General features: G+C 72.0%; 101 protein-coding genes (2 of these 101 cut by a window edge). 46 read left to right on the top strand and 55 right to left on the bottom strand.

Features of this window, described 5'->3' with window-relative positions:
* Positions 1-792, bottom strand: the 5' portion of a protein-coding gene (locus tag ACY34M_RS11835; protein ID WP_462718380.1) for a DUF4349 domain-containing protein. It extends 168 nt beyond the left edge of the window; only the first 792 of its 960 coding nucleotides appear in the window; it begins with the start codon at positions 790-792; its stop codon lies beyond the left edge, outside the window.
* 151 nt (positions 793-943) lie between these two features.
* On the opposite strand from ACY34M_RS11835, the gene hemG reads away from it, so the two are divergent.
* Together hemG and hemQ are read left to right on the top strand one after the other, a co-directional pair.
* Entirely contained in the window at positions 944-2,455 is a 1,512-nt protein-coding gene (gene hemG / locus ACY34M_RS11830) for a protoporphyrinogen oxidase (RefSeq protein WP_462718379.1), read from the top strand.
* A 4-nt stretch (positions 2,456-2,459) separates the two neighbouring features.
* On the top strand, positions 2,460-3,191 hold the full coding sequence (hemQ, locus tag ACY34M_RS11825) for a hydrogen peroxide-dependent heme synthase (RefSeq protein ID WP_462718378.1): 732 nt from the start codon (positions 2,460-2,462) through the stop codon (positions 3,189-3,191).
* 78 nt (positions 3,192-3,269) lie between these two features.
* Here the strand turns inward: hemQ and ACY34M_RS11820 are convergent, their stop codons facing one another.
* From ACY34M_RS11820 to ACY34M_RS11805, 4 genes are all read right to left on the bottom strand, one after another.
* A complete protein-coding gene (locus ACY34M_RS11820) occupies positions 3,270-4,871 on the bottom strand; it encodes an alpha/beta hydrolase (RefSeq protein ID WP_462718377.1) in 1,602 nt (533 codons plus the stop codon).
* A gap of 171 nt (positions 4,872-5,042) precedes the next feature.
* Positions 5,043-5,813 (bottom strand): TIGR04222 domain-containing membrane protein, encoded by a 771-nt coding sequence (locus tag ACY34M_RS11815; RefSeq protein ID WP_462718376.1) that lies wholly within the window; start codon positions 5,811-5,813, stop codon positions 5,043-5,045.
* A gap of 65 nt (positions 5,814-5,878) precedes the next feature.
* Entirely contained in the window at positions 5,879-6,661 is a 783-nt protein-coding gene (locus ACY34M_RS11810; protein WP_462718375.1) for a DUF4142 domain-containing protein, read from the bottom strand.
* Between the two features lie 166 nt (positions 6,662-6,827).
* The gene (locus tag ACY34M_RS11805) at positions 6,828-8,132 is read right to left on the bottom strand and encodes an MbnB/TglH/ChrH family RiPP precursor modification enzyme (RefSeq protein WP_462718374.1); all 1,305 of its coding nucleotides are present in this window, start codon (positions 8,130-8,132) and stop codon (positions 6,828-6,830) included.
* Between the two features lie 129 nt (positions 8,133-8,261).
* Between ACY34M_RS11805 and ACY34M_RS11800 the strand changes: the two genes are divergently transcribed.
* Positions 8,262-8,801 (top strand): hypothetical protein, encoded by a 540-nt coding sequence (locus tag ACY34M_RS11800; RefSeq protein ID WP_462718373.1) that lies wholly within the window; start codon positions 8,262-8,264, stop codon positions 8,799-8,801.
* A 12-nt stretch (positions 8,802-8,813) separates the two neighbouring features.
* Here ACY34M_RS11800 and ACY34M_RS11795 read toward each other — a convergent pair whose 3' ends face one another.
* Together ACY34M_RS11795 and ACY34M_RS11790 are read right to left on the bottom strand one after the other, a co-directional pair.
* Positions 8,814-9,434 (bottom strand): LysE family translocator, encoded by a 621-nt coding sequence (locus ACY34M_RS11795; protein ID WP_462718372.1) that lies wholly within the window; start codon positions 9,432-9,434, stop codon positions 8,814-8,816.
* Positions 9,431-10,189, bottom strand: coding sequence for an aminoacyl-tRNA hydrolase (locus ACY34M_RS11790; protein WP_462718371.1), 759 nt, complete (start codon positions 10,187-10,189; stop codon positions 9,431-9,433). The genes ACY34M_RS11795 and ACY34M_RS11790 overlap by 4 nt, the downstream gene beginning before the upstream one ends.
* Before the next feature lie 23 nt (positions 10,190-10,212).
* Between ACY34M_RS11790 and ACY34M_RS11785 the strand changes: the two genes are divergently transcribed.
* Entirely contained in the window at positions 10,213-10,392 is a 180-nt protein-coding gene (locus ACY34M_RS11785) for a hypothetical protein (protein ID WP_462718370.1), read from the top strand.
* Between the two features lie 189 nt (positions 10,393-10,581).
* Here ACY34M_RS11785 and ACY34M_RS11780 read toward each other — a convergent pair whose 3' ends face one another.
* Together ACY34M_RS11780 and ACY34M_RS11775 are read right to left on the bottom strand one after the other, a co-directional pair.
* Positions 10,582-10,764, bottom strand: a complete 183-nt coding sequence (locus ACY34M_RS11780; RefSeq protein ID WP_462718369.1) for a hypothetical protein — start codon at positions 10,762-10,764, stop codon at positions 10,582-10,584.
* 29 nt (positions 10,765-10,793) lie between these two features.
* Positions 10,794-11,696: a polysaccharide deacetylase family protein gene (locus ACY34M_RS11775; RefSeq protein WP_462718368.1), complete on the bottom strand. Its 903-nt coding sequence runs from the start codon at positions 11,694-11,696 to the stop codon at positions 10,794-10,796.
* A gap of 113 nt (positions 11,697-11,809) precedes the next feature.
* Here ACY34M_RS11775 and ACY34M_RS11770 point away from each other — a divergent pair, with 113 nt between their 5' ends.
* A complete protein-coding gene (locus tag ACY34M_RS11770) occupies positions 11,810-12,175 on the top strand; it encodes a DUF6479 family protein (RefSeq protein ID WP_462718367.1) in 366 nt (121 codons plus the stop codon).
* 115 nt (positions 12,176-12,290) lie between these two features.
* On the opposite strand, the gene ACY34M_RS11765 is transcribed toward ACY34M_RS11770, so the two are convergent.
* Positions 12,291-12,581 (bottom strand): WhiB family transcriptional regulator, encoded by a 291-nt coding sequence (locus tag ACY34M_RS11765; RefSeq protein ID WP_462718366.1) that lies wholly within the window; start codon positions 12,579-12,581, stop codon positions 12,291-12,293.
* Between the two features lie 194 nt (positions 12,582-12,775).
* On the opposite strand from ACY34M_RS11765, the gene ACY34M_RS11760 reads away from it, so the two are divergent.
* Entirely contained in the window at positions 12,776-13,099 is a 324-nt protein-coding gene (locus ACY34M_RS11760; RefSeq protein WP_462718365.1) for a plasmid stabilization protein, read from the top strand.
* Positions 13,100-13,104: 5 nt separating this feature from the next.
* Positions 13,105-13,338, top strand: a complete 234-nt coding sequence (locus ACY34M_RS11755; RefSeq protein WP_462718364.1) for a hypothetical protein — start codon at positions 13,105-13,107, stop codon at positions 13,336-13,338.
* Positions 13,339-13,370: 32 nt separating this feature from the next.
* On the opposite strand, the gene ACY34M_RS11750 is transcribed toward ACY34M_RS11755, so the two are convergent.
* The 3 genes from ACY34M_RS11750 to zapE all read right to left on the bottom strand — a co-directional run bounded on the left by ACY34M_RS11750 (position 13,371) and on the right by zapE (position 16,941).
* Positions 13,371-14,249, bottom strand: coding sequence for a TroA family protein (locus ACY34M_RS11750; RefSeq protein WP_462718363.1), 879 nt, complete (start codon positions 14,247-14,249; stop codon positions 13,371-13,373).
* A 102-nt stretch (positions 14,250-14,351) separates the two neighbouring features.
* Positions 14,352-15,734: a PhoX family protein gene (locus ACY34M_RS11745; protein WP_462718362.1), complete on the bottom strand. Its 1,383-nt coding sequence runs from the start codon at positions 15,732-15,734 to the stop codon at positions 14,352-14,354.
* A gap of 127 nt (positions 15,735-15,861) precedes the next feature.
* On the bottom strand, positions 15,862-16,941 hold the full coding sequence (gene zapE / locus ACY34M_RS11740) for a cell division protein ZapE (RefSeq protein WP_462718570.1): 1,080 nt from the start codon (positions 16,939-16,941) through the stop codon (positions 15,862-15,864).
* A gap of 82 nt (positions 16,942-17,023) precedes the next feature.
* Between zapE and ACY34M_RS11735 the strand changes: the two genes are divergently transcribed.
* The 4 genes from ACY34M_RS11735 (at position 17,024) to msrB (ending at position 20,434) form a co-directional block, all read left to right on the top strand.
* Positions 17,024-17,827: a pyrimidine reductase family protein gene (locus ACY34M_RS11735; protein WP_462718361.1), complete on the top strand. Its 804-nt coding sequence runs from the start codon at positions 17,024-17,026 to the stop codon at positions 17,825-17,827.
* Between the two features lie 183 nt (positions 17,828-18,010).
* Positions 18,011-18,484: an indole-3-glycerol phosphate synthase gene (locus ACY34M_RS11730; RefSeq protein ID WP_462718360.1), complete on the top strand. Its 474-nt coding sequence runs from the start codon at positions 18,011-18,013 to the stop codon at positions 18,482-18,484.
* A gap of 127 nt (positions 18,485-18,611) precedes the next feature.
* Positions 18,612-20,021: a UDP-N-acetylmuramate--L-alanine ligase gene (gene murC, locus ACY34M_RS11725; protein ID WP_462718359.1), complete on the top strand. Its 1,410-nt coding sequence runs from the start codon at positions 18,612-18,614 to the stop codon at positions 20,019-20,021.
* 5 nt (positions 20,022-20,026) lie between these two features.
* Entirely contained in the window at positions 20,027-20,434 is a 408-nt protein-coding gene (gene msrB, locus ACY34M_RS11720; protein ID WP_462718358.1) for a peptide-methionine (R)-S-oxide reductase MsrB, read from the top strand.
* A gap of 21 nt (positions 20,435-20,455) precedes the next feature.
* Here msrB and ACY34M_RS11715 read toward each other — a convergent pair whose 3' ends face one another.
* The 3 genes from ACY34M_RS11715 to ACY34M_RS11705 are packed head-to-tail and all read right to left on the bottom strand — an operon-like array spanning position 20,456 to position 23,228.
* Positions 20,456-21,127 (bottom strand): ADP-ribosyltransferase, encoded by a 672-nt coding sequence (locus ACY34M_RS11715; RefSeq protein ID WP_462718569.1) that lies wholly within the window; start codon positions 21,125-21,127, stop codon positions 20,456-20,458.
* Between the two features lie 44 nt (positions 21,128-21,171).
* Positions 21,172-22,443, bottom strand: coding sequence for a cytochrome P450 (locus ACY34M_RS11710; protein WP_462718357.1), 1,272 nt, complete (start codon positions 22,441-22,443; stop codon positions 21,172-21,174).
* Entirely contained in the window at positions 22,440-23,228 is a 789-nt protein-coding gene (locus tag ACY34M_RS11705) for an alpha/beta fold hydrolase (RefSeq protein ID WP_462718356.1), read from the bottom strand. Before ACY34M_RS11705 ends, ACY34M_RS11710 begins: the two co-directional genes overlap by 4 nt.
* A 133-nt stretch (positions 23,229-23,361) precedes the next feature.
* Between ACY34M_RS11705 and ACY34M_RS11700 the strand changes: the two genes are divergently transcribed.
* Entirely contained in the window at positions 23,362-24,204 is an 843-nt protein-coding gene (locus tag ACY34M_RS11700; protein ID WP_462718355.1) for a pentapeptide repeat-containing protein, read from the top strand.
* 24 nt (positions 24,205-24,228) lie between these two features.
* Here the strand turns inward: ACY34M_RS11700 and ACY34M_RS11695 are convergent, their stop codons facing one another.
* Positions 24,229-24,858 carry a chorismate mutase gene (locus ACY34M_RS11695; protein ID WP_462718354.1) on the bottom strand — a complete coding sequence of 210 codons (630 nt, stop codon included), beginning with the start codon at positions 24,856-24,858 and terminating at the stop codon, positions 24,229-24,231.
* A 136-nt stretch (positions 24,859-24,994) separates the two neighbouring features.
* Here ACY34M_RS11695 and cyc2 point away from each other — a divergent pair, with 136 nt between their 5' ends.
* The 5 genes from cyc2 (at position 24,995) to ACY34M_RS11670 (ending at position 32,207) form a co-directional block, all read left to right on the top strand.
* A complete protein-coding gene (cyc2, locus tag ACY34M_RS11690; protein WP_462718353.1) occupies positions 24,995-27,235 on the top strand; it encodes a germacradienol/geosmin synthase Cyc2 in 2,241 nt (746 codons plus the stop codon).
* A 91-nt stretch (positions 27,236-27,326) separates the two neighbouring features.
* A complete protein-coding gene (gene phsA, locus ACY34M_RS11685) occupies positions 27,327-29,258 on the top strand; it encodes an O-aminophenol oxidase PhsA (RefSeq protein WP_462718352.1) in 1,932 nt (643 codons plus the stop codon).
* A gap of 150 nt (positions 29,259-29,408) precedes the next feature.
* Positions 29,409-30,023, top strand: a complete 615-nt coding sequence (locus ACY34M_RS11680) for a PDZ domain-containing protein (protein WP_462718351.1) — start codon at positions 29,409-29,411, stop codon at positions 30,021-30,023.
* A 141-nt stretch (positions 30,024-30,164) separates the two neighbouring features.
* Positions 30,165-31,292: an aminopeptidase P family protein gene (locus ACY34M_RS11675; RefSeq protein WP_462718350.1), complete on the top strand. Its 1,128-nt coding sequence runs from the start codon at positions 30,165-30,167 to the stop codon at positions 31,290-31,292.
* Positions 31,293-31,298: 6 nt separating this feature from the next.
* Complete coding sequence (locus tag ACY34M_RS11670; protein WP_462718349.1) at positions 31,299-32,207, top strand: phosphotransferase family protein; 909 nt, start codon at positions 31,299-31,301, stop codon at positions 32,205-32,207.
* 87 nt (positions 32,208-32,294) lie between these two features.
* Here ACY34M_RS11670 and treZ read toward each other — a convergent pair whose 3' ends face one another.
* The gene (gene treZ, locus ACY34M_RS11665) at positions 32,295-34,061 is read right to left on the bottom strand and encodes a malto-oligosyltrehalose trehalohydrolase (protein ID WP_462718348.1); all 1,767 of its coding nucleotides are present in this window, start codon (positions 34,059-34,061) and stop codon (positions 32,295-32,297) included.
* 262 nt (positions 34,062-34,323) lie between these two features.
* Between treZ and ACY34M_RS11660 the strand changes: the two genes are divergently transcribed.
* Positions 34,324-34,875: an FHA domain-containing protein gene (locus ACY34M_RS11660; protein ID WP_462718347.1), complete on the top strand. Its 552-nt coding sequence runs from the start codon at positions 34,324-34,326 to the stop codon at positions 34,873-34,875.
* 20 nt (positions 34,876-34,895) lie between these two features.
* Here the strand turns inward: ACY34M_RS11660 and ACY34M_RS11655 are convergent, their stop codons facing one another.
* Positions 34,896-36,137, bottom strand: a complete 1,242-nt coding sequence (locus ACY34M_RS11655) for a M14 family zinc carboxypeptidase (protein ID WP_462718346.1) — start codon at positions 36,135-36,137, stop codon at positions 34,896-34,898.
* 268 nt (positions 36,138-36,405) lie between these two features.
* Here ACY34M_RS11655 and ACY34M_RS11650 point away from each other — a divergent pair, with 268 nt between their 5' ends.
* On the top strand, positions 36,406-37,575 hold the full coding sequence (locus ACY34M_RS11650) for a cytochrome P450 (protein ID WP_462718345.1): 1,170 nt from the start codon (positions 36,406-36,408) through the stop codon (positions 37,573-37,575).
* On the opposite strand, the gene treY is transcribed toward ACY34M_RS11650, so the two are convergent.
* Positions 37,535-40,000 (bottom strand): malto-oligosyltrehalose synthase, encoded by a 2,466-nt coding sequence (treY, locus tag ACY34M_RS11645; protein ID WP_462718344.1) that lies wholly within the window; start codon positions 39,998-40,000, stop codon positions 37,535-37,537. The genes ACY34M_RS11650 and treY overlap by 41 nt on opposite strands.
* Positions 40,001-40,081: 81 nt before the next feature.
* Here treY and ACY34M_RS11640 point away from each other — a divergent pair, with 81 nt between their 5' ends.
* Positions 40,082-41,344: an MFS transporter gene (locus ACY34M_RS11640; protein ID WP_462718343.1), complete on the top strand. Its 1,263-nt coding sequence runs from the start codon at positions 40,082-40,084 to the stop codon at positions 41,342-41,344.
* On the opposite strand, the gene glgX is transcribed toward ACY34M_RS11640, so the two are convergent.
* A complete protein-coding gene (gene glgX / locus ACY34M_RS11635; RefSeq protein ID WP_462718342.1) occupies positions 41,319-43,436 on the bottom strand; it encodes a glycogen debranching protein GlgX in 2,118 nt (705 codons plus the stop codon). The genes ACY34M_RS11640 and glgX overlap by 26 nt on opposite strands.
* A 160-nt stretch (positions 43,437-43,596) precedes the next feature.
* Between glgX and ACY34M_RS11630 the strand changes: the two genes are divergently transcribed.
* From ACY34M_RS11630 to ACY34M_RS11615, 4 genes are all read left to right on the top strand, one after another.
* Positions 43,597-44,382: a Tat pathway signal sequence domain protein gene (locus ACY34M_RS11630; RefSeq protein WP_462718341.1), complete on the top strand. Its 786-nt coding sequence runs from the start codon at positions 43,597-43,599 to the stop codon at positions 44,380-44,382.
* Between the two features lie 46 nt (positions 44,383-44,428).
* On the top strand, positions 44,429-45,748 hold the full coding sequence (locus ACY34M_RS11625) for a copper amine oxidase (protein ID WP_462718340.1): 1,320 nt from the start codon (positions 44,429-44,431) through the stop codon (positions 45,746-45,748).
* Positions 45,749-45,877: 129 nt separating this feature from the next.
* A complete protein-coding gene (locus tag ACY34M_RS11620) occupies positions 45,878-47,146 on the top strand; it encodes an SAV2148 family HEPN domain-containing protein (RefSeq protein ID WP_462718339.1) in 1,269 nt (422 codons plus the stop codon).
* A gap of 99 nt (positions 47,147-47,245) precedes the next feature.
* Positions 47,246-47,971 (top strand): exonuclease domain-containing protein, encoded by a 726-nt coding sequence (locus tag ACY34M_RS11615; RefSeq protein WP_462718338.1) that lies wholly within the window; start codon positions 47,246-47,248, stop codon positions 47,969-47,971.
* 28 nt (positions 47,972-47,999) lie between these two features.
* On the opposite strand, the gene ACY34M_RS11610 is transcribed toward ACY34M_RS11615, so the two are convergent.
* Positions 48,000-48,872: a phosphotransferase enzyme family protein gene (locus ACY34M_RS11610; RefSeq protein ID WP_462718337.1), complete on the bottom strand. Its 873-nt coding sequence runs from the start codon at positions 48,870-48,872 to the stop codon at positions 48,000-48,002.
* Positions 48,873-49,697: 825 nt separating this feature from the next.
* Here ACY34M_RS11610 and ACY34M_RS11605 point away from each other — a divergent pair.
* The 4 genes from ACY34M_RS11605 to ACY34M_RS11590 all read left to right on the top strand — a co-directional run bounded on the left by ACY34M_RS11605 (position 49,698) and on the right by ACY34M_RS11590 (position 53,380).
* The gene (locus ACY34M_RS11605; protein ID WP_462724113.1) at positions 49,698-49,835 is read left to right on the top strand and encodes a hypothetical protein; all 138 of its coding nucleotides are present in this window, start codon (positions 49,698-49,700) and stop codon (positions 49,833-49,835) included.
* 102 nt (positions 49,836-49,937) lie between these two features.
* Positions 49,938-50,735: an ErmE/ErmH/ErmO/ErmR family 23S rRNA (adenine(2058)-N(6))-methyltransferase gene (gene erm / locus ACY34M_RS11600; RefSeq protein WP_462718336.1), complete on the top strand. Its 798-nt coding sequence runs from the start codon at positions 49,938-49,940 to the stop codon at positions 50,733-50,735.
* 69 nt (positions 50,736-50,804) lie between these two features.
* Positions 50,805-52,037 (top strand): macrolide-inactivating glycosyltransferase, encoded by a 1,233-nt coding sequence (gene mgt / locus ACY34M_RS11595; RefSeq protein WP_462718335.1) that lies wholly within the window; start codon positions 50,805-50,807, stop codon positions 52,035-52,037.
* 203 nt (positions 52,038-52,240) lie between these two features.
* Entirely contained in the window at positions 52,241-53,380 is a 1,140-nt protein-coding gene (locus tag ACY34M_RS11590; protein ID WP_462718334.1) for a CDP-alcohol phosphatidyltransferase family protein, read from the top strand.
* 50 nt (positions 53,381-53,430) lie between these two features.
* Here ACY34M_RS11590 and ACY34M_RS11585 read toward each other — a convergent pair whose 3' ends face one another.
* Positions 53,431-55,716: an MMPL family transporter gene (locus ACY34M_RS11585; RefSeq protein WP_462718333.1), complete on the bottom strand. Its 2,286-nt coding sequence runs from the start codon at positions 55,714-55,716 to the stop codon at positions 53,431-53,433.
* Positions 55,717-56,076: 360 nt separating this feature from the next.
* Between ACY34M_RS11585 and ACY34M_RS11580 the strand changes: the two genes are divergently transcribed.
* The 4 genes from ACY34M_RS11580 (at position 56,077) to ACY34M_RS11565 (ending at position 59,628) form a co-directional block, all read left to right on the top strand.
* A complete protein-coding gene (locus ACY34M_RS11580; RefSeq protein WP_462718332.1) occupies positions 56,077-57,282 on the top strand; it encodes a S8 family peptidase in 1,206 nt (401 codons plus the stop codon).
* 114 nt (positions 57,283-57,396) lie between these two features.
* Positions 57,397-57,951 carry a DUF1697 domain-containing protein gene (locus ACY34M_RS11575; protein ID WP_462718568.1) on the top strand — a complete coding sequence of 185 codons (555 nt, stop codon included), beginning with the start codon at positions 57,397-57,399 and terminating at the stop codon, positions 57,949-57,951.
* 24 nt (positions 57,952-57,975) lie between these two features.
* Positions 57,976-58,989 (top strand): ketopantoate reductase family protein, encoded by a 1,014-nt coding sequence (locus ACY34M_RS11570; RefSeq protein WP_462718331.1) that lies wholly within the window; start codon positions 57,976-57,978, stop codon positions 58,987-58,989.
* 54 nt (positions 58,990-59,043) lie between these two features.
* Positions 59,044-59,628, top strand: coding sequence for a TIGR03086 family metal-binding protein (locus ACY34M_RS11565; RefSeq protein WP_462718330.1), 585 nt, complete (start codon positions 59,044-59,046; stop codon positions 59,626-59,628).
* Between the two features lie 11 nt (positions 59,629-59,639).
* Here ACY34M_RS11565 and ACY34M_RS11560 read toward each other — a convergent pair whose 3' ends face one another.
* The gene (locus tag ACY34M_RS11560) at positions 59,640-60,917 is read right to left on the bottom strand and encodes an MFS transporter (RefSeq protein ID WP_462718329.1); all 1,278 of its coding nucleotides are present in this window, start codon (positions 60,915-60,917) and stop codon (positions 59,640-59,642) included.
* A 79-nt stretch (positions 60,918-60,996) separates the two neighbouring features.
* On the opposite strand from ACY34M_RS11560, the gene ACY34M_RS11555 reads away from it, so the two are divergent.
* Positions 60,997-61,983, top strand: a complete 987-nt coding sequence (locus ACY34M_RS11555; protein ID WP_462718328.1) for an ArsR/SmtB family transcription factor — start codon at positions 60,997-60,999, stop codon at positions 61,981-61,983.
* Between the two features lie 7 nt (positions 61,984-61,990).
* Here the strand turns inward: ACY34M_RS11555 and ACY34M_RS11550 are convergent, their stop codons facing one another.
* The 9 genes from ACY34M_RS11550 to ACY34M_RS11510 form a co-directional block, all read right to left on the bottom strand.
* The gene (locus ACY34M_RS11550) at positions 61,991-62,740 is read right to left on the bottom strand and encodes a sirohydrochlorin chelatase (RefSeq protein WP_462718327.1); all 750 of its coding nucleotides are present in this window, start codon (positions 62,738-62,740) and stop codon (positions 61,991-61,993) included.
* Positions 62,741-62,748: 8 nt separating this feature from the next.
* On the bottom strand, positions 62,749-63,471 hold the full coding sequence (locus tag ACY34M_RS11545; RefSeq protein ID WP_462718326.1) for an ABC transporter permease: 723 nt from the start codon (positions 63,469-63,471) through the stop codon (positions 62,749-62,751).
* A 12-nt stretch (positions 63,472-63,483) separates the two neighbouring features.
* Complete coding sequence (locus tag ACY34M_RS11540) at positions 63,484-64,836, bottom strand: sulfate adenylyltransferase subunit 1 (RefSeq protein ID WP_462718325.1); 1,353 nt, start codon at positions 64,834-64,836, stop codon at positions 63,484-63,486.
* A gap of 2 nt (positions 64,837-64,838) precedes the next feature.
* The gene (gene cysD, locus ACY34M_RS11535) at positions 64,839-65,786 is read right to left on the bottom strand and encodes a sulfate adenylyltransferase subunit CysD (RefSeq protein WP_462718324.1); all 948 of its coding nucleotides are present in this window, start codon (positions 65,784-65,786) and stop codon (positions 64,839-64,841) included.
* A complete protein-coding gene (cysC, locus tag ACY34M_RS11530; RefSeq protein WP_462718323.1) occupies positions 65,783-66,349 on the bottom strand; it encodes an adenylyl-sulfate kinase in 567 nt (188 codons plus the stop codon). The genes cysD and cysC overlap by 4 nt, the downstream gene beginning before the upstream one ends.
* A 14-nt stretch (positions 66,350-66,363) precedes the next feature.
* The gene (locus ACY34M_RS11525; protein WP_462718322.1) at positions 66,364-67,074 is read right to left on the bottom strand and encodes a phosphoadenylyl-sulfate reductase; all 711 of its coding nucleotides are present in this window, start codon (positions 67,072-67,074) and stop codon (positions 66,364-66,366) included.
* Positions 67,071-67,250, bottom strand: a complete 180-nt coding sequence (locus tag ACY34M_RS11520; protein ID WP_462718321.1) for a hypothetical protein — start codon at positions 67,248-67,250, stop codon at positions 67,071-67,073. The genes ACY34M_RS11525 and ACY34M_RS11520 overlap by 4 nt, the downstream gene beginning before the upstream one ends.
* On the bottom strand, positions 67,247-68,944 hold the full coding sequence (locus ACY34M_RS11515; protein WP_462718320.1) for a nitrite/sulfite reductase: 1,698 nt from the start codon (positions 68,942-68,944) through the stop codon (positions 67,247-67,249). The genes ACY34M_RS11520 and ACY34M_RS11515 overlap by 4 nt, the downstream gene beginning before the upstream one ends.
* 332 nt (positions 68,945-69,276) lie before the next feature.
* Positions 69,277-69,864 carry a GNAT family N-acetyltransferase gene (locus ACY34M_RS11510; RefSeq protein ID WP_462718319.1) on the bottom strand — a complete coding sequence of 196 codons (588 nt, stop codon included), beginning with the start codon at positions 69,862-69,864 and terminating at the stop codon, positions 69,277-69,279.
* Between the two features lie 124 nt (positions 69,865-69,988).
* On the opposite strand from ACY34M_RS11510, the gene ACY34M_RS11505 reads away from it, so the two are divergent.
* Complete coding sequence (locus tag ACY34M_RS11505; RefSeq protein ID WP_462718318.1) at positions 69,989-71,020, top strand: M4 family metallopeptidase; 1,032 nt, start codon at positions 69,989-69,991, stop codon at positions 71,018-71,020.
* A 37-nt stretch (positions 71,021-71,057) separates the two neighbouring features.
* On the opposite strand, the gene ACY34M_RS11500 is transcribed toward ACY34M_RS11505, so the two are convergent.
* The 3 genes from ACY34M_RS11500 to ACY34M_RS11490 all read right to left on the bottom strand — a co-directional run bounded on the left by ACY34M_RS11500 (position 71,058) and on the right by ACY34M_RS11490 (position 74,529).
* Positions 71,058-73,151, bottom strand: coding sequence for an MMPL family transporter (locus ACY34M_RS11500; RefSeq protein WP_462718317.1), 2,094 nt, complete (start codon positions 73,149-73,151; stop codon positions 71,058-71,060).
* Positions 73,152-73,299: 148 nt separating this feature from the next.
* Positions 73,300-73,788: a MarR family winged helix-turn-helix transcriptional regulator gene (locus tag ACY34M_RS11495; RefSeq protein ID WP_462724114.1), complete on the bottom strand. Its 489-nt coding sequence runs from the start codon at positions 73,786-73,788 to the stop codon at positions 73,300-73,302.
* Between the two features lie 78 nt (positions 73,789-73,866).
* Positions 73,867-74,529: a DUF1266 domain-containing protein gene (locus ACY34M_RS11490; RefSeq protein ID WP_462718315.1), complete on the bottom strand. Its 663-nt coding sequence runs from the start codon at positions 74,527-74,529 to the stop codon at positions 73,867-73,869.
* 128 nt (positions 74,530-74,657) lie between these two features.
* On the opposite strand from ACY34M_RS11490, the gene ACY34M_RS11485 reads away from it, so the two are divergent.
* Entirely contained in the window at positions 74,658-75,434 is a 777-nt protein-coding gene (locus ACY34M_RS11485; protein ID WP_462718314.1) for a triose-phosphate isomerase, read from the top strand.
* Here ACY34M_RS11485 and ACY34M_RS11480 read toward each other — a convergent pair.
* From ACY34M_RS11480 to ACY34M_RS11450, 7 genes are all read right to left on the bottom strand, one after another.
* Positions 75,378-76,664, bottom strand: coding sequence for a GAF domain-containing protein (locus ACY34M_RS11480; protein WP_462718313.1), 1,287 nt, complete (start codon positions 76,662-76,664; stop codon positions 75,378-75,380). The genes ACY34M_RS11485 and ACY34M_RS11480 overlap by 57 nt on opposite strands.
* Before the next feature lie 226 nt (positions 76,665-76,890).
* Positions 76,891-78,525 carry an acyl-CoA dehydrogenase family protein gene (locus ACY34M_RS11475; protein ID WP_462718312.1) on the bottom strand — a complete coding sequence of 545 codons (1,635 nt, stop codon included), beginning with the start codon at positions 78,523-78,525 and terminating at the stop codon, positions 76,891-76,893.
* 36 nt (positions 78,526-78,561) lie between these two features.
* Positions 78,562-79,542 (bottom strand): 2,3-diaminopropionate biosynthesis protein SbnA, encoded by a 981-nt coding sequence (gene sbnA / locus ACY34M_RS11470; protein ID WP_462718311.1) that lies wholly within the window; start codon positions 79,540-79,542, stop codon positions 78,562-78,564.
* A gap of 56 nt (positions 79,543-79,598) precedes the next feature.
* Positions 79,599-80,627 (bottom strand): 2,3-diaminopropionate biosynthesis protein SbnB, encoded by a 1,029-nt coding sequence (sbnB, locus tag ACY34M_RS11465; protein WP_462718310.1) that lies wholly within the window; start codon positions 80,625-80,627, stop codon positions 79,599-79,601.
* Positions 80,624-81,622: a TauD/TfdA family dioxygenase gene (locus tag ACY34M_RS11460; RefSeq protein ID WP_462718309.1), complete on the bottom strand. Its 999-nt coding sequence runs from the start codon at positions 81,620-81,622 to the stop codon at positions 80,624-80,626. The genes sbnB and ACY34M_RS11460 overlap by 4 nt, the downstream gene beginning before the upstream one ends.
* Before the next feature lie 25 nt (positions 81,623-81,647).
* Positions 81,648-83,714, bottom strand: a complete 2,067-nt coding sequence (locus ACY34M_RS11455; protein WP_462718308.1) for a non-ribosomal peptide synthetase — start codon at positions 83,712-83,714, stop codon at positions 81,648-81,650.
* On the bottom strand, positions 83,711-86,140 hold the full coding sequence (locus ACY34M_RS11450; protein WP_462718307.1) for a Pls/PosA family non-ribosomal peptide synthetase: 2,430 nt from the start codon (positions 86,138-86,140) through the stop codon (positions 83,711-83,713). Before ACY34M_RS11450 ends, ACY34M_RS11455 begins: the two co-directional genes overlap by 4 nt.
* A 319-nt stretch (positions 86,141-86,459) precedes the next feature.
* On the opposite strand from ACY34M_RS11450, the gene ACY34M_RS11445 reads away from it, so the two are divergent.
* Both ACY34M_RS11445 and ACY34M_RS11440 read left to right on the top strand, forming a co-directional pair.
* On the top strand, positions 86,460-87,614 hold the full coding sequence (locus ACY34M_RS11445) for a YihY/virulence factor BrkB family protein (protein WP_462718306.1): 1,155 nt from the start codon (positions 86,460-86,462) through the stop codon (positions 87,612-87,614).
* A 37-nt stretch (positions 87,615-87,651) separates the two neighbouring features.
* A complete protein-coding gene (locus tag ACY34M_RS11440; protein WP_462718305.1) occupies positions 87,652-88,428 on the top strand; it encodes a helix-turn-helix domain-containing protein in 777 nt (258 codons plus the stop codon).
* Here the strand turns inward: ACY34M_RS11440 and ACY34M_RS11435 are convergent.
* Positions 88,398-88,775, bottom strand: a complete 378-nt coding sequence (locus tag ACY34M_RS11435; RefSeq protein ID WP_462718304.1) for a VOC family protein — start codon at positions 88,773-88,775, stop codon at positions 88,398-88,400. The genes ACY34M_RS11440 and ACY34M_RS11435 overlap by 31 nt on opposite strands.
* 98 nt (positions 88,776-88,873) lie before the next feature.
* On the opposite strand from ACY34M_RS11435, the gene ACY34M_RS11430 reads away from it, so the two are divergent.
* Positions 88,874-89,527, top strand: a complete 654-nt coding sequence (locus ACY34M_RS11430; protein ID WP_462718303.1) for a DUF4389 domain-containing protein — start codon at positions 88,874-88,876, stop codon at positions 89,525-89,527.
* A 9-nt stretch (positions 89,528-89,536) separates the two neighbouring features.
* Here ACY34M_RS11430 and mmuM read toward each other — a convergent pair whose 3' ends face one another.
* The 3 genes from mmuM to ACY34M_RS11415 all read right to left on the bottom strand — a co-directional run bounded on the left by mmuM (position 89,537) and on the right by ACY34M_RS11415 (position 93,580).
* The gene (mmuM, locus tag ACY34M_RS11425) at positions 89,537-90,451 is read right to left on the bottom strand and encodes a homocysteine S-methyltransferase (RefSeq protein ID WP_462718302.1); all 915 of its coding nucleotides are present in this window, start codon (positions 90,449-90,451) and stop codon (positions 89,537-89,539) included.
* Between the two features lie 39 nt (positions 90,452-90,490).
* On the bottom strand, positions 90,491-91,444 hold the full coding sequence (locus tag ACY34M_RS11420; protein WP_462718301.1) for an NADP-dependent oxidoreductase: 954 nt from the start codon (positions 91,442-91,444) through the stop codon (positions 90,491-90,493).
* Between the two features lie 90 nt (positions 91,445-91,534).
* Complete coding sequence (locus tag ACY34M_RS11415; RefSeq protein ID WP_462718300.1) at positions 91,535-93,580, bottom strand: NAD(+) synthase; 2,046 nt, start codon at positions 93,578-93,580, stop codon at positions 91,535-91,537.
* Between the two features lie 253 nt (positions 93,581-93,833).
* Between ACY34M_RS11415 and ACY34M_RS11410 the strand changes: the two genes are divergently transcribed.
* The gene (locus ACY34M_RS11410; protein ID WP_462718299.1) at positions 93,834-94,253 is read left to right on the top strand and encodes an effector-associated constant component EACC1; all 420 of its coding nucleotides are present in this window, start codon (positions 93,834-93,836) and stop codon (positions 94,251-94,253) included.
* Positions 94,250-96,253 (top strand): caspase, EACC1-associated type, encoded by a 2,004-nt coding sequence (locus ACY34M_RS11405; RefSeq protein ID WP_462718298.1) that lies wholly within the window; start codon positions 94,250-94,252, stop codon positions 96,251-96,253. The genes ACY34M_RS11410 and ACY34M_RS11405 overlap by 4 nt, the downstream gene beginning before the upstream one ends.
* A gap of 175 nt (positions 96,254-96,428) precedes the next feature.
* On the opposite strand, the gene ACY34M_RS11400 is transcribed toward ACY34M_RS11405, so the two are convergent.
* From ACY34M_RS11400 to ACY34M_RS11390, 3 genes are all read right to left on the bottom strand, one after another.
* The gene (locus tag ACY34M_RS11400; protein ID WP_462718297.1) at positions 96,429-99,257 is read right to left on the bottom strand and encodes a glycoside hydrolase family 2 TIM barrel-domain containing protein; all 2,829 of its coding nucleotides are present in this window, start codon (positions 99,255-99,257) and stop codon (positions 96,429-96,431) included.
* A 38-nt stretch (positions 99,258-99,295) separates the two neighbouring features.
* A complete protein-coding gene (locus tag ACY34M_RS11395; protein WP_462718296.1) occupies positions 99,296-100,525 on the bottom strand; it encodes an ROK family transcriptional regulator in 1,230 nt (409 codons plus the stop codon).
* Between the two features lie 66 nt (positions 100,526-100,591).
* Positions 100,592-101,842, bottom strand: a complete 1,251-nt coding sequence (locus ACY34M_RS11390) for an FAD-binding protein (RefSeq protein WP_462718295.1) — start codon at positions 101,840-101,842, stop codon at positions 100,592-100,594.
* A 140-nt stretch (positions 101,843-101,982) separates the two neighbouring features.
* On the opposite strand from ACY34M_RS11390, the gene ACY34M_RS11385 reads away from it, so the two are divergent.
* Positions 101,983-102,663, top strand: a complete 681-nt coding sequence (locus ACY34M_RS11385) for a pyridoxamine 5'-phosphate oxidase family protein (RefSeq protein ID WP_462718294.1) — start codon at positions 101,983-101,985, stop codon at positions 102,661-102,663.
* 65 nt (positions 102,664-102,728) lie between these two features.
* Positions 102,729-104,051 carry a radical SAM protein gene (locus ACY34M_RS11380; RefSeq protein WP_462718293.1) on the top strand — a complete coding sequence of 441 codons (1,323 nt, stop codon included), beginning with the start codon at positions 102,729-102,731 and terminating at the stop codon, positions 104,049-104,051.
* 4 nt (positions 104,052-104,055) lie between these two features.
* Here the strand turns inward: ACY34M_RS11380 and ACY34M_RS11375 are convergent, their stop codons facing one another.
* On the bottom strand, positions 104,056-105,093 hold the full coding sequence (locus ACY34M_RS11375) for an asparaginase (RefSeq protein WP_462718292.1): 1,038 nt from the start codon (positions 105,091-105,093) through the stop codon (positions 104,056-104,058).
* 142 nt (positions 105,094-105,235) lie between these two features.
* On the opposite strand from ACY34M_RS11375, the gene ACY34M_RS11370 reads away from it, so the two are divergent.
* Positions 105,236-105,685, top strand: coding sequence for an Lrp/AsnC family transcriptional regulator (locus tag ACY34M_RS11370; protein ID WP_462718291.1), 450 nt, complete (start codon positions 105,236-105,238; stop codon positions 105,683-105,685).
* A gap of 27 nt (positions 105,686-105,712) precedes the next feature.
* Here the strand turns inward: ACY34M_RS11370 and ACY34M_RS11365 are convergent, their stop codons facing one another.
* Both ACY34M_RS11365 and ACY34M_RS11360 read right to left on the bottom strand, forming a co-directional pair.
* Positions 105,713-106,879 (bottom strand): alanine--tRNA ligase-related protein, encoded by a 1,167-nt coding sequence (locus tag ACY34M_RS11365; protein ID WP_462718290.1) that lies wholly within the window; start codon positions 106,877-106,879, stop codon positions 105,713-105,715.
* A 255-nt stretch (positions 106,880-107,134) separates the two neighbouring features.
* Entirely contained in the window at positions 107,135-107,707 is a 573-nt protein-coding gene (locus ACY34M_RS11360; RefSeq protein WP_462718289.1) for a DUF6069 family protein, read from the bottom strand.
* Positions 107,708-107,992: 285 nt separating this feature from the next.
* Between ACY34M_RS11360 and ACY34M_RS11355 the strand changes: the two genes are divergently transcribed.
* Positions 107,993-109,246: a hypothetical protein gene (locus ACY34M_RS11355; RefSeq protein ID WP_462718567.1), complete on the top strand. Its 1,254-nt coding sequence runs from the start codon at positions 107,993-107,995 to the stop codon at positions 109,244-109,246.
* A 23-nt stretch (positions 109,247-109,269) separates the two neighbouring features.
* On the opposite strand, the gene ACY34M_RS11350 is transcribed toward ACY34M_RS11355, so the two are convergent.
* Together ACY34M_RS11350 and ACY34M_RS11345 are read right to left on the bottom strand one after the other, a co-directional pair.
* A complete protein-coding gene (locus tag ACY34M_RS11350) occupies positions 109,270-110,907 on the bottom strand; it encodes an acyl-CoA dehydrogenase family protein (protein WP_462718288.1) in 1,638 nt (545 codons plus the stop codon).
* Between the two features lie 26 nt (positions 110,908-110,933).
* A complete protein-coding gene (locus tag ACY34M_RS11345) occupies positions 110,934-111,542 on the bottom strand; it encodes a TetR/AcrR family transcriptional regulator (protein ID WP_462718287.1) in 609 nt (202 codons plus the stop codon).
* A 117-nt stretch (positions 111,543-111,659) separates the two neighbouring features.
* Here ACY34M_RS11345 and ACY34M_RS11340 point away from each other — a divergent pair, with 117 nt between their 5' ends.
* Positions 111,660-112,262 (top strand): TetR/AcrR family transcriptional regulator, encoded by a 603-nt coding sequence (locus ACY34M_RS11340; RefSeq protein WP_462718286.1) that lies wholly within the window; start codon positions 111,660-111,662, stop codon positions 112,260-112,262.
* Positions 112,263-112,413: 151 nt separating this feature from the next.
* Positions 112,414-112,747 carry the beginning of a TauD/TfdA dioxygenase family protein gene (locus tag ACY34M_RS11335; protein WP_462718285.1) on the top strand. Its footprint extends 602 nt past the window's final position, so 334 of the gene's 936 nt are visible here — the first part of the coding sequence; the start codon lies at positions 112,414-112,416; the stop codon falls past the right edge of the window.

The following is a 112,747-nucleotide window of genomic DNA, read 5'->3' as shown; positions in this document are numbered from 1 at the left end:
GGTCGTGACGAAGGCGGACCAGCCGCCCGCCAGCGCGTCGAGGACGCCGGGGTCGTCGTCGGTCGCGGGGGCCGACGGGGCCTCGGTCAGCCGTAGCGTGATCGTCGCGAGAGTCGTGCGGTCCTTCAGCGAGTCCCGCTGCGCGAGCAGCGCCTCCAACTCCGACTGGCGCGTGCCCAGCTCGCCCTCCAGGGCCACCACGTCGCTCAACTTCTCCGCCCGGTCCATGAGTTCCCGCACCCGCGCCACGCTCGCCCGCTGCGACGTGATCCGGCTGTCGACGTCCACGACCTGGTCCGTGACGTCCTTCGCCGTCACGTGCCGCTCCAAGAGACGCCCGCTTCCCGCCAGTTGCTCGAGCACGTCCTCGTACGACTCCTGCGGCACGCGCAGCGTCACGCGGGAGCGCTCGTGGCCCTCGCCGTCGCGGTCGGTCGTCTCGTCGCCGACGATGCCGCCCGCGTCCTCGGCGGCGGCGCGCGCCTTGTCGAGCGCGTCCGGGACGTCCTTGACGCGTACGGACAGGTGCGCGGTGCGGATGATGTGGACGCCGGTGGGCTTCGGCGGCTTCTTGACCTGCCGCCCGGTGGAGCCGGAGCCGGACTTGCCGCCCGCCGGGCCGTCGGCGGGGGCCTCCGCGCGACCGGCGGCCTTGTCGTCCGCCACGCTCTTCTCCGCGTCGCCGCCCGCCGCCCCCGAACAGCCGGTCAGCGCGAGCGACACCGCGAACAGCGCCGCGGCGAGCAGCGCCAGCGGCCGCGGCCTGGTGCGATTCGTACCGGAAACATGCATCGACGTACCCCCGAAGGCGTGACGGTCATCGGACGTCTCCTTCGACGCGCGAACGGCGCGAACGGTGGTTGCCGGCCGATCCCGAACGGGTCACGGTCGGGACACGTCCGTGCGCGTCAATCCGGCGCTGACGTTCTGACAAAGTGGGGGCATGCGTGAAGCGGACACTGTGACGAAAACGGGCAGGGACCGGCGGGGCAGCAGGAAAGTCCTCGTCATCGGCGGCGGCATCGCGGGCCTCGCGGCCGCACACCGGCTGCTCGAAGGGGACGAGCGGGGCCACCGCGTCGACGTGACCGTCCTGGAGGCCGACGAACGGCTCGGCGGAAAGCTGCGCGTGGGCGACATCGCCGGGGCGCGCGTCGACCTGGGCGCCGAGTCGATGCTGGCCCGCCGCCCCGAGGCCGTCGGCCTCGCCCGCGAGGTGGGCCTCGGCGACCGGCTGCAGCCACCGTCCACGGCCACCGCCTCCATCTGGACCCGCGGCGCCCTGCGCCCGATGCCCAAGGGCCACGTCATGGGCGTGCCCGGCACCGCCGAAGCACTTGAAGGCGTGCTGTCCGACGAGGGACTGCGCCGCATCCGCCGCGACGACCACCTGCCGCCCACCCACCTCGGCGACGACGTCGCCGTCGGCAAGTACGTCACCGCGCGCCTGGGCCGCGAGGTCGTCGACCGGCTCGTCGAACCGCTGCTCGGCGGCGTCTACGCGGGCGACGCCAACCTGATCTCCATGCGCAGCGCCGTCCCGCAGCTGTTCGAGGAGGCGGCGAAGCACGTCTCGCTCACGGAGGCGGTCCGCGCCATCCAGGAGCGCGCGGCGGCCAATCAGCAGACCGGCCCCGTGTTCATGGGCATCGAGGGCGGCATCGGCACGCTGCCCGGCGCCGTGGCCGACGCGGTGCGTGCCAAGGGCGGCGAGATCCTGCTCGGCGAGCGCGCCACGTCCCTCACCTCGCGCGGCCACACCGAAGGCGCCGCGCAGTGGCGCCTCGGCACCCAGTCGGGACGCGTCTTCGAGGCGGACCAGGTGATCGTCGCGCTCCCGGCGCGCGCCGCCGCGAGCGTCCTGCGCACCGCGTCCCCGATGGCCTCCCAGGAACTGCGCCGCATCGAGTACGCCTCCATGGCCCTCATCACCATGGCGTTCAAGAAGTCCGAGGCGGACGTCCCGGAGGGCAGCGGGTTCCTCGTCCCGCCGGTCGACGGCCACACGATCAAGGCCGCCACCTTCGCCTCCCGCAAGTGGGGCTGGATCGCCGAGCAGAACCCGGACCTCCTCGTCGTGCGCACCTCGGTCGGCCGCTACGGCGACGAGAAGGACCTCGCCCGCGACGACAACGACCTCGTGGACCTGTCCCGCCAGGACCTGCGCGAGGCGACCGGCCTGACCGCCGCCCCCGTCGCCGCACACGTCACGCGCTGGAAGGACGGGCTGCCCCAGTACCCCGTCGGGCACGCCGCCCGCGTCGACCGGATCCGCGAGCACATCGGCGCCGTGCCCGGCCTCGCCGTGTGCGGAGCCGCGTACGACGGCGTCGGCATCCCGGCGTGCATCGCCAGTGCCTACGCCGCCGTGGACATGCTCAGCGGCGACAGCGCGGCGCTCGACGAGCTGAAGGCCGACCCGGTGCAGAGCATGCACGGCGGAGCAGGAGAATGAGGACATGAGCGACGACACCCCCAACACCGACGCCGAGCGCGTACCGAACAAGGGCAAGCTGGCGAAGGATCTCAACGAGACCATTCGCTACACCCTGTGGTCCGTCTTCAAGCTGAAGGACGTGCTGCCGGCGGACCGCTCCGGTTACGCCGACGAGGTCCAGGAGCTGTTCGACCAGCTCTCCGCGAAGGACGTGACGATCCGCGGCACGTACGACGTGTCGGGCCTGCGCGCCGACGCCGACCTCATGATCTGGTGGCACGCCGAGACGGCGGACCAGTTGCAGGAGGCGTACAACCTCTTCCGCCGCACGAAGCTCGGCCGCGCCCTGGAGCCGGTCTGGTCGAACATGGCGCTGCACCGCCCCGCCGAGTTCAACCGCTCGCACATCCCGGCGTTCCTCGCCGACGAGACGCCGCGCGACTACATCTCGGTGTACCCGTTCGTGCGCTCCTACGACTGGTACCTGCTGCCCGACGACGAGCGCCGCAAGATGCTCGCCGACCACGGCAAGATGGCGCGCGGCTACCCGGACGTGCGGGCCAACACGGTGGCGTCGTTCTCCCTCGGCGACTACGAGTGGATCCTCGCGTTCGAGGCGGACGAGCTGTACCGGATCGTGGACCTGATGCGGCACCTTCGGGCGTCCGAGGCGCGGCGTCACGTCCGTGAAGAGGTTCCGTTCTACACGGGGCGCCGCAAGTCGGTCGCGGATCTGGTGGCTGGGCTCGCGTAACCGTCGCGCCCACCCGGCGGCGGGGTCGCGGGGCTCTGCCCCGGACCCCGCGCCTCAATCGCCGGCGGGGCTGGATTTTCAGCCGCTCGACCCCAGGGGCTTCGGCTCCTTGTGCGGCGCACAGGACGCCGCGCCGTTGTCCGGCAGCTCGCCGTGCAGGAGGTACGCGTCCAGGCGGCCGTTGACGCAGGCGTTCGGGCCCGCGGCGATGCCGTGGGTGCCCGCCTCGCGTTCGGTCACCAGGGACGAGCCCGCGAGGCGGCTGTGCAGCTCCCGGGCGCCCTGGTAGGGCGTCGCCGCGTCCCGCTCGGCCGCCAGGATCAGAGTCGGCGGGAGTTCGCCCGGCGCGGTGCGCACGTCGACCGGCTGCTGGCGCGGAGCGGACCAGTAGGCGCACGGCAGGTTCATCCACGCGTTGTCCCACGTCTCGAACGGGGCGCGCTTCGCCAGGGCCGTGTTGTCCCGGTCCCAGGTGCGGAAGTCCGTCGGCCAGGACGCGTCGTTGCACTGGACGGCCGTGTAGACGGCGTTGCTGTTCTCGTCCTCCTTGGCGGCCCTCGGGATCGGCGCGGCCTGGTCGACGAGCGGCTTCGGGTTGCCCTTCACGTAGGCGGAGAGCGCGTAGGCCCGCAGTGGCCAGTAGTCGTCGTAGTACCCGGTCTGCAGGAACGCCGCCTGCAACTGTCCGGGCCCGACCTTGCCGCCGGCCGGCCTGCGGGACAGCTCGGCGCGCACCTTCTCGTACGCGGCCAGCACCTTCTGCGGCGTCTTCCCCAGGTGGTACGTCGCGTCGTTGCGGGCGACCCACGCCCTGAAGTCGGCCCAGCGGCCCTCGAACGCGGCCGACTGAGCGAGGTTGTTGGCGTACCAGATCCCCTCCGGTGACGGGTCGACCGCCGAGTCGAAGACGATCCGCCGCACGTGCGAGGGGAACAGTTCCGCGTACACGGCCCCCAGGTACGTCCCGTACGAGGCGCCCATGAACGTCAGCTTCCGCTCGCCGAGCGCCGCCCGCAGCACGTCCAGGTCACGGGCGTTGTTGAGCGTCGTGTAGTGCTCGATCCCCGGATTCTTCGCCACGCACGCGCGCGCGTACTCCTTCGCCCGCTCGATCCGCTTCTTCTTGTACGCGGCCGAGGGGTGCACCGGAGACTCCGAGGGCGCCCGCTGGAACTTCTTCGGGTCCCCGCAGGACAGCGGCGCCGACCTCCCCACCCCGCGCGGGGCGTAGCCGACCAGGTCGTACGCGGCGGCGATGGGCCGCCACGCCGCCTGGGCGCGGGCCAGGGGGAAGTACATGCCGTTGCCGCCGGGCCCGCCCGGGTTGAAGACGAGCGGGCCCTGCCGCTCCACCTTCTTCCCCTTGTCCTTGCCGGTCGCCTTCACGCGGCTGACGGTCAGCTTGATCTGCTTGCCCAGCGGATCCGCGTAGTCGAGCGGTACGGAGACGGTGCCGCACCGGATCGGCTTCGGCAGCTCCTCCGACTCGGGGCAGTCCGCCCAGTGGATCCCCGCGGACTCGGCGCGCGCCGCGGCGATGCCGGTGCCGGCCGTCCCGGCAGGGGTGGGCGGCGTGGGCGGCGTGGGCGCGGCGGCGCTCGCGCCGTTCGCGGGGGCGGTGACCAGGGCCGCGAGGATCAAGGATCCGGCGGTGGCGCCGAGGACGGGGGCTGCTCTCATCGCTTGGACGTGTCCCTTTCGTCAGGGCTCGTGCACTCGTACGGTCGACGAGCCACGCGCGAACAAAAGGGATCCTTGGGGCGGGAGTTGACGATGTAAAGCACCAGGTCGTGGGTGTCGGAACGATGACCCTGATGCGTGGTTCGAGCCGCTCCCCGCGTGCGGTCCCGCTCACTCGGTGGTAGGCCGCCCCGTGCCGGTCAGCGCCGCGCGCAGCTGCGGGTCGTCGATCGCCCGCACCCCGCGCACCGCGACGGCGAGCAGGCTGCCGCTGCCGGGCGTCCGGCCCGCGAGCAGCCGCCGACCCGCGGGTGAGGCCCAGCGGGTGTACGAGTGGACCTCGATGCGGGCGAGCGTCAGACAGCTCAGGGTGAGCAGCAGCGGAAGCCCGAACCACAGCGCCACCGGACCCCCTTGCCGCGCGCTCTCGCCCGGCCACAGGACCGCGAGCGCGCCGAGCGCCAGTACGGCGACCGCCGCCCGCCGCACCTGGCGGACCGCGCCCGTGAGCGTCGTCCGCTCGTGGTCCGGCGTCGCGAGCCCGGCCGCGACGAGCCGCTCGGCGAGCAGCCGCACCGCGTCCCCGGCCGCCGTCGCCGCCCGCAGCGGAGCCGTCCGCGCCTGCCCCTCGGGCCCGATCGCGCCGAGCACCGAACGCTCCATGGCGTCCTCGGGCACCGGGTCGACGACGGTCGCCCAGCCGGTGTGCGCCAGCAGCAGTCGGCGGCTGCGGGCCATCGACACGAGCGTCACCTCGGCGACCCGCTCGGGACCGCCCGACAGGAAGGCGGTCTCGTACAGCGACAGCTCGTGCTCCCGGGGCGGCAGCCCGTCTTCCCGTGCGCGCTCGCTCTCCGCGGCGCGCACGGCCGCGAGGCACAGCCGCCCGCAGGAGACACCCGAGGCGGCGCAGGCGACGAGGAGGAACAGGACCCACAACATGCGCAGTTTCTACGACAGTTGTGCCGACGCCGCTACGGGCCGCTCACAATGTGGACGGCCTGTTATCACCTCGTGACGTCCGGCGCCGACTTCGGCCGGGACGCGGCGGGCGGCAGGGAGAACGAGGGAGTGGGCGAAGGCGAGACCGGGGTCGGGGTGTCCGGCGCCGGGGTCGGGCCCGGTGGGGCGGGGGAGCGGGTGACCGGTGGCGGGCTCGCGGTGGCCGCGTCACGGGCGAGCGCGTCGAAGTCGACGAGGCCCGTCGCCTCCAGCACCTTGATGTGGTCGAGGACGGTGGTGTTGGCGTCGTCCGCGAGCTGCCGCACGAGCGCGTTGCGGGTCGAGGCGCGGACTTGGGCGACCAGCGCGAAGACCTGGCCGTGGGCGCGGCGCAGAATATTGGCGAACTTCCGCTCGTAGTCCTCGCCCCGCGCGGCGGTCAACTCCCGCAGCCAGCGCTGCTGCTGCGTGTTCGGCTGGCTGGGCAGCTCCAGGTTCATCCGGGCCGCCACCTCGCGCACCTGCGCGTCCAGGAACGTGTGCCCCTCGACGAGGTGCTCGCCCGCCGTCTCGACGGCCTTGCTCGGCGCCCGCTCCTGCGCCTGCTGTCCGGCGGGCAGCTCCCACAGTCCGGCGAGCCGCACCTTGGTGATGAAGAGGCGGTCGGTGGCGGACAGCGGGCCGAATCTGGTGGACACCGTCTGGGCGTCGAGTTCGGCGAGTCCGGTGCCCGAGCGGTCCGCGTACGACCAGATGGGGAAGACGAGTGCGGCCAGTGTCGCGACGAGACCTGTGACGAGGAGCGTGGTGCCGTTGATGCGGGTGCCGCCGGGTGGGAACAGTTGCATGGTGCCTCCTGGTGCGGCACCGCACGCTAGTGCGCGGCTTCCCTGTGGCGGTGGGGTTCGACCCGGAGTACGTCAGGTGCGGTACGTATGCGGGTCCGTGGGCTGCGTCGGGGTTGCGGTCCCGGGGCGCTGCCCCGGACCCCGCTGCTCAATCGCCGCAGGGGCCCTAACGGGCCCGTCGTAGTGCGAACGCTGCCGTTCGAAGGGCCCGGGCCATCGGGCGGCGGGTCAGTGGCTTCGGTCCCGACCGGTCCAGCCACCAGTGGGTCAGGGCGCGGCGGGCTCCCGCGTCGCGTACTCGTTGCGCCAGCAGCAGGTCTTCGGCGAAGTCGAGGGCGTCGCGGCGGTAGCCGCTCGTCATGGGGTGGCGGCGTGCGTAGCCGAGGAAGTGGGAGCGGTACTCCGACGCGCCCAGGATCACCGGCAGTTCGGGCGCCACCTTCGCTACGACGTCGGCCCGCTTGCCCGCGAGTGCCCGGCTCTGCACGGCGAGCCGCGCGCGGTCGAAGCCCTCCGGGGCGGGCGTGCCGGCGACGAGCGCGGAGAGCAGGGCGGCCTGGTCGAGCGCGAGGCGCCGGCGCGCGGCGTCGTCGGCGGACGGTTCCGCGACAGCCGGCCGGCGGTCCGGGAACTGTGCGCGGGGCCCGGATCCGGCCGCGACCGTCTTGCGGATGGCCTCCACCTCGCGCTCCAACTCCCCTCGGTCCTCGGGGAAGTTCTCGTCGCGCTCCAGGAGCACGCCCGGTGGGGTCACGCGCGAGGCCAGTTCGGCGAGAACGTCGAGGACGACCTGCGGCACGGGGTGGGCGTGGCTGTCGTGCCAGACGCCGTCCCGTTCGAAGCCGCCCGCCACATGCACGTACGCGATGGCCTCGACGGGCAGCTCGGCCAGGGCCTTCGCCGGGTCCTCGCCGCGGTTCACGTGGTTGGTGTGCAGGTTGGCGACGTCGATGAGGAGGCGGACGCCGGTGCGGTCCACCAGCTCGTACAGGAACTGGCCCTCCGTCATTTCCTCGCCGGGCCAGCCGAACAGGGCCGCGATGTTCTCCACGGCGAGCGGCACCGGCAGCGCGTCCTGGGCGATCCGGACGTTCTCGCACAGCACGTCGAGCGCGTCGCGGGTGCGCGGCACGGGCAGCAGGTGGCCCGCCTCAAGGAGCGGCGACGCGGTGCGCTCGCCTCCGGCCCGTACGAACGCGATGTGCTCGGTGACCAGCGGTGAACCCAACGCCTGCGCGCGGGCGGCGAGTTCGGCGAGCCGGCCCTCGTCGGGGCGGTCGGCCCCGCCGAGGCCGAGCGAGACGCCGTGCGGCACGACGGTGACGCCGCGCTCGCGCAGCCGCAGCAGGGAGTCGGGCAGCTGCCCCGGACAGAGGTTCTCGGCGACGGCCTCCACCCAGTCGATGCCCGGCATGGCCTCGACCGTCTCCGCGATCTCGGGCCGCCAGCCGATCCCGGTACCCAGCTCCATGGAACTCCCCCTCCGCCGCCCCGCTTCCTGGATTCCTGACCGCGACGGCACCGCCCGAACCCCCGAGAGAGGACGTTCAGAGCAACATTTGAGCTTTCACCCACGGGCCCCGGCTGACACGCTGATGCGATGGATCAGGCGGAAGCACTGCTCATCGGGGGACGCGCCGGGGTCGGGAAGACGTCGGTGGCGTGGGAGGTCTCGGCGCTCCTGCGGGCTGCGGAGGTCCCGCACTGCGTCCTGGAGGGCGACTACTTGGGGCAGGTGCACCCGGCGCCGCCGGACGACCCGCGCCGCAGCGCGGTCACCGCACGCAATCTCGCCGCGTTGTGGTCCACCTTCGCGGACCTGGGCCACCGTCGGCTGGTCTACACGAACACCGTCAGCGTGCTGACCGGCAGCGAGGGCATGTTCCGGCGGGCGATGGGCGAGGACGTACGCCTCGTACGGGTGCTGCTCACGGCGTCGGACGCCACTGCGGGGGAGCGGCTCGCGGGCCGTGAACTCGGTTCGGAGCTGGAGAGCGAGCTGCGCGGCAGCCTCCGCAAGGCCCGTCTCCTGGACGAACAGGCGCCGCAGGACACCGTGCGGGTGGCGACCGACGGGCGCGATGTGCGGGTCATCGCGCGTGAGGTGGTGGCGGCCACTGGGTGGGCTCCGGACGCGTAGCCCACCGGCGTCTCAGGGGCGCCGCGCGAGGATCAAGTAGCCGCCGAATCCGAGGAATCCGATGCCCGTCGCCTGGTCCAGGCGGCGGCGCGGCAGCTTCAGCCGCCCGTCACTCCTCCGCAAGCCACGGCCCGCCGCGATGTAGACCAGAGCGGCCACCCCCTCGACGCCGATGTACGCGGCGGCGAGCGGGACGAGCGTCGCGGGCGGGGCGGCGGCGGAGAGGAACTGCGGCAGGAACGACGCGAAGAGCAGCAGCGCCTTCGGGTTGGTCAGGGCGGTGAGGAACTCCCGCCGCGCGACGACCAGCGGCCGCACGGCGCCGGCCCGCCCGAACGGGTCCCCGGCTTCACGGCCGGCGCCGCGCAGTGTCGTCACGCCCAGCCAGATCAGATACCCGACACCCAGCCACCGCAGGACCTCGAACGCGACGGCCGACCTGGCCAGGACCGTGCCGAGCCCGAGCACGACGAGCGCCACGAGCAGCGCGAAGGCACAGAACCGGCCGACCACTCCCACCAGGGCGTGCCGCACCCCGACGAGCGCGGCGTTGCGCAGTCCGAGCAGCTGATTGGCCCCCGGAATCAGCGCCATGACCACGGCCGCCGGAAGGAAGACCTGCCAATCGATCACGTATCCAACTGTGACGCATCGGCGACGACCGTGCAGGATCCGGGCGCGATCTCCGTGAAACCGGCGTCCTGGACGACCGGAAGTCCGCTCGTCGTCAGTGCAGGCCAGCGGGCCGGGTCGGCGGTCCGTACCGACAGGGGGAAGCCCGCCTCGCGCCACTCCTTGCGCTGCGCGTCGGACAGCTCCCACCAGGCGAGTTGAGCGCCGTGGCCGGCCTGCGCCATGGTCTTGCCCGCCGTCATGTCGAGGTCGGGGTTGAGCCACAGGACGGGCGCCGAGAGGTCGGGGGCGGGCGGCTCCTCCGGGTCGTCGAGGTCCGTGCCGGAGACCTGGAGCCGGGCGAGGTCCTTGGGCCAGCCGTCGAGGGGGACCGGCGGGAAGACCCGGACCTCGGCGGTGCCGGTGGTGACCGTGATCCCGTCGAGGCCCTCCGCGCGCCGCCACTCCGCGCCCCTGGCCCGCCGCACCACCTTGCGGATCCGCGCGTCCTGCCAGTCGCGCATCGCCTGCGCCCACGCGCCGTCACCGGTCGACCGCTCGTCCGAGAGGATCACCAGCACGGCGCGCGCGGCCGCTTCGAGGGCGTCCGTACGGGCCGGGGGCGCCGCCCGCTCGATGCGCACGACGAGCGGCAGCACGAACTGCGGCGCCTCGTCGCGGTCGGTCGGCTCGGCGCGGAAGGGGCTGTCGCTGTCGGCCTGCTGGGCGCCTTCGGCCCGGTCGGCACCTTCGGTTCGGGAGTCGTCGCTGGTCACGCCCTCCAGTCTGCCAGCACCCCATGACAGCTCCCGTCCCGACCGTGGGGGACCGGCAGACGCACGTCGCCAAGTGGCCGGCCACCGCCGCGGGGCTGCTCGCCGTGCTGCTGTGCGCGCTCGTTGGCGCCGCCGTCGGAGCCGTCACCGCGTGGCCCGTGGTGCGCGGCACCGGGCTCGGCACGGCGACCCTGGTGCTGTGAGCGCTCGTCGCGCTGGTCGCCCCCGGCTCACCGGCGAAGTCGGCGGTGAGCGGACTGGTGACCGGTTCGCAGGACGGCACGGTCCCGGTTCTGTTGCTGCCGCTCGCGGGGGCCGTGGTCGTGGCCGGGGTGTGCGCGGCGGCCGCGTGCGCGCTGTCCTCCCGCCGCTGGCCGTCGCCGAGCCCCCGGCTAACCGGAGCAGGCGCTGCGCTGCGCCTCCTGCCACTCGCACACCGGGCACAGCGTCGCGCCCTTCGTGGACTCCGGGTACTCCGTGGGTTTCCGGCACAGCACGCACTCGGCGACCGGCTCGTCCGCGTCCGCGACGGGTGCCGGGCGCTCCGCGGGGCCGCCGGCGCAGTAATCAGCCATGCCTCCAGCGTACGTACGCGGGCGCACGCTCACGCCCCGCGCGCCGCCCCCACCAGGTCCGACACCCGCACGAACCGGTAGCCCTGCGCCCGCAGCCTCGGCACCACCGCCCGCACCACCCGCTCCGTCGTCGGCGCCGCGCTGCGCGTGCAGTGCAGGACGACGACCGAACCGGGCCGCACCCCGTCCAGCACCTGCCGGGCCACCGCGTCCGCGTCCGTGGCGAACGCGTCGCCGCTCACCACGTCCCACTGCACCGCGGTCACCCCGGTCGGCGTCAGCGCCCGCAGCGCCGCCCGGTCGTAGCAGCCGCCGGGGAACCGGAAGTACGGCGCGACATGCCTGACCCCCGCCTTCCGGAACGCGCCGAACGCGCGGTCGACATCGGCCCGCATGCCCCGCGCCGGCACCCGCGGCAGTCCGTAGCAGTCCCCGGTGAAGGCGTAGTGGCTGTACGAGTGGTTGGCGACCTCGAACAGCCGGTCCCGGCCGATGGCCCTGGCCTGGTCGGGGTACTCCTCGGCCCACCGGCCCGTCATGAAGACGGTGGCCGGAACCTTCAGCTTCCGCAGCGTGCCGATCAGTCGCGGGTTGTCGAAGCGTTCTCCTGCCTGCGCCCGCGCCCCCTGGTCGGCGGTCATGTCGGCGTCGAAGGTGAGCGCGACCGTCCGCTCCTTCGTCTCCGCGCCCCGCCGGAAGACGGGGGTGGTGCCGCCGGGGCCGGGCGCCAGGGTGGGCCGGGGGGTCGCCTTCGGCTCGGGCGAGGTCCGCGGCGGGCTTTTGGAGGAGCTCTCGGGGGAGCCGGTGGGGGAGCCGCTGGGGCGCGTCGCGCCCGGGACTCCCGATGTGGCGGATTCGCCGCATCCGGCGAGGCCAAGGGCGAGGGCGCCCAAGGCGCAGGCCGTCGTGACGTGGCGCAGGTAGCTGATCACGCGGTGACGATAACGTGACAATCATACGAAATCGTGCAAATGGGGCCAGTGGGGCGTGACTCCGTGCTGCGGGGTACTCGGCATCCATGACGACACCAATGACGGAGACCCCCATGACGGCACCCGTGGCGTTCCCCGACCCCTCGACCTCGCTCGCACCGTTCGTCCTGGGCCTGGTGATCGCACTGGCCCTCGTCTGGGCGGTCTGGCTCGGGATCCGGATCCGGCGCCGGGAGCCGGGCCCGCCCGACCCCGCCGACCAGCCAAAGCTCCCTGACGACGGACCGGTGTACGAGGTCCGGGAGATGCGGGAGCCCGACGAGGTCCCGAAGACGGGGGACGGCGGTGACCGCCTCACCCCGCACCAGCTGAGCGGCTTCGGCAACGCGAGCACCAAGCGCAGCGAGGACCAGCGGCCGCGGCGGTGGAGCCGGGGCGGCAGTGGGACGTCCGGCAGTGGTGATTCCGGGCACACGTGATCCCGAGGGGCGGGCCGCGCTCGGCGCGCGTGCGGATGGTGGGGCGCGCGACGCGGCGGGCGCGCGAGGTGGCGCGCCCTTCCTCGCCCTTTACCTCAGTGCCTCGCCCTTTACCTCAGTGCGCGGCCCCGGCCTCGGCCCGGGAGCGGCGTCGTTCGGCCCGCAGCAGTCTGGCCCGCTCGGTTTCCGAGGTGCCGCCCCACACCCCGGTCGTCTGCCCGGTGGAGACGGCCCAGCGCAGGCACTCCACGATTACGGGACAGTGGCGGCAGACCTGCTTGGCCGCCTCCACGTCCTCCATGGCCGGCCCGGTCGTGCCGACGGGAAAGAAGAGATCCGGATCCTCATCGACACACGCCGCCCTGTCCAGCCACTCCATCTCCATCTTCCTCACTGGCAACGGCATGCGGCGGCGGGTGCCCACAACAACCGTGCGGAAACGCCGAGTTTGAGGGGTACGGGCGAGGGGACCCGGCCCGCGGCCGAGTGGCCAGGGGAGCGAAGGGAGCCGGGGCCGGGGGCGTGAGTCTCCGGCCCCGGTCGCCGTTCTGCGACATGGAGCGGGAGGGGCTACAACGGAAGGGAAGGGAGTGAGCCGCCATGCCGAGCGGATCCAGCGCCAAGCGTGAACGCCAGTACGAGAAGATCAAGAAGAGCGCCCTTGACCGGGGTGAGAACACCGAGCGGGCCGAGGAGATCGCGGCGCGCACGGTGAACAAGGAGCGCGCCCGGACGGGCGAGGCGAAACAGGCCAGTCGCACGTCCACGCACGACATCTCCTCCGGCAGGCGCGGCGGCCTGCGCTCCCACCGGGGCGCCGGCGGTCCGACCAAGGAGCAGCTGTACGAGGAGGCCAAGGACCGTGGCATCGAGGGCCGCTCACACATGAACAAGGCCGAACTGGCCAAGGCCCTGGGGCGCTGACCCGCATGCCCAAGGAACCGGACCCCGTCCCGAGGGACCTGCCGGACCAGCAGGCCGACCCGGACACGGAGACAGAACCCGAGCGCGACGCCGAGCCGCAGCCCGAGAACGGGAACACCGGGACCGAGCCCGACGAGACCGTCCCCGACTCGGACGTCGCGGGCACCGGCCGCACCGGCGCGCCCCACGCACCGGGCATCCACCCCGACCAGCCCGTCCCGGACGAGCCGGCCGACTGAACCCGGCCCCGGGCACCCTGCGAGGAACGGCGCTAACGCCTTCGCAGCGCCCCTGACACCTGGTCGAAGAGGGCCGTGTGGGCGCGGGAGCTGGCCGGGAGCTCCGGGTTCCAGGGGAGCACCGTGGCCCGGTCCGCGACCTGTGACCAGTGCGGGTCGGCCGCGTACTGCTCGCGCGGGGCCGCGTTGACGCGGGCGTCCGACAGGATGACATCCGGGGCCAGGGCGGCCACGTCCTGCCATGTGCCGGTGTACCAGTTGGCGCCCGGGCCCTCGGGTGGCGCCGCCATGCCCACGCCGAGCCCGCCCAGCGCGCTCAGGTCGGGCCATTTCGTGGGCCGGGCCAGGTGCACCGAGTCCGCTCCCGCGGCCGACAGGGCAAGCACCCGGACGCCCCGCGCCGCACGGGCCGCGACCCCCAGCTCCCGCTCGGCCCGCGCCAGCTCGTCCTGCGTCTCCGCGGGCTCGGCGGCCCCGAGCGTGCGCCCCAGCTCCGCGAAGCGCTCCCGCACCCCTCCCAAGGTGCGGCCCTGCCCCACGTCGATCACGGTGACCGGGACATGCTCCTCCAGATGTTTCGCCGTGTCGGGCTCGATGCCGTACACCTGCCCGCCGCCGTAGGTGAGCGCCACGACGAGATCGGGGCGCGTCGCCAGTACGTCGTCCAGGGCGAGCCCGCCGCCGGCGCCCAGGTACGTGAGCCCGTCCAGCGGCAGCGCGCCGGACTTGGCCCGGTCGGGCTCGTCCCCGTCGTGGAACGAGCCGAAGATCCCCACGGGGCGTATGCCCAGATCGAACAGGCTCGCCCCGGCCTGTATGTATGCGACGACGCGCTGTGGCGCCTCGCTCGCGGACGTGAGGTGCCCGCGGTCGTCGGTGAACTCCCAAGGAATGGTTGACCGTTCTTCCATGGGGTGACCTTGCCCGGGGCACTCGCCCGGCACGCGGTGCGGCACCCGCGAAAACCGGCCATGCGGGCGGCCGCCCAGCCGTGGACGGCCGCCCGACGCCGCCTAGTGCCAGGGGCCCGTCACGGCGAACGTCGTCCCCGGCGTGTAGCAGTTCACGAACATCGTGTCGCCGTCCGGGGAGAACGTGACCCCGGCGAACTCGCCCCACTCGGGCTTGTCGGCCGTCCCGATGTTCTGCCGGCCGCGCGCCATGGCGTACACCTCGCCCTTCCGCGTCACGCCGAACACGTGCTGCGCGCCCTCCCCGTCCTCGCACACCATCAGGCCGCCGCTGGGCGCGAGGCAGATGTTGTCGGGCTCCTCGCCCGGCAGTTGGACGTCCGTGTCGGGGCCGAACACGATGACCAGCGTCAGGCGCCGCGACGACGGGTCGTAGCGCCAGATCTGGCCGTAGTGGTCGGCGGCCGAGCCCTCGCGGCTGCGGGCGTACGAGGAGACGAAGTAGACGCTCGACCCGCCCCAGTAGCAGCCTTCCAGCTTCTGCGCGTGGGTGATGCCCTTCGGGCCGAAGTCCTGGTTGCGGATGGGTGTCTGGGCGGCCAGCGGGTCCGGTACGTCGACCCATTCGATGCCGCTGAACGTGGCGCCGGTCTCCTGGACCGCCGACAGGTCCGGCACGCCCGGCACCCGCATCGCCTGGAGTTTCCCGCCCGCGCGCAGCGAACCGAGGCCGCCCTTGGTGTTCTTGGGCAGGAAGCGGTAGAAGAGGCCGAAGGGTCTGTCGAAGGCGTCCTCCGTCTCGTACACGATTCCGTTGCGCGGGTCGACGGCGATCGCCTCGTGCTGGAAGCGGCCCATCGCGGTGAGCGGCACGGCGCCCGAGCGGCGCGGATCGACCGGGTCGACCTCGAAGATGAAGCCGTGGTCCTTGGTGTAGCCGTTCGTACCGGCCTTGTCCTCGGTCTCCTCGCAGGTCAGCCAGGTGCCCCAAGGGGTCGGCCCGCCCGCGCAGTTGACGGCCGTACCGGCGATGGCGACCCGCTCGGACAGCACGTCGTTCTTCCGGTCCACGGTGAGCGCGGTGCAGCCGCCCTTGCCCATCGGGTCGTAGGTCAGGCCCTCGACGGTCGGCACCCCGATCTTTCCGGTGACCCGGTTCTCGTGGTTGCGTACGAGGTGTACGCGGCCCTGTCTTCCGGCGAAGGCCGCCATTCCGTCGTGGTTCGAGGGCACCTTGCCCTCGCCGGAGCGGAGTTGCTCCCCTTCGCGGGACAGGACCTTGTAGCGGAACCCTTTCGGCAGGTCGAGCAGCCCGGCCGGGTCGGGCACCAACGGGCCGTATCCGGCGCGTCCTTGGGCGGCTGCCGAGCCGGCGAACAGCTCGGAGAGGTTCCCCGCGAAGGCGATGCCCACTCCGAGGGCGCCGGAGCGGGCAAGGACTTGACGGCGAGTCGCGGACTGTCGTGCGTCAGCGGTGCGTGACATGGGTGCAACCTCCTGCTGGCGGACAGGAACTGTGACCCGGCTGTGTTTATCACGTGCCTTTGGCGGCGGGAACCACGCGCGTAGCGCACACAATCCGTGCACCGCACACGTATCGCTCACCTGGTGATTACTCGTGTACGAGGCCCTTCCCGTCGCGCGCGAGCGCGGTGAGGCGGGAGATGGCGCGGAAGTACTTCTTCTTGTAGCCGCCGTTCAGCATTTCCTCGCTGAACAGCTTGTCGAACGGCTGCCCGGACGTGAGCACCGGGATCTCCCGGTCGTAGAGCCGGTCCGCGAGGACGACGAGCCGCAGCGCGGTCGACTGGTCGGGCACGGCCGCCACATCGGTGAGGCAGACGGCCTTCAGGTCGTCCGTCAGCGCCCCGTACCGGCTGGGGTGCACGCGCGCGAGGTGCTCGAGGAGGTGCGGGAAGTCGTCGAGCGAGGCGCCCTCGGTGGCGTACGCCGCCTTGGTGACCTGCTCGTCGGTGAACGGCGCCGGGGCCTCGGGCAGTCCACGGTGCCGGTAGTCCTCGCCGTCGATGCGCAGCGGCTTGAAGTGGGCCGACAGGCCCTGGATCTCGCGCAGGAAGTCGGCGGCGGCGAACCGGCCCTCACCGAGCTTGCCCGGCAGCGTGTTCGAGGTCGCGGCGAGTGCGACACCCGCCTCGACCAGCTTCCCGAGCAGGGAGGACACGAGCACCGTGTCGCCCGGATCGTCCAGCTCGAACTCGTCGATGCACAGCAGCCGGTGCCCGCTGAGCGTCTTGACGGTCTGCTGGAAGCCGAGCGCGCCCACCAGGTTCGTCAGCTCCACGAACGTGCCGAACGCCTTGTACTGGGGCTCGGCGGGCGTCGCGTGCCAGAGCGAGGCGAGCAGGTGGGTCTTGCCGACGCCGTAGCCGCCGTCGAGGTAGACGCCGCGGGGTCCGGTCGGGGCGGCGGGCTTCTTGCCGAAGCCGAAGAGGCCGCGCTTCTTGCCGCCCCCGGACGCGTGCGCCCCGCCGAGACCGGCGGCGAACGAGCTCAGGACCCGGACGGCCTCGGTCTGGCTGGGCTGCTTGGGGTCCGGTATGTACGTGTCGAAGCGCACGGAGTCGAACCGGGGCGGCGGCACCATCTCGGCGACCAGGCGCTCCGCGGGGACGTGCGGCTCGCGGGCGCACAGGGACAGCGGCGCCGCGTCGGGTATCGGGCTGATGCCCATCTGGCTGGACTCCCGTGAGTCGGCGGCTTCGAGGGATGACGACACAGCTACCCAGCTTAGTCGCCGTGCCACACTGCACGTCATGCGACGCCTGTTCCCTGTGACGTACGAAACAGCAGATGACAAGGGGTACGAGGGGAGGGAGGCGGGCCGCGAGTGGAGTCTCGACGAGCTCGCCGACGCCTATGCCTACCCGTCCGGGGCCGCGCACGCGCCGTGGCTGCGGGCCAACATGGTCTCCACGCTCGACGGCGCGGCCCAGCACGACGGCCGCTCCCAGCCCATCTCCTGCGACACCGACATGCGGATCTTCGGCACGCTGCGCGCGCTCGCCGACGTCGTCGTGGTCGGCGCGGAGACGGTCCGCCTGGAGGGCTACCGGCCCGCCCGCGCGCGCGAGGCGTTCGCCGCCCGCCGCGAGGCGGCCGGGCAGGGGCCCGCCCCGCAGATCGCCGTGATCAGCGCGAGCCTCGACCTCGACTTCGACCTGCCGCTGTTCACCGCCCCGCTCGTGCCGACGCTGCTGCTCACCGGCGCGGGCGCCCCCGCCGACCGGATCGCGGCGGCGCGCAAGGCGGGCGTGGAGGTGCTGACCGTGGGCGACGGCGCGGCGGCCGAGCCGGACCGCGTGGTGGCGGCGCTCGGTGAGCGGGGCCTCAGGCGGCTGCTCACCGAGGGCGGTCCGCGGATGCTCGGTCAATTCGTGGCGGGCGGGGTACTCGACGAGCTGTGCCTGACCCTGTCCCCGATGCTCACCGCGGGTGACGCGCAGCGGATCGCGGGCGGCTCGACCCTGGCCGTGCCGGAGCGGTTCGAACTGGCGTCCCTGTTGGAGGAGGAAGGATTCCTCTTCACCCGTTACCGCCGGTCGCGGGGCGGACAGTAGCCGCTCGCCGCGTTCGCGCGGCGACATTCGGCGGAATGAGTCGTTCCGTTTAGCTTTGGCTGGGCACACTACATCTCGCAGTCCCCGTGCGAATGCGGGGCAGGATGGTTTCCGCAGGTCCGCTGGTCCACCCGGAGGCGTCGTCGTCAGGCGGCCCCCGGTAGGAGAAGAAGGGCGCCCGTCGTGTTCACGAGCGTATTGATGATCGAGAAGGCTCTGACCTCCGCCGACGTGGAGTTCGTCACCACCTTGCACGGTGAGGAGGACGTCTCCTTCCACGTGCTGCTCCAGCCCCGTGGCGACCAGGCGGACCGCCTGCTGCGGGCCATCGACGACGTCGCGATGGGGGAGTTCGACGAGGCGGGCAAGGAGAACGAGGTGCCCGAGGGCGACGAGGCCAAGGGGCCCGCGGAGAAGGCCCTCGCCGTCTCCCTCGCCGCGCTGCACCAGGCGGGCAGCGAGGCGGTGGGCCGACTCATCGAGGACCACCCGCTGGACGCCCTCAAGGCGCTCGTCGACGAGGTGAAGGCGGACGAGGTCATCGTGCTGACCGACCCGCACTACGTCGAGGAGTTCTTCCACCGGGACTGGGCCTCGCGCGCCCGCCACCAGGTCGGCGTACCGGTCCTGAAGCTGTTCTCGCACAGCAAGGCGTAGTTCTCGCACAGCAAGGCGTAACGGGGCGAGGTTCAAGGCGGCGCGGGCCGAGGCAATAGGCTGGGGCCCGCGCCGTGGTCGTCGTGACCGCGGACCAGGACATCCGAGAACCCAGGGGAGACCACGCATGGCACCCGGCCGCCTGCCGCATTCCGTCGCCGACATGGACCGACCGCACTTCATCGGCATCGGCGGCGCCGGCATGTCGGGCATCGCCAAGATCCTCGCCCAGCGCGGCGCGCGCGTGGCGGGCAGCGACGCCCGTGAGTCCGCGACGGCGCAGGCGCTGCGCGAGCTCGGCGTCACCGTGCACATCGGCCACGACGCCGCGCACCTCGCCTCAGACGCCACCTGCGTGGTCGTCTCCTCGGCCATCCGCGAGGACAACCCGGAGCTGGCCCGCGCCAAGGAGCTCGGCATTCCGGTCGTGCACCGCTCGGACGCCCTCGCCTCCCTCATGGACGGACTGCGCCCGATCGCGGTGGCCGGCACGCACGGCAAGACCACCACGACGTCGATGCTCGCGGTGTCCCTGAAGTCCCTCGACCTGAAGCCGTCCTACGCCATCGGCGGCGACCTGGACGCCCCCGGTTCCAACGCGGACCACGGCGAGGGCGAGATCTTCGTCGCCGAGGCGGACGAATCGGACCGCAGCTTCCACAAGTACAAGCCGGAAGTCGCGATCATCCTCAACGTCGAGCTCGACCACCACGCGAACTACGCGTCCATGGACGAGATCTACGAGTCCTTCGAGACGTTCACCGGGAAGATCACCCCCGGCGGCACCCTCGTCATCGCCGCCGACCAGGCGGGCGCCGCCGAGCTGACCCGCCGGGTCCGCGACACGACGTCCCTCAAGGTGGTCACGTACGGAGAGTCGGAGTCGGCCGACATCCGCATCCACAAGATCACCCCGCGCGGACTGACCAGCGAGGTCACCGTCCTCCTGGACGGCAAGCTGCTGACCTTCACGGTCTCGGTCCCCGGCCGGCACTACGCGCAGAACGCGGTGGCGGCGCTCGCGGCGGGCGTCGCGATGGGCATCCCGGCCCGGAACCTGGCCTCCGCGCTCAAGACGTACACGGGCGTCAAGCGCCGCCTCCAGCTCAAGGGCGAGGTGAACGGCGTGCAGGTCATCGACTCCTACGCCCACCACCCCACCGAGATGACGGCGGACCTGGAGGCCATGCGCTCCGCGGCGTCCGGCGAGGGCCGCATCATCACCCTCTACCAGCCGCACCTCTTCTCCCGCACCCAGGAGCTGGGCAAGGAGATGGGCGAGGCCCTCGCCCTCGCGGACGCCTCGGTCGTCCTGGACATCTACCCGGCCCGCGAGGACCCGATCCCCGGCATCACCAGCGCCCTGATCATCGAGGCCGCGCGCGAGGCGGGCGCCGATGTGCAGGCCGCCGCGGACAAGGACGCCGCGGTCGCCGCGGTCGCGGGAATGGCCAAACCCGGCGATCTTGTTCTCACCATGGGCGCGGGCGACGTCACGGAACTCGGTCCGCGCATTCTGGACCAGCTGAAGGGTTGAGAGACATGTCGTACGACGTCGAGAAGCCGGACGAGCAGTGGCGCACGGAGCTGACCCCGGCGGAGTACGCGGTGCTGCGCCAGGCCGGCACGGAGCCCGCCTTCCGCGGTGAGTACACCGACACGACCACGAAGGGCGTCTACTCCTGCCGGGCGTGCGGCGCGGAGCTCTTCACGTCCACCGAGAAGTTCGAGTCGCACTGCGGCTGGCCGTCCTTCTACGACCCGAAGGACTCCGACGCCGTCGAGCTCATCGAGGACCGCTCCCACGGAATGGTCCGCACCGAGGTGCGCTGCGCGCGCTGCGGCTCGCACCTCGGCCACGTATTCGAGGGCGAGGGATACGCGACGCCCACGGATCAGCGGTACTGCATCAACTCGATCTCGCTCAGGCTGGAGCCCGCGGGCGAGTGAGTCGCGGCGGCCAGGCGGCGCCTACTGCGCCGCCGCCGTCTCCGCCGTCGCCGGGCGGAACGCCGGGTTGCTCTCGCACTCGGACATGATCTCGGTGTTGGTCTCCTTGTTGATGGGGCAGGCGCCGATGACGAAGCGCGGGGCGACGCCGCCCGGGAAGGCGATCTCCACCTGGTCGGCGTACTTGTGCGTGTCGCCGATCGTCTCGTTGACGTCGATGCCGTTCGGGGCGTCGATGTAGTAGTTGTACGCGCCGCCCCGCATCCACTTGGTCCACTTCTTGAAGAGGTCGTGGTCGCGGGTGGTGGAGACGAACGGCGACGGCTGGTTCTTCAGGACGTACTTCTCCAGGTCGTACTGGCCGTTCACGGCGTCCTTCGGCGCGAAGCCCTCCTTGAAGATCACCGACGGGGCGCGGCCGTCCGCGCGGTACAGCGTCTGGCAGTCGCTGCGGTACTCCGGGTCCGGCGAGATCTTCTCGAGCGGTACGCGGTCGATCGCGGCGTAGAGCCGGTCGGGCACGACCGGGCAGGAGGAGGGCGCGGCCTTCGCCACGGCGGTGGCGGACTTCGCGGTGTCGGCGTCCGGGGCGCTCGCGGTGGCCGACGGGGCGGAGGCGAGGGCCAGGACGGACACCGCGGCGGCGGGCAGCGTGGCGAGGCGGCGGACGGTGCGCGGAATGTTGTTGATCATCACGAGCAGAACCCTCGGTGGACCGCGACCAAGATCGCCGCAACTCACCGGATCGTGGGCGTGTGCACCTGTAGTTCCTTGATCCCGTTGATGAAGTTCGAGACGAGACGCTTCGGTGGGGCCGCGAGCGTCAGGGTCGGGAGCGCCCGGCCCACTTCCTCGTAGAGCGCCCGCAGTTGGAGGCGGGCGAAGTGCGCGCCCGGGCATACGTGCGGGCCGTCTCCGAAGGAGACGTGGGGGTTGGGGGTGCGGGCCGGGTCCAGGGTGAACGGGGCGGGGAAGACGCGTTCGTCGTGGTTGGCGGAGGCGTGGAGGACGACCACCTTGTCGCCCCGTTCGATGCGGGCGCCCGCGAGGGTCGTGTCCTCGCTCGCCGTGCGCCGGAAGCTCAGGACCGGTGGGTGGCGCCGCAGGAGTTCGTCGAGGACCGGCGGCACGTCGGCCTTCCCCATGCGGAGCAGTTCGTACGTGGTCGGGGACTCGGCCAGCAGTGCCAGGCCGCCCGGAGCCGCGCTGCGCACCGTGTCGTTGCCCGCGACGGTGAGCAGGAAGAAGAACATCTGGCGTTCGGGCGCCGTGAGGTCCGGGTCCGCGGCCAGCGTCGTCATGATGTCGTCGGCCGGGTGGGCGCGCTTGCGGGCCGCCAGCTCGTCGGCGTACGCGAACATGTCGGCCAGCGCGGAGGGGGAGCGGGGGTTCACGGGTGGACCGGTGGTGGTCGAGGGGGAGCCGGCCGTCTCGTCCGGGTCCTGGTAGCCGATGACGCGGCGGGTCCAGTGCAGGAGCAGCGCGCGGTCGGACTCCGGGACGCCGAGGAGGTCGGCGAGGTTCAGGAGGGCGTAGTCGTCGGTGACCGTCCCGACCAGGTCGACCGTGTCCTTCGCCTCGTGCAGCGCCGTGCGCAGCAGCGTTCTCGCCCTGTTGCGTGCCGACTCCTCGAACGCCGCCACGCGGCGCGGCGTGAACGCCCGGCTCACCAGCCGGCGCAGCCTGCCGTGGGCGGGCGGGTCCTGGTTGAGCATCATGCCGCGGATGAACGGCAGGTCCGCCGGGTCCGGATCGCGGATCTGGGTCGCGCCCAGGTACGAGGAGTACGTCGACGCGTCCTTGAGGACCCGGACCACGTCTGCGTGGCGCGTGACCGCCCAGAACCCGGGGCCCTCCGGCCAGCCGAGGACCGCGGGCTCCCGCTGCCAGGCCACCGGGTGGTGGTCGCGCAGGGTCCGGTAGCGCTCGTGCGGGACGCCTTCGGCGTAGAGGCGGGGGTCGAAGACGTCGGGCACCTCGGGGAGGTCCGGTGCCGTGTGTGCCGTCATGACTTCCGTCCCGGGCCGTCCGCCCGCAGGAAGTCCTCCATGACGCGGATCAGCGCGAGCGGCGCCTCGTCCATCGCGTAGTGGCCGCACACCGGGAGGTCGACGAGCTCGCCGCGGGTGAACCAGGTCAGCCACGTCGAGCGCATCAGGTTCGCCGTCAGCGCCGGGTCGAGCTGGCCCGTGATCGCGAGCGCGGGAACCGTGCAGGACGCGAGCTCCGCGTGGAAGTCGTCGCCGGTCCACGAGTCGAGCCAGGCCCGGAACGCCTTCCCGTCGCTGCACGCGAGCGAGCGCTCCACCATGCGGTCCAGCCACGCGGCGGGGCGCACGCCGCCCGTGGTGATGTCGATGATCGCGCGGCGGTTGGCGGGGGAGGAGTCGGCCGTCGCGAACAGTTCCCACTGCTCCGGCGGCATGGGCAGCCCGGACGCCGGGACCGGGGACACCCCCACGATGCGGCGCACCCGCTGCCGCACGTTCGCCACCACGCGCTGCGCCACGCTGCCGCCCATGGAGTGCCCGATCAGCGAGAACCGCTCCCAGCCGAGCCGGTCCGCGAGGTCGATCACATCCGCGGCGGCCTCGGCCGTCGTGCACGCCCCCGGCGTCTGTTTCGCCTCCCCGTAGCCGCGCAGGTCCACCAGCGCGTACTGGAAGGAGGCGCGGTCGAGATCGGCCACGATCGGCGCGTAGGCGGCGCGGTCGGCGAACCAGCCGTGCACCGCGAACACCTTGTGCGGGCCGTCACCGTGAAGTTCGTACGGCAGGACGAAGGACGAGGCCACGTCGACTCCCCCGGGGTGTTGAACGGAAGCGGTTGCCGGACGCCTCCAAGGTGGCGCGCGGCCGTGCCCGGCCACAAGAGGGCGCACGCGCGCGTGGCCCGGCGCACCGCGGCCGGTCGGGGACAATGGACGGGTGACCTCCCCCGATGCCGCCGACGCCCCGGCGACCCGCCCCGAGCTGCGCGCCGACTGCGCCGACTGCTTCGGCCTGTGCTGCGTCGCCCTCCCCTTCGCGAAGTCGCACGACTTTGCGCACCACAAGAACGCGGGCACGCCCTGCCGCAACCTTCAGGAGGACTTCCGCTGCGGCATCCACGCGAGGCTGCGCGACGAGGGCTACCCCGGCTGCACCGTCTTCGACTGCTTCGGCGCGGGCCAGAAGGTCTCTCAGGTCACCTTCGAGGGCGTCAGCTGGCGTGAGCGGCCCGAGACCGCCAGGGCCATGTACGAGGCGTTCCCCGTCATGCGGCAACTGCACGAACTGCTCTGGTACTTGAACGACGTACTGGAACTCGACGCGGCCCGTGCCGTGCACCGCGACGCCCGGCGGGCCCGCGAGGACATCGAGCGGCTCACCCGCGCGCGTGCCGACGAACTCGTCGCCGCCGACGTGCCGGCCGTCCGCGACGACGTCAACGCCCTTCTACTGAAGGCGAGCGAACTGGTGCGCGCCGATGTGCCCGGCGCTCTGGGCCGCAAGAAGAACCACCGGGGTGCCGACCTGGTGGGTGCCCGTTTCAAGAAGGCCGACCTGCGGGGCGCCAATTTCCGCGGCGCCCTTCTTGTGGCCGCGGATCTGACGGGTGCGGACCTCCGCTCGGCCGACCTGATCGGCGCGGACCTGCGCGACGCCCGGATCGCGGGCGCCGACCTCACCGGGGCGCTGTTCCTCACCCAGGCGCAGGTGAACGCCGCGCGCGGCGACGCCACGACCCGCATACCGGCGGGCCTGAGGCGCCCCGCGCACTGGACGTAGACCTCAAGGGCACCGAAAAAGGTCTCAGGAGGCGCACACCGAAGGCAGCGCCCGCGCAAGGGCCTTGAGGTGCAGGGCGTCGAACCCGCGCGCGTGGGCGTCGCGCAGCGCCGCCGCCGTGAGCAGCGGCCCGCAGGCGGGCGAGGTGCGCGTGGGGGCCACCTCCCGCAGCGCGTCCAGGAGCTGCGTCGTGATGCGGTCGAGCTGCGGGCGGACCTCCGTCGCGAGGTCGGGGCGCTCGGTCGGGCGCTGCTCGGGGTGGGCGTCCCAGCGGGCGTACAGGCCGCGCTGCACCACCTTGTTGGCCTCGATCTGGTCCCGGAAGACGGCCTGTGCGAACGCCGGGTCGATGCCGAGACCCGCCGAGCGCTCCGCCACGTCGTCGAGGATCAGCTTCTCGCGCGCCGGGTCGTCGATCGGCGCCTGCGTGCCGTACTTCGCCGCCGCGACCTTGTCCGCGAGGGCGAGCCGCTCCGTGGCGAGCGCGGTGATCGCCGCGAGGGCGCGCGGGTGCGCGTGGGTGGTCTGCGACGCGGCGGTGGGCGCGGCCGGGGCGGCGGACGCCGGGAGGGCCGAACCGCCCAGGGCGAGCGCGGTGGTGGCGCCCAGAGCGACCAGGCAGCGGGCGGCGGTCGACGTGATCCGGATGGGCAACGTAGGTCCTTCGCTTCGAACGGGCAACGGGGGTGCGTTTCCCCGAACGTACGTCGAACAACCCCGGTTCACGCGATGGTGCGATCATGTTCCGCCCCGTGGATGCCGGTTGACGGCCACGGGTAGGGCGGCGCTCATGACACACGAGTCCTCGCAGCCCTTCCGACTGCCGCGCTTCTACATGCCGTACCGGGCCCGGCTCAATCCGCACCTGGAGGAGGCGCGGGCCCATTCCACGGTGTGGGCCCGCGAGATGGGCATGCTGGAGGGCAGCGGAGTCTGGGAGCAGCGCGACCTCGACGCGCACGACTACGGACTGTTGTGTGCGTACACGCACCCCGACTGCGACGGACCGGCGCTCTCCCTGATCACCGACTGGTACGTCTGGGTCTTCTTCTTCGACGACCACTTCCTGGACATGTTCAAGCGCACGAACGACCGCGCGGCCGGCAAGGCGCACCTCGACCGGCTGCCGCTCTTCATGCCGATGGAGCTGGACACTCCCGTGCCGGAGCCGGAGAACCCGGTCGAGGCGGGCCTGATCGACCTGTGGCGGCGCACCGTGCCCGCCATGTCGATGGACTGGCGGCGCCGGTTCGCGGAGTCGACGGAGCACCTCCTGAACGAGTCGATGTGGGAGCTGTCCAACATCAACGAGGGGCGGATCTCCAACCCCGTCGAGTACATCGAGATGCGCCGCAAGGTGGGCGGCGCTCCCTGGTCGGCGGGGCTCGTGGAGTACGCGACCGCCGAGGTCCCGGCCGCCGTGGCCAGGTCGAGGCCGCTGCGCGTCCTCATGGAGACGTTCGCCGACGCCGTGCATCTGCGCAACGACCTGTTCTCCTACGAGAGGGAGGTCAGGGACGAGGGCGAACTCTCCAACGGAGTGCTGGTGTTGGAGACCTTCTTCGACTGCACGACGCAGGAGGCGGCGGAAGCCGTCAACGACGTGCTGACCTCGCGACTGCACCAGTTCGAGCACACCGCGCTGACCGAGGTGCCGGCCCTCTCCGCGGAGAAGGGACTCACGCCGGACGAGGTGGCCGCGATCGCCGCGTACGCGCGCGGGCTGCAGGACTGGCAGTCCGGCGGCCACGAGTGGCACATGCGGTCGAGCCGCTACATGAACAAGGAGGTCGCCGCGCGGACCGCACCGGCCCCGGGCGGCCCCAGCGGCCTCGGGACCGCCGCCACCGACGTGCGGGCGCTGCTCGACGGGGTCGGTGCCGAGCGCCTGCGCGTGTACCGGCACGTGCCGTTCCAGAAGGTCGGCCCCGCCCTGATCCCCGACATCCACATGCCGTTCTCCCTGCGCCTCAACCCGGAGCTCGACGGGGCCCGCGCGCGGCTGCTCCCCTGGACGCACCGGATGGGCATCCTGGGGGAGGGCGTCTGGGACGAGGACAAACTCCGCGCCCACGACCTGCCGTTGTGCGCGGCGGGGCTCGACCCGGACGGTTCGGCGGAGGCGCTCGACCTCAGCTCCCAGTGGCTCGCCTGGGGCACCTACGGCGACGACTACTACCCGCTGGTCTTCGGGCACCGCCGCGACCTGGCCGCCGCCCGGCTGTGCACCGCGCGCCTCTCCGCCTGCATGCCCCTGAACGGCGAGGAGATCCCGCCGCCGACGAACGCCATGGAGCGCGGCCTCGCCGACCTGTGGCGGCGCACCACGGCCGACATGACACCGGAGCAGCGGAGCACCCTGAAGGACTCCGTCGAGGTCATGACGGAGAGCTGGGTGTGGGAGGCCGCCAACCAGCTCCAGCACCGCATCCCCGACCCCGTCGACTACCTGGAGATGCGCCGCGCCACCTTCGGCTCCGACCTCACCCTGAGCCTGTGCCGGGCGGGCCGCGGGCCCGCGGTGCCGCCCGAGCTGTACCGCGCGGGCCCGGTGCGGGCCCTGGAGAACGCGGCGATCGACTACGGGGCCCTGGTCAACGACGTGTACTCGTACCAGAAGGAGATCGAGTACGAGGGCGAGATCCACAACGCGGTCCTCGTCGTGCAGAACTTCTTCGGCGCGGACTATCCGGCGGCGGTCGGCATCGTGAACGACCTGATGACGCAGCGCGTACGGCAGTTCCAGCACATCGTCGAGCACGAACTCCCCGTTCTGTACGAGGACTTCCACCTCGACCGGGAGGCGCGCAAGGCCTTCGACGGCTATGTCGAGGACCTCCGGAACTGGATGGCCGGGATTCTCAACTGGCATGCGAACGTGGACCGTTACCGCGACGAATGGCTCTCCGGGCGCGCCCACCGCTTCGTCCCCGGCCGTCTTCCGGCGCCTCCGGTTCCCGTCGGTTTCAAGAACTGCACGTCCGGATGGGGCGATTCGGGCAACTTCGCCGGCACGACCGCCGTCCTGTGAGGTGAGACGGCCGTTCCACGGCCGCGACAGGACGACCGTTCGCGGTCGTACGACGGGGACTGTACGAGAACACACGGGGGTGTTCTTTTCCATGACCGAAATCTTCGAGCACATCACGGACCGCCACACCGGGGTCGAGGAGGCCGCGAGCGAGATCACCGCGGCCGCCGTGGGCGAACTGGCGCCGTATGTGGCGCCGTTGACGGTGCCGCCGGTGCTGCGGCCCGCATCCGGTGACGTCCGGCAGGAAACGGAGATCGCGCTGCGGCCCACGTGGCAGCGGCTGCACCCGCAGCTCCCACCGACCCTGATGTGGGGCTACGAGGGGTCGGTGCCGGGCCCGACGATCGAGGTGCGGCGCGGGCAGCGCGTGCGCATCGCCTGGACGAACCGCATCCCGAAGGGCGGCGACTACCCGGTGACGGCGGTGGAGGTGCCCATTCCGCCGACGCAGCCGGGGCAGGACCCGCCGCCCCCGCCGAGCACCCTGCCCGGCCGCGCCGGCGTCCCGGCCAACAAGGACGTCGCCGCGCTGCCCGCCTGGAGCGTCACGCACCTGCACGGCGCGCAGACGGGCGGCGGCAACGACGGCTGGGCGGACAACGCGGTGGGCTTCGGCGACGCCCAGCTCGCCGAGTACCCGAACGACCACCAGGCGACGCAGTGGTGGTACCACGACCACGCCATGAACATCACCCGGTGGAACGTGTTCACCGGCCTGTACGGCACGTACCTCGTGCGGGACGACGAGGAGGACGCCCTGGGGCTGCCCTCCGGGGAGCGGGAGATCCCGCTGCTGCTCGCCGACCGGAACCTGGACACGGACGAGGACGGCAGGCTGAACGGCAAGCTGTTGCACAAGACCGTGATCGTCGACCCGGCGAACGAGGAGACGGGCAAGCCCGTCACCATCCCGTTCACCGGCCCGTACACGACGGTCAACGGGCGGATCTGGCCCTTCGCGGAGGTGGACGCGGGCTGGTACCGCTTCCGCCTGCTCAACGCGTCGAACGCGCGGATCTACAACCTGGTGCTCGTCGACGAGGACGGCGCCCTGGTGCCCGGCGTCGTGCACCAGATCGGCAGCGACGGCGGGCTGCTCCCGCGGCCCGTCCCGCTCGACTTCGACGGCCGGCTGCCGACGCTGACCGTCGCGCCCGCCGAGCGGATGGACCTGCTCGTCGACTTCGCCTCCCTCGCGGGCAAGCGGGTGCGCCTGGTCGACAAGGGCCGCAACAAGGCGCCGGGCGAGCCGGACGTGGCAGGCGACGTGCGCTACCCGCAGGTCATGGAGTTCCGGGTCGGCGAGTGCGGCGACCCCGACCCGTTCGTGCTGCCCGAGGTGCTGTCCGGGTCCTTCCGGAAGCTGACCCACGACATCGAGCACGGACACCGGCTGGTCGTCCTGACGCCGCCCGCGACCAAGGGCGGCGGCGGACACCCGGAGATCTGGGAGATGGAGGAGGTCGCCGACGACTCGGAGGGCGCCGAGGACCTCCGGGTCCCCAGCGACGGCGTCATCCAGCTCGTCGACGACAAGGGCAGGCTGAAGACCTACAGGCGCGTCGCCCGCACGTTCAACGACGGGCTCGGCTTCAGCCTCGCCGAGGGCACCTACGAGCAGTGGAGCTTCCTCAACCTCGCGGTGAACCCGCCGGTCGTGCACCCGATGCACATCCACCTCGCCGACTTCCAGATCCTGGGGCGCGACGCGTACGACGCCTCCGGGTTCGACGTCGCGGTGGGCGGCACGGTCAGGCCGGTCGCGTTCGACCCGAACAGGGTGATCCCGCTGCCGCCCAACGAGCAGGGCCACAAGGACGTGTTCCGCGCCCTGCCCGGCCAGATGCTGCGCGTCATGGGCAGGTTCGACGGCGCGTACGGCCGCTTCATGTACCACTGCCACCTCCTCGAACACGAGGACATGGGCATGATGCGGCCCTTCGTGGTGATGCCGGAGGAGGCCATGAAGTTCGACCACGGGGCCGGGCACGGCGGCGGCCACGGAGGTCACACGGGCTGAGCCGCCCGGGCCGACACCGCACGGAGTGCCGGGCGCCGGTGTTCGATCCGGCCCCGGCACTCTCACTCGTTCGTGGATCGTCGTGGGTGTGCGCGGAGGGTAGGGCTCTGGCCGTGGCCGAGGAGGCCAGGGACCGGAGGCGGGCGATTCATGGAACAGACTGCGTTGCGTCCCAAGTCGATGCCGGGCTCCGGGGGCTCCGCGTCGACCGCCGGGCCGAAGGCGGAGCCCCCGCCGAAGCCCCGCGGGCCGCAGCTCGGAAGGCGGCGCGGCAGGCGGCTGTGCAGTGTGCTGTGCGGGCTGCTGTGCGCGGTCGTACTCGTGCTCGCGGGCATCGGCGTCGGCACCGTGGGAGCCACCGTCATCGGCATGAGCAAGCTCGCCGAACTGAAGAAGCAGACACCGCCCGCCGTGAAACCCGCGGCCCCGTCACCCGGCCGCGCCGCCCCCACGCCGGGCCCCGGCCCGCGGCCCGCGTCCCCCGTCGCGAGGGGCGGGCTCGGAGTGGAGGTCGTCGACGCTCCCCGGGCGGCCGGAGCGCTCGTCGTGGCCGTGCACGTTCCCGGCCCCGGCTACACCGGAGGTCTGGTCCGCGGCGACGTCCTGGTGGGCCTCGCAGGGCAGCGCGTCGGCTCCGCGCTCGACCTCGCGGCGCACGTGGCCGACCTGGCCGACACCCGGCCCGGACGGCAGGTCGTGGTCACGGTCCGGCACGCGAACGGGGAGCTGCAGAAGCTCGCGGTCACGCCGGGAGTCGTCACATGAGCGGCGGACTCGACGCGCGTTCCGGCCACAGCGCCTGAAATCATGGGCAGAGGTAGGTCTCGCGCCGCCCCGCGCCGCCGGGCAGGATGGCTGCTCGTACGACGCCAGCCCCGGGTACGCCCCCGTACGAAAGGTCAGGACATGACGACCGGTACACCCGCGCCCTTCACCGCCGCCGACTACAAGGCCCGCATGGACCGTGCCGCGCAGTCCGCCGCCGACGCGGGGCTCGCCGGGGTACTGGTCGCGCCGGGCCCCGACCTCGTCTGGCTCACCGGCTACCACGTGCCGGCCGACACCGAGCGGCTCACGCTCCTCGTGCTCGCGGCCGGCCAGGAGCCCACGCTCGTCGTGCCGACCCTGGAGGCGCCCGACGCCGCCAAGGCCGCCGGCGCCGCCGCCATGACGCTGCGGGACTGGACCGACGGCAAGAACCCGTATGACGTCACGGCCCCGCTGCTCGACGTGGCGGGCCGCTTCGGGGTCAGCGACAACGCCTGGGCGATGCACCTGCTGGGCCTGCAGAAGACGCTGCCCGAGACCTCGTACGTGTCGCTCACCGAGGCCCTGCCGATGCTGCGCGCCGTGAAGGACGCCGCCGAGCTGGAGCGGCTCGCCGCCGCGGGGGCCGCGGCCGACGCGACGTACGAGGAGATCAAGAAGGTCGCCTTCGCGGGCCGCAGGGAGAACGACATCGCCCGCGAGCTGTCCGAGCTGCTCAAGGGCTTCGGGCACTCCCAGGTCGACTTCACCGTCGTCGGCTCGGGCCCGAACGGCGCCAATCCGCACCACGAGGCGAGCGACCGCGTCATCGAGGACGGCGACATGGTGGTCCTCGACTTCGGCGGCCTCAAGCACGGCTACGGCTCCGACACCACCCGTACGGTGCACGTCGGCGAGCCGACCGCCGAGGAGCGCGAGGTCCACGACATCGTCCGGGAGGCGCAGACCGCGGCCTGCGACGCGGTGCGGCCGGGGATCGCCTGCCAGGACGTCGACCGGGTGGCCCGCAAGGTCATCACGGACGCCGGGTACGGCGAGTACTTCATCCACCGCACCGGGCACGGCATCGGCGTCACCACCCACGAACCGCCCTACATGATCGAGGGCGAGGAGCAGGAGCTGGTGCCGGGCATGTGCTTCTCCGTCGAGCCCGGCATCTACCTGCCGGGCCGGTTCGGCGTCCGCGTCGAGGACATCGTGACCGTCACCGACGACGGCGGCCGGCGCCTCAACGCGACGGCGCGCGAACTGGCGATCGTGGGCTGAGCGGCGATGCCGTCGACGCCACGGCGGCCCACTGCCGACGCAGTGCGCCGCCTGCTGGAGGAGCTTCTTCCGGACGGCCGCACCCCGCAGGTGCGCCCCGTCACCGAGGGCGGCGAGCACGCGACGTGGTGGGTGGGCGGTACCCATGTGCTGCGGCTCGCCACCGACGGGGCGATGTCCACGCGGCTGCGGCGCGAGGTGCGCCTGCGTGAACTCGTACGCCCCCACGTCCCGGTCGCCCTCCCCGCCTCCGTCGCGGCGGCGGAGTGGGCGCCCGGCCTCGCCTGCACGCTCGACAAGCGGCTCCCCGGCGAGTCCGCCGAGACCAAGGACGTGACCGCGGCCGGTGAGGAGGACCTCGCCGGGCTGCTCGCGGGCCTGCGCGCCGTGCCGGTCGCGCGGACCGGGCCGATCGGCGTGCCGAAGGCGGCGCCGCGCTCCCTGGAGAGGCTGCGCCGCGAGGCGGGCGCCGCGGCCCTGAAGCTGGACGCGGACGGCGAGTTCGAGGCCGAGCGGCTCGATCAGCTCTCCGCGCGGGCCGTCGCCCAGCTCGGCCCGCAGCCCGACACCGTGCTCGTCCACCACGACCTCAAGGGCGAACACCTGACGGTGTCGGAGGACGGCCGGGTGCGCGGAGTCCTCGACTGGGCCGACGCCGTCGTCGGCGACCCGGCCGAGGACATCGCCGGGCTCGCGATCGCCGTCGGCGCGCGTGCGGCGGTCCGCTCCGCGACGCTGGCGGGGTACGGGCCGCGGTCGTGCCTGCGGGGGCTGTGGCTGGCCCGCTGCGACGTCCTGGTGCGGCTCGGGGACCGGCTCTACGGCGCCGACGACAGCCCCGTGGGTCTGTTGCGGGTGCAGTTGGAGCGCGCATGGGAGGCGATCCTGCTGGAGCTCGTGACGGAGGAGGGCTGAGCAACGGGCTGAGCAACGCAGGAGAGCTGAGCAACGGAGGAGGGCTGATCAACCTGACCTCCTGCCCTCCTGCCAGCCCGTCCGCCCCTACGGCGCCACAGCGACCACGCACGACTGCGCAGGGACCGTCAGCACCCCGTCCCGGCCCGGCAGTTTCACCGGCTCCCACGCGGCGAGCAGCCGCGCCACCGGCCGCCCCAGCGGGATCGACACCGGCTCGTCCGACAGGTTCAGCGCCACCCGGAGGTCACCGCGCCGGTAGGCGATCCACCGCGCCCGTTCGTCGTACGCGACCCTGACCGCGGCCAGATCGGGATCCTGGAGCTCGGGGCGGGCCCGGCGCAGGGCGATGAGCTCGCGGTACCAGGCGAGCACGCGCGCGTGGTGGCCCGTTTCCCGCTCGCCCCAGTCCAGGCAGGAGCGCTCGCGGGTCGCCGGGTCCTGTGGATCCGGGACGTCCTCCTCGGCCCAGCCGTGCGCCGCGAACTCCCGCCGCCTGCCCTTGCGCACGGCGTCGGCGAGAGCGGCGTCGGTGTGGTCGGTGAAGTACTGCCAGGGCGTGCTCGCCGCCCACTCCTCGCCCATGAACAGCATGGGCGTGAACGGCCCGGTGAGCACGAGCGTCGCCGCGCACGCGAGCAGTCCGGGGCCGACGAGCGAGGCGAGCCGGTCGCCCTGCGCCCGGTTGCCGATCTGGTCGTGGGTCTGTGTGTAGGCGAGCAGCCGGTGCGCGGGGACGGTGGCCCTGTCGAGCGGGCGGCCGTGGTGGCGGCCGCGGAACGTCGAGTAGCCGCCGTCGTGGAAGAAGCCGCGCGTGAGCGTCTTGGCGAGCGCGGCCATCGGCTGCCGCGCGAAGTCACCGTAGTAGCCCTGTCGTTCGCCGGTGACGGCCGCGTGCAGCGCGTGGTGCACGTCGTCGTTCCACTGCGCGTGCAGGCCGAGCCCGCCCGCCGCTCGCGGGGTGATGACGCGCGGGTCGCCGAGGTCGGACTCGCCGATCAGGAACAGCGGCCTGTCGAGCTCGTCGGCGAGCGCGTCCACGGCCGCCGACAGCTCCTCCAGGAACGGCAGGGCGCGCCGGTCGTGGAGCTCGTGGATCGCGTCGAGCCGCAGCCCGTCGATCCGGTAGTCGCGCAGCCAGGCGAGCGCGCTGCCGATCAGGTACGCGCGCACCTCGTCGGAACCCGGCGCGTCCAGGTTCACGGCGCTGCCCCACGGCGTGTGATGGGTGTCCGTGAAGTACGGGCCGAACGCGGGCAGATGGTTCCCGGAAGGCCCCAGGTGGTTGTGGACGACGTCGAGCACGACACCGAGCCCGTGCTCGTGCGCCGAGTCGACAAAGCGCTTCAAGGCCTCGGGGCCGCCGTACGGCTCGTGCACGGCCCACGGGCCGACGCCGTCGTAGCCCCAGCCGTGCCGGCCCGGCATGGGGCACAGCGGCATCAACTCGACATGCGTGACCCCCAGATCGGCGAGGTGCCCGAGCCGCAGCGCGGCGGCGTCGAGCGTGCCCTCCTTCGTGTACGTGCCCACATGCAGCTCGTACAGGACGGCTCCCCGCAGGCCGCGCCCCGCCCAGTCGCCGCGCCACGCGTACGCCCGGTGGTCGACGACGGCGCTCAGGCCGTCGGGACCCTCGGGCTGTCGGCGCGAGCGCGGATCGGGAAGCACGGGCCCGCCGTCGACCGCGAACCCGTACCGCGTGCCGTCCACGGCCTCGGCCCGCCCGGACCACCACCCGTCTCCCCGGTACGCGTCGTGCGACAACGCGCGCGTGGTGCCCTCTTCGTCCTCGGCTCCTCGTATGTGGAGCGTTACCTGCTCGGCCTGTGGTGCCCACACCTCGAACTGCACGGACCGTTCCCCCTCGTGACCGGTTGCCTGCCGACAGTGACGACTGATTCCCATGGTGCGTCAGTTGTGATCGACGCGGGGCCGTTTCGCCTCGCTGGGGCACGCGTCACACGCATGACGAGGGGCTGCACGGCCGAGGGCAAGAAATCTCCTTGAGAGGCGGCCCATTGGCGACCGCGGAGCGCCGAACGTAACAGTGCGGGATCGGCCGCGCTTGTGGTTTTCTGGACACTTCGGCGTCCGCTGCCCGACAATTCGCTGTGTGACGTCCTCTTTTGAACACCACACGTACCCGGCGCGGCTCTCCGATGCCGAGCGCGACCGTGCGCTGAAGGTGCTCAGGGACGGCGTCGCACTCGGCCGCCTCTCGCACGACACGTTCGTGCGCCGCATGGAGCTGGTCTTCACCGCCCGCAAGTCCGAGGAGCTCCACCGGCTCACCGCCGATCTGCACCAGGAGGGCCGCTGGTCGCGGGCGCTGTTCGGCACCGTGGGAGCGGTCTCCGGGTTCACCGTGCGGCTGCGCAGGGCGTGGACCGTGGAGCGGCTGCCGAAACTGCTCCTGCCGCCGCTCACCTCCCCGTACCCGCTGCGCATCGGCCGCGACCCGGCCAACGGGCTGCGGCTCAGCCACGACACGGTGTCGCGGGTGCACGCCGAGCTGAGCAGACAGGGCGGCATGTGGGTGCTGCGCGACCTCGGCTCCACCAACGGCACCTCGGTCAACGGGCGCAGGGTGATCGGCGTGGCCGTCGTCCAGGACGGCGATCAGGTGGCCTTCGGACGCATGTCGTTCAGGCTGTCCGCCGACTGACGGTTCGACGGCGGAGCGCGTCACCCGCGCGCGTGCTGCACCGCCGCCACCGTCGTCCGCGCCTGGTGCTCGACCTGGTGGGCCACCGGCACCCACCGCGCCCCGAACCGCTCGGCGTACGCGTCGCACCACCGCGTGACGAGGGCGTCGAGCCGGGGCGCCGCCAAGTCGTCGGCGTCCTCCAGGACCCGCAGGAGCATCGCCGCGGCCCGCAGCGGCAGCCGCCGGGCGAACGCGTCGATGCTGCCGATGTACGCCATCGTGGCGCCCGGCGGAGGCGGTTGCACCCAGTCGTCCGCGAGCCCCGGAACCAGGCTCAGGGCCCACTGCGCCGCACCGAGCAGCGGCCCTCCGGTGTCCGGGAGCCGGGGCATGGCCTCGGTGAGGATCTCCTCCACGAGCCGGGTGTCGCGGCTGAGCCGGGCCGACAGGCGCCGCAGCGCCCGCTCGGGCGCGGGATGCGGAGCCGGATCGTCCACCAGGTCGCTGGCCCACATCGGGACCTCCACGATCGCCGTGGAGCCGCCGTAGCGGTGCGCGTGGTGCCACGTCGACAGGCGTGCGTCGTCGGGCAGGCTCGGGAACGCCGCCTGCGCGTCCAGGTCCGGCATCACATGCACGCCGCGCCCGGACGTCGGCCAGCCCGCCGCGTCCGACGCCCCGGTCTCCACCGGTATGTGCAGCTCGGCGGCCGACTTGGCGAAGGGCTCGGCGAGCCCCGGTATGTCCCGCGTCAACTGCACCCAGCTGCCGCCCAGTTCGGTGCCGTGCAGGGACACCTGGAGGTAGGGCCGCACCTCGTCGATCACGCCGACCAGCGTCTTCGTCTCCGGAGGGAGCCGGTCGGGCGGCAGCACGGACGGCGACCACTCCGGCTGCTCCGCGCCCGTGGGCCGGAAGAAGCCCCGGTGGTAGTCGAGCAGCGAACGCGGCTCGGGAGCGTTGTGCAGGGCCGCGCCGTCCGGGTCCGCGCACAACAGGAAGTGCCACGACCTGTCGGTCCGCAACTCCCGCTCGAAGAGCGCCCTTTCGGCCAGGTGAAGCGCCGTGGAACCCCCCGTGGGCTCATTGGCGTGCGCCCCCGCCACGACGAGGACCGCGCACCGGTCGTGCCCGACGGACAGCAGATGCAGGGGGCGCCCCCCACGCGACGTTCCGACCTGGCGCAGGCGACACAGGTCGGGTCGGTGAGACGCCAGCTCCCGCGCTGACTGGACCAATTCGGCCGAGGTGGGGTAACGCTGCTCCGTCAGGTGACTCACCCCCGTTGGTGCTCCCGGCGTCAGCAATCCGCAGTACCCCATGCTCTGCTCCATGTGTCAAGAAGGTCTGTGCCCTGTCCTGCAGCCGCGCGGCAAGAGCCGGATCGCGCCACCGAGTCGCCACGCAGGTCAGACCCAACCGTTACCCTGCGTCGCCGCTGTCACTCGTACGGTGGTACGGAAGCTGCGTGACGAAGGCCTCGGTGGTGCGCTGGGAGGAGCCGCGCGCAGCGACCGTGCGCGCCCCGGTTCAGAGTGGAGCCCCGCGGTGCAGTGCCTTTCCGGACCGGTCTCGTATCCCGACGCACCGGGTTCCTACCCGGGCGCGTGGGCCGCGACGCCGCCCCCGAGCCTCGCCGATCCGCCGACGGTCCGCGACCCGTTCCCGCTCTACCGCACGCTGCGGGCCAGGTACCCGCTGCACCACGACGAGCCCTTCGGCGCGTGGCTGCTCAGCCGCTATGCGGACGTCCGCACCGCGCTCGCCGACCCCCGTCTGGTCGCACCACCACCCGGCCGCACCTTCGGCCACCTGGAAGCGGCCACGCACACCGCCCACCGCGCGCTCCTCGCCCCCGCGCTCCAGGGACGCGCGCTGGCCGCCGTGAAGGCGAGCGTCGAACGCGCCGCCCACGTACTCGCCTGTCGCCTCACTCGACGCGAAGAGGTCGACCTGGTCGCCGAGTTCTGCCACTGGCTGCCCGCCGTGGCCGCCGTCCGCGCGCTGGGCCTGCCCCACGAGAACGTCGCCCACGTCGCCGCCCTGTGCCACGCGGGCCTCACCCACCTCGGCGGCGCCCCGGCGGCCCTGGACGCCTTCCTGCGCCCCCACGTGGCCCGCCGCCGCGCGCACCCCACGGACGACCTCCTGGGGGCCCTGTGCGCCGCGCGGACCGACGGGCGGCCGCTGTCCGACGACACGGTCTGCGGGCTCGCGGCGACGCTCCTCGGCGCGGGCGGGGACGCCACAAACCGTGCCCTCGCCGCGCTCCTCGCCAACCTCCTGGACCACCCGGAGCAGCTCGCGCTGGTACGGGCCCGCCCCGAGCTCGTCGACGCGGCCTGGGCCGAGTCACTGCGCCGCGACCCCGCCGCGCACGTCGTCCTGCGCAGGGCCCTCGCGCCGGTCCCGGTGAGCGGCGGCACGATACCGGCGGGCGCCACCGTCGCCTGCCTGGTGGGCGCGGCGGGCCGGGACGCGGACCGGTTCGCCGACCCCGACCGCTACGACCTGTTCCGCGCGGCTCCCGGGCAGCTGGCCTTCGGCGCCGGGCGGCACCGCTGCCCGGGTGTCCAACTCGCCCGCCTCACCGCCGACGCGGGCCTGCGCGCCCTCCTCGCGGCGCTGCCGGACATGTCCTGGGCGCCGGGCTTCCGGCCCACCTACGAGGGCCTGCTCACCCGCTCTCCCGCGGCCCTCGTCGTACGTCTGCGGTGACGGCTCGCAGGGCCTCCTCGGCGTCGGCCTCGCCCTGGTTCCCGTCGGCGCGGACGAGGAGCGCCACGGGCAACTCCTCGAAGAGCGTCGCCACGCGCGTGTGCCCGCGGAACCGCCGCTCCGGGGTCAGCAGGTCGGCCCACTCACCCTCGGGGAGCACGAGTTCCGTTTCCCGCCATCCGCCGGCGTCGGCGAGCCGCAGCGAGAGCCGGGTCACCGCCACGACCACGCGGCCCGCGCGCGCGAAGGCGACACAGTGCGCCTCGCCGGGGCCCTCCGCGGGCAGCGGCTCGTAGGTGGCCGCGCCGCCGAACCACTCCGGGTGCTCCCGACGCAGCCGCAACGCGACCCCGGTGAGCGTCGCCTTCGTGCTCCGCTCGGCGGGGTCGAACCGGGCCGGTGCCCGGTTGTCCGGGTCCACCAGGGCCCGGTACTCGTGCTCCGTGCCCTGGTAGAGGTCCGGTACGCCCGGCATCGTGAGATGGACAAGGGCCCCGCCCAGGACGTTCGCCCGCACATGGGGCCGCAGGCCGTCCATGAAGCGCAGCACCTCGTGGCCCGGCGGGCCGCACGGGCCGGACGACACGAAGTCCTCCACCGCGCGTTCGTAGTGGGCGTTCCGCTCCGTCCAGGTCGTGAACAGGGCCGCCTCGCGCGCGTGCTTGAGCAGCGCCTGCCGCAGTCGCGCCGGTTCGGCGGGGCCGAGTCCGGCCACGGTCTGCCAGGCGGCCCACGCCAGTTGGGGATCGGGCGCGCTCGCGCCGCCGCCGTGCGCGGTCCGCTCGGTGACCTCCGCGAGCAGCGCCTCCCACCGGTCGGGGCACTGCGCCAGGACCGACACGGCGGCCCGGACGTCGGCGCTCCGCTTCGTGTCGTGCGTCGACAGGACCGTCGACGTGTAGGGCCAGTCGCGCTGCACGCGCGCGCAGTACGCGTGGAACGCCGCCACGGACACGGCGGGATCTCCGGGCGATCCGCCCACCTCCAGGGCCGACAGCAGCGGCGTGAACCGGTAGTACGCCGTGTCCTCGACCGACTTGGCCCGCAGCGCCGAAGCGGTCTGCGCGAACCGGTCGCGGAACGCCGTGTGCGCGGGACCCGCGCCGCGCCGCCCCAGCGCCAACTCCCGTACGACGTCGACCGCCCGGGCCTCCTCGGGCACCGCGAAGGTCGCCTTCGCCTCGTCCGCCGCGGACGGCGTCAGAACGGTCTCAGGGGCGTCGCCACCGGTCGCGTACGGCCGGTACACAGGCACCCGCACCAGAAGCTCGCACAGCGCCGTACGCAGCGCCCAGGGGGCGTGGTCGCGCAGCTCCGGCTCCGCGGCGCACAGCGCGGCGGCCTCGCGCGTCAGCCGGTCCACCTCGGAGGCCAGCTCGTGCGTGACGACGCGGTGCGCGGCGCGCCGCACGGTCGCCTGCCAGTGCCCGCCCCGGTCCGCCGCGACGCCCGTGAACCGGCGGAACGAGCCGAGGAGTTGATCGGCGCCCGCCGGATCCGTGAACAACCCGTCGATGTGCCGCAGCGCGTCGTATCCGGTGGTGCCGGCCACCGGCCACGCCGCGGGCAGCCGCTCGCCGTCCTCCAGGATCTTCTCCACGACGGTCCACCGGCCGCCGGTCGCCTCGCTCAGCCGCTGCAAGTAGCCGCCGGGATCCGCGAGCCCGTCGGGGTGGTCGATCCGCAGCCCGTCGACGACGCCCTCGCGCAGCAGCGCGAGCACCGTGCCGTGGGTCGCCGCGAACACCTCCGGGTCCTCCACCCGTACGGCGATGAGATCCGAAACCGTGAAGAAGCGCCGGTAGTTGAGTTCGGTACGGGCGAGGCGCCACCACGCGAGGCGGTACCACTGGGTGTCGAGCAGCCGGGGGAGCGGCAGGGACGCGGTGCCCTCGCGCAGTGGAAACGCGTGCTCGTGGTAGCGCAGCACGTCACCGGACACCTTCAAGTGCCCCAGTTCCTCGCCCACGTGGTGCCCCAGGACCGGCAGCAGCAGCCGCCCGTCCTGCGCCTCCCAGTCGACGTCGAACCAGCGCGCGTACGCAGACGAGGGCCCCTCGCGCAGCACGGCGCTCAGCGGCCGGTTGTGGGGCACGGCCGCCGCCATGTGGTTGGGCACGAGGTCCACGACCAGGCCCAGACCGTGCTCGTGAGCGGTTCGCGCGAGGCCGCGCAGCCCGTCCTCGCCGCCCAGCTCGGCGCGTACGCGCGCGTGGTCCACCACGTCGTAGCCGTGCGTCGAACCCGGCACCGCCTCCAGAACCGGCGACAGATGCAGGTGGGAGACCCCCAGGGAGGCCAGGTAGGGGACCGCCGCCGCGGCGGCGGCGAACCCGAAGTCCGGTTGCAGCTGGAGCCGGTACGTGGCCGTCGGCGTCGCCGCCGTCGTCGGGGTCGCCGAAGGCATCGGGTGCAGAGGCGTCATGCGAACCTACGTACCCGCACCGCCGCCTTTCGTGTCATCACCGCATGCGTGCATGCGCGGGTGTCTCGTTAGCGTCGGACGATGCCTGGTACATCCAACAAGGCCGGCGGGACCCTCGACGCGTACCGCCGGGTGCTCGCGGCGACGGGGCGCCCGCTGCCCGTCGTGTCGTTCCTGGGGCGGCTGCCGGTCGCGGTGATCCAGTTCGGCAGCGTCCTCCTGGTGACCCGCACCAGCGGCTCCCTCGCCACCGGCGGCATCGTCGCCTGCGCCCTCGCGCTCGGCCAAGTGGCGATGGGCCCCTTCGTCGGGCGGCTCGCGGACCGGCGCGGCCAGCGCCCCGTCGTCCTCGCCTTCTCGCTGCTCAACGGCCTCGCGATCGGCGTCTACACGCTGGCGTCCCTCGCGGGTCTGCCGACGCCCGCGCTGATCGGGCTCGGCGTCCTCGCGGGCGCCACGGTCCCCGGCATCGGCCCGCTCGCGCGCGCCCGCGGCGTCGCCCTGGTACGCCGCGAGGGGGCCGACGAGCGGGTGGTGAACGCCGTGCTGTCCCTGGAGTCCACCATGGACGAGCTGAGCTTCGTCCTCGGCCCCGCGCTCATCGGGATCGCCTCCGTGGTGGCGCACCCCGCCTACGCGTTCGGCGCCGCCGCGCTCCTCGTCGCGTGCTGCGGCACCGCGTTCGCGCTGCACCCGACCGCCACGGCGGTGCCGCCCGTCCCGGCAGACGCGCGGCCACGCGCGCGTGCGGACCGGCCACGGCTGCCGCGCCAGGTCCACGTGGTGCGCGCGGGGCTCGTCCTCCTCGGCATTCTGCTCGGCGGCTGCGGCGCCGGAATCACCGCGCTCACCGAGGAGTTGGGCCACGGCGACCAGGCGGGGCTCGTCTACGCCGCGATGGGCGTCATGAGCGCCGTCGTCGGCCTGTCCATGGCGGCGGTGCCCGCCCGGTTCACGCTGCGGGCCCGCTGGCGGGTCGCCACCGCGGCCGCCGCCCTGCTGTCGCTCCCGCTTGTCTTCACGCACTCCTTGCCGCTCCTGTACGTCGTGGTGACCGTCTTCGGCGCCCTGTTCGCGCCGAACCTGATCACCGGGTTCGGGCTCACCGAACAGGCCGTGCCGCGCGAACGGCTCGGCGAGGGCATGACGGCCGCGGTGAGCGCGTTCGTCGGCGGACAGGCCGTCACGCTCGCCGTGGCGGGCCGGCTCGCGCAGTCCCACGGGGCCGCCGCGGCCTTCGCGGTGGGCAGCCTGGCCGCCGGGGCCGCCTTCCTCGTCGCGCTGCGCGTACGGCCCCTCCAGGCGCCCGGAGGGGCGCCTACGCCGGTCGCTGCAGCACCGTGAGGCTGCGGCCCTCGACCGAGAGCCGGTCGCCCGCCTGCACCTTCTGGCCCTCGCCCGCCGTGAGACCGGCGGGCAGCGCCGTGTCGACGACGGCCTGCCACTGGCGCCCGTGGTCGACCGGAACCACGAACTCCGTCGGCTCCGGGGAGGCGTTGAACAGCAGCAGGAACGAGTCGTCCTGGATGCGCTCACCGCGCGCGCCGGGCTCCGAGATCGCGTTGCCGTTCAGGAACACGGACAGGGCGCGCGCCTGCACCTCGCCCCAGTCCTGCTGCGTCATCTCCTCGCCCTCCGGGGTGAACCACGCGATGTCCGACAGGTCGTCGTGCGTGCCCTCGACCGGACGGCCGTGGAAGAAGCGCCGCCTGCGGAACACCGGATGGTCGCGGCGCAGCCGCACCATCGCGCGCGTGAACTCCAGGAACGGGTCGGGCGGTCCCTCGGGGTCGGCCCAGCGCACCCACGCGATCTCGTTGTCCTGGCAGTAGGCGTTGTTGTTGCCGCCCTGGGTGCGGCCGAACTCGTCGCCGTGGCTGAGCATCGGGACGCCCTGCGACAGCATCAACGTAGCGAGGAAATTGCGCATCTGGCGGTCCCGAAGGTCGAGCACCGCCGTGTCGTCCGTCTCGCCCTCGGCGCCGCAGTTCCACGACCGGTTGTGGCTCTCGCCGTCGCGATTGCCCTCGCCGTTGGCGTCGTTGTGCTTGTCGTTGTACGACACCAGGTCGCGCAGAGTGAAGCCGTCGTGGCAGGTCACGAAGTTGATCGAGGCGAGCGGGCGGCGTCCGTCGTCCTGGTAGAGGTCCGACGAGCCGGTCAGCCGGCCCGCGAACTCGGCGAGCGTGCGCGGTTCGCCGCGCCACAGGTCCCGTACGGTGTCGCGGTACTTGCCGTTCCACTCGGTCCACAGGGGCGGGAAGTTCCCCACCTGGTAGCCGCCCTCGCCGACGTCCCAGGGCTCCGCGATCAGCTTCACGCGGGAGACCACCGGGTCCTGCTGCACCAGGTCGAAGAACGACGACAGCCGGTCCACCTCGTGGAACTGCCGGGCCAGGGTGGCCGCCAGGTCGAAGCGGAACCCGTCGACGTGCATCTCCTCGACCCAGTACCGCAGCGAATCCATGATCATCTGGAGGACGTGCGGGGACCGCATCAGGAGCGAGTTCCCCGTCCCCGTGGTGTCCATGTAGTAGCGCGGATCGTCCATGAGCCGGTAGTAGGACGGATTGTCGAGGCCCTTGAAGGACAGCGTCGGACCCAGGTGATTGCCTTCGGCCGTGTGGTTGTAGACGACGTCCAGAATGACTTCGATTCCGGCCTGGTGCAGTGCCCGTACCGCCGACTTGAACTCCAGGACCTGCTCGCCGCGGTCGCCCCACGACGCATACATGTTGTGCGGGGCGAAGAAGCCGATCGTGTTGTAGCCCCAGTAGTTGTTCAGCCCCATCTCCACCAGGCGGTGGTCGTTGACGAACTGGTGGACCGGCATCAACTCCAGAGCTGTCACGCCCAGTTCCGTGAGGTGCTCGATGATCGCCGGATGCGCGAGCGCCGCGTACGTGCCGCGCAGCTCGTCCGGCAGTGCGGGGTGCCGCATCGTCAGGCCCTTCACGTGGGCCTCGTAGAGCACCGTCTCGTGGTACTCCGTGCGCGGAAGCCGGTCGTCCGCCCAGTCGAAGTACGGATTCACCACCACCGACGCCATCGTGTGCGGAGCCGAGTCCAGATCGTTGCGCTCGTCCGGGGAGCCGAACGGATAGCCGTACACCGCCTCGTCCCAGTCGATCCGCCCGCTGATCGCGCGCGCGTACGGATCGAGCAGCAGCTTCGCCGAATTGCAGCGCAGGCCGCGCGCCGGCTCGTACGGTCCGTGCACCCGGTACCCGTAGCGCTGCCCCGGCATGATCCCCGGTAGATAGGCGTGCCGCACGAAGGCGTCGGCCTCCCGCAGCTCCACCGCGGTCTCCGAGCCGTCGTCGTGCAACAGACACAGCTCGACACGGTCGGCAGCCTCCGAGAAGACCGCGAAGTTCGTCCCGGCGCCGTCGTACGAGGCACCCAGTGGATACGCCTGTCCAGGCCAGACCTGCATGCTGACGACTCTTTCACTTCTCGCCCGGCGGTCCGGGTCGCATCGGACACTCTCTGCCCCAAAGTGAGGCAACCACACAGGAGTTGGCGCCCTCTTACAGGAAGACCATGTCGGACCGGCAGGCCCTCGACCGGGGCTGCCGGGGAATTTGGGGGAAGATGTGCGCACTACTGCAAGACGCCATCTCGGGAAGCTGATGGCGGTGGTGGCGCTCGCGGTCGCGGGCGGCGCCGTCGCGGTCGGCGTGACCCTGCCGGACAACGGCGGGAGCGACATGACCAGGGCAGGGGCGGCGCGGCAGGACGCGGTGGCCCCCGAGGGCACCGTGGAGCCCGCGCCCGCAGAGGAAGCCAAGGGGGTGGGGCGCGATCCGCTCACGGACGCCGAGACGGAGCGCGCCGAGAAGCTGGCGACGGCGGCGCACAACCTGCGCCTGAACGCGCGGGACGTGGAGGGGGACCGCGGCCCGCAGCACCTGTCGACGAACCTGACCGAGGTCGATCCCGGTCTCAGCGGCGCCGCGGCCGACCAGCGCCGCGCCGACGTCGTGTACTACGACTACAAGAGCGACTCCGTCGTCACGAAGACCGTGAACCTCGACACGGGGAAGGTCGAGGACAGCAGGACGGACCAGGGCGTGCAGCCACCGCCGAACCAGGAAGAACTGGCCGAGGCCGCCCAGCTGTTGATCGCGGACCCGCTCGGCGCCGACCTCAAGGGCGACTACAAGGACGCCACCGGCAAGCAGCTCGCGAAGCCCGACCAGCTGGAGCTGAGCGGCATGGTGTTCCGCAAGAAGACCGTGGCGAATGTGCCCTCCGGCCTAAAGGAGTGCGGCGAGCACCGCTGCCTGCGGGTCATCACCAAGGTCGTGAACGGGCCGTGGATCGACACCCGCGCCCTCGTCGTCGACCTCAGCGCCCGCACCGTCAACCGCCTCGGCTGAGAGCCGGACTCCACCGATCTCTCCTCCATGAAGGAGCGCTTTTCGTATGCACGTCAACAGAGTTCCGCGCGCCCGCACCCGGCCCGCCGCAGTCGCCACGGGCCTCGCGGTCACCGCGCTGCTCGCCGGCATGTTCACCACCGCGCCCGCCGCCACGGCCGCCCCGCCACAGGCGCCCACTGCGGCCGCGCCCGCCTGCTCGGACGCGTACCGCATCGAGCAGACCCTCGACGGCGGCACCACCTGGCGCATGTGCTGGCACTACAACACGCTGTCCGGACTGGTCCTCGACGACGTCAGCTACCAGCCCAAGGGCGAGGCGCAGCCGATCAAGGTCCTGACCAGCGCCCGTCTCGCCCAGGTCCATGTCCCCTATGACGACGGGGAGGCCGAGTACGACGACGTCACCGGCACCGACTTCGGGCAGGCACTGCAGAACCTGAAGGCCACCGAATGCCCCGGCGGCACCATCAAGACCGTCAAGGTCCCCGACACGGGCAACGTGAAGGGGCTGTGCACGACCACGCGTGCGCGCGGGCACGCGTACCGGCTCAGCGACGACGGCTCGACCGGCGGCAGCGGCAAGCTCTACAGCGCCCAGGGCAAGGACCTGCTCGTCTACACGGTCAACAAGGCGTCCTGGTACGAGTACATCACCGAGTGGCGCTTCGCCTCGGACGGCACCATCACCTCGAATGTGGGCGCCACCGGCAGCCTCTCGCCGTTCGACTACGACGGCACGGACGGCAAGGGCTGGCCCATCGGCAAGGGCGCCAGCGCCTACGCCGAGAGCCACAACCACAACGTCTTCTGGCGGCTCAATTTCGGCCTGGACGGATCGCCCAAGGCCAAGGTCGAGCAGTACGACTCCAAGGTGACCCCGCCGAGCGGCGACGGATCGCCCACCACGAAGACGACCCGCACCCCCGTCACCAAGGAACTCGCGGGCGACGTGAAGGACATGCGGTGGTGGCGCGTGGTCTCCACGGCCGGCAAGAACAAGGACAACCACCCCAGGTCGTACGAGTTCGTGCCCGGCCGCTCCAACAAGTTCCCCGGACGTGCTTTCACCAAGCACGACGTCTACTTCACCCAGTACAAAAAGTGCGAGCAGTACGCGAGCGACAACCCGGCGGCGAACTGCGGGGGCTCAAGTGTCAACAAGTGGGTGAACGGGGAGACGCTCACGCATCCGATCACCTGGGTCAACATCGGGTTCCACCACATCGCCCGTGACGAGGACCAGCAACCCATGCCGGTGCACTGGCAGGGCTTCTCACTGGCCCCCAGGGACGTGACCGCTATGAATCCGCTCACTCCGGCCGATCTCGCGGGACAGAACGGCGTTCCCCGAAACGGTAGTTGAGAAACCAGCGGCATCATCCGGCTGCATCGCCACCCGCTCCCGGAGTACCCTTCCTTGATCGTTGCTGGGGACTGTGCTCCACAGACGCGGGCACGACAGGCTCGGGGGGCGGAAGGCGGTGCGGAGCGGGTGAGCTCGGGAGGGCTGGAGCTGCCCCCTGGTGACGACGGTCGCGAGGGACAGGACGGCCAGGAGACAGCCTCCACGGACATCCCGCCCGGCGCGGTGTCGCTGGCCAGACCCATGGACGTGGCGTCCCAGATAGGACCGGAGCTGGACTGGGGCGCCGACGCCTGGCGCGAGGTCCGTACGCGCGCGCAGCGGGCCGGGCGGGCCTACATCTGGCTGAATCTGGTGGAGCAGCGGCTGCGCGCCGTCGTCGCCGCCGTGCTCCGCCCCGTCTACGCGCCCGTTCACGGCGAAGACTGGGTGGTCGCGGCGGCGGGGCCCGCCGGCCAGGAGTGGGTGCAGCGGGCCGTCGCCGTGCGCGAGGTCAGCCGCCGCAAGGGCTATCTCCTCGACCCGGCCGACGACAACGTGCTGTCGTTCCTGACCCTGCCGCAGCTGCGCGAGCTGATGGTGCAGCACTGGCCCTGCTTCGAGCCGTACTTCGACGACCGCCGCGACGTGGAGCTCGCCCTGGACGAGCTGGAGGTCACGCGCAACGTCGTCTCCCGCAACCGCGCCCTCTCGGAGGCGGTCCTCGCGCAGGCCGAGCGCGCCTCCGCACGGCTCCTGGACATACTCGGCGCCGGATCCGACGTCCCCTCGGCCCGCCGGCTGCCCGTCGACGCCGTAGAGGACCTGGTCGGCGACCGGTACGCGGACGTCGTGGGCGTGCACCCGGACCGGGTCAGGCTGCTGCGCCAGTTCCCGGCCGAGGACCTCTTCGGCGGGGCGCGCCGCCTGGACGCCATCGGCATAGGCCTGAACCTGCTCGCGCAGAACTTCTCGGGCCGCCGCCTGGTCCGCCTCGCCGAGTCGGGCTGCCGCACACGGCTCCTCTTCCTCAACCCGGCGTCCAGTGCGGTCAAACGGCGTGAACGGGAACTAGGGCTCAAAAGGGGCGAGTTGAGCCGTACCGTCGAGATGAACATCCTGCACATGCGCCGGGTGCGGGCCAGTCTCAAGGACCCTGGCGCCTTCGAGATCCGCGTCTTCGACGAGACGCCCCGGTTCACCGCCTACCTCGTCGACGGCGACGGCTCGGACGGCGTCGCGGTCGTCCAGACGTATCTGCGCAGGACGCGGGGGATGGAGGCGCCGGTCCTCGTGCTGCGCGGCGGGGGTCGCGTGGTGAAGGCGAGCGCGTCGGCGGAGGTCGGGGAGAACGGCCTTTTCGTGACGTACCGCGACGAATTCGAGCAGGCGTGGGCGGACGCGCGGCCGGTGTCGTAGCAGCCCCGGGCCGCCTGCGACGGGCGTCCGGCCGGATTGTCAGTGGGGCGTGCGAAGGTGGTGGTCACTGGGGGAACGCACCACGAGAAGGGGGCTGCCATGGGCTGGCACCGCGAGCTGCTGATCGGCTTCGACCTGGAGACGACCGGTACCGATCCGCGCGAGGCGCGCATCGTCACCGCCGCCGTCATAGAGGTGAGGGACGGCACGGTCCTCGGCCGCCGGCAGTGGCTGGCCGATCCCGGAGTGCCGATCCCCGAAGAGGCGATCGCGGTGCACGGTGTCACCAACGAGCGGGCGGCCGCCGAGGGCGAGCCGGCCGACCGGGTCGCCGACGCCCTCGCCGAGATACTGGTGGGCTACTGGCGCACGGGCGTCCCGGTGGTCGCCTACAACGCGACGTTCGACCTCACCCTGCTCTCCGCCGAACTCGCCCGGCACGGGCTGCCGTCCCTGCGCGAGCGGCTCGCGGGCGTCGAGCCGGCGCCGGTCGTCGACCCGTACACGATCGACCGCTACGTCGACCGGTATCGCAGGGGCAAGCGCAACCTCGAAGCGGTCTGCACCGAGTACGGCGTCGCGCTCGACGCCGCGCACGACGCCTCGGCGGACGCGCTGGCCGCGGCGCTGCTCGCCCGTGCGATAGGCGAGCGGCACGCGAAGGTCGCGGAGCTCGGTGCGGCCGAGCTGCACCGCAGACAGGTGGAGTGGTTCGCCGAGTCGGCGGCCGACTTCCAGAACTTCCTGCGCCGGAAGGGCAATCCGGACGCGGTGGTGGACACGGTGTGGCCGATGCGCACGCTGGACGCACCGGCCGCCACATAGCCCCCGCCCGCGCGGCGCGGGCGGAGGGTCAGAACGGGTACCAGCGGACCTCAGGGTCACCGTCCCGCAGCGACGCCACCCGGCGGCGGAACTCGGCCAGTGCCTTCGGGTTGGTGGGCGCGTGCTGCGAGACCCAGGCGCAGGACGCCGTCTCCCGCGCGCCGCGCAGCACCGCGCACCCGTCCCACTCGCGCACGTCCCACCCGTACGTGGACACGAACCCGTCGTACGCCTCGGCCGGGAGTCCGTACCGGTCCCGCGACAGGGCCATGACGACCAGATCGTGCTCCCGCAGATCGGAGGAGAACGTCTCGAGGTCCACGAGGACGGGGCCCTCGGGCCCGATGTGCACGTTGCGCGGCAGCGCGTCACCGTGGATCGGCCCGGGCGGAAGGTGCGGGGTCAGTGCCGCGGCGGCGTCCGCGAAACCGTCCCGCCGCTCGCGCAGATAGTCCGCGTCGGCCGGGTCGATCGCGTCGCCCGCGAGCCGCAGCCAGCGCTCGACCCCGCCGAGCAGTTCGCGCCGCGGCAGCGTGAAACCGGTCGGTGCCGGGAGCGCGTGCACCAGCTTGATCAGCTCCGCCAGATCACGCGGTTCGGCCGGGCGGACGGCCGCCGGGATCCGGTGCCACACGGTCACCGGGTGCCCGTCGACGACCAGCGCCTCGTCCTTCGCGGCCCGCACCGCGGGGACGTCGTGCCCCTCGAGGTAGGAGGCGATGGCCAGTTCGCGGCGGGCGCGGTCGAGCAGTTCGGCTCCGCCGTGCTCCACACTGCGCCCCACCTTGACGACGAGGTCGCCGGCGGCGAACACCGCGTTCTCGCCGAGCGCGATCAGCTCCGCGGCGCCGTCCACGACATCCGCCCGCGCCAGCACGTCCCGTGCCCGTGCCTCGTCCATTCCTGTGCCTCCCGCGTCTCACCTGGTACGGGTCCAGTCTCCCACCCGGTCCGTGGCGACCCGAAAATTCACTGGACGGCGCCGCGCGATCCCGACCACCATGTGGGTCATGTGCAGCGCAGCCATGATGGCCATTTCCGTGACCCGCCAGTTCGCGGGCTGCGCGCATGCCGCCCGGCTGCGCGTCGCCCCGGCGCTCTGACCGGCACCGCCTCCGCAGGCGTGCGGTGGGCCTCCGCACCCGCCCCGGACACCCGCCCGCGACGCTGACGTTCACGAGGTAGGCGTCTGTTACGCGCGTGTGCGTGAGGCAGGCGTCCGTGACACCCGTGTCCGTGAGGCTCGTGTCCATGACGCATGGGTTTGTGGCGAAGAGGCCGTGACGCCCACGTCTTCGCGCCCGTGCTCGCGATGCACGTGTCGGTGACGCAAGGGCCCGTGACACGTGTGTCCGTGAGGCCAGCGTCCGCGACGCCGTGTTCGTGAGGCCCGCGTCCGCGACGCCCGCGCTCGCGACGCTCGCGTCCGCGAGGTCCGTGCTCGTGAGGCCCGCGTCCGCGACGCCCGTGCTCGCGACGCCCGTGCTCGCGACGCCCGTGCTCGCGAGGCCCGTGCTCGTGAGGCCCGCGTCCGCGACGCCGTGTTCGTGAGGTCCGCGTCCGCGACGCCGTGTTCGTGAGGTCCGTGTTCGCGAGGCCCGCGTCCGCGACGCCCGCGTCCGCGACGCCCGCGTCCGCGACGCCCGCGTCCGCGACGCCCGTGTTCACGAGGCCAGCGTCCGCGGCGCCCGTGTGCGTGAGGTCCGCGTCCGCGGCGCCCGTGTGCGTGAGGTCCGCGTCCGCGGCGCCCGTGTTCGTGAGGCCCGCGTCCGCGGCGCCCGCGTCCGCCACGCCCGCGCTCGCGACGCTCGCGTCCGCCACGCCCGCGCTCGCGGCACACGTGCTTGCGGCGCGCGGCCTCTGAATGCGCGCGTTCCCCGTGGTCGCCTCGTCGCGGACGTGATCGCGGTCCCGGTCAGTGCCTTCGTCCGACCGCTTTCCGTACGGATGACAAGGACTCCAGGACATGGCCGTCCGCTCCACCGGCACGTCTCGTTCGCGTGCCCTCTCGCAGAATTTTCTTGCCGATCACGTCGTCGCGCGCCGCTTCGCGCGGTGGGCGACGCCCGAGTCGGAGACCGCTGATCCCACCCCGCTGCTCCTCGAAGTGGGCGCGGGCAAGGGTGCGTTGACCGCGCCGCTTGCCCGGCGCGCCACGGACCTCGTCGCGTACGAGATCGACGGGCGGCTCGTCGCGCGGCTGCGGGAGCGGTTCGCCGCGCAGCCCCGCGTCCGCGTACGGCACGCGGACTTTCTTGCCGTGCGGCCGCCCCGCACCCCGTTCGCCGTCGCCGGGAACGTGCCGTTCTCGCGGACGGCCGATGTCGTCGACTGGTGCCTGCGCGCCGACGCGCTGACCCGCGCCGTGCTGCTCACCCAGCTCGAGTACGCCCGCAAACGCACGGGCGACTACGGCAGTTGGACCCGCCGCACCGTCCTGACCTGGCCGTATTTCGAGTGGCGGCTGCTCGGCCGGGTGCCGCGCAGCGCGTTCCGCCCGGCCCCTCGGGTCGACGCGGGCGTGCTCCGCATCGAGCGCAGGGCGACGCCGCTGCTGACCCCGGCCGAGTACCCCGCGTACGAACGGCTCGTCGTGCTCGGGTTCTCCGGCGTCGGCGGCAGCCTGCGCGCCTCGCTGAGCCGGGCCCACCCGCGGCGCCGGGTCGAGGCCGCACTGCGCGAAGCGGGGATCCGGCCGGGCGCGCTGGTCGGGGAGGCCGCGCCCGACCAGTGGCTGAGGCTGTGGGGCGCCCTGCACCGATAGCCGAGGCCGGCAGACAGCGCCTCACAAAACAAGTTGCACGAGACGTATCGTCTCGCATACGGTGTGGGCATGACGACCCCGAATCACGGCAAACGTGCCCACATCGCCATGTTCTCCATCGCCGCCCACGGGCACGTGAACCCGAGTCTCGAAGTGATCCGGGAACTCGTCGCCCGTGGGCACCGTGTCACGTACGCGATCCCGCACCTGTTCGAGGAGAAGATCGCCGAGACCGGCGCCGAGCCGGTCCTCTACCGCACCACGCTCCCCGGCCCCGACGACGACCCGGAGGCCTGGGGGACGACCCTGCTCGACAACGTGGAGCCGTTCCTGGACGACGCGATCCACGCCCTGCCCCAGCTCATCGCCGCCTATGAGGGGGACGGCGAGGGGGAGGAGGGCATCGGCGTGCCCGACCTCGTCATCCACGACATCACCTCGTACCCCGCGGGCGTCCTCGCCCACCGCTGGGGCGTCCCCGCGGTCACGCTCTCGCCGAACCTCGTCGCCTGGGAGGGCTACGAGGAGGAGGTCGCGAAGCCGATGTGGGAGGAGCCCCGGAAGACGCCGCGCGGCCAGGCGTACTACGCGAAATTCGACGCGTGGCTCAGGGATTCCGGCGTCCCGAAGGACGCCGACGCATTCTGGGGCAGGTACGAGCGCACCCTCGTCCTCATTCCGAAGGCCCTCCAGCCGAATGCCGACCGGGTCGACCAGAAGAAGAACACCTTCGTCGGCGCCTGCCAGGGCGACCGTTCGGCGCAGGGCGACTGGGAGCGCCCCGCCGACGCCGAGCGCGTGCTGCTCGTGTCGCTCGGTTCCTCGTTCACCAAGCAGCCCGGGTTCTACCGGGAGTGTGTGAAGGCCTTCGGCGACCTGTCGGGCTGGCACGTCGTGCTCCAGGTCGGCCGGCACGTCACCGCCGAGGACCTCGGACCGGTCCCCGGCAACGTAGAAGTGCGGCAGTGGGTACCGCAGTTGGCGATCCTCAAGAAGGCCGACGCCTTCATCACGCACGCCGGGGCCGGTGGCAGCCAGGAAGGCCTGGCCACCGCCACGCCGATGGTCGCCGTGCCGCAGGCCGTCGACCAGTTCGGCAACGCCGACATTCTGCAGGGCCTCGGCGTCGCCCGGCACGTCCCCATGGAGGAGGCGACCGCGGAGACGCTCCGCGAGGCCGTCCTCGCGCTGGTCGACGATCCGGAGGTGGCCCGGCGGCTCGCTGAGGTCCGGCGGGACATGGCGGACGAGGGGGGAACGCGGCAGGCGGCCGACCTCATCGAGGCCGAACTGCCCGCCTGACACCGCCCCGACGCAATTTCTGAAGGGATGGTTCCGCTGTTCCGTGAAAAGCGTGTACCCAACAGATAACGAAAGGGACTCGCCTGCAATGTACGACTGATACAACGCTGTAAAGGTTGCGTCCGTACGATCTTGAACTTCTTCAAAACGCATTCTTACCGTGAGGTGAACCTACTTTTGAACAAAGGAAGCTGGCGCGCCTCATGCCCCGAGACATACCGACGTTGCCCGAAGTACGGCGCCTCACCCAGAAAAAGCGCGATGCGTGGTGGACCGTCCTGCTGGTCGACCCGGTGGCCACACCTCTCGTACGGCTGACGGCGCGCTGGACGCGCATCACCCCGAACCAGATCACCTGGGGAGCCCTGATCCTGGGCCTTGTCTCGGCCGGCTGTTTCGCGATGGGCGGCTGGCCCTGGCTGATCGTCGGGGCCCTCGTCTACCACCTGAGCTTCGTGCTCGACTGCATGGACGGCAAGGTCGCGCGGCTCACCGGGCAGGGCTCCGTGTTCGGCGCCTGGCTCGACTACATCTTCGACCGCGTCCGCGTCATGGCCTGCGCCGTGGCGCTGATGGGCGGGCAGTTCCAGCGCACCGGCGACCTGATCTACATCTGGCTCGCCGTGGCCGTCGTCTTCCTCGACGGCCTGCGCTACATCAACTCGCTGGAGATCTTCAAGACCCGGCACACGATGCGCAAGCAGATCAAGACGCGCATGCGGGCGGCCCGGCGCGCGCAGAACGCGGAGCGCATCGCGTTCATGGAGGACCTGCTGCGGGCCAACCCGTCCGCCGACATCGAGCAGGACCTGAACGGGGCGGCGACCGCCGACGCCGTCGCCGAAGCGGTCGCCGAGGACGAGGCGACCGTCAAGGCGGAGCCGGGGGCCGAGACGGCGGAGACCCTGGAGCCGGCGCCCGCCCCCAAGGTCGTCGACCTGCACCAGGAGTTCCGCAGCCGCTTCCCGGTCTATCTGCGTTTCCGGTCCTTCCTGCTGCGCCACCGCATCCGTACGCACCTGATCAGCGGCATCGAGTTCCAGATGGCCGTCTTCATCATCGGTCCGCTGCTCGACCAGGTGATCGGGGCGACCGTCGTGGCCGGTGCGCTGCTGCTCGTCTTCGAACTCGCCATCGTCTACAAGCTGCTGCTGTCCACCCGCGACTTCGGCCGCACGCTCGAAGCCTTCGAGAAGGACGCCGCAAACCAGGACGCCGCAAACCAGGACGCCGCACACCTGGACACCGCGGACCAGGACGCCCTCGGGCAGCCCGGCACCGAGCAGAAGAACGGCACCGACAAGGACCGCGACGACGCGAACGGCCTGTCCGCCGTCGCGTGACGCGAGCGGTGAACAGGCCGTGGGCACAAGGGGTACGAGGGGCGCGCGTGTCAGACGCGCACCTCCTCGCCGCCCTCGCGCGGCACCGGGGCGGGCTCGACGCCCGCCTCGTCGTGCGTCAGGTCCGGCAGCCGGCGCAGCCACTTCGGCAGATACCAGTTGCGCTCCCCGAGCAGCGCCATCACGGCAGGCAGCAGCACCCCGCGGATGACGGTCGCGTCGATCAGGATCGCGGCCGCGAGGCCGACGCCCATCTGCTTCATCGACTGCATGGACAGCGTCCCGAAGATGCTGAACACGGCGACCATGATGACGGCGGCGCTGGTGACCACGCCCGCGGTGGTGACGACGCCGTGCCGGATCGCGTCGCGGTTCGTCCGCCCCTGAAGGCGGGCCTCCTTGATCCGGGACACCACGAATACGTGGTAGTCCATCGAGAGGCCGAACAGGATGACGAACAGGAACAGCGGCAGCCACGTGATGATGGCGCCCACGCCCTCCGCGCCGACCAGCGAGGCGCCCCAGCCGTGCTGGAAGACGGCCACGAGGATCCCGTAGGCCGCGCCCACGGACAGCAGGTTGAGCGCGATCGACGTGACCGCGATCGTCAGTGACCGGAAGGAGAGCAGCATCAGCAGGAACGCGAAGACGACGACGAACGCGAAGACCGGGACCACGGATCCGACGATCTGGTCGTTGAAGTCCTTCGAGCCCGCGACCTGCCCGGTGATCGGCGCCTCGACGCCGTCGACCTTCCCGAGCGTGTCGGGCCGCACCTGGTCGCGCAGCAGCGCCAGGCTCTTCTCTGCCTTGTCCTGATCGGATCCGCCCACGAGCGGTACGTCGACGATCGCCACGTTCTGGTCCCGGTGCACGGTGACCTCGACCGGTCCGCGCGAGGCGCCGGAACTGACGGCCCGCGCCCTGAAGTCGGCGAGCGCGGAGCGCACCTCGGCGGCGTTGATGTCCTCGGCCCGCACGACCACCTCGGCCGGCTCGGAGCCGCCGGGGAACGCCGCGTTGACCCGGTCGTACGTCGCCACGATCGGCAGCGAGTCGCCGAACTCCTGGTCCAGGGTGAGGTTCTGGGTCTTCATGCCGATCGCGGGCGCGGCGATCGCGAGCAGCGCGCCGACCGCGACGACGACGGAGACGGCGGGCCGCGCGAGGACGACGGTCAGCACCCGGCTCCAGAACCGGCTGCCCGAGCCCTCCCCGTTGACGCCATTGCCGCCGCCCCGCCGCTTGGTCGGGTGCAGGAACGGGATCCGCCCCTTCTCCACCCGCTCCCCGAGCAGCGAGAGCAGCGCGGGCAGCACGGTCACGGAACCCACCATCGCGACCGCCACCACCATCAGCGACGCGAGCCCCATCGCCTGGAACTCGGCGAGCCCGGTGAACATCATGCCCGCCATCGCCACGCACACCGTGACGCCGGAGACGATGATCGCCCGGCCGCTGGTGGCCGCGGCGACGCGCAGCGCGGTCTGCGGATCGCGCCCCTTCATCCGCTCCTCGCGCTCGCGCCGCAGATAGAACAGGCAGTAGTCGACGCCTACCGCGAGACCGACGAGCAGCATCACCGAGTTCGCCGTCTCGCTCATCGGCTGGAGATGGCTGACGACGCCCATCAGCCCCATCGTCGCCATGATCGCCGTAATGGCGAGCGCCACCGGGAGCAGCGCCGCGACGAGCGCGCCGAACGCGATCAGCAGAATGCCGAGCGCCACCGGCACCGCCGAGTACTCGGCGCGCTGGAAGTCGTCGCCGAACGCGTCCTCGAAGGTCTTGTTCATGCTCGCGGCGCCGATCTCCTCGATCCGCAGCGCGTCATGGTCGCCGGCGACGTCCGCGACAGCCTTCTGCACCGGTTCGACCCGGTCTGCCGCGGTCTCGGGGTCGCCCCGCATGTCGAACTGGACGAGCGCGGTGCGGCCGTCCTTCGAGACCGTCCGGGTGTCGGCGGCGTACGGCGAGCGCACGTCGGTCACCTCGCCCGTGCCCTGCACGGCCTTCATCACATCGGCGACCGCGGCCCTGAACTCCGGCGCGCTCGCCCGTAACGCACCGTCCTTGCTCTGTACGAGCACGGTCTCGCCCGCGGGTTCGTCGACGCCCGCTTCGTCGATGATCTGCGCGGCCTGGCTCGTCTCGCCCTTGAGCTGGTCGTCCTCCGACACGTCCACGCGTCCCGCGACGGACCCCAGGCCCATCGCCACCACGACGAACAGCACCCAGATCCCCACCGCCGCCCATCGGTGCCGGGCGCTCCACCCGCCGGCCCGCGCCGCGAAGCCGCGCGTCCGGTGCTCCCGCCGTTCCCCGTTCCTCGCCATCAGGTCACCTCCGGAGTCGAAGGTATGGGCGGGATAAGGCCGGTTCGTCGTGCTGTTCGGTGAAGTGCGGGCGGCCCGGATCGGCGTGCGGGATGACCCGAGTCCCTTACATCTATCGGGGGTTGAGCCGCCGAGGTATGAACCGGTGGACCTTGATCCGAACCTCCGGGAACCGCCCGATTTGTTATTACGAAACCTTGTTGAGCACGTCACAGGTTCATGTAGGTCTTGATCTGATCGCGTCAATCGGTCAGGGTTTCGTCTCAACCCCCGGACATCTTCCGGAGTTTGACAACCTTCGCGAAGGTTCGTCCTGGGGGCGCTGGCATTCCCCCCACACCACTGAGGAGACCCCTCTTCATGGCAACAAACCAGCATGCGCGCACGATGAAGCTCACCGCGGCGATAGCCACGGCGGCGACAGCAGTGGGCGTCACCATGTTCGGCGGCTTCTCCGCCACCGCGGCCCCCGCCGAGGGCAAGGTCTACGGGCAGGACGCGAAGGGCGCCGTGTCCGGCAGCTACATCGTGCTGCTCGACCAGAAGGCCAACGCCTCGGCCAAGAAGGACCTGGCCAAGGAATACGGCGGCACGCTCAAGCGCAACTACAGCTCGTCCGTCAACGGCTTCTCGGCGAGCGGCCTCTCGGACACCGAGGCCAAGCGGCTCGCCGCCGACGGCGCCGTGTCCAAGGTCGTCCAGAACAAGAAGTTCCACATCGACGCCACCCAGGACAACCCGCCGTCGTGGGGCCTGGACCGCATCGACCAGGCGGAGACCGCGGGCGACAGCAAGTACACGTACCCGGACAGCGCCGGCGAGGGCGCGACCGCGTACGTCATCGACACCGGTGTCCGGATCAGCCACAAGGACTTCGGCGGCCGCGCCTCCTCCGGCTTCGACGCGGTCGACAACGACGACAGCGCCGACGACGGCAACGGCCACGGCACGCACGTCGCCGGCACCATCGCCGGTGAGGCGCACGGCGTGGCCAAGAAGGCGAAGATCGTCGCCGTCCGCGTCCTCGACGACCAGGGCTCCGGCACCACCGAGCAGGTCGTCGCGGGCATCGACTGGGTGACCGAGAACCACGAGGGCCCCTCCGTCGCCAACATGTCGCTCGGCGGCGGCGTGGACGAGGCGCTCGACGCGGCGGTCAAGAAGTCCATCGACTCCGGTGTCACCTACGCGGTGGCCGCGGGCAACGAGTCGGCGGACGCCTCCCAGTCCAGCCCGGCCAGAGTCCCGGAGGCCATCACGGTCGCCTCCTCGACCAAGGACGACGAGCAGTCGGACTTCTCCAACTACGGTTCCGTCGTCGACATCTACGCGCCTGGATCGGACATCACGTCCGACTGGAACACCGGCGACGACGCGACCAACACCATCTCCGGTACGTCGATGGCGACGCCGCACGTGGTCGGCGCGGCCGCCGTCTACCTGGCCGGGCACAAGGACGCCTCCCCGGCCGACGTCTCGAAGGCGCTCACCGACGGGGCCACCCCGGACGCCATCAAGAACGCGTCCGACGGCACGGCGAACAAGCTCCTGAAGGTCGTCGAGTAGTCGGGCGATGCACTGGTCACCGAGCCGGGTAAACGTTCCGGCTCGGTGACGGGCGGCCGTCGTGCTCACCCCCACGGGGCACGGCGGCCGCCTTATCGTGTGCCCATGACTCAGGTGACCGAGGGGTACGCGGCGCTGCTGCGCGGCATCAACGTGGGCGGCAGGAACAAGGTGCCGATGGCCGGACTGCGGCCGGTGGTCGCGGGCCTGGGCCTCGCCGACGTACGCACCTACCTCCAGAGCGGCAATGTCGCCTTCACCGCGCCGGACGGCGGCGACGAGGAGTCGCTCGCGGCGGCGATCGGCAAGGCGATCGAGGGCGAGTTCGGCTTCCCCGTCGACGTCCTCGTGCGCGGCCACGCGTATCTGAAGGCGGTCATGGAGGCGTGCCCGTTCCCGGTCGCCGAACTGGAGGCCAAGCAGCTGCACGTCACGTACTTCTCCGAGGCCGTGACCGCCGAGCGGTTCGCCGCCGTGGACCCGGCCGCGTACGCCCCCGAAGACTTCCGGCTCGGTGACCGCGCCCTCTACCTCTACGCTCCCGAGGGCCTCGGCGTCTCGAAGCTGGGCGCCCAGCTGTCCCGCCCGGCGCTCAACAAGGGCCTCGTCGCGACGAGCCGCAACTGGAACACCGTGACGAAACTGGTGGAGCTCACGGCCCCACGGTGAACGGGTCCGTGAAAGGGTCGGCGCATGCGCTACATCATCATCGGAGCAGGAGCGGTCGGCGGCGTCATCGGCGGACGCCTTGCGCAGGCGGGACACGGCGACGTCGTGCTCGTCGCGCGCGGCACGCAGTACGCGGCGCTGCGCGACAAGGGCCTTCGCGTCGAGACGCCCGACGGGCCGCACACCCACCGACTCCCGGTCGTGGACGGGCCGGAGGCGCTCGGCACGCTGCGCGCCGACGACGTGCTGATCCTCGCGGTGAAGACCCAGGACAGCGCCGCCGCGCTCGCCGCGTGGGGGCCGCGGCCCGTCGAGGGCGGCGGCACCGCGGCGCTGCGCCTGCCGCTCGTCTGCGCGCAGAACGGCGTGGAGAGCGAGCGGATCGCCCTGCGCACCTTCCAGCGCGTGTACGCGATGTGCGTATGGCTGCCCGCCACGTTCGTCGAGCCGGGCGTCGTCCGCGCCCAGGGCGCCCCGCTCTCCGGGATGCTGCACCTCGGCCGCTACCCGAGCGGCAGCGACGAGACCGCGCGGGCGATCTCCGCCGACCTGGAGAAGGGGCTCCTCGAGGCGCCCGTCGTCGACGACGTGATGCGCTGGAAGTACGCCAAGCTCCTCGCCAACCTGGCCAATTCGGTCGAGGCGGTCTCCGGGGTGCTCGCCGGCGACGAGGCTCTCTCCCTGGTCGCCCGCGCCCGCGCCGAGGGCGAGGCCGTGCTCGCCGCCGCGGGGATCGCCTTCACCCCGCAGGACGAGGAGAAGCGGGCCCGCGCCGACAAGATCACCTTCGAGCCTTTCGACAGCTCCACGCGCGGCGGCGGCTCCTCCTGGCAGTCCCTCCAGCGCGGCGCGGGCAGCATCGAGGCCGACTACCTCAACGGCGAGATCGCCCTCCTCGGCCGCCTGCACGGAGTGCCGACACCGATCAACGACGTCCTCCAGGAACTCGCCAACCAGGCATCGCGCGAGGGCCGTTCGGCGGGCGAGACGAGCGTGGCGGACCTGATCGCCGCAGTGGACGCGCGCAGCGCCCCGTAGCCCTGTCGCGTTTGTTCAAGAGCCGCGGCGCCCCGCCCCCGTAGCGTCACCGGCATGAACGAACTCTGCATGGACACCGTGTACCCGTACCTCACCGAAAGCGCCGCCGAGGCCGTGCGCGTCGCGGCGGGCGTCAAGCCCGACCGGCTCGACGCGGCCTCGGGCTGCGGCGACTGGGACGTGCGGACCCTCGTGAACCACTGGACCGTCTACACCTCGCACGGCCTCGAACACCGGGCGCTGCGCACCCAGTTGCCCGAGGAACTGGCCGCGCGCGACCTCACGGCAGACGAGGACTGGGCGGCGACGTACGCCGCCGACCTCGACCGGGCGGTCGCCGTCTGGGCCGACCCCGCCGTCTGGGAGGGCGCGATCGACCTCGGCTTCGCCGAGCAGCCCGCCCCCGAGGTCGCGGCCCTGCTGTGGGCCGAACTCGTCCTGCACGGCTGGGACGTGGCCCGCGCCACCGGCCAGGAATTCCGTGTCTCGGACGGCGCGGCGGCGCTGCTGCTCCAGGTGGTCGGGGCGAACGCCGAGCTGTACCGCCAGTACGAGGGCTTCGCCGCTCCCGTCGCCGTCCCGGACGACGCGCCGGTGTACGCGCAGGCCCTCGCCCTCAGCGGCCGCGACCCGCGCTGACGGCACCCGGCTCACTCGCCGCGCCACTCGGCGTCCCGCCGTGCCCACCGCACGGCGGGCCCCACGCCGAGCCCCGCCACCACGAACAGCACGCCGAGCACGGCCCAGCCCGCCGTGCCGTGCTGGATCGCGGTGACCGTCACGAGGGCGGGCGCGGCCATCGTCGCCGCCGCCTGACCGGAGTTGAACACGCCCTGGTAGACGCCCTGCGCACGGGAATCGGCGAGGCCGTAACCGACGGTCCAGCCGCCCGCCGCCTGCAACACCTCGGCCAGCACCTGCACCACCGCGCCGATCACCAGGACCGCCAGCGCGCCCATCGGCGAAATCCCCGCGGAGAACGCGAAGAACGCACAGGACAGCGCGAGCAGCAGGCCCGAGCGGCGCATCGACTTCACCGCGCCCGGCAGATCCTCCACCCCGCGCGTCGCCCGCACCTGGAGCAGCGCCACCAGCACACAGTTGAGGACCATGACGAGGGCGGCCGTCCATCGGGGCGCCTCGGTGTGCTGTGCGATCCACAGCGGCAGGCCCACCTCCAACAGGCTGTACTGCAGGGCCAGTACGGCGTTCAGGAAGGTCACCGCCAGGAACGGCAGATCGCGCACCGCCCGCCACCGGCTCTCCGCAGGCGTGTCCGCGGCCGGCCGCCGCCCCGCACCGCCCGGCAGCCGGTGCACCATGAGCGCCGAGCCGACGAACGCCAGCGCGTCGACGAGGATCAGGGCCGTGTAGCCGCCCCGGCTGTCGAGTTGCAGCGCCAGCGCGCCGAACGCACCGCCCACGCCCATGCCGACATTGGTGACCATCCGCAGATGCGCCCGCCCCTCGACGCGCTGCCCGGCGGGCAGCACATCCGCGTACAGCGCGTTGCGCACGCCCATGCTGCCCTGACTGAGCGTGGCGTAGCAGACCGCCGTCACCAGGAACGAGACGTACGAGTCGATCAGCGTGTACGCCGCGAGCCCGATGCCGCACCCGATCCACAGGCCGGTCAGTACGGGCCGCCGCCCCCACCGGTCCGAGGCCCGCCCCGCCGGCACCCCCGCCGCGAGCCCGAACACCCCGGCCACGCTGAGGCCCACGCCCACCGAGGCGGCGCTCAGGCCCACGAACCGCGTGAAGTACAGGACGCTGACCGGGAAGAACAGCCCGCGCCCGAACGCGTTCAGAAGGGTGAGCAAGGACAGTCGGCGCAAGCCCGGCACCGTGGGCAGCAGCCCGGCGAGGCGCGTCGTCCTCGTGCTCGTGCTCGTGGGAGGGGAGGGGCGGGGCGGAGATGTCGTCATGGCGACAGGGAAGCCGGGGTACGGGCCGCCGCGACAATCCTTTAGCCTCACGCTAAACACCGGGGGAGGGGGCGGTGCCGTGATCGAGTTCCGGTTCGTCGTGGGGGATCTCGCCCGTACGTCCTTCGCGTACTCGCCGCTCCAGGAGGCCGTCTATTCGCTGCGCTGCTGGCGCGACCCCGCCCGCTACCCGCACCAGCGGCCGTGGCTGCGCCGCCTGGCCCCGGCCTTCCGGCACCTCGACACCGAACTGCTCGGCGCGCTCGTCGCGCCCCACCTGTGGCTCCCGGACTTCCTCACCCCGCGCCCGAACCGCCCGCGCCCGACGTTCGCGGAGCAGCTCGCCGAGATCCGCGCCGTCCCGCCGGAGAGTCTCGAACCCGAATTCACCGCCGCCTACGACACGGTGGCGGACCGGCTTCCGCCGGTGGTGCGCGCGGGGCTCGCGGAGCCGGCCGCGTTCCGCCACCGCATCGCCGACGCGCTGGCGGAGTACTGGCACGAGTGCCTGGCACCGGACTGGTGGCCGCGCGTCCAGTCCGTCCTGGAGGCCGATCTCACCCATCGCGGCAAGGTGCTCGCGGACGCGGGGGTGGGCGGACTGTTCACCAGCCTCGACCGGAGGCTGACCTGGGACGGCGAGGTGCTCACCCTCGTCCAGCGGGACAGCCTCCACCCGTGGCGCGAGGCCGACATCCCGATCGAGGGCCGGGGGCTCGTCCTCGTCCCCACGCTGTTCTGCCACGGCGCGCACACCATGATCGACCCCGAACTGCCGCCGCTGCTCAGCTATCCGGCCCGTGGCCGCGCCACCATTTCGGAGACGCCGCCTCCGGCGACCAGCGAGGCGCTGACCCGGCTGCTCGGTGCCGCCCGCGCCCGCATCCTGCGGCTGCTCGCGGAACCGGCGTCCACCACGGAACTCGCCCACCGCCTCGCCGTCACTCCCGGTGCGGTCAGCCAGCACCTGTCGATTCTGTACGACGCCGGGCTGTTGCTGCGCACGCGCAGCGGGCGGAGCGTGCGGTATGCGCGCAGTGAGCTGGGGGAGAAGCTGTGCGGATGAGCGCGGCTCAGGCGCCGACCGCCAGCAACTCCTTTACGCAGGCCGTCTCGTAACGATCCATCAGCACCCGCGCCACCTCGGGCGCGGCGCCCAGGACGTTCGCGAGGACGTCGGCGTCCGCCGAGCCCGCCGCGATGCGGTCCGGGAGGCGGCCCGGGGCGAGGACGTACGGGGCGACGGCCACCCGTTCGCAGCCGAGTGCCCGCAGTTCGCGCACGGCGTCCTCCGTGCGCGGCAGAGATGCGGAGGCGAACGCAGGCCGCACGGCGCACCAACCGGTGTGCCGCCACTCCCGCGCGATTTCAGCGATCACTGCGATCGCCTCCGGGTCGGAGGAGCCCGCCGAGGCCAGGACGACCCCGGTCGTGGGCTTGTCGGCGGGGCTCAGCCCCGCCTCGTACAGGCGTCGTTCGAGGGCCGCGACCAGCAGCGGGTCGGGGCCCAGGACCTCCGCCTGGCGGATCCGCAGCCCGCGCGGCGCCTCGCGCAGCACCGACGGGATGTCCGCCTTCGCGTGGAAGGCGCGGGTGAGGAGGAGGGGGAGCGCGATCACGTCGCGGACACCCTCCGCCGCCAGGGACTCCAGCATGCCGTGCGCCGACGGGACATTGAAGTCCAGGAACGCCGTTTCCACCCGCACGCCGGGGTGCTGCGTCCGGACCTCGCCCACGAGGGCGTGCACCGTCGCGGCATGGCGCGGGTCGCGGCTGCCGTGGGCGATGACGAGGAGGACCGGGGAGTCGGGGGAGTGTCGCATGAGGTGGCTCAGTTCTTGACGAGGAGTCCGCGGCCGCGCAGTGCGCGCCGCTCCAACGGGCTGAAGACCAACAGATCGACGGTGATGCCGAGGGCCAGGACGAGCAGGATCGCGAGGAGGACCATGGACATGGGCGAGGCTTCGCCACCGGGCTCCAGGAGCCGGCCGAGGTCGACGCCCAGCCGCGGCGACGAGGCGATGAGCTCCGCCGCCATCAGCGAGCGCCAGGCGAACGCCCAGCCCTGCTTGAGACCGGCCAGGTAACCGGGCAGCAGCTGTTCCCGGCCGCCGCCGGGGGCGAGGCCGGCCGCGATCGCGGGGACCGCGCCGAGCAGGATCACCCCGTACATCACCGGGTCGTTCAGGCCCAGCCACAGGATCACCGCGGGAACCCACAGCACCGACGGCAGCCACCGCAGCCCCGACAGGACCGGGCCGAGCACCGAGCGCACCGGGGGCACGCGCGACATCACGAGGCCGAGCGGCGTGCCGACCACCAGGGCGAGCAGAAAGCCCAGCAGTCCGCGCGACACGCTTCTCCACACGAAGCCGAGCAGCGTGCCCTGCTGCCACGCCTCCCGCACCTCGCCCCACACCGCGGACGGCGGCGGCAGCTTCGTCGGGTCGTCGACGAGGCCGGACGAGGCCAGGCCCTGCCAGGCCACCAGCACCACGACGACCGCGGCCAGTGGCGGCAGGACCTTCGCCCGGAACGTGCCCCAGGTGTTCATGCGGCCCGGGGACTAGAAGTCCCACCCCTCCTCGTCCACCAGCGACTTGGGGTCCTCGGCCGACGCGAACGACTCCCCGGCCATGCCGGCCGCGAGTGTCGTGCCGTCCGACGGGTCGATCAGCAGGAACGAACCGGTGCGCCGCGAGTCCGCGTAGGAGTCGATGGCGAGCGCCTCGGAGATCCGCACCGTGACCCGGCCGATGTCGTTGGCGACCAGCTGACCCGGCTCCGGGTGCTGGGAGAGGTCGTCGAGCGTGAGCCGCGACGGGATCTCCTTGACGATCGCCTTGACCGTACGCGTGGTGTGCTTGAGCAGCACGCGCTGACCCACGGTGAGCGGGGTGTCGGCCACGTGGCACACCGTCGCCGTGATGTCCTGCGAGGTGGCGGGCGCGTCGTGGCTCGGCACGATCAGGTCGCCGCGCGAGATGTCGATGTCGTCCTCCAGGAGGAGGGTGACGGACTGCGGCGTCCAGGCGACGTCGACCGACGTACCCAGCAGATCGATTCCGACGACCTTCGACGTACGGCCCGAGGGCAGCACGGTGACGGACTCGCCGACGCGGAACGTACCGGCCGCGATCTGCCCCGCGTAGCCCCGGTAGTCCGGGTGCTCGGCGGTCTGCGGGCGGATCACGTACTGGACGGGAAGCCGCGCGTGGCAGGTGGTGAGGTCGTGGCTGACCGGCACCGTCTCCAGGTGCTCCAGGACCGTCGGGCCGGGGTACCAGTCCATGTGGGCGGACGGCTCCACGACGTTGTCGCCCGCGAGCGCCGAGATCGGGATGGCAGTGATCTCCGGCACGCCCAACTGCCCGGCGTACGCGGTGAACTCCTCGGCGATCTTCGCGAAGACCTGCTCGTCGTAGTCGACGAGGTCCATCTTGTTGACGGCGAGGACGACGTGCGGGACGCGCAGCAGCGCGGCGACCGCGGCGTGCCTGCGGGTCTGCTCGATGACGCCGTTGCGCGCGTCGACGAGGACCACGGCGAGGTCGGCGGTGGAGGCGCCGGTCACCATGTTCCGCGTGTACTGCACGTGGCCCGGCGTGTCCGCGAGGATGAAGCGGCGGCGCGGGGTCGCGAAGTAGCGGTACGCGACGTCGATCGTGATGCCCTGCTCGCGCTCGGCGCGCAGGCCGTCCGTGAGCAGCGCGAGGTCGGGCTCGGCGGCGCCGCGCGACTTGGAGGCCAGCTCGACGGCCTCCAGCTGGTCGGTGAGGACCGACTTGGAGTCGTGCAGCAGGCGGCCGACCAGCGTGGACTTGCCGTCGTCGACCGAACCGGCCGTGGCGAACCGCAGCAGGGTCGTCGCCGAGAGATCGGCCAGCTCTTCGGCGGCGGCGGAGGTGGTGGAGCTCATGTCTAGAAGTACCCTTCGCGCTTGCGGTCTTCCATGGCCGCCTCGGACATCTTGTCGTCGGCGCGGGTGGCGCCCCGCTCGGTGAGCCGGGACACGGCGATCTCGGCGATGACCTTCTCGATGGTCGTGGCGTCGGAGTCGACGGCGCCGGTGCAGGACATGTCGCCGACGGTGCGGTAGCGCACCTGGCGCGTCTCGACCGACTCGTCGTCCTTCGGGCCGCCCCACTCGCCCGCGGTCAGCCACATGCCGCTGCGCTTGAAGACCGGGCGCTCGTGCGCGTAGTAGATCTCCGGCAGTTCGATGTTCTCGCGGGCGATGTACTGCCACACGTCCAGCTCGGTCCAGTTGGAGAGCGGGAAGACGCGGACGTGCTCGCCCGGCGCGTGCCGGCCGTTGTAGAGCTGCCACAGCTCGGGGCGCTGGCGGCGCGGGTCCCACTGCGAGAACTCGTCGCGCAGGGAGAAGACGCGCTCCTTCGCCCGTGCCTTCTCCTCGTCGCGGCGGCCACCGCCGAAGACGGCGTCGAACCGTTCCTGCTGGATCTTCTCGGTCAGCGGCACCGTCTGGAGCGGGTTGCGGGTCCCGTCGGGGCGCTCGCGGAGCTTTCCGGCGTCGATGTACTCCTGCACGGAGGCGACGTGCAGGCGAAGGCCGTGCTTCTCGACCGTGCGGTCGCGGTAGTCGATGACCTCCGGGAAGTTGTGCCCGGTGTCGACGTGCAGCAGCGAGAAGGGGATCGCGGCAGGGGCGAACGCCTTCAGCGCCAGGTGCAGCATGACGATGGAGTCCTTGCCGCCGGAGAAGAGGATCACCGGCCGTTCGAACTCGCCCGCCACCTCGCGGAAGATGTGCACCGCCTCGGACTCCAGGGCGTCCAAGTGGCTCAGCGCGTAAGGGCTGTCGGTCTCCTCGGAGCCCTCGGAGACGGAAGAAGCTACGGTCGTCATGCGGCGAGACCCCTCTCGGTGAGCAGCGCGCGGAGCGCTGCCGCGGACTCCTGCACGGTCTGGTTCTGCGACTCGATGCGCAGGTCGGGCGATTCGGGTGCCTCGTACGGGTCGTCGACCCCGGTGAGACCCGAGAGCTCACCGGCCGCCTGCTTGGCGTACAGGCCCTTCACATCGCGTACGGAGCACACGTCCACGGGCGTGGCCACGTGCACCTCCAGGTATCCGGTGCCGCCGGTCTGGTGGCGCTTGCGGACGGCCTCGCGGCTGTCCGCGTACGGCGCGATGACCGGGACGAGCGCCAGCACGCCGTTGCGGGCGAGGAGTTCGGCGAGGTAGCCGATGCGCTGCACGTTGGTGTGCCGGTCCTCGCGGCTGAAGCCGAGGCCCGCCGAGAGGTACTCGCGGATCTCGTCGCCGTCCAGCACCTCGACCTTGCGGCCCTCGGCGCGCAGCGTGTTCGCCAGCTCGTACGCGATGGTGGTCTTGCCGGCGGACGGCAGACCCGTGAGCCAGATCGTGGCTCCGGTCACTTGGTTCTCCAAAGTCCGTGGTTCGTTCATGAGTTCAGGCCCGGTCAGCCGTGCAGTCCGCACTCGGTCTTGTTCCGGCCCGCCCACCGTCCGGCGCGCGCGTCCTCGCCCTCCAGGAGGCGGCGGGTGCACGGGGCGCAGCCCACGGAGCCGTAGCCGTCCATCAGGAGCGGGTTGGTGAGCACTCCGTGCTCGGCGACGTAGGCGTCGACGTCGTCCTGCGTCCAGCGGGCGATCGGCGAGACCTTGACCTTCCGGCGCTTCTCGTCCCAGCCGACGACCGGGGTGTTCGCGCGGGTCGGGGACTCGTCGCGGCGCAGGCCCGTGGCCCAGGCGGCGTACTTGGTCAGGCCCTCTTCGAGCGGCTTGACCTTCCGCATCGCGCAGCACAGGTCGGGGTCGCGCTCGAAGAGCCGGGCGCCGAACTCGGCGTCCTGCTCGGCGACGGTCTGCCGCGGGGTGAGCGTGATGACGTTGACGTCCATCACGGCCTCGACGGCGTCCCGCGTGCCGATCGTCTCCTCGAAGTGGTAGCCGGTGTCGAGGAACACGACGTCGACCCCGGGCATCGCGCGGGAGGCGAGATGGGCGACGACCGCGTCCTCCATGGACGAGGTCACACAGAACTTCGCGCCGAAGGTGTCGACCGCCCACTGGAGGATCTCCAGCGGCGAAGCGTCCTCCAGGTCGCGCCCGGCCTGCTCGGCGAGCGCCTTCAACTCTTCGGTATCCGAGGTGACTTGAGCTGTCGTCATATCTGTTCCCCTCCACCGTCGTTGCGCTGAACCCCCTGGGCGAGCAGCCCACGGAACTTCAACGTGAAGGCCCGGTTGCAGGCCGCGCATTCCCAGGCGCCGTGCCCTTCCTCGCCGGGCCGCAGGTCCTCGTCGCCGCAGTACGGGCAGTAGAACGGGGCCGCCCGCTCACTCATGACAGCGCCTCCGCAGAGGCACGCGCGGCCCAGGTCGCGAAGCGTTCGTCGGTCTCGCGCTCCGCCTCGTAGTTCTTGAGGACGCGCTCGATGTAGTCCGGCAGTTCGGCCGAGGTGACCTTCAGGCCGCGCACCTTGCGGCCGAATCCGGCCTCCAGGCCGAGCGCGCCGCCGAGGTGCACCTGGTAGCCCTCGACCTGGTTGCCGTCCTTGTCGAGGACGAGCTGGCCCTTGAGACCGATGTCCGCGACCTGGATACGGGCGCAGGCGTTCGGGCAGCCGTTGAGGTTGATGGTGAGCGGCTCGTCGAACTCCGGGAGGCGGCGCTCCAGTTCGTCGATGAGCTGCGAGCCGCGCGCCTTCGTCTCGACGATGGCGAGCTTGCAGAACTCGATGCCGGTGCAGGCCATCGTGCCGCGCCGGAACGGCGAGGGCTTGACCTGGAAGTCCAGCGCCTCCAGACCGGCGACGAGCGAGTCGACCTGGTCCTCGGTGACGTCGAGGATGATCATCTTCTGCTCGACGGTGGTGCGCAGCCGGTCCGAGCCGTGGGCACCGGCCAGTTCGGCGATCTTCGTGAGCGTGGTGCCGTCCACCCGGCCGACGCGCGGCGCGAACCCGACGTAGAAGCGGCCGTCCTGCTGCTGGTGCACGCCGATGTGGTCGCGCCACTTCTGCGAGGGCTCCTTGGGCGCGGGGCCGTCGACCAGCTTGCGCTTCAGGTACTCGTCCTCAAGGATCTGGCGGAACTTCTCCGGGCCCCAGTCGGCCATCAGGAACTTCAGGCGGGCGCGGGTGCGCAGGCGCCGGTAGCCGTAGTCGCGGAAGATGCCGACCACACCGGCCCAGACGTCGGCGACCTCGTCCAGCGGCACCCAGGCGCCGAGGCGCTGCGCGAGCTTGGGGTTGGTGGACAGTCCGCCGCCGACCCAGAGGTCGAAGCCGGGGCCGTGCTCCGGGTGCTCGACGCCGACGAAGGCCACGTCGTTGATCTCGTGGACCACATCCTGGACAGGGGAGCCGGAGATCGCGGTCTTGAACTTGCGCGGCAGGTTGGAGAATTCCTTGTTGCCGATGTAGCGGTCGTGGATCTCGTCCACGGCCGGAGTGCCGTCGATGATCTCGTCGGCGGCGATCCCGGCCACCGGGGAGCCGATGATGACGCGCGGGCAGTCGCCGCAGGCCTCGGTCGTGGACAGGCCCACGGCCTCCAGCGTGTCCCAGATCGCGGGCACGTCCTCGATGCGGATCCAGTGCAGCTGGATGTTCTGCCGGTCGGTGATGTCGGCGGTGCCCCGCGCGTACCGCTCGGAGACCTCGCCGATGGCGCGCAGCTGCGGAACGGTCAGCCGGCCGCCGTCCACGCGCACGCGCAGCATGAAGTACTCGTCGTCCAGCTCCTCCGGCTCCAGGACGGCCGTCTTGCCGCCGTCGATGCCGGGCTTGCGCTGGGTGTACAGGCCCCACCAGCGCATGCGTCCGCGCAGGTCCTGGGGGTCGATCGAGTCGAAGCCGCGCTTGGAGTAGATCGTCTCAATACGTGTCCGTACATTGAGACCGTCGTCATCCTTCTTGAACTGCTCGTTGCCGTTGAGCGGAGTGAAGTGGCCCACGGCCCACTGGCCCTCACCGCGGTGACGGCTCACCTTGCGGCGGGGCGCGGCAGGGGCAGGCGTTTCTGGGGTGGCAGCCATGGAGAATCGTCCTTCAGGCAGGCTTAAGGCGGCTCTGACCTGCACACTTCGCGCAAGGGGCGCGGCGGTGCGCAGGAGATCAGGGGTGACGAGAAAGCGGCGGTGCTGGAGAGATCAGCGCGCCGGACAGATGGCGCTGGACATGCGGCCGAAGTCGACGTGGCGTCGACTCACCAAGGCGGTTCCAGCTGTAGACATGACGAAATCGTGTCACGGGACTTTGGGCCCGGTCCACCATCGTCCGCGATCTGGACGAGATCGTCTCGGATCGTGGACAATAGTGGTGCCGGTCACAGTGGTGAAGGGGTGTTCGACGGACAGGCGGGGCTCGCTCAGGCGGCGGGGAAGGCTCCCGGCCACGGCCCCGGAGTGGGAACGTCCGGCTCGTCCTCGGTCGCCGTGTGGAACACCTTGAAACCGCGCCGCTCGTAGTTGGCCATCGCGTGCTCCCCGTCCTTGCTGCACGTGTGCAGCCACACCCGCTTCGTGGGGGTGCGCCCCGGCCACCGCTCCGCCAGGTCCCAGGCGCGCGCGACCGCGTACGACAGCAGGTGCCCGCCGATCCGCCGCCCCCGGAACGCCGGGATCAGACCGAAGTAGACGACCTCGACCACACCGTCGTCCTGCGCGGCCAGCTCCACGTACCCGGCGGGCGTGCCCTTCTCGTACGCGACCCAGGTCTCGGCGCCCGGCCGCGACAGCTGCTCCTGCCACTGCGCGTAGTTCCAGGCGAGCCGGTCGATCCACTGGATGTCGCCGCCCACCGACGCGTACAGGAACCGGCTGAACTCCGGCGAGGGGACCTCGGCGCGCACGATGCGCACGTCGTCGCCCTCCGGCGGGCTCGCGGGACGCAGGTCGCAGGGCGCGGTCTGCTCCAGCGACCACGTGGTGACGGTGAGGGTGTTGCTGCTGCTCATGCGGCTCATCGGATCACGGCCGCCGCGCTATGGCCAGGGCTGCCCGCGATGCGGGAAGATCCGGCAGCGCGCAACAGCGCCACCCCCCGCGCCATCCGTACCAGCCCAACCGGAGGTTGTACCGATGTCCCGTCGCTTCTCCCGTGGTGCGCTCGCCGCGGCCACCCTCACCGTCGCCCTCGCCACGCTCGCGACCCCCGCGCTCGCCGCGCCCGCCACGGCGCAGGCCCGGATCTTCATGGTCAACCCGGTCCAGTCCTCGGGCGACCAGTCCCTCACCGACGCCAAGGACTCCGCGACCGCGGTCCCGGACACCCAGTACGCGACGGCCGCGCTGCGCAACCTCGACGGCAGCGGGGGACTGTCCGGCAAGTGGGCCCAGGTGAGATCCGAGACCGGCGCCGCCGCGAAGCTCGCGGACGCCGGGACGTACACCCGCCACGACGACCGGTTCGAGCAGGTGATGGCCTACTTCTGGGTCAACGAGGCGCAGGAGTACCTCCAATCCCTCGGGTTCGGCAGCGAACTGCCCGGCGCCAACGACCGCGCCCAGCCCGTCCGCATCAATCAGTGGGGCGCCGACAACTCGTTCTTCACCGACAAGAAGGCCGAGATCCGCTTCGGCAAGGGCGGCGTCGACGACGCGGAGGACGCCGAGGTCGTCGTCCACGAGTACGGGCACGCGGTGCACAACGCGCAGGTCCCCGGATTCGGCACCTCGGTGGAGGCCGGGTCCATCGGCGAGGCGTTCGGCGACTACCTCTCCGTGGCGGTCGGTGACGCCGCCGACGCCCGGTACGGCTGGCCGCGCAGGGCGGACCTGGCCTGCGTCGCCGACTGGGACTCCACCTCGTACACGTCGTCGGCGCCGCACTGCCTGCGCCGCGTCGACACCGACAAGACGTACGCGGACCGGATCGGCGAGGTGCACGCGGACGGCGAGATCTGGTCGCGCGCCCTGTACGACATCCGCCGCGCCCTCGGCGCCCGCACGGCCGACCGGATCATCGTGAACGCGCAGTTCGCCTTCGCCCCCGACACGAGCTTCGAGGCGGCGGCGAAGGCGACGGTCGCGACGGCGCGGACGATGTACGGCGCCGGGGCACAGACGGCGGTGCGCAAGGCCTTCGCGGACCGGGGGATTCCCGGCTTCTAGGCCCTGCGCACCTTTTCCTCGCGGTGGTCCGGGTGGTTCAGTCGTCGCTGTGCGCGCGGCTGAGGCGTCCGGGCCACCAGGACTTCGGGCCGATGTCCCGGACCAGCGCCGGCACCAGCAGCGAGCGGACGACCAGCGTGTCCAGCAGGACGCCGAAGGCCACGATGAACGCGATCTGCACCAGGAAGGCGAGCGGGATCACGCCGAGCGCGGCGAACGTCGCGGCGAGGACGACACCGGCCGACGTGATCACGCCGCCCGTGGCGACGAGCGCCCGCAGGATGCCGTCCCTGGCCCCGTGCTCCAGGGACTCCTCCCGCGCTCTCGACATCAGGAAGATGTTGTAGTCCACGCCGAGCGCGACGAGGAACACGAACCCGTACAGCGGCACGGACGCGTCGGTGCCGGTGAAGCCGAACACGTGCTGGAAGACGAGCGAGGAAATGCCCAGCGTGGCGACGAAGTTGAGCGCCACCGTCGCCACCAGGATCAGCGGCATCATCAGGGAGCGCAGCAGCCCGACGAGGATCACCAGGATGATGGCGAGGACCACGGGCACGATCAGCATGCGGTCGCGCTCGGCGGTGTTCTGCGTGTCGTACTGCTGCGCGGTGTAGCCGCCGACGAGGGCGTCCGCGCCGTCGATCGAGTGCAGCGTCGTGCGGAGCCGGGAGACCGTCTCCTTGGCCGCGTCGCTGTCGGCCGGGTCCTTCAGCGTGACGTCGACGCGGATCTTGCCGTCCACGACACGGGGGGAGTCGCCACCGGGTCGCCCCTGCTCGCCGAGGACGGCCGCGCTCGCGACGCCGTCGAGCTTCTCGGCCCCCGAGACGACCTCCGCCCGGTGCCCGGCGTCCGCGATCACCACGGCCGGGTTGCCCGAGCCACCGGGGAAGTGCTCGGCCAGGGTGTCCTGCGCGGCGACCGACGGCGCGTCGTTGACGAAGATCTCGTCCAGCGGCACGCCCTTGGACTGGAGAGTGGGGGCGAAGGCCGCGCACGCCAGCAGGCCGACGAGGGCGATCGCCCAGATCTTGCGCGGCGCCCGCTCGACCGCGCCCGCCACCCGCCGCCACACTCCGTTCCCGGCGCCCGAGCCGTCGTCGACCCTGACCTTCGCGGGCCAGTACGCGGCGCCGCCCAGCAGGACCAGCGCGGCGGGCAGGAAGGTGAGGGTGCTCAGGACGGCGCAGACGATGCCGATGGCGCCGACCGGGCCGAGCGCCCGGTTGTTGGTCAGGTCGCTGAGCAGCAGGGCGAGCAGGCCGAGGGCCACGGTGGCGGCGCTGGCCACGATCGCCCCGGAGGAGCGGCGAAGAGCGGCACGCATTGCGCCGAACCGGTCGTCGCGGTTGGCGGCCAGTTCCTCGCGGTAGCGGGCGGTCAGCAGCAGGGCGTAGTCGGTCGCCGCGCCGATGACCAGGATCGACAGGATGCCCTGCACCTGTCCGTCGACGCGGACGACGTCGTGGTCGGCCAGGGCGTAGACGACGGCGCAGGCGGCGCCCAGCGCGAACACGGCGCTGATGATGATCACGAAGGGGAGCAGGAAGCTGCGGTAGACCAGGATCAGGATCACCAGGACCGCCACCAGCGCGACCGACAGGAGCAGCCCGTCGATCCCCGCGAAGGCGTCGGACAGATCCGCCTGGCTCGCCGCCGGTCCGGCGAGCGCGACCGTCGTCCCCGGCACCTTCTCCGCCGCGGCTCTGATGCTGTCGAGCGTCGGTGTCAGCTGGTCGCCCAGATCGGGGCGGAGCTGAACCACGCCCTCCAGGGCCTTGCCGTCGTCGGACGGCAGGGCGGGCGAGGCCTGGCCCGTCACGCCGGACGCGTCCTTGAGCGAGGCCAGGGCGCGGGTGGCCGCGGTGCGCTGCCCGTCGTCGATGCGGCCCTTGTCGTCGGCGGTCCACACGACCACCGCCGGGAGCGTCTCGTCCTCGCTGAAGGCGCGCTGTGCGTCGATCACGCGGGTGGACTCGGCGTTGGTCGGAAGGAACGCCGCCTGGTCGTTGGTCGCGACCTCGCCGAGTTTTCCGGCGTACGGGCCCAGTGTGCCGCCGATGGCCAGCCAGCCGAAGAGCAGGACTATCGGTACGAGCCAGCGGGCGCGGCGGTGCGTGCGGGGCATGGTTCTCCAAGGGAAGGCGGTCGGAAAAACTCAACCGTCTCAATCAAAAAGTATCTCAATGATTGAGCTAAGTGGATGGTGGCATACGTCGCCCCTTCCCTCTCACCCGCCCCCGCGGATGCAGCCGGTCACGACGGAGTGCCTTCGGTTACGACCGGGGGCTCTCGACGGCGGCCAGTTCCTCGTTGAGCGAGCCCAGGAACCGCACCACGACGGCCACTTCCTCGGCGCTGAAGTCGCCCCGCACCCGGTCCGTCGCCTCCGCGAGCGGCCCGAAGTACTTGCGCGCCTGCGCCTGCGCGCCGGACACGTACTGAAGGTGCACCACCCGGCGGTCGCTGCTCTCCCGGACCCGGCGCAGATGCCCTGCGCGTTCGAGCCGGTCCACGCAGGCGCTCACCGCGCCGGAGGTCAGATCGAGACGGCGGCGCAGCACGCTCGGGGTGACGGGCTCCGTGGAGTCCAGGACGACGGCGAGCGCCTGCACGTCCGTGGGGTGCAGGCCCTGACCGGTGGCGAAGCCGTGCACGACGCGGGAGATCTCCGCGTTGAGCCGGCGCAGCTCCACCGCGAGATCGCGCAGCTGCTGCTGTCCCGCCGCGGCCCCTTCGCCGGCTTCCTCGGCCCGTCCACCCACGCCCACCACGGCTTTCCCTTCGTGTTCGGCGGCGCCCACGCGGCGCCCCGCCCCGATCCTCTACGAGGGTGCGCCAGCTTACTCGCGGCGCCCGGGCGCTCCTGACGTGCGGCTTCCTTCGGCGGGCCGGTCGGGCCCGCGGATGACGTCGAGCGGCGTCCGCTGCCACGGGCTCCTGCGGTTCGCCGGATCGAGCAGTGTCGCCACATGGCGCTCCATCGCGTCCTGCGGGGCGAGCAGCGACTCGCCCGGCGTCCCGCGCACCCCCTCGCGCCAGGCCGCGAGACCGAGGAGACAGTGGTCGGCGTACTCCTGCCACGTGTTGTACGTGCCCGCCACCTGCGGCACCACGTTCTTCAGCAGGTTCCAGGCGTCCGCCTCGGAGAGCAGCCCGGCGGCGAAGCCGCACCGTGCCATGTCCGCGTACAGGGCGATGTCCCAGGCCAGCGGCTCCACCCCGAGCCGGGCGCGGGCCTGCTCCCGGAACCCCGTCCTGGCGAGCACGCCGAGCTGCCCGACGAGCCGGTCCCGCGTGCCCGTCTCCCACTGCTCGGTCAGCCGGCGCCGCGCCTTCTCGTCGTCGACGCGGGTGAAGGGGTACAGCGTGGTGTGCGACGTGCGCTTGTCCGGGCGCAGGGGTGCGCTCAGGGACACCATCCACAGCTGGTGCGGCGTGAGGGGCGTGCGGTAACGGCGCTCCGTCTTGGGCCTGATGTGGGGGATGCGTGTGAACAGGGACATGGCGCGTGAGCGTACCGAACACGTGTGTGGACATCTTGTGCCCCCTCGATTCCCGGTTCGGCAAGCGGATTGCTCGCCTACACTTTCGAGCCGCACTCCGCCAGCACGTACGAGCAGGAGGACAGCACGTGAGCCGCTGGATCGGGACCAGTTTCAAGATGACCAAGACCCGGGCGGAGGCGGCGCGTTACGCGGCGCGTGTGCGGGAGGCCGTGGGGGAGGGGATCCCCGATGTGCGCCCCTTTCTGATCCCGTCGGCGACCGCGGTGTCCACCGTCGCCGACACCCTCGGCCCCGGCTCGCCCGTCCTGACCGGCGTGCAGAACGCGCACTGGGCGGACGAGGGTGCCTGGACCGGCGAGATCTCGGTGCCGCAGGCCGCGGACGCGGGCGCCCGGCTCGTCGAGATCGGGCATTCGGAGCGGCGCGCCCACTTCGCCGAGACCGACGAGACGGTGCGGCTCAAGACGGCGGCCGCGCTGCGCCACGGACTCACCCCGCTGGTCTGCGTCGGCGAGGACGCGGCGGCCAGGGACGCCGGACGCGGCGCCGTCGTCGTACGGGCCCAGGCCGAGGCCGCGCTCGAAGGGCAGCGGGACCCCGGCGCGGTGCTGCTCGCCTACGAACCCGTCTGGGCGATCGGTGCCGACGGCCGCCCGCCGCGCCCCGAGGAGATCGCCCCCGCCCTCGCGGCCCTCGCCGAACTGCCGGTCCGCGCCGTCCTTTACGGCGGGTCCGTGGACCTGGACAACGCGCCGTGGCTGCTCGAACTCCCCGGTGTACGGGGGCTCTTCGTGGGCCGGGCGGCGTGGGACGCGGAGGCGTACCTGAAGCTGCTCGCCCTCGCGTCAGGCCCGGGGCTCCCGCGCGGCGAGCACGACGGGAGCGGTGGAGTGCGGCAGTAGGTCCAGCGGGTCGTCGGGCAGCAGGACCTCGACCTCGGCGTCGTCCGCGAAGCGGTAGGGGCGGTGGGCGAGATGGGCGCCGAGGTAGCGGCGCACGCGGGACATCTCGGCGCGCACCGTCACCGTGCGGGCCCGGTCGCCGAAGAGTTCCTCCGCCAGTTCGGAGGCGCTGCGGCCGGCCGGGTGCAGGGCCAGGACGTACAGCATCTCGGCGTGTCTGGGGCTGAGTTCATGCGTCCAGGAGGCCGCCGCCCCCGACACCTCCAGGGACCAGCGGCGCGGGCGGCTCAGGTCGAGCGCGATCCGGGTCGCGTCGAACCGCAGCGGCTCCTCGTCCACCAGCAGCAGCCAGCCGCCCGGCAGCGGCGTCACCCTGCACGTGCCGAGCGCCGGCACCCAACAGCTGCCCTCGGCCATCGTCTTGGGCAGCGTGACCCGGTCCACCGGCGGCATCCCGGTCACCGCGGCCGTGCAGCCGGACGGGTCGACGGCGAGCGCCCGCCCGCCGATCCGGGCCAGCACCGGCGCGGCCACCGAACGCAGCCTCTCCAGGCCCGTCTGCCACTGCTCCCGCAGCCGGGCCTCGGCGAGCTGGGCCACCGAGTGCACCCACGACAGCGTCGCCGGGTGCATCGTCTCCATCGGTCCGCTGATGTCGAGGACACCGAGGAGCCGTCCGTCGCGCGGATCGGTCACCGGGGCACCCGCGCACATCCACGGGTGCTGCGAACGCACGAAGTGCTCGGCGGAGAAGACCTGTACGGGGCGGCGGGTGACCAGCGGTGTACCGATCCCGTTCGTGCCGACGACGTCCTCCGCCCAGTGCGCGCCCACTTCGAAACCGATCCGGTCGGCCATGCGCAGCACGCCGGGGTGTCCCTCGCGCCACAGGATCCGGCCGTCCGCGTCGCTGATCACCATGATGTGCTGCGCCGCGTCGGCGACCGTCACCAGCGCCTCGCGCAACATCGGCAGCAGCGGGTACAGGGCGGAGGCCTGGCGCCGCTCCTCCAGTTCCTCCGTGCTGAGCAGCCCGGCGCGGACGTCGTGGTCCGGGTCGATGCCGCCTTCCAGCATCCGCCGCCAGGATTCGTGGATCACCGGGCGTGGCCGTACCCGCGGCCGCTGCCCCGCGAGAGTCGCCTCGCGCACTCCCTTGAGCAGCCGGGAGGAGTGCGCCACGTCCATGGCGGACAACCGTGCGAGGTCGATCGTCGAGTCCTTGTTCATACGGGGAACCTCGGTTGTGGGGAGATGCGCCCATCCTGCCCTGAGAACCCCGGCAAGCGTGGGCCTTCCCGAGGAACGGTGCAACCCCTTGCAACCCTGGTGAACATCCGTGCGGGGTTTGAAACTGAGAACAACGCCGCCAATGCGGCGTTCGAGCTCCTCTAGGGGCCTGAAAGCGGGGATGGTGCCGTGTCGGCGCAGCACCATCCCCGCGCCATGAGCCGGGTCAGCCGACGGGCTGCGCCCGCGCCACCAGCGACGCCAGGTCCAGGGTGTGCGGCAGCGTCCCGAACCCCGCACCCCGGTCGCCCCCGAACCGCGCGGCGCAGAACGCGTCCGACACGTCGTCGGGCCCGTACCGCGCCAGCAGCGAACCCTGGAGCACCAGCACGATCCGCTCCACGAGCCGCCGCGCCCGCGCCTCGATGCCGTCCAGGTCGCCGAGTTCGGTCAGCAGGTCCTTCACCGCCGCGTCGAGCCGGTGGTCGGCGCCGCGCGCCTTGCCGACCTCGACGAGGAACGCGTTGAACGCCTGCGGTTCCCGCTGCAACGCCCGCAGCACGTCGAGGGCCTGGACGTTCCCCGCGCCCTCCCAGATCGAGTTCAGCGGCGACTCGCGCAGCAGCCGCGGCATGCCGGACTCCTCCACGTACCCGTTGCCGCCGAGGCACTCCAGGGCCTCCGCGACCAGCGGCGTACAGCGCTTCGTCACCCAGTACTTGGCCGCCGGCACCGCGATCCGCAGGAAGGCCCGCTCCTGCTCGCCCCCGTCCTCGTACGCGGCGGCCAGCCGCAGCGCGAGCGTCGTCGCGGCCTCCGACTCCAGCGCCAGATCCGCCAGGACGTTGCTCATCAGCGGCTGGTCGACCAGCTTCGCGCCGAACGCCGCGCGGTGCGTGCAGTGGTGGACGGCCTGCGCCACCGCCTGGCGCATCAGGGCCGCGGAGCCGAGCACGCAGTCGAGCCGGGTCGCCGCCACCATCTCGATGATGGTGCGCACCCCGCGCCCCTCCTCGCCGACCCGGCGCCCCCACGTCCCGTCGAACTCGACCTCGGCGGAGGCGTTGGACCGGTTGCCCAGCTTGTCCTTGAGGCGTTGCAGGGCGAACGGGTTGTGTGTGCCGTCCTCGAGGACGCGTGGCACGAGGAAACAGGTGAGCCCGTCACCGGCCTGCGCCAGGACCAGGAAACCGTCCGACATCGGTGCGCTGCAGAACCACTTGTGTCCGGTGAGCGCGTACGTACCGTCCTCGGCCAGCGGTACGGCCCGCGTCGTACTGGCCCGTACGTCGCTGCCGCCCTGCTTCTCCGTCATCGCCATCCCGAACAGCGCTCCGGCCTTCTGTCCGGCGGGGCGCAGCCCGGAGTCGTAGACCATGGAGGTGAGGCGGGGCTCCCACTCGGCGGCGAGGCCGGGGTCCGCGCGCAGCGCCGGCACCGCCGCGTGCGTCATCGACAGCGGACACAGATGGCCCGCCTCCACCTGCGACCACACCAGGAACGCGGCGGCGCGCCGCAGGTGACCGCCCGGCCTGGTCCAGGCCGATGTGAGCCCCGCCGAGACCCCCTTGCCGAGCAGCCGGTGCCACGAGGGGTGGAACTCCACCTCGTCGATCCGGTGGCCGTAGCGGTCGTGGGTGCGCAGGCGCGGCGGGTTCTCGTTCGCCAGCCGCCCCCATTCCTGAGCCTGCGCGGAGCCCGCGGTGCGGCCGAGCAGATGCAGCTCCGCCAGGGCCTCGTCCAGCAGTTCGGGGGCCAGATGCCGGCGCACCCCCTGGACGAGGACCTGGTCGGAGCCGAAGACGTCGTACCCCGTCAGCGGTGGGGGCTGGTTGGTCACCGTGTGCGTGCTGCCTGCCATGCCCCGGAACCTACCCGCGACGCGGGTACGGGCGCCTCATCCGATGTGTGCCATGGCGACCTCGTGTTTCCTTTCCGGCCGCGGGAACCCTTCTGGCGGCCAGCCGGGGCGGTACACGGTGTCGATGTAGCGCTCGCCGAGGTCAGGGGCGATCGCCACCGCCGTGAGGCCGTGCCGTCCGTTGCGGTCGAGCCACTGGCCCGCTCCGCTGATCACCGTGCCGGTCGATCCGCCGAACAGGAACCCCCGCCCCGCGAGGGTGCGGCACACGTGCAGCGCGTCCGGTTCCTCGACGTGCACCACGTCGTCGATGTACGAGGTGTCGAGGAGCGGTGGCCGTACGCCGGCGCCGAGCCCGGGAATGAGCCGGCGCCCGGCGGGTCCGCCGAAGCTCACCGAGCCGACGCTGTCGACGGCCACGATGTGCACCCGGCGCCGCCACTGCCAGAACCAGCGGGCACACCCCATCAGCGTGCCCGTAGTCCCGGCCCCGACGAACAGCACGTCGAGGTGCGGGAAGCGGTGGGCGATGGCCGGGGCCGTGGTGCGGAAGTGCGCCCGCCAGTTGTGGTGGTTGCTGTGCTGGTCGAGGCGGACGTACCGGTCGTCGGCCGCGCACAGCGCCCGTACGTAGGCGAGCCGGGCCGCCAGCAGGCCGCCCTGCGCCGCCGGTTCGCGGACCACGTGCACCCGGCTGCCGAGCGCCTCCATCAGCCGGATCGTGGTCTGGTTGCACCGGTCGTCGGTCACACACAGAAACCGGTAGCCGCGGTGCGCGGCGATGACGCTGAGCGCGAGTCCCAGATTCCCCGACGAGGACTCGACGAGCACCTTGCCGGGCCGCAGCAGGCCGTCGCGCTCGGCGGCGTCGACCATCGCGGTGGCAGCCTTCAGTTTGATGGATCCGGCGAAGTTGAACCCTTCGCACTTGAGGAAGAGCGGCAGGTCAAGCGCCGCCCGCAGATCCACGTAGAGCTCTTCCTCGTTGAACTGAGCGGGATCGTCAATGACTGGCATGGCGTGCGCCGCCCCCCTCCTTCATGTGTCCCCCGTGTCCCATGCGTGCCTGCCTTTCAGCCGTGTCGTCGCAGTTCGTCGAAGAAGCCGTCCACGACGTGCAGTTGGCCGCGCTCGGCCACTTCGTCGTGCACGTACCGTCCGACGGCGAGGTCGAGTACCCCGAGCCCGAACGGCGAGAACACCACGGTCCTGTCGTTCGGCACGGATATACGTCCCGTCAGTACGTCGTCGAGTGTTCCGTCGATGAAATCCCTTCCTCCCGTGAGCTGTTCGGCCAGGTGCGGCGAGGTGTCCGCCTTGAGACAGTGCTCGACGTCGTCCACGTAGTTCGCGCTGTCGAGAAGGATCTCCGGTGCGAGATCGCGCAGCGACACGTGCAGCACCAACGGATGGTGTACGAACCAGGACGCGTCATGGATGTGCGGTTTGGCCGTGACCGTGGCAAAAACCACCAAGTCGCTTGAGCGGATCAGGCGTTCGGCGCTCTCGTGCACCGTGATCCGCCCCTTGGTGCCCGCCCGTTCCAGATAGTCGCGGAACCCGGCCGCGCTCTTTGCCGACACGTCGTGCACCCCCGTCTCCTCGAACTCCCAGCCGGTGCCGACGAGATGGGTGTGGATGTGCCGGGCGATCAGACCGGTGCCGATGAAGCCGACGCGCCGCGGGCGCTCCCGGCCCCGGCCGAGCCGGTCGGCGGCGAGGGCGGCGGACGACGCCGTCCGCACCGCGCTGATCACCGAACTCTCCAGGCACGCGTACGGGTAGCCGGTGTCCGGGTCGTTGAGGATCAGCACGGCCGAGGCGCGCGGCAGACCCGAGCGGGTGTTCTCCGGGAAACTGGAGATCCACTTGAGCCCGTCCGTGCGCAGCGGACCGCCGATCGAGGCGGGCAGCGCGATGATCCGCGCGCTCGGCCGGTCGGGAAACCGCAGGAAGTACGAGGGCGGGTTGACGGTGCCGCCCGCCCCGTGCAGCCGGTACACCTGCTCGATCAGCTCGGCGATCTCCCGCTCGCGTCCGCGCAGCGCCTGCTGGACCTGCTCGCCGGGGATCACGGCGAACCGGGGCGCGACGGCGGTCATCCGGCGGTCGCCGGCACGGTCGGTGCGCAGTCGGCGAGGCGCACCGGATCGGCGAGCGCGACGAGCACCTCGCGGGGGCCGTCGAACGGCTCCCGGCTGTGCGCGGTGCGGAGGTTGTCGACGAGCAGCAGATCGCCGCTCTGCCAACGGGTGCGCACGGTGTGCGCCTCGTACACCTCGTTCAGCGTGCGCACCACGTCCTCGCCGAGCGGATCGCCGTTGCCGTACAGGGTGTTGAAGGGCAGCCCTTCGGGCCCGTACTCGTCGACGAGGTACTCGCGGACCTCCGGTTCCATCGTCCACTCGCTCAGGAACGCGATCTGGTTGAACCAGACCGGGGTCCCGTCGCGCGGATGGCGGAGGACGGCGCTGCGCCGCTGCCGGGTGCGCAGCGAGCCGTCCGGCTGCCAGCTGAAGCCGATGGCATGGGCCCGGCAGTACGCGGCGACGGCGTCCCGGTCGTCGGTGCCGAACGCCTCGGCGACCGAGGCGCCGATGTCCTCGTGGTACGTCCTGGCGAGGATCCAGCCCTCCCGTTCGAACCGCTCGGCGAGCGCGGAGGGCAGGGCGCCCAGGACGGCCCGCGCGTCGGCGAGACCGGTCGCGCCGCCGCTCGCGGACGCCTCAAGGCAGGCGAACTGCAACAGCGCGGGGAACTCCAGGCAGTAGCTCAACTCGTGGTGCATGCACATCATTTGGTTGGGCGGCCACTTGGTGGCGGAGTACACGCCGTCCGGGTACGTGCGGCGCGGCGCGAACGGTTCCCGGTCGGCCATCAGGCCGCCCGCCGCCTGCTTGAACACGGCGGCGGTGGGACCCGGGTCGGTGAGCCCGAGACCGCGCACCAGGGCGCAGCCGTGCTCGCCGACGACGGCGCGCACGGTCTCGCGGTGCTGTGCGGTCCAGCCCTCCGGATCGCCCGCGCAGTCGGCGTGCACCAAGGGTGGGCCGTCGGTGGAGAGTGAGATGTCAGGTGACGGAGTCGAGAGCGACATGCGGGTGCGCTTCCTTTCCGACGAATCAGGTGGATGTGGTGGCTGTGGTGCATACCGCGGCCCGGTCGTCGAGCAGCCCGGCCAGGTCCGCGAGGACCGGATGGTGCGTGACGTCCTTGAGGGTGATCGCCCGGTCCAGGGCGACCGCCAGCTTCACGGCGGCCAGTGAGCTGCCGCCGAGGTCGAAGAAGTGGTCGTGGCGTCCGATGCGTTCGGCGGGCACACCGAGCACGTCGGCCCAGAGCGCGGCGAGCCGGCGTTCCGCCGGTGTACGAGGTGGTTCGGTGTCCGGGGCCGACGCCTCGGCGAGCGCGGTGAGCGCGCGGCGGTCCGTCTTCCCGTTGGCGGTCAGCGGCAGCCGCTCCCGCCAGTGCACGACCGAGGGCACCATGTACGCGGGCAGCGCGGCGGCCACCGGCTCCGTCACGTCCACGGGCCGGGGCCCGGTGCAGAACGCCGCGAGCTGCGAGCCCCGGACCACGACCACCGCGGCGTCCCGGACCCCGTCCACCCGCAGCAGCGCGTTCTCGACCTCGCCGATCTCGACGCGGAAGCCGCGGATCTTGACCTGGCCGTCCCGGCGCCCGAGGAACTCCAGCTTCCCGTCGGGCCGCCAGCGCCCGTGGTCGCCGCTGCGGTACAGCCGCTCGCCGGGCCGGTACGGGTCCTCGACGAACGCGGCCTTCGTGCGTTCCGGGTCGTTGACGTAGCCGCGCCCGACGCACAGGCCCGAGAAGACGATCTCGCCGGGCGCGCCCAGCGGAACCGGCAGCAGATCCTCGTCGACGACGTAGACGCGTACGTTCGCGACCGGCGGCCCGAGCGGCACCCGGTCGCCCTCCGGAGGCCGGAGCATCACCTCGTGGTTGGTGTCGTCGGAGGTCTCCGTGAGCCCGTACGCGTTGACGAGCCGCACGCCGGGCCGCGCCGCGAACCAGCGGCGCACCAGCTCCGCCTTCACGGCCTCCCCGGTCACCGACACACAGCGCAGGTAGGGGAGCCGGCGGGGCCGGTGGGTCAGCTCGGCGAGGACGGCCTCCAGATAGGACGGCACGACCTGCAGCACGTTCACCCGGCCCCGCTCGATCGTGTCCACGAAGCGGGCGACGTCGAGGACCGTGCGCTGCCCGACGACGAGGGTGCGGCCGCCGACGGTCAGCGCGGACACCAGCTGCCACAGCGAGATGTCGAAGCACTGCGGCGCCGTCTGCGCCACGGTGTCCCCGGCGCCGATCCCCAGGTCGTCGACCTTGGCGAACACGTGGTTGAGGAACCCGACGTGCTCGCACAGGGCGCCCTTCGGCTCGCCGGTGGAGCCCGAGGTGAAGTACAGGTAGGCGAGTTGGTCCGCCGCGACCGGGACGCCGAGGTCGCCGTCCGCGTGGCCCTCGGCGTACGCGTCCGCCACGGACAGGGTGCCGTCCCGGTCGGCGACGACGAGCCGGCAGTCGGCCCGGCCGAGCATCGTGGCGACGCGCTCGGCCGGGAAGCGCGGCTCCACCGGCAGATACACCCCGCCCGCCTTCAGGACGCCGAGGACGGCCGCCGCCCAGTCGACGCCGCGCTCCATGACGACGGCGACGACCTGCTCGGGCCGAAGGCCGCGCGCGAGCAGCGCCCGGCCCACCTGGTTGGCGCGCGAGTTGAGTTCGGCGTACGTCCACTCCTCGCGCTCGTCCGCGACGGCCGGCAGGTTCGGGTGGGCGGCGGCCCGCGCCTCGAACAGCTCGTGCACCCGCCGGTCCGGAAGCGGCATCCGGGGGCCCGCCAACTCCTCCAACTGGTAGCGGAGTTCACCGTCGGAGAGCAGGCTCCGGCGCTGCGGGCCGGCCAGCGCGGCGAGATGGTAGCCCGCGACGCGGGCGGCGGCCTCGGCGTCGAGGGCCTCGGTGCGGTAGCTCAGCCGCAGGGTGTGCCCCTCCGTGACACTCGCCCGGAACACCGGGTCGTCGTGGTCCACGGACAGGGCCTCGCGCACCCGTGCGCGGGCCGCGTCGAGCGCTCGTCCGTCCGCCGACAGGCCCTCGGGGAGCGGTACGTCGAGCACCGCCGTGCCGGGGACCGGGGTGCGGGTCCACTGAAAGTCCGTCATGACTTCCTCTCCACTGCCGGGTTGCCGCCCCAGTCGGCGCCCGGCGGCATCTGCTCGCCCTTCATCAGGAAGGAGTCGGGGGCGAGCACGGCTCCGTCGCCCATGTCGATTCCGTAGTGCGCCAGGGCACCCGTGCTGAGCGTGCAGCCGGAACCGATCACGATCCGGTCCGACTTGAAGGTGCCGTCCTCCTGGGAGTGCGCCTGGATCTTGGCGTGCGCGCCGAGCGTGGTGTCGTCGCCGATCGTCGTCAGCGTGCGCTCGGTGATGTTGGCCCCGTCGTCGAAGACCCGCCGCCCGATCCGCACGCCGAGCAGCCGCCACGCCACGTTCTTGAACGGTGTCCCGTTGAGCACCACGAGGTGGTTGTCCGGCACCTTCCACAGCCGCTCGTGCCACCGGAAGTACGGGTCGTAGATCGAGCACAACCGGGGTGTGAGCGGCCGGAACCGGCAGATCAGCCGCTCCATGAACACGTAGTAGCAGGTGGTGAACGGGAGCCCGAGGACCATCGCCGCGCCGAACAGCAGCCCGCCGACGAAGCCCGTGCCGCCGTACAGGTCGAGCGCGCCGAACGCGATCACCGACAGCAGGAACCAGTGCAGCCACCGCACGAACAGGAACAGGGCCATCGTGCGCAGGTTGTAACGGTTCTTCGCGGCGAGGCGGCTCTTGAACTCCTCGCCCCGGCGCAGGTGGTCGAAGCGGCTGTCGCGCTCCACCGAGCGCGGGATCTCGAAGGGCGGCGAGCCGAGCAGCCCGACATCGCTGCGCACCTCGCCGTCCAGCGGCACCATCGCCTTCGTGGCGAGCAGTACGTTCTCGCCGGTGCGGCCGCCGCTCGGGTAGGCGATGTGGTTGCCGAGGAAGCTGTGCGCCCCGATCGTCGCGCGCGAGACACGGAACGAGGTCGCCGAGTACTCGGCGTTCAGGATCGAGAGCCCGTCGGCGACCATCGTGCCGCTGCCCACCGTCGCCAGGTACGGGGTCTCGTGCTGGACCTCCGTACCGAAGTTCGAACCGGTCTGCTCCACGTTCGACAGGTCGTACCCGATCGACCGCAGATAACCGACGATGTAAGAACTGTCGCCCGCAAGCCACTTGAAGAACTTGATATTGGTCATGCGGGTGACCGCGCGGTGCACGCCGTAGTGGAATCCATACAGTGGATAGGTGCGTTCCGGACGCACCAGCGGACGTAGTACGCGCGGTAACAGTGACACGGCTGCGAAGCCCAGCACGACGAACACCAAAAATCCGACGACGGAAAGTCCGAGCGCCTCGACGTAGAACGCGGCGGTGCCCAGATCCTGCGAGTCCGGGGAGAACAGGGTGTCCAGCGCGGGCATTTCTGTTACCGCGAGATATACGCCGCCAATGGCGAGTGGCGCGTAGACGAAGAGCAGTTGCGCGAGACCCGCGAGCCCGAAGAAGGTGCGGCGTGTGACGGAGACGCGGGCCGCCGGAACCCGGACGTAGTCGACGTCGGCCGGTTCGGCGGGAGAGCCGTGCCGGCATTCGCCCGCAGGCACCGACGCGCCGTCGTACAGGGCCGAGGCGTGGCCGAGTTGGGAGCCGTCGCCCATCGTGGTGCCGATGTCGAGGACGGTCTTCTCACCGACGAAGACATCGCGGCCGAGGGTCACCGGACCGGTACGGATACGTCCGGCCACCGCCGAGTACCCCAGGAAATAGGCCTCCTTGCGGATCACGGTGCCGGCGCCGATCGTCACCAGGTCGGTGCAGACGGGCACGGCACGGGACAGGATCGTCACGTTCCGCCCGATGCGCGCGCCCAGCAGCCGCAGGTACCACACGTACGGCGGGCTGCCCACGAACAGCACCATCGGGTTGGCGTGCAGCAGTACCCGCACGGTCCAGAAGCGCAGGTAGGCGAGGCTCCACACCGGGAACTCGGTCTCCCGCCAGCGGCCCACGAGAAGCCACTTCCCGAGGACGGGCACGAGGCACGCGCCCACGAACACGGCTGCGCCGAAGATCGCGGAACGCGCGTACACCTCAAGGACGCCGTCGCTCGTCGCCACCCACTCGTAGCCGGGGGCGACGACGAGTCCGACGATCGCGCAGTACGCGGCGAAGAACAGGAACTGCAGTGCCCCGCAGAGCAGATAGCGCGGGGTGCTGCCGGGCGGGGGCGGTGGTGGCGGTGGCTTCGGCGGGGTGGCGGTGGGGACCGGGGCCCGGTCGAGCGCGGCGGCCAGCGAGCGGATCGTCGGATTCCCGTAGACGTCCCGCATGGACACCGACGGCAGGTCGTCCCGTTTGCGGACCCGCGCGCAGAAGTGTGCCATCACCAGGGAGTTGGCGCACAAATCATCGAAGAAGTGACTGTCAGGAGGTACGTGTTCGACCTGGACGACGCCGGCCAGGACTTCGGCAAGAACGTTTTCCGTGCCATTGGACACAATGGCTCCTCATGAATAGTCGGCTTGGGATTTTACTGCAGGATGAAGCTTCGCCTCGTACGAATGGGCGTGACGCTTGATCCCCCGTGTCCCCCTGGCCACATGAATTCCACATTGCTTCTGGGATTTCATGAACAGTCCGGCGGGCCGATCATTTTTTACGGTCCGCCGGGAACTCATCAAAGAGACGGTTCAATTACTTCGTTCGGTTCCAGGGGGGTCCTTGGATTTCTCCGACGGCGGCAGACCGCGGCTCGCCGAGGGGCCGCGCCGGTACCAGGTATGGGTGTCGGAGCAGGTGGCGGATACCTTGGGGGGCGTGCAGCCAGCAAGTGAATCCCCCGAACCGCCGTCCGGACGACTCCATCGGGCGCGTGTCCTGTACCACAACGTCTCCAAACGCAAGACCGCCTGGCTGCTCCTCAAGGACACCGTCAACTCCTGCATGGAGTACCGCATCCTGGGCCTCGCCGCCGAGGCCGCGTTCTTCACCCTGCTGTCGGTGCCGCCGCTGCTGCTGTCCCTGGTGGGGCTGCTCGCCTACGTCGACACATGGACCGGCGCCGACACCATCGCGGGCGTCCGCGACAACATCCTGGAGGCCTCGCGCACGGTCCTCACCGACCAGGGCGTGAAGGAGATCGCAGAACCGATCCTGGACGACGTCATCAAGGGCGGCAGGCCCGATGTCATCTCCATCGGCTTCCTGCTCTCGCTGTGGTCGGGCTCGCGCGCGGTGTCGACGTTCGTGGACACCGTGACCGTCATGTACGGCCTCGACGGCGTACGCGGCATCGTCAAGACGCGGCTGCTCGCCTTCCTGCTCTTCCTGGTGGGACTCGTCGTGGGCGCGATCGCGCTGCCGCTGATGATCGCCGGCCCGGACGCGGTGATCGGCCTCGTGCCGTGGTCGCAGTCGGTCGTCCAGGTCCTGTACTGGCCGGTGGTCCTCGTCCTGTCCATCGCGTTCCTCACGACGCTGTACCACGTGTCCGTGCCGGTGCGCTCGCCGTGGATCGAGGACGTGCCGGGCGCCCTCGTGTCGCTCGCGATGTGGATCCCCGGCAGCTTCCTGCTGCGCCTCTACCTCACCAACACCATCGAGGGGCCGACCATCTACGGCTCCCTCGCCGCCCCGGTCGCGGTGCTGCTGTGGATCGGTGTCTCGGCGTTCGCGGTGCTCGTCGGCGCCGCGGTGAACGCCGCGATCGACCGGGTGTGGCCGTCGGTCGCGACGGCCGCCGCGCGCGCCGCGAACGAGCGCTTCCGCGCGGCGGCCACCGCCGAGCAGACGGCGCGGGCGGCCGGGTTCGGCCTCGACGACGACGAGGAGGACCCGGACGAGGGCGAGGACCCCGGCATGCCGTCCGAGTTCCCGGAGCGCTGGTCGAAGTTCCTGCCCCCGGAGGACGTCACGTCCCGCCTGCGCACCGTCCGCAAGAACGGCGACGGGTCGGGGGACGAGGAGCACTGACCGGCGCGCCGTCACAGCGCCGGTCTACGCTGCCCCCATGGACGGACTCGCGGGCCGCGGGGCCTACGCCGAGTGGGCCGCGCGGGTGCCGGGGGCGACGCTGTGGACCCGGACGGTCGCGCGCGACGGGAGCTCGGCGGCGCCGGTCCTGCCCGACGGCTGCATGGACCTGATCTGGAGCGAGGGCCGGCTCTTCGTCGCGGGACCCGACACCCGCGCCCACCCCACGGACCCCGGCGCCGCCCGCCGCTACGCGGGCATCCGCTTCGCCCCCGGCACGGCGCCCGGCTACCTCGGCGTACCGGCACACGAACTGCGGGACACCCGTGTCGCATTGGCGGACGTGTGGCGGGACGGGTCCGAGGCCCGGCGGCTCACCGAGCGCCTGGACGAAGCCGCGGACCCGGCGGCCGTCCTGGACGCCCTGGCGGCACGCCTCGCACACGCCGCTGGCCCGCCCGACCCGCTGTTCACCCATGTGGCGCAGGCGCTGGACGCGGGCCGCACCGTCACCGATGTCGCCGACGAGACGGGCCTCGGCGCCCGCACGCTGCACCGCCGCTCACTGGCCGCGTTCGGCTACGGCCCCAAGACCCTCGCCCGCGTGCTGCGCCTGCAACGGGCCCTGGCGCTGGCCCGCGCCGCCGTCCCCTTCGCGGAGGCGGCGACCCGGGCCGGTTACACGGACCAGGCCCATCTGGCGCGCGACGTAAGAGACCTGACGGGGACGACGCTGGGGCGCCTGATGCTCGGACGACAGGGATGCCCGGTCGGGAAGGGAGGTCAGGTGAGAGGCGCGAACAGGTCCACCTGATTGCCGTCGGCGTCGAGCACGACGGCGTACCGCTGCCCCCACGGCGCGTCCCACGGCTTCGTCTCACCGCGGTGACCCGCCCCGGTCACCTCCCCGTACACCGCGTCGACCCCCGCGGCGTCCCCGCAGTGGAACGCGAGCGCTACCCGGCCCCGGCCGCGCTCCCCGGCGGCGGGGTCCGGGTCGAACATCAGCCGGATGCCACCCGCCAACTCGGCCTCCACGTGCGGGAGTTGCTCGGCACCCGCCGGGAACGTGAGGCCGAGGAGACGGTAGAAGGCGAGCGAGGCGGACAGATCGGTGGCGGCGACGCCGATGGCGTCCATACGGATACGGATCTCGTTCATGCCACCCACCGTAGGAAGCGCGGCCGGGACTCGTCTTGTACGAAACGGACACCGTCCGTCGCCTTGCGGGCAGCCCGAAACCGCCGTACACGAGGCATATGGCCGACAACGAGACTCTCGTAGAGACCGTGCGACCCGCGAGCCCGGTCACGCTGGAAGCCGACTACGACCCCACCGTCTCCCGGTGGCTGTGGCTGGTGAAGTGGCTGCTCGCCCTGCCGCACTACCTCGTCCTCGCCCTTCTTCTCGTCGGCACCGCCCTCACCACCCTCGTCGCGCTGTTCGCGATCCTGTTCACGACCCGCTATCCGCGGCTCCTGTTCGACTTCAACGTCGGCGTGATGCGCTGGGCCTGGCGCGTGGCCTACTACTCGTACGGCACCCTCGGCACCGACCGCTATCCGCCGTTCACGCTCGCGCCGGTGCCCGACTTTCCGGCACGCTTCGACGTCGTCTACCCCGAGCGGCTCTCGCGCGGCCTCGTCCTGGTCAAGTGGTGGCTGCTCGTGCTGCCCCAGTGGCTGATCGTGTCGCTGCTCGTCGGCGGCGCCAGCACCGGGGGCGGCGTCGCGGGGCTGCTCACGTTCTTCGCCGCCGTCGCCCTTCTCTTCACCGGCGTCTACCCGCGCGGCATGTACGACCTCAACATCGGACTGCACCGCTGGGCGGCGCGGGTGTCGGCGTACGCGGGCCTGATGACGGACGTCTACCCGCCGTTCCGGCTCGACCAGGGAGCGTACGAGCCCCGCTAGCGTCCTGCCTCACGGGTCCTGGCGGCCGAGCACCGCGGCGATCCCCGCCACCGCCCCCGGCCCGACCCGGCAGCAGCCGCCCACGAGCCGGGCCCCGGCGTCCCGCCACGCGGTCACCTGCTCCGGCGCGAACGTGGCACGGCCCGCCCAGGCCCGCGCCCCGGCGTCCCACTCCTCGCCACTGTTGGGGTAGACCACGACCGGCTTGCCGGTGACCCGGGCGGCGATCCGCACCGCCGCCTCCACGTCCCGCGGGGCGCAGCAGTTGACGCCGACCGCGACGACCTCCTCGGCATCGGCGGCCACCGCGAACGCCTCCTCCAGCGGCTGCCCCGCACGCGTCCGTGCACCCTCGACGCTGTACGACAGCCACGCCGGCACCCCGAGCCCGCGCACCGCCCGCACCAGGGCCCGCGCCTCGTCCGCGTCCGGCACGGTCTCCAGGGCGAACGCATCGGGCGCGGCCCCGGCGAGCACCTCCAGCCGCGGCCGGTGGAAGGCGTACAACTCCTCCTCGCTCAGCCCGTACCGCCCCCGGTACTCGGACCCGTCGGCGAGCATGGCCCCGTACGGTCCGGCGGACGCGGCCACCCACAGGGGCCGCCCGGCCCCGGTGTCCCTCGCGGCCCGACGTGCCAACTCGACACTGCGAGCCATGAGTTCGGCCGCCCGCCCGCGCCCGATGCCGCGCCGCGCGAACCCCTCGAAGGTGGCCTGATAGCTGGCCGTGATGGCGACGCTCGCGCCCGCCTCGTAGTACGCGCGGTGCGCCGCGGCGATCGCCTCCGGCTCCTCGGCGAGCAGCCGAGCCGACCACAGCTCGTCGCTCAGATCGTGCCCGGCGGCCTCCAACTGGTTGGACAGGCCGCCGTCGAGGACGAGCACACCGTCGGCCAGGGCGCGGGTGAAAAGGTCGCTGGTCATGCGCACGACGCTAACCGACCCGCGCCCGGAGCCCGCCGTCTACCGCACCGTGAGCACGAGCTTCCCCGTCACCCGGCCCGTGTCCCCCTCGGCGTGCGCCTTGGCGGCCTCGGCCAGCGGATACGTACCGGAGACGTGCACCTTCAAGTCGCCCGACTCGACGAGCCCGGCGACCGCGCGCATCCCCGCCTGATCGTGCTCGACGAGCATGGCGGTGGCCCGCACCCCCAACTCGGCCGCCCGCGCGAGGACGTCGTCGAGAGGCGTGGGCAGCAGCGAGACGAGGATGCCGCCCGGCCGCAGCACCTCCAGGGAGCGCAGCCGGTCCTCGCCGCCGAGCGTGTCGAGCACGACGTCGATGTCACCGGTCTCGGCCACGTAGTCGGCGGTGCGGTAGTCGACGACCTCGTCAGCGCCCAGTCCCCGTACGAACGCGTGCTTGGCGGCCGACGCCGTCCCGATGACGTACGCGCCGCGCGCCTTGGCGATCTGCACCGCGGCATGTCCCACACCGCCGGCCGCCGCGTGCACCAACACGCGCTGCCCCGGCTCCACCCGGGCGATGTCGACGAGCGCCTGCCAGGCGGTCAGCGAGACCAGCGGCAGCGCGCCCGCCTCGACGTGGCTCAGCCCCGCCGGCTTCGGCACGAAGGCGCGGGCGGGCCCGGCCACGTACTCGGCGTGCGAACCGGCCCCGTACGGATAGGGCAGCATGCCGCACACCTCGTCGCCCGGCTGGAACAGGGAGACGCCGAGCCCCACCGACTCGACGACCCCGGACACGTCCCAGCCGAGCACGAACGGCGGCTCACCGAGGAATGCCCCGGACGCGCGGTGCTTGTAGTCCGTGGGGTTCAGCCCTGCCGCGTGCACCGCGACCACGATCTGCCCGATACCGGGCCGCGGCCGCGGCACCTCGATCTCCTGCAGCACCTCGGGACCGCCGAGGGTGTCCTGACTGATGGCCTTCATGGTGGTGGTGTCGTCACTCATGGGACCAGGGTGCGGCATGGTGCCGGGACTGTGGCGTCGGCCCGCGGAAATGTCCTCGTACGCCGCACAGTCCCAGCCACCGAGGGAGGCTCACACGCCCTCCGGCCACTCCCAGCGCTCCAGGTCCCGCAGCCACACCCGCGCGTTGCTGTCCGACGGGGCGCGCCAGTCGCCGCGCGGCGAGAGCGAACCGCCCGCCGACACCTTCGGGCCGTTCGGCATCGCGGACCGCTTGAACTGCGCGAACTGGAAGAAGCGGCGGCAGAAGTACTCCAGCCAGTGCCGGATCTCGGCGAGGCTGTACTGCCCGCGGTCCTCCTCCGGGAAGCCGGGCGGCCAGGCGCCCGCCTCCACGTCGCGCCACGCGTGCCACGCCAGGAACGCGATCTTGGAGGGGCGGAAGCCGTAGCGCAGCACGTGGAAGAGCGTGAAGTCGTGCAGCGCGTACGGGCCGATCTTCGACTCGGTGGACTGCAGTTCCTCGCCGGGGACCAGCTCCGGGCTGATTTCCGTGTCGAGGATCGCGGTGAGGATCCTGCCCGCCTCGTCGCCGAACTGGTCGCTGCTGACGACCCAGCGGATCAGATGCTGGATGAGCGTCTTGGGCACGCCGCCGTTGACGTTGTAGTGGCTCATCTGGTCGCCGACGCCGTACGTGCACCAGCCGAGCGCCAGCTCGGACAGGTCGCCGGTGCCGAGGACGATGCCACCGCGCTGGTTGGCCAGGCGGAACAGGTAGTCGGTGCGCAGGCCCGCCTGGACGTTCTCGAACGTGACGTCGTACGCAGGCTCGCCGTTCGCGAAGGGGTGGTCCATTTCGCGGAGCATCAGCCGCGCCGTGTCCGTGATGTCGAGCTCGGCGGCCGTGACGCCCAGGGCCTTCATGAGCGCGTGCGCGTTGGACTTGGTGTGCTCGCCCGTCGCGAAGCCCGGCATCGTGAAGGCCAGGATGTCGGTGCGGGGACGGCCCGCCCGGTCCATCGCGCGGGCCGCGACGATCAGGGCGTGCGTGGAGTCGAGGCCGCCGGAGACACCGATGACGATCTTCGGGTCGCCGATCGCGCCCATGCGCTGCACCAGGCCGGAGACCTGGATGTTGTACGCCTCGTAGCAGTCCTGGGCGAGGCGCTCGGCGTCGGCGGGCACGAACGGGTAGCGCTCGACGCGGCGCTTGAGGCCCAGGTCGGTGCTGGTGGGCGGGTCCAGGTGGAAGTCCACCCGGCGGAAGCCGCCGGTGCGGGCGGCGAGCGTGCGGCGGTTGTCGTCGAACGTGCCCATGCGCTGGCGTTCCTGGCGCAGCAGGTCCAGGTCGATGTCGGCCACCGCGTGCTGGTCGCCCAGCGGGAAGCGGTCCGTCTCGGCGAGCAGCACCCCGTTCTCGTAGATCATGGTCTGGCCGTCCCACGAGAGGTCCGTGGTCGACTCGCCCGCTCCGGCCGCCGCGTACACGTAGGCGCTCAGGCAGCGGGCCGACGCGGAGCGGCACAGCAGCTTGCGGTCCTCGGCGCGGCCGACCGTGATGGGGCTGCCGGAGAGGTTGAGCAGGACCGTCGCGCCGGCGAGGGCCGCCTCCGCGCTGGGCGGCACCGGCACCCACATGTCCTCGCAGATCTCCGCGTGCAGGACCAGGCCGGGGACGTCCTCGGCGGCGAAGAGCAGGTCCGTGCCGAACGGGACCTCCGCGCCCCCGATCCGGATCGTCCCGCCGCGCTCGTCGTCGCCCGCCGCGATCTGCCGCTTCTCGTAGAACTCCCGGTAGGTCGGGAGGTACGACTTGGGCGCGACGCCGAGGATCCGGCCGCGGTGGACGACGACCGCGCAGTTGTAGATGCGGTTGCGGTGCCGCAGCGGCGCGCCGACCACGAGGACGGGCAGGAGGTCCGCGGAGCCGGTGACGATGTCGGCGAGCGCCTGCTCCACCTCGTCGAGCACCGGGTCCTGGAGGACCAGGTCCTCGATGGAGTAGCCGCACAGGCCCATCTCGGGGAAGAGCGCGACGGCGACTCCGTCCTCGGCGCAGCGGCGGCCCTGGCGCAGGACGGCCTCCGCGTTGGTGCGCGGGTCGGCGATGGCGGCGTGGCCGGTGCACGCGGCGACCCGCGCGAAACCGTGACTGTAGATCGACCGGAAGTTCACCCGTCCATGATGTCAACCGGGCCGGGGCCGTGCGCGCCGGGGCCTGTGGGGCGGCGGGCCGGTGCCGCGGTGCACCCTCTGCAATGTTCTGGCCGAAGGTGGTCCGGGTGGTGCCGCTCTCTGACCGGCGCGTGAGCGAAGCGGTTCGGCGGCGTTCTCGTACGGGGAGACTTGTCTGTGATCCCCCTACGGGGCGGGGGAGTTGTGGAAGCGTCCTCGGGCACAGACGGAGAGCACGCGAACAGGGGGAAGCGTGGAGATCAGGTTCTCGGTCCCACACGGTGCGCCGGACGCACCGGACGCGGGGGAGTGGAGCGACAAGGAACTGCAGTCGCTGCGGGACTGGCTGGAGGACGACGACCAGCTGCGCTCCGCCGGACTGCGCGTCGAGAGCGGGTACCTGGACCGGCCCGGCGCCATGGGCGACCTGCTCGAATGGGTCGGCGTCGGCTGCGGCGCGGTGTCCCTGGCGATCGACGTGACGCACAGCGTCCGCGGCTGGTGGCGCAGCCGCGGGCACGAGGACGAGGTCACCTTCGTGGTGCGCGGCGAGGACATCGAGCGGATCAGCGGAATGCTGCGCGACATCGGCCTGATCGAAAGCGAAGGCGAAAGCGAAGGCGAGGGCGAGGGCGAGGTCGACGGCGGGGACGGCCGCGGAGCCCCGCGATGACACAGGCCCCGCCCGGCGCGGACAGCGGGCCGCGGCGCGTTGACCCGAAGAAGTCCGCCTGCCTGCTGATCGGGGTCAACGACTACCGGCACCCGTCGATGGAGCGCCTCGACAGCGTCGAGCACAACCTGGCGAGACTCAAGGAGGTGCTGCTCGACCCGGACATCGGCGGCTTCGAGAGCGATCGGGTCCAGGTGCTCGCCAACCCGGTCTCGGCACGCCGGATGACCGCCGCGATCGAGGCCGCCGGGAAGCTCGCCGCCGAGGACACACTGATCGTCTACTACGCGGGCCACGGCATGCGCGAGGGCGAGGACAACCGCCTGTTCCTGACGCTGCCCGACACGGAGCGCGGACAGCCCGAGACCTGCGTCGACACCAAGTACGTGCGCAAGGCCATCAGCCGCTCGCCCGCTCCCCGGACCGTGCTCGTCCTGGACTGCTGCTACAGCGCCCGGTGGACGCGCGACGGCACGATGTCCGGGGGCGAGAGCGGAGGAGAGGTCGCCGCCCGATCCGTCCGCGACCTCAAGGGCCTCTACCTGATGGCCTCCTCGCCGCACAACCGCGCCTCGCATGCCCCCGACCCCGAGCACTGCTCGGTCTTCACCGGCGCGCTGGTGCAGGTCCTTGAGCAGGGCGACGCCGAGGCCGGCGAGTCGATCCCCCTGAAGGACGTCTTCGACCGGGTGCGCAGACGGGTTGAGGAGTGGGTGGCCGACCAGGAGCGCAGCGACGCGGCGGCCCCGCTGTCCACGGACGAGAACGGTCTCGGCGAGTACGCCTTCGTGCGCAACGCCGCCCGGCGCCCCGCCCCCGCGCCGCCCGCGGCCCCCACGCCGCCGCCGCGGCGGGGCCGCTTCCTGGCCCTCGGCATCGCCGTCGGCCTCGCGCTCGGCCTCACCACCGGATTCCTCACCCCGTACGCCAAGGAGCGGCTGGCCGGGCCCGCTCCCCACCACGAGGCACGCGGCGCGTGCTCGCCCGAGGCGGCGCTGCTCGACCACTCCGACGCCCTCGACAAGGACGACGTGGACACCGATCCGGTGGCCGGCCTCTCCGGACTGTCGTTCGCGCCCGGCACTCAGGAGCCCGGCGGCCCGAGGACGGTCTACGCGGTGGCCGACAATGACGCCGCCCGGATCTTCCCGATCACCCTGCGCTCGCCCGACGCCCTCGCCCCCGAGGCGGGGCGGGCCCGCACGCTGCGCCCGCTCAAGGGCGACACCTTCCCGGAGTGGTTCGACGCCGAGGCGATCGCCGTGCCGCAGGACGGGAAGTCGGCCTTCGTGGCGGGGGAGACCGAACCCACGATCCGCCGCTTCGACCTGCGCACCGGCCGCCAGCTGGGCGATCCGCTGCCGCTCCCGGAGCAGTTCGAGATCTTCCCGAAGGGCGGCGCGACGGCCGGCCACACCATCGAGTCCATGACCCTGTCGCCGGACGACCGGTACCTGTTCGTCGCCCTGGAGACCCCGATCGCCGCGGACGGCGACGCACGCGGCCGCAACATACTGCGCATCCAGCGCTACCAACGCACGGCCGACGAGAAGTCCTACGAGCCGGACAGGCAGTACGCCTACCGCGCCGACGAGGGCCTCGGCCTCGCGGACCTCGTGGCGGTCTCCGACACCCGGCTGCTCGCGCTGGAGCGGCAGTACGTGGTCGGCCTGGGCAACGCGATCCACGTCAACGACCTCTCGCTCGCCACGGCGGAGAACGTCGCGGACAAGAAGCAGTTGTACGGGGAGCCGTCCGACGCCTTCATCGACGCCGACGAACTGTTCGACCTGGGGAAGTGCCCCGCGGGCAGCCCCGGAGCGGTGCGGAACAAGGGCACGCAGGCGAACCCGCTCCTGGAGAACGCCGAGGGCATGGCCCTCGGCGACACCATCGACAAGGGCCCCTACAAGGGCCGCAGGAATCTGCTCCTCGTCTCGGACGACAACCGCAACAAAACGCAGATCACCCGCCTCTACTCCTTCGCCGTCAAGCTCTGAGCCGGGCGCCGGGCAGGACGGCCGGAGTCCGGCGGCAACCTTTCCCGCACCGGCGGCGACTCCTGCACGACGGCCGCCACGCCCCTGCCCCCCAGGGCGGCCGTCCGGTCGGCCGGGGCGGCGACGGGACCGCCGCCCCGGCCGCCATGACCTCACAGGGGCAGGGCCGGCGGGGCTACGCCAACTGCTCGAAGACGAAGCCGAACTCGGCGGGCCCGGGCGTGAGCCGGTACTGCGGGAGTACGCCGGGACCGCACGACTGCGTCCCGATGCCCTGCTGCGCGTGGTCGAGGTGCACCCACAGCGTGCCGCCCGGCTTCAGATCCGTACGGTGCCGGGCCGCGTCGAGCTGCTCCGTCGTCCAGCGGCGGGCCGTGAGAGCGTAGGCGGGCTCGCCCGCGACGCGCAGTCCGCCGAACTCCGCCCAGCGGACGTCGACCCGCGCCCCGTTCTCCTGCGGCCGCACGTACGGGGTGTGCAGGGCGGCGACGTCCGCCTCCCAGCGGCCGAGCCGCGCAGCCTCCCGCGTGTCCGGGTACGCCTCGCCGGGCCCACCGCCGAACCAGCGCACGGCCACGTCGTCGACGGGCAGGCCGAGCCGGACGCCGAGCCGGGGCAGCGGCAGCCGCCAGTCGCCCTCCGGGACCACGGACACCGTCAGCCGCAGCCGCCGCTCGTCGGCCGTCCACCGGTAGTCCGCGCGCAGCCCGATGTCGCGGCTCGCCGGGCCGACCCGCGTACGGACCGTCAGCGTGTCGTCCGTCAGCTCCACGCCGTCCACGCGGTGCTGCATCCGGTGCAGGCCGAACTCCCGCCACCGGGGGCCGAGCCGCTCGTCGTCCTGCCAGCTCGCGCCGTCGTCGTTGTCCGTGGGCGCCCGCCACACGTCGAGCCGGGGAGCGGAGGCGAGCCGTACGCCGCCGATCGCGCGCAGGGCCCCGGTGAGCGCGTCGAAGGTGGCGGGCCCGAGCGTGAGCACGCCGTCGGCGAGGGTCGGCCGGGCACCGACCGCCGTGTCGGGGGCGGCAGTTGAGGCAACGGGAGCGCTCTGCCCCCACGCCACCTCGTGCCCGTCGCCGTCCAGGGCGCGGATCGTCCAGTACCCGTCACGCGCGGCGGGCGCCGACAGCTTCACGTCGGCGGACTCGCCGGGCGTGAGCGGCGGCACGGTGAGCGTGCCGCGCTCCACGGCCCCGCCCTCCACCTCGTACGCCCAGTCGAAGGCCAGGTGGGACAGGTCGCGGAAGTCGTAGTGGTTGGTGACGCGGACGGAACCGGCCGCCGCGTCGACGGTGATCCGTACCGGCTCGATCACCTTCTTGAACTCGACGAGCCCCGGAGACGGCGTCCGGTCGGGGAAGAGCAGCCCGTCGCAGACGAAGTTCCCGTCGTGCAGCTCCTCGCCGAAGTCCCCGCCGTACGCGTATCCGTGCCACTCGTCGGCGACGCCGTGGTCGATCCACTCCCAGACGAACGCGCCCTGGAGCCGGTCGTGCGCCTCGAACAGCTTCTGGTAGTCGGCGAGTCCGCCGGGCCCGTTGCCCATGGCGTGCGCGTACTCGCACTGGATGAAGGGCAGCCGCCGCCGCTTCTCCGGCCCGCCGTCGAGACCCCGGCCGATCCGCTCGACCTCGGCGTGATCGGCGTACATGCGCGAATAGACGTCGGTGTCACGACAGTTGATGTCGCCCTCGTAGTGCACCAGGCGCTCGGGGTCGCGGGCGTGGATCCACTCGGCCATCGCGGTGAGGCCGCGCCCGGTGCCCGCCTCGTTGCCGAGCGACCACAGCACGATCGACGGGTGGTTCTTGTCGCGCTCGACCATACGGGCAGCCCGGTCGAGCAGCGCCGGGGTCCAGCGCTCGTCGTCGACCGGGTTGTCCCGCCAGCCCTGCTCGACGAATCCGTGGGTCTCCAGGTCGCACTCGTCGATGACCCACAGGCCGTACTCGTCGCACAGGGCGAGGAAGGCGGGGTGCGGCGGGTAGTGGGAGGTGCGGACGGCGTTGATGTTGTGGGACTTCATCAACGCGACGTCGTGGCGCATCGTTTCGAGGTCGAGCGCGCGGCCGCGCTCCGGGTGCCACTCGTGCCGGTTGACGCCCTTGAAGAGGATCGGCGTGCCGTTGACCTTGATCAGCCCGTCGGACAGCTCCACGGTGCGGAACCCGATCCGCAGCGGCACCCGCTCACCGGCCGTGGCCAGCTCGCCGTCGTACAGGCGCGGCGTCTCGGCGGTCCACGGCTCGACGGCGACGGTGACCGGCTCCCCGGTGGCCACGTCGACGCCCAGCTCGGGCACGGTGATCCGCCCCGCCACGTCGCTGTCGACACGGAGCGTGCCGAGCCCGCTGGTGTGGTCGTACGAGGCGTGCGTGAAGAAGTCCCGGACGCCGTCGGCCGGACGGTGCAGCAGGGTCACGTCGCGGAAGATGCCGGGCAGCCACCACTGGTCCTGGTCCTCCAGGTACGAGCCCGCGGACCACTGGTGCACGCGGACCGCGAGGACGTTGCCGGTGGGGGCGAGGAGGTGCCCGACCTCGAACTCGTGCGGCAGCCTGCTCCCCTTGAACTCGCCCAGCTCCGTGCCGTTCAGCCACACCTTCGCGCAGGACTCGACCCCGTCGAAGCGCACCACGGCCGAACCGTCGGCGGGCCAGTCGGCGGGCAGGTCGAAGACGCGCAGGTGGTCCCCGGTCGGGTTCTCGTCAGGGACGAACGGCGGGTCCACGGGGAACGGGTAGAGGACGTTCGTGTAGATCGGCGCCCCGAACGCCCCGTCGCCCTGCATCACCCAGTGCCCCGGCACGACGACCTCGTCCCAGCCGTCGGCGGCGTACCCGGGGGCAGCGAAGGAACCGTCGTGCGCATCGGCCCGCTCCGCCAGCCGGAAGCTCCATGTCCCGTTGAGCGAAAGGACATTCGCGGACGACTCCGCATACCAAGCGCGGGGCGGGAGCGCACCGCGGCCGGGGGAGGGGTCGGTCACGTAGGCGATGGACATGGGTCTCCTTGTGTAGTGGCGTTGCGGCGGCTCGGCAATCAAGCCCCTCCGGCGATTGAGGAGCGGGATCCGGGGCGGAGCCCCGAGGCGTCACCCACCACCCCTTCCAGCGCGAACGTGGCCGCACCAAGACTCACCGGATCCGTGACGACAGGCGAAAGAACGATCTCCGTGGCGGCCAGCGCCGGCGCCAGCGCATGCCGGGCGACGGCCGCACGCACCTCGTCCACCAGGGGACCGCCAAGGCTCGCCGCGACCCAGCTGCTGAGCACGACGACCTCGGGGTTGAGGAGATTGACGAGGTCGGCGACGGCCGCCCCGAGATGCCGCGCGGTCTCCCGCACCACGTCGAGGGCCTGCGCCGAGCCCTCCGCGGCGGCACGGCCGATCGCCTCGATGGTGGCGGTCTGGTCCTCGGGGTGCAGGAGCGGCGAACCGGGGTGCAGCTCTCGCATGTTGCGCATGATGCCCGGCGCCCCCACATACGCCTCGACACACCCCCGGTCACCGCAGTGGCACGGCCGTCCGTCGAGCACGAGGGTGGTGTGGCCCCACTCGCCGGCGCTGTTGGTGACACCCCGGTGCAGCGTGCCGCCGAGCGCGAGGCCCGCGCCGACGCCGGTGCCGAGGTTGACCACGACCGCGTCGTCCCGGCCGCGGGCCGCGCCGAACCACAGCTCGGCGACGGTCGAGGCACGCAGCGGATTGTCCAGGTACACGGGTACGTCGAGGTGCCGGGCGAGGAGTTCGCGCAGCGGCACCGCGGCGTGCCAGCCCCAGTTCGCGGCGTACACGCTGATGCCGCCCTGCCGGTCCACGAGCCCCGGCATGCAGACGCCGACGCCGAGCACGGGGCCGCCGGTGTCGGCGTCGAGCACCGAGTGCACGGCGTCCGCGATGACGGCGGCCACCTGCCCGGGCTCGTGCGCGCCGGGCCGCAGTTCGCGGTCGGCGCGGCCGACGACCCGCAGGTTCAGGTCGAACAGCTCGGCGTGCACATACGTCTCCGCGACGTCCACGCCGACGAGCGAGCCGCGTCCCGCGTCGACCGAGACGAGGCCGCGGGGCCGCCCGCCCGCCGAGTCCTCGAAGCCGCCCGTGGCGAGGATCCCCAGGTCGAGCAGTTCCCCGACGAGCGTCGCCACGGTCGCCGAGCTGAGTCCTGTCTCGGCGGCCAACTCCTGCCGGGAGACGGCGGGTCGGGCGAGGCACCGGCGCAGCACCTCGTACCGGTTCGCCGTCCGGATGTCGCGGGACGTGCGCTTCATGCCGTCAGGCTAGGAGCGCCCGACGGGCTTCGACAAGGGGTTGGGGAAAGGGTTTTCTAAAGTAAGTCATACGCTGCGGGGGAGCAGCGCCCGGACGAACGCATTGCTGAACTTCCCCTCCGGATCGAGCCGTTCGGCCAGCGCGACGAAGTCCGCGGCGTGCGGATAGCGGTCGGCGACCTGCGCCGGGTCGGCCGTGAAGACCTTCCCCCAGTGCGGCCGCGCATCGAACTCCCGCAGCCGGTCCTCGACCAGCGAGACGACCGGAAGCACACGCTGCGCGTCCGCCACCCACGTGAAGTGGAACGCCACCGTGTCCCGGCCGTACGAGGGGCTCAGCCACTGCGTGTCGGCGGCGACCGTGCGCACCTCGCAGACCTGGACCACGGGCGCGATCCGGTCCCGCACCGCGTCCAGGGCGTGCAGCGCGGCCACCGCGTGCTCACGCGGCAGCAGATACTCCGACTGCAGTTCGTCGCCGCTGCTCGGCGTGAACTCCGCCCGGAAGTGCGGCAGCCGCTCGTGCCAGGGCCCCGGCACCCCGAACTGCTCGGTGCAGTGCACGGCCGACATCCCCGGCACCGGGTGCTGCGCCTCCACGGCGGGCTCCGCCCACGGGAAGTCCAGCGCGTCCGGCAGCCGCCGCTTCACCCACACCTGGTCGAAGCGCGGCCCGCGCCAGCCGGTGAACAGGCTCACGCTGTACGCGGCCGAGGACACGGCGGCGAAGTCGAGCCCGGCGAAGGGAAGTTCACGGAACACGTGCTGCGCGACCTCGAACGAAGGCTCCACGTCCAGCGTCAACGACAGCACGACACCGAGCGCGCCCAGCGACACGACCGCCCCCTCGAACCCGGTGTCACCGCGCGCGAGCGTCACCAGCTCCCCGTCCCCGGTGAGGATCTCCACGGCCCGTACGGACTCGGCGAGCGACCGGTTGCCGTTGCCCGAGCCGTGCGTGCCGGTGGCCACCGAACCGGCGACGGAGATGTGCGGCAGCGAGGCCATGTTGGGCAGCGCGAGCCCGTGCGCGTGCAGGGCGGCGGCCAGCTCGGCGTAGCGGACACCGCCGCCGACGCGGACGGTGCGCTCCGCGCTGTCCACGTCGATCCGGGAGGGCAGTGCGCCGAGCGACACGAGCGCGCCGCCGCGCTCCGCGTCCACGTCGGCGATCCGGTTGAACGAGTGGCCGCTGCCGAGCACCCGTATGTGTCCGCTCTTGGCGACCAGCGTGCGCAGCTCGTCGACGTCGGCCGGGCGGTGCAGCAGGTCCGCGGCGAAGGTGATGTTGCGGGCCCAGTTGGTGATGGATCGCACGGTGCGACCTTTCTGTGAAAGCGGTTGCCGCGATTCGACCACGCCGGTCCCGGCAGGTCACCCCCTTGGCGGCAGATGCCTCCCCGTGACAGGGACACCGGTGAACTGCCGGTGATTACGCGGGAGTAGCGTGCCTGCGCATGACGTACACTGACCTGTCACGCACCCTCCCGCAGACCGAGCGGACCACGCACCGACGGCTGCGGGAGCAGGGCAGTACCGACCGCGCCGACCTGGAGGCGATCCTCGACGCGGGCTTCGTGTGCCATCTCGGCGTGCTGGTCGACGGCGCCCCCGTCGTCGTACCGACCGTCTACGGGCGTGACGAGCGGTGGCTGTACGTGCACGGGTCGGTCGCGAGCCGCAGCCTCGCCGCGGACCCGGACGCGGCGGTGTGCGTGACCGTGACCCACGTCGACGGGCTCGTCCTCGCCCGCTCAGTGTTCGAGCACGGCGTGAACTACCGCAGCGCGATGGTGCACGGTGTGCCGCGCACGATCACCGACGAGGACGAGAAGCGCGAGGGGCTGCGCCGGCTCACCGAGCACGCGACGCCCGGCCAGTGGACGTACGCCCGGCAGCCGAACCGCAAGGAGCTCGCCGCGACCACGCTGCTCGCGCTGTCCCTGGAGGAGGCCTCCGTCAAGATCCGCTCCGGCGCGCCCGACGACGGCGACTCCGCCGATGCCGGGCTCGGTCTGTGGGCCGGAACCCTGCCGCTGAGCGCCCGCTGGGGCGCCCCCACGGCCGATCCGCTGCTGCCCGTCGGCATCACCGCGCCAGCCCACATCGTGGCCAGGGCGGGGACCCGTCAGGGTTGACCTGCGGCCGGGGCGTACCGTGAGGAGTCGAACCGTAGAACAGCAGAGGGTCGAGGAGTAACGGGATGCAGAGCCGTACGGCGCTGGTAGAGGACCTGATGGAGCGCTTCCCGCACGTTCCGAAGGAAGCGGTCTTCAAGGAGGACCTGCTGCGGGGTGGTGTCGCTTTCGACGCGTCGGCGCTGAGCGACAACGAGGACGGCGAGGTCAAGCCGAAGTCGTACTTCATCTTCTCGTTCGACCACGGCACGCTCCCCGAGCTGGGCGAGGCCGCGCTGCGCCGCCCGCCCGAGGAGATCGTCCTCACGGGCGGCCCCTACGACCTGCGGCGCACGGTCGTGTCGGTCCGCGTGAACCCGAATTCGCCGTACCGCGTGGCGGCCAACGAGGACGGCATGCTGGGCCTGTACCTCGACGGCAAGCGGATCTCCGACGTGGGTGTGCCGCCGATGCCGGAGTACTACCGGCACAAGCTCTCCAACGGGAAGTCGGTCATGGAGGTGGCCCCGACGATCCAGTGGGGCTACCTGATCTACCTGACGGCGTTCCGCGTGTGCCAGTACTTCGGCGCCAAGGAGGAGTGCCAGTACTGCGACATCAACCACAACTGGCGCCAGCACAAGGCGGCGGGCCGCCCGTACACGGGCGTGAAGGACGTCGACGAGGTCCTCGAAGCCCTCGAGATCATCAACAAGTACGACACCGGCAAGACGTCCACCGCGTACACCCTCACCGGCGGCGCCATCACGTCGAAGGTCCAGGGCCTGGACGAGGCGGACTTCTACGGTCGGTACGCCAAGGCCATCGAGGAGTACTTCCCCGGCCGCTGGATCGGCAAGGTCGTCGCCCAGGCGCTGCCCAAGGACGACGTGCAGCGCTTCAAGGACTACGGGGTGCAGATCTACCACCCCAACTTCGAGGTGTGGGACGAGTACCTGTTCAAGATGTACTGCCCCGGCAAGGAGCGGTACGTCGGCCGTGACGAGTGGCACAAGCGGATCCTCGAATCGCGCGACGTCTTCGGCGCGCGGAACGTGATCCCGAACTTCGTGGCGGGCGTCGAGATGGCCGAGCCCTTCGGCTTCAAGACGGTCGACGAGGCCATCGCCTCCACCACCGAGGGCCTGAACTTCTTCATGTCGAACGGCATCACGCCGCGCTTCACCACGTGGTGCCCGGAGCCGACGACGCCGCTCGGCAAGGAGAACCCGAACGGCGCGCCGCTGGAGTACCACATCCGGCTGCTCGACGCGTACCGCAACGCCATGGACGAGCACGGGCTCTCCTCGCCCCCCGGATACGGCCCGTCGGGCGCCGGCCGGGCCGTCTTCTCGGTCAGCTCCTTCATGGACAGCCTCGCGCCCAACCAGGAGGCCGTGGAGTTCTGAGGCCCTACGCCGCCGCCTGCCCGCCGGACGCCTCGGCTCCGGCGGGCAGCGGGGCCGGCGCGTCGATCAGCCGGCGCAGCAGGTCGGTCCTGCCCGCGGGCGTGACATCGTCGAGGAGCGCGGCCAGGACGGCGATCCGGGTCTGGCCCGCGCGCAGCGTCCCGCTGAGCACGGCGCCCGCGGCCACCAGGTCCACGGCGCCGCCGCCCGTGTAGATCTCGGCCAGCGGGCCCGCGGATACGCGCGTAGAAACGGCGACGAGGACCCCGCGGCGTACGGCGGCCTCCACCGCGTCGACCAGCTCCGGCGTCGCGTTCCCCGCGCCCGTGGCGACGAGCACGATGCCGCGCGCGCCCGCGGCGACGGCGGCGTCGAAGAGCGTGGCGTCGGCGTCGCTGTGGTGCATGACGATGTCGACGCGCGGTATCTCCGACATCACAGCGCCCGCCTGCGGCTCCGGCAGCGGGGCCGGGCGGCTCGGCTTGTGGCGCACGTCGACGCGGCCGAAGCCGAGGCGGCCGAGCGGTCCCGCGGACGGGTCGGCGAAGGCGTCGGCCGCGAGGGTCTGCGTCTTCACGGTGCCGCGGGCCGCGTGCACCTTCCCGTCGAAGGCGACGAGCACGCCGAGGTCCCGGACGTGCGCGGCGACCTGGAGCGCGTCGTACATGTTCCCCGGGCCGTCGCCCTCGGCCTGGCCGAGCGGCTTCTGGGCGCCGGTGAAGACGACCGGGCGCGGGTCGTCGTGGTACAGGTCGAGCAGGAACGCGGACTCCTCCAGCGTGTCCGTGCCGTGGGTGACCACCACGCCGTCGACGGCCGGGTCGGAGAGCACCTCGCGCACCGTGCGCAGCAGCGTCAGCTGGAGCTGGGTCGTCATCCGCGAGCTGTTCACGTTGAACAGGTCGACGACGTTCACCTCGACACCCTCCGGCAGCGCGGCCGTGGCCAGCACCGCGTCCCCGCCGGCGTCGGCGGCGTAGCCGGTGCCCTGCCAGCGGCTGGCGATGGTGCCTCCGGTGCTGATGAGGGTGATGCGTGCCATGGGACCTGCCTCGCGAGTAGTCGGCACTCCCGCGCGCGTGGGGAGCGTATGTTCGATCTTCAGCAAGGATAAATCGTGATCTGCGCAATCGGATTGCGAATCCTGGCCCATGATCGCCATCAGCGTGGTGCATGATTGCGCCATGGATCGGATCGACCTGCATATCTTGCGCGAGCTCCAGGAGGACGGTCGCCTGAGCAATCAGGACCTGGCCGCCCGCGTCGGCCTCAGCCCGTCCCCGTGCATGCGCCGCGTGCGACAGCTGGAGAAGGACGGCGTCATCCAGGGCTACCGCGCGATCGTCGACCCGGAAGCCGTCGGCCGCGGCTTCGAGGTCCTCGTCTCCATCGAGGTCCGCCGCGACCGCGCCTCCGTCGAGGCCTTCGAGCACGCCCTCCAGGACATCCCCGACGTCATCGAGGCCCACCGCCTCTTCGGCAGCCCCGGCTGCCTGCTGCGCATCGCGGTCGCCGACCTCGCCGCGTACGAACGGCTGTGGATCGAGCGGCTCACCGCGCTCGACGGGGTCACCGAGGTGAACTCGCAGATCATCATGAAGCGGATCAAGGAGCCGAAGGGGCTGCCGGTCTAGTCGGCAGCCCCTTGGGAGCAGGGGGGGCTACTGCTCCCGCAGGCTCAGCACCAGATCGCGCGGCAGCCCGTGCGTGTCGTGCAGATAGTGCAGGTCGTCCTCGTCCAGCGGGCCCGAGAACCGCGGCCGCGACAGCACCTTGCGGCCCCGCTCCAGGAGCCGGTCGAAGCGCAGCTCCTCGTCGAGCAGCACCTCGCGGACGGTCGACGGGTCGAGGTCCTGGCGGAAGTGGTCGAGGGTGTGCCGGATCAGCTCGACCGGCAGGTCCCCGAGCGTGCGGCTCGGATCCTCGCGGCGCAGCACGGTCAGCACCCGCCGGATCAGCCGGCGCAGCACGTACCCGCGCCCGGTGTTCGACGGCCGCACCCCGTCGCCGATCACCACGACGGACGAGCGCAGATGGTCGCCGACGACACGGAACGACGACTCGTCCAGGGGCCACAGCCCCGGCAGCAGCCGCCGCCACGGATCGAAGACGTCGCACTCGAACACGGACTTCTTGCCCTGGAGCAGCGAGGACAGGCGCTCCAGGCCGAGCCCGGTGTCGACGTTGCGCTGGGGGAGCGGCACCAACGAGCCGTCGTCGAGACGCCGGTAACGCATCGTCACGTGGTTCCACACCTCCACCCAGCGCTCGTCCCTGGTCGGTGTCGACTCCGGCGGGGTGTCACCGGTCCACAGGAAGATCTCCGAGTCCGGACCGCACGGACCGGTCGGCCCGTTGGACCACCAGTTGTCCTCGACGGTCTCCTCGACCGGCACCCCGCGCCGCTCCCACACCTCCCGCGACAGGGTGTCGGGCCCTGAGCGCCCGTCGCCGCCGAACACGGTCACGTACAGCAGCCGCGGATCGATGCCGAAGCCCTCGGTGAGCAGCTCGTACCCCCACTCCAGGCTCTGCGGCCCCTCGTAGTCGCCGAGGGACCAGGTGCCGAGCATCTCGAAGACCGTCAGATGCGTCGGATCGCCGACCTCCTCCAGGTCCGTGGTCCGCAGGCACCGCTGTACGTTGACGAGCCGTCGGCCCAGCGGATGGGGGCGGCCGTCGAAGTACGGGGTGAGCGGATGCATCCCGGAGGTGGTGAACAGGACCGGGTCGCCGGGCGGCGGCAGCAGCGTCGAACCGGTGATCAGGCGGTGGCCGCGGTCCTCGTAGAACTCGGTGAACGTCCGGACGACGTCGTCGGTGCGCATGGTGTGACTCCTTCGCGTGGTGGAGCGGGAGACACGGAAAACGGCCGGACGGGGCATGGTGCGGCAAACAAAAAAACCGGCGGCCGTTTCCGGTCGCCGGTGGAAAGGTGAATACGTCAGGCGGCGGCAACCGGCGAGCTGGTCGCTCGCGCGGTCGCGGTGCTGAAACTGCGGCGCATGACGTTCATACGTCGACGATAACGCGCCCGTGCCGAAAGCGGCCAGGAATTTTCCGGGCCGCGCGGTGGTGGCGGTTCAGTAGCGGCGCACCGCGCCCCGCGCCACCGAGGACAGCAGGGAGCCGATGGCGATGCCGATGACGAGGTAGACGCCCGCGGTGCCCAGCTTGGCCTGCCACGTCAGGCCCGTGGTGAACGGCAGCAGCACCATCACCGCGGTCGCGAGCCCGATGATCCAGGCGAAGAACCGCTCGGGCCGCGGCGTCGCCACGATCAGCAGGTGGAGGAACGCGGTCGCGACGAGCGAAGCCACCGCCGCGCTGCCCGCGAGCGCCCCGGTCGTCGCGTTGCCCATCAGGCCCGCGCCCTCCGGCGAGAACACCGGGACGCCGAGCACACCGCGGACGAGGAGGAGGGCGACCACCGCCGTGAGGGCGGCGACACCGGCGGTCATGAGCCCGCCCGCCCACAGCTTTCCGGCGTCGAGGCGGGGGCGGGGCTCGGGCGCGTAGCCGGGGTCGGGCGGACCGTACTGCTGGCCGTAGCCCTGCTGGCCGTAGGGCTGCTCGTACGACTGCTGGCCGTACTGCTGCTGGTTGTAGGACTGCTCGTAGGACTGCCGGCCGTAGGGCGAATTCTGTGGTTCCACGATGAGGCTTTCCGATTGGTTTCCGGGTGCGTTTACCGGGGGCGGTGGGGTTCAGGCGAACAGTGCTGCCTTCGCCTTCTCGAATTCCTCGTCGGTGAGCGTCGTCGGTGCAGTATCGCCCGCCCTTTTCGCTCCCGCATTTCGGAATGCGTCACCCGTCCGGTGCCGTCCGTCTCGCCCGGCGGCGGCCCGCCGGTTCCCCTGGCATTCACAACAGTGCGCGCGAGCGTGCGATCGAGCGTGCTGAAAGAGGAGGCAACGGTGGCGGCGGACGACACGGCGCCGATGGACGCGGCCGAGCAGGCCGAACTCGCCCGGCTGCGGGGCCGGGTGGCCGAGCTGGAGGCCGAGCGCGGGCGCCACCGGGGGCGCTCGGCCCTCGCCGTCGTACTCATCGTGATCGGGTGCGTTCTGGCGCCGCTGGGCATCGTCGCGTCATGGGCGGCCGACACGGTCGGCGACACCGACCGCTACGTCGCCACCGTCGGCCCGCTCGCCTCGAACCCCGACATCCAGCAGGCGGTCGCGGACCGGGCCACCGACGCGATCATGCGGCGGATCGACCTCCGGTCCCTGCTCTCCGAGGTGCCCACCGAAGACCGGCCGCTGGTGGAGAAGTCCCTGGGCAAGCTGGGCGACTCCCTCGAAGGCGCGGTCCGCGGCTTCGTCCACGACAAGGCCCGGCAGGTCGCCGCCTCCGACGCCTTCGAGACCGTCTGGAAGCAGACCAACCGCAGGGCCCACGGCGCCCTCGACAAGGTGCTGACCGGCAGCGGCGACGGATCGGTCAACGTCGAGGGCGACACCGTGACCCTCGACCTCGGCCCCGTCGTCGACCAGGTCACACAGCGCCTCGTCGACTCCGGCCTCACCGTCGTCGGGAAGATCCCCGAGGTCGACACCGAGCTCACGCTCGTCAGGAACGACAACATCGGCAAGGCCAAGACGTATCTGCGGCTGCTCCAGGTGGCGGGCAACTGGCTGCCCGTCGTCGCCCTCGTCCTCGTCGCCGGGGGCGTCCTGCTCGCCGTACGCCGCCGAAGGGCGCTCGTGGCGGCCGCCCTCGCCGCCGCCGTGAGCTGCGGTCTGCTCGGCATCGGGCTCCGCGTGTTCCGCGTGCTCTACCTCGACCGGCTGCCCGCGGACGTCTCGCAGGACGCGGCAGCGGCGGTCTACGACACCATGACGCACTTCCTGTTCACCATGGTCCGCATGGTGGTCGCGCTCGGCGTCGTCGTCGCGCTCGGCGCGTGGCTCACCGGGCGCGGCAGACGGGCGGGCCTCGTGCGCGGTCTGTGGACCTCCGGCATCGACGCCGCGCGCCTCACCGCGGACCGGGCCGGCTTCCGCACCGGCCCGGTCGGCCCGTTCGTACGCCGCCACCGCAAGTGGATCGTCTGGATCCTGATCGCGGCCGCACTCCTGGTCTACCTGCTGTGGTCGTACCCGACGGGCTGGGTGGTCGTCGGCATCGCGCTGTGCCTGCTGTTCCTGCTGGCGGTGGTCCAATTCCTGGCGGCCGACCGGGCGTCGTCGTGACCGGGACCGCGACCACGCGGGGGTCAGGCCGGGAGACGGCTCAGCACAGAAGCGAAGTCCACCCCCGGCGCAAGCGTGCCGAACGCCAGCCCCCGATCCCCTTCCAGACGCGAAGCGCAGAACGCGTCGGCCACCGCCGTCGGAGCATGCCGCACCAGCAGGGACGCCTGGAGGACCAGCGCCGCCCGCTCAATGACCCGGCGGGCGCGCAGCTGCGCGTCCTCGGGCGAGGCCAGCTCGGCCAGCAGCCCACGCCACGCCGCGTCCAGCCGCGCGTCCGCCCCGGACGCCGCCTCGACCTCCGCCCGGAACGCCTCCAACGACTCCGGCTCGCGGCTCAACGCCCGCAGCATGTCGAGGGCGTTGACGTTCCCTGAGCCCTCCCAGATGCCGTTGAGCGGCGCCTCGCGGTACAGGCGCGGCATGCCTGACGCCTCGTCATAACCGTTGCCCCCGAGGCATTCCAGGGCCTCCGCGACGGCGGCCGGCTGCCGCTTGCACACCCAGTACTTGCCCACGGCGGTGGCAAGCCGCAGGAAGGCCCGCTCGCCCGCGTCCCCGCGCTGCGCCCGGTCCGCCGCCCCCGCGAGTCGCAGCCCCAGCGTCATCGCCGCCTCCGACTCCAGGGCCAGGTCCGCGAGGACGTTCCGCATCAGCGGCTGGTCGATCAGCTTCGCGCCGAACACCGAACGGTGGCGGGAGTGGTGCGCGGCCTGCGCCAGCGACTCGCGGACGTGCGCCGCCGAGCCGAGCACGCAGTCGAGCCGCGTCATCGTCACCATGTCGATGATGGTGCGCACGCCCTTGCCCTCGTCCCCGACGAGCCAGGCCACCGTGTCGTCGAACTCCGGCTCGCTGGACGCGTTCGAGCGGTTGCCGAGCTTGTCCTTGAGGCGCTGGATGCGGAACGTGTTCCGGCTGCCGTCCGGGAGCACCCGCGGCACCAGGAAGCAGCTCAGGCCGCCCGGTGCCTGCGCGAGGACCAGGAACACGTCGTTCATCGGCGCCGACGTGAACCACTTGTGGCCGCGCAGCCGCCACGTGCCGTCCGCCTGCTCGACCGCGGCCGTCGTGTTCGCGCGCACGTCCGTGCCGCCCTGCTTCTCCGTCATGCCCATCCCGGCGAGCAGCCCGCGCTTGCCGGCCGGGGTGCGCAGGCCGGGATCGTAGACGGTGCTGGTGAGCAACGGCTCGTAGAACTTGGCGAGTTCGGGCGTGCGGCGCAGCGCGGGCACCACCGCGTACGTCATGGAGACCGGGCACATGTGGCCCTGCTCCAGCATGGTGGCGAGCATGAACGTGCCGGCGCGGGCCACGTGCGCGCCCGGCCGCTCGTCCGCCCACGCGGAACCCGCCGCGCCCGCGGCCACCGTCGCGCTCATCAGGGAGTGGTACGAGGGGTGGAAGTCGACCTCGTCGACGCGGTTGCCGTAGCGGTCGTGGGTGCGCAGCTCCGGCTCGTGCCGGTTGGCCTGCTCGGCCCAGAGCCGGGCCTCCTCGCTGCCCACGTAGCGGCCGAAGCCGTGCAGTGCGTCGAGGTGCCACTCGGCGCCCTCGCGGCGTACGCCTTCGAGGAGCACCGGGTCGTCCGCGGCGTCGTGACCGGTCAACGGCGGTGCCTGGTTGGTCACTTCGTGCGTCACCGAGGGGTTCGAGTGCATCAGTGGGCTCCTCCCATGCGTACGGGTCAGACGGTCGGTGCGCCCGCGCAGCGCAGGGCGCACGCGGTGAGTTCGGCGATCAGCTCGCCGGTGGCGGCCTCGTCGTGGGCGGCGAGCGGGTCGACGAGCACCTCGCCGATCGCACCGGTGAGCGCGGCGGCGGTGATCTCGCTGTTCTGCTTCGGGAGCAGGCCCGCCGCCATGCCCTGGTCCACGACTTCGGCGAACAGTGCGTGGTAGCGGCGCCGGTAGTCGAGGCGCTCGGCGCCGATCCTCGGATCCGCGGGCGCGGCGAGCAGGGCGTGGGCGAGGCCGCGGTTCTCCAGGGCGCGCCGGGCGAAGACCTCCACCCCGCGCCGCAGCCGGAGCACCGGGTCGCCGTCCCCGCGCAGCACCTCGCCGACCACGGTCACCTCCCGCGCCGCCGCCCGCCGGAACACCTCCACCGCGAGCGCCGACTTCGACGGAAAGTGCTGGTAGACGGAGCCCGCCGCGATCCCGGCCGCGTCGGCGACCGCCGTCACGGACGCCTGTGCCCAGCCCACTTCGGCGACGACGGAGGTGGCGCAGGTGACCAGGTGCTCGCGTGCTGCTTCGAGCCGTTGGATCTCGGCGGGGGGCTTGCGGTAGGCCATGCAAGCAGTGAACCACCATTCAGAGCTTCACGCCATGGTCCTCCGCGGTCTTCCACGGTCCTCCGGGGGTCCTCTACGGCCGAACTGGCCGGATCCGCACCGCTGTAGGGTCTCGGCATGGCCGATGACCAGGGACAGCAAGCGCGCAGGGGGCCGGGGCGGCCCCGGCAGGAGCACGTCACCAAAGCCGTGCTCGAGGCTGTCGTCGAGCTGGTGGCGGAGCAGGGCATGGGCGCGCTGACCATGGACGCCGTGGCGACCCGCGCCGGGGTGAGCAAGCCGGCCATGTACCGGCGCTGGCCGACCAAGCAGGACCTGATCATCGCCGCTGCCGAGTCCCGCGTCGGCGCCCTGACGGTGCCCGACATGGGGGACTTCAGGGCCGAGCTGCGCGCTGTCCTCTTCGAGCGGGTGCGCGCGTACCGGCAGCCCGGCGTCGGCCGGCTGCTCGCCGGTGTGATCAGCGCGGCGTCGGAGGCGGGCGCCGGGCGCGAGGCGTTCCAGTCGTACGTGACGCGTGTGACGAGCGAGACGCGGCACGTCCTGGAGCGCGGCATCGCGCGCGGCGACGTACGCCCCGACGTTCCGATCGTCGACGTCACGACCCTGATCGCCTCGTCGCTGATCTTCCGGCTCGTCGCGGAGATGCGGGCGCCGGACAAGGAGCTGGTCGAGTCCGTGGTGGACCTGATCGGCAGGTCGGTCGAAGTGCGGCCGTGAGCCCGCGCGTCCCGTGAGCCGTGAGCCCGCGCGTCCCGTGAGTCGCGTGACCCTCTCCTGAAATCCATTACCTCTGAGCCCTTGCCCCGTCGCGTTCCAATATCGATACTGCCGGTTACGTAATCAGCGTTCGCTGTTGGGAGGACCCCCCATGCACGACGTCGCGACGGCCCCCGTCGAGAACCCCGGGCCGGTGCTGGACAAGCCCCTGATGCGCTACGGGCGCCGCGTCCTCGACCGGCTCGCGCCGGGCGCGGAACCGGCGGCCTGCAAGCTGTTCGAGGTCGATCCGCTCACCCCGCACTTCGGAGCCGTGCTCGGCGGCGTCGACCTGACGGAGCCGATCACCGAGGACCTCGCCGAGGAACTGCGCCGGGCGCTCCTCGAATGGAAGGTGATCTTCCTCCGCGGGCAGAGCGGCTTCGACGCCGCGAACCACCTGGCCCTCTCGGCCGTCTGGGGCGAGCCCGAACCCAACCCGTTCT

Source organism: Streptomyces sp. EDA2-14 (genome assembly GCF_054963755.1).
The sequence above is the reverse complement of the archived record's forward strand: the minus strand, read 5'-3'. Positions and strand labels throughout refer to the sequence as shown.

Bases quoted from the DNA above. Each gene is read 5' to 3' on its own strand.
- hemG (WP_462718379.1), top strand. From the start codon at position 944: ATGCGTGAAGCGGACACTGTGACGAAAACGGGCAGGGACCGGCGGGGC.
- hemQ (WP_462718378.1), top strand. From the start codon at position 2,460: ATGAGCGACGACACCCCCAACACCGACGCCGAGCGCGTACCGAACAAG.
- ACY34M_RS11820 (WP_462718377.1), bottom strand. From the start codon at position 4,871: ATGAGAGCAGCCCCCGTCCTCGGCGCCACCGCCGGATCCTTGATCCTC.
- ACY34M_RS11815 (WP_462718376.1), bottom strand. From the start codon at position 5,813: ATGTTGTGGGTCCTGTTCCTCCTCGTCGCCTGCGCCGCCTCGGGTGTC.
- ACY34M_RS11810 (WP_462718375.1), bottom strand. From the start codon at position 6,661: ATGCAACTGTTCCCACCCGGCGGCACCCGCATCAACGGCACCACGCTC.
- ACY34M_RS11805 (WP_462718374.1), bottom strand. From the start codon at position 8,132: ATGGAGCTGGGTACCGGGATCGGCTGGCGGCCCGAGATCGCGGAGACG.
- ACY34M_RS11800 (WP_462718373.1), top strand. From the start codon at position 8,262: ATGGATCAGGCGGAAGCACTGCTCATCGGGGGACGCGCCGGGGTCGGG.
- ACY34M_RS11785 (WP_462718370.1), top strand. From the start codon at position 10,213: ATGACAGCTCCCGTCCCGACCGTGGGGGACCGGCAGACGCACGTCGCC.
- ACY34M_RS11780 (WP_462718369.1), bottom strand. From the start codon at position 10,764: ATGGCTGATTACTGCGCCGGCGGCCCCGCGGAGCGCCCGGCACCCGTC.
- ACY34M_RS11770 (WP_462718367.1), top strand. From the start codon at position 11,810: ATGACGGCACCCGTGGCGTTCCCCGACCCCTCGACCTCGCTCGCACCG.
- ACY34M_RS11765 (WP_462718366.1), bottom strand. From the start codon at position 12,581: ATGCCGTTGCCAGTGAGGAAGATGGAGATGGAGTGGCTGGACAGGGCG.
- ACY34M_RS11760 (WP_462718365.1), top strand. From the start codon at position 12,776: ATGCCGAGCGGATCCAGCGCCAAGCGTGAACGCCAGTACGAGAAGATC.
- ACY34M_RS11755 (WP_462718364.1), top strand. From the start codon at position 13,105: ATGCCCAAGGAACCGGACCCCGTCCCGAGGGACCTGCCGGACCAGCAG.
- ACY34M_RS11750 (WP_462718363.1), bottom strand. From the start codon at position 14,249: ATGGAAGAACGGTCAACCATTCCTTGGGAGTTCACCGACGACCGCGGG.
- ACY34M_RS11745 (WP_462718362.1), bottom strand. From the start codon at position 15,734: ATGTCACGCACCGCTGACGCACGACAGTCCGCGACTCGCCGTCAAGTC.
- zapE (WP_462718570.1), bottom strand. From the start codon at position 16,941: ATGGGCATCAGCCCGATACCCGACGCGGCGCCGCTGTCCCTGTGCGCC.
- ACY34M_RS11735 (WP_462718361.1), top strand. From the start codon at position 17,024: ATGCGACGCCTGTTCCCTGTGACGTACGAAACAGCAGATGACAAGGGG.
- murC (WP_462718359.1), top strand. From the start codon at position 18,612: ATGGCACCCGGCCGCCTGCCGCATTCCGTCGCCGACATGGACCGACCG.
- msrB (WP_462718358.1), top strand. From the start codon at position 20,027: ATGTCGTACGACGTCGAGAAGCCGGACGAGCAGTGGCGCACGGAGCTG.
- ACY34M_RS11715 (WP_462718569.1), bottom strand. From the start codon at position 21,127: ATGATCAACAACATTCCGCGCACCGTCCGCCGCCTCGCCACGCTGCCC.
- ACY34M_RS11710 (WP_462718357.1), bottom strand. From the start codon at position 22,443: ATGACGGCACACACGGCACCGGACCTCCCCGAGGTGCCCGACGTCTTC.
- cyc2 (WP_462718353.1), top strand. From the start codon at position 24,995: ATGACACACGAGTCCTCGCAGCCCTTCCGACTGCCGCGCTTCTACATG.
- phsA (WP_462718352.1), top strand. From the start codon at position 27,327: ATGACCGAAATCTTCGAGCACATCACGGACCGCCACACCGGGGTCGAG.
- ACY34M_RS11680 (WP_462718351.1), top strand. From the start codon at position 29,409: ATGGAACAGACTGCGTTGCGTCCCAAGTCGATGCCGGGCTCCGGGGGC.
- ACY34M_RS11675 (WP_462718350.1), top strand. From the start codon at position 30,165: ATGACGACCGGTACACCCGCGCCCTTCACCGCCGCCGACTACAAGGCC.
- ACY34M_RS11670 (WP_462718349.1), top strand. From the start codon at position 31,299: ATGCCGTCGACGCCACGGCGGCCCACTGCCGACGCAGTGCGCCGCCTG.
- treY (WP_462718344.1), bottom strand. From the start codon at position 40,000: ATGACGCCTCTGCACCCGATGCCTTCGGCGACCCCGACGACGGCGGCG.
- ACY34M_RS11640 (WP_462718343.1), top strand. From the start codon at position 40,082: ATGCCTGGTACATCCAACAAGGCCGGCGGGACCCTCGACGCGTACCGC.
- glgX (WP_462718342.1), bottom strand. From the start codon at position 43,436: ATGCAGGTCTGGCCTGGACAGGCGTATCCACTGGGTGCCTCGTACGAC.
- ACY34M_RS11625 (WP_462718340.1), top strand. From the start codon at position 44,429: ATGCACGTCAACAGAGTTCCGCGCGCCCGCACCCGGCCCGCCGCAGTC.
- ACY34M_RS11615 (WP_462718338.1), top strand. From the start codon at position 47,246: ATGGGCTGGCACCGCGAGCTGCTGATCGGCTTCGACCTGGAGACGACC.
- ACY34M_RS11610 (WP_462718337.1), bottom strand. From the start codon at position 48,872: ATGGACGAGGCACGGGCACGGGACGTGCTGGCGCGGGCGGATGTCGTG.
- erm (WP_462718336.1), top strand. From the start codon at position 49,938: ATGGCCGTCCGCTCCACCGGCACGTCTCGTTCGCGTGCCCTCTCGCAG.
- mgt (WP_462718335.1), top strand. From the start codon at position 50,805: ATGACGACCCCGAATCACGGCAAACGTGCCCACATCGCCATGTTCTCC.
- ACY34M_RS11590 (WP_462718334.1), top strand. From the start codon at position 52,241: ATGCCCCGAGACATACCGACGTTGCCCGAAGTACGGCGCCTCACCCAG.
- ACY34M_RS11585 (WP_462718333.1), bottom strand. From the start codon at position 55,716: ATGGCGAGGAACGGGGAACGGCGGGAGCACCGGACGCGCGGCTTCGCG.
- ACY34M_RS11580 (WP_462718332.1), top strand. From the start codon at position 56,077: ATGGCAACAAACCAGCATGCGCGCACGATGAAGCTCACCGCGGCGATA.
- ACY34M_RS11570 (WP_462718331.1), top strand. From the start codon at position 57,976: ATGCGCTACATCATCATCGGAGCAGGAGCGGTCGGCGGCGTCATCGGC.
- ACY34M_RS11565 (WP_462718330.1), top strand. From the start codon at position 59,044: ATGAACGAACTCTGCATGGACACCGTGTACCCGTACCTCACCGAAAGC.
- ACY34M_RS11560 (WP_462718329.1), bottom strand. From the start codon at position 60,917: ATGACGACATCTCCGCCCCGCCCCTCCCCTCCCACGAGCACGAGCACG.
- ACY34M_RS11550 (WP_462718327.1), bottom strand. From the start codon at position 62,740: ATGCGACACTCCCCCGACTCCCCGGTCCTCCTCGTCATCGCCCACGGC.
- ACY34M_RS11545 (WP_462718326.1), bottom strand. From the start codon at position 63,471: ATGAACACCTGGGGCACGTTCCGGGCGAAGGTCCTGCCGCCACTGGCC.
- ACY34M_RS11540 (WP_462718325.1), bottom strand. From the start codon at position 64,836: ATGAGCTCCACCACCTCCGCCGCCGCCGAAGAGCTGGCCGATCTCTCG.
- cysD (WP_462718324.1), bottom strand. From the start codon at position 65,786: ATGACGACCGTAGCTTCTTCCGTCTCCGAGGGCTCCGAGGAGACCGAC.
- cysC (WP_462718323.1), bottom strand. From the start codon at position 66,349: ATGAACGAACCACGGACTTTGGAGAACCAAGTGACCGGAGCCACGATC.
- ACY34M_RS11525 (WP_462718322.1), bottom strand. From the start codon at position 67,074: ATGACGACAGCTCAAGTCACCTCGGATACCGAAGAGTTGAAGGCGCTC.
- ACY34M_RS11520 (WP_462718321.1), bottom strand. From the start codon at position 67,250: ATGAGTGAGCGGGCGGCCCCGTTCTACTGCCCGTACTGCGGCGACGAG.
- ACY34M_RS11515 (WP_462718320.1), bottom strand. From the start codon at position 68,944: ATGGCTGCCACCCCAGAAACGCCTGCCCCTGCCGCGCCCCGCCGCAAG.
- ACY34M_RS11510 (WP_462718319.1), bottom strand. From the start codon at position 69,864: ATGAGCAGCAGCAACACCCTCACCGTCACCACGTGGTCGCTGGAGCAG.
- ACY34M_RS11505 (WP_462718318.1), top strand. From the start codon at position 69,989: ATGTCCCGTCGCTTCTCCCGTGGTGCGCTCGCCGCGGCCACCCTCACC.
- ACY34M_RS11500 (WP_462718317.1), bottom strand. From the start codon at position 73,151: ATGCCCCGCACGCACCGCCGCGCCCGCTGGCTCGTACCGATAGTCCTG.
- ACY34M_RS11490 (WP_462718315.1), bottom strand. From the start codon at position 74,529: ATGTCCCTGTTCACACGCATCCCCCACATCAGGCCCAAGACGGAGCGC.
- ACY34M_RS11480 (WP_462718313.1), bottom strand. From the start codon at position 76,664: ATGAACAAGGACTCGACGATCGACCTCGCACGGTTGTCCGCCATGGAC.
- ACY34M_RS11475 (WP_462718312.1), bottom strand. From the start codon at position 78,525: ATGGCAGGCAGCACGCACACGGTGACCAACCAGCCCCCACCGCTGACG.
- sbnA (WP_462718311.1), bottom strand. From the start codon at position 79,542: ATGCCAGTCATTGACGATCCCGCTCAGTTCAACGAGGAAGAGCTCTAC.
- sbnB (WP_462718310.1), bottom strand. From the start codon at position 80,627: ATGACCGCCGTCGCGCCCCGGTTCGCCGTGATCCCCGGCGAGCAGGTC.
- ACY34M_RS11460 (WP_462718309.1), bottom strand. From the start codon at position 81,622: ATGTCGCTCTCGACTCCGTCACCTGACATCTCACTCTCCACCGACGGC.
- ACY34M_RS11455 (WP_462718308.1), bottom strand. From the start codon at position 83,714: ATGACGGACTTTCAGTGGACCCGCACCCCGGTCCCCGGCACGGCGGTG.
- ACY34M_RS11440 (WP_462718305.1), top strand. From the start codon at position 87,652: ATGGACGGACTCGCGGGCCGCGGGGCCTACGCCGAGTGGGCCGCGCGG.
- ACY34M_RS11435 (WP_462718304.1), bottom strand. From the start codon at position 88,775: ATGAACGAGATCCGTATCCGTATGGACGCCATCGGCGTCGCCGCCACC.
- ACY34M_RS11430 (WP_462718303.1), top strand. From the start codon at position 88,874: ATGGCCGACAACGAGACTCTCGTAGAGACCGTGCGACCCGCGAGCCCG.
- mmuM (WP_462718302.1), bottom strand. From the start codon at position 90,451: ATGACCAGCGACCTTTTCACCCGCGCCCTGGCCGACGGTGTGCTCGTC.
- ACY34M_RS11420 (WP_462718301.1), bottom strand. From the start codon at position 91,444: ATGAGTGACGACACCACCACCATGAAGGCCATCAGTCAGGACACCCTC.
- ACY34M_RS11405 (WP_462718298.1), top strand. From the start codon at position 94,250: ATGACACAGGCCCCGCCCGGCGCGGACAGCGGGCCGCGGCGCGTTGAC.
- ACY34M_RS11400 (WP_462718297.1), bottom strand. From the start codon at position 99,257: ATGTCCATCGCCTACGTGACCGACCCCTCCCCCGGCCGCGGTGCGCTC.
- ACY34M_RS11395 (WP_462718296.1), bottom strand. From the start codon at position 100,525: ATGAAGCGCACGTCCCGCGACATCCGGACGGCGAACCGGTACGAGGTG.
- ACY34M_RS11385 (WP_462718294.1), top strand. From the start codon at position 101,983: ATGACGTACACTGACCTGTCACGCACCCTCCCGCAGACCGAGCGGACC.
- ACY34M_RS11380 (WP_462718293.1), top strand. From the start codon at position 102,729: ATGCAGAGCCGTACGGCGCTGGTAGAGGACCTGATGGAGCGCTTCCCG.
- ACY34M_RS11375 (WP_462718292.1), bottom strand. From the start codon at position 105,093: ATGGCACGCATCACCCTCATCAGCACCGGAGGCACCATCGCCAGCCGC.
- ACY34M_RS11370 (WP_462718291.1), top strand. From the start codon at position 105,236: ATGGATCGGATCGACCTGCATATCTTGCGCGAGCTCCAGGAGGACGGT.
- ACY34M_RS11365 (WP_462718290.1), bottom strand. From the start codon at position 106,879: ATGCGCACCGACGACGTCGTCCGGACGTTCACCGAGTTCTACGAGGAC.
- ACY34M_RS11355 (WP_462718567.1), top strand. From the start codon at position 107,993: ATGGACGCGGCCGAGCAGGCCGAACTCGCCCGGCTGCGGGGCCGGGTG.
- ACY34M_RS11350 (WP_462718288.1), bottom strand. From the start codon at position 110,907: ATGCACTCGAACCCCTCGGTGACGCACGAAGTGACCAACCAGGCACCG.
- ACY34M_RS11345 (WP_462718287.1), bottom strand. From the start codon at position 111,542: ATGGCCTACCGCAAGCCCCCCGCCGAGATCCAACGGCTCGAAGCAGCA.
- ACY34M_RS11340 (WP_462718286.1), top strand. From the start codon at position 111,660: ATGGCCGATGACCAGGGACAGCAAGCGCGCAGGGGGCCGGGGCGGCCC.